Genomic DNA, 114041 nt, shown 5'->3' with positions numbered 1-114041 from the left:
AAGAGCTACGATGCCGACCGGACATTGCTGGACAATGTGCGTGTCGAGGGTCGGGTCGACGCCGGCGACGGAATGGCGCCCGAAGACATGACCCTGGCCGGCGGTGCCGACGACGACCTGCTGTTCGCTTTCGACGGCGACGACAGTCTCTCGGGCGGGGACGGCGCCGACCGGCTGATCGGTGGCGAAGGCCAGGACACGCTTGAGGGCGGCGACGGCGCCGACAGCTTCGTGTTCCGCTCGACCTTCGAGTCCGGCCCGCACGATGCCGACCGGGTCATCGACTTCGATCTTGCCGAAGGCGACGTCATCGACCTGTCGGCGATCGACGCCAACCTGGCGCTCGACGGCGACCAGGCCTTCGCCTGGCGCGGCGACCTGGGCTTCACCGGCGCGGGTGGCGAACTGCGTCTGGAAGGCGAGACCCTGCAGGCCGACGTCAACGGCGACGGCATCACCGACATGGCGATCGAGCTGGTGGGCGGCAACGTCAACGGCGCCGAGGGACTGATGCTGTAACCGACGGGATCGTTCGGCGACGGTTGAAATCGCGTGTTTAGGTCTTATCTTGAGAAGTAGGCGTGAGGTAACGAAATGCCAGGCGGTGTAAGGAAAGTAACCGTCTCTTTTCCCACGGTCAGCAGCGATCGTGCATCACGCTTCCGATGTCTCAGCGATGTGCTGAAAGGACGAGATGTCCGGACACTCAAAAGGGAATTTGTACAAGGAGTCAGACCATGGCAACGCGCAAACCGCTCAACAAGGCCATTCTCGCGACCCTGACCGCCGGGGCGCTGAGCTTCGGCGGACTGGCCTGGAGTGCGCCTCAGGGGCTGTATTCCGCAGACGAGCTGACCGACGCCGACGTCTTCAGCAAGAGCAACCCCTCCGAGGACATCGGCGATGTCGAGGACGTGCTGCTCGACGAGAACATGAAGGTCAGCGGCCTGGTGATCGACACCGGCAACCTGCTCGACATGGGCAGCAAGCAGTATGTCATCAGAACCGGGGATTTCAGCGTCGAGACCCAGAACGGCAATGATCTGGAGAACATCGAGTACCGGGTGCACGTCGATCTGACCGAAGAGGAGATCACCCAGCAGCCCGAGTACACCAACGACTGGTGGGCGCAGACCAAGCAAGCCACCAGCCAGGCTTGGCAGAACACCAAGCAAACCGCACAGAGCGCCTGGGAGAGCACCAAGGCGGCTACATCCAACGCCCTGACGGAGGCCGGCGACGCCCTTAGCGAGGCCGGCAACAAGACCGAGCAGGCTGCCGAAGAGGCCAGCAACGAAACCCAGGAAGGCGTGAATCAGAACAACTGATCGCATGCCGTAAAACGTCAAAAAGCCCGGTCGATGACCGGGCTTTTTCATGGCTCCCAGCTGGCATCGTTTGCCCGACTGGCTTACCAGCGATACTTGAGACTGCCGATCACGCTGCGCGACTCGCCGTAGTAGCACCAGAAATCACAACTGGCCACATACTCTTCGTCGGTAAGGTTGTTGACGTTGACCTGAGCGGTCCAGTGGCGGTCGAAATCATAGCTGGCCATGGCGTCGCCCACGGTGTAGTCAGGCACGGTGATGCTGCCATCGACCGATTCACCCACATGGCGGATCCCGGCACCGACCTTCAGACCATTCAGGGCGGTCCCCTCGAAATCGTAGTCCAGCCACGCGGACGCCATGTGCCGAGGGATCAGCGCCGCGCGATCGTCGTTCTTGTCGCGCGCATCCGTGTAGGTATACGCCGCCGTCAGTTGAAGTGCCTCGGTAAGATAGCTCACCCCTTCGATTTCGAAGCCGGTAGCCGTCTTCTCGCCTTCCTGAGTCTGATAGCCACCAGCCGTCGTCGCGAAGGAGTTCGACTCCTCGATATCGAAAACCGCCGCCGTCACGTAGCCATCCCAGCTCGCGGGCGCGTACTTGACCCCCAGCTCCCACTGCTCCCCTTCAATCTCATCGAAGCCGGCGCCGGTCGTGCTGAGTTGCGCGACCGGCTGGAAGGACTCCGTGTAGCTGAGATAGGGATTCAGCCCGTTGTCGCCAAGATACATGACGCCGCCGGACCACGAGACCGCGGCTTGGGTTTCATCCACGACGACATCGTAACGCTCGGATTCGCTCGTGACATCGGCGTTGTCGTAGCGAACGGCCCCCAGCAATACCCAGTGATCATCGATGCGCAACTGGTCCTGCACATAGAGACCTAGTTGCTCCTTGTCGATCCGACGGCGCGTCAGCTGATCGTCAGGCACCGGGACGATACCCCCCTGGGGATCGAAGATATCGACGGTATCGTAGGTAAAGTTGTCGAATTCCCGACCATCCAAACTCATGTCCTGGTAATCCACCCCGACCAGCAGGGTGTTTTCCGTGCGGTCGGTATACCACTTACCGACCATCCGGTTATCGATGGTGAAGCTATCGATATCGCCGTCACGCTGCAGGTGGCCGCGATAAGCCGTGCGGCCATCGCCGGTGGCAAAGTCCATGTAGGTACTGCGCAGATCCAGGTCGAGCTGGCTGTAACGGAAATCCTGCTCGAATTTCCAGGTGTCATCGAGCTGATGCTTGAATTCATAGCCGATGGCCGTCTGGGTATGTTCGTCCTTGTCGTAGTCGGGCGCACCGTAATTGGTCTGAGGATCCACCTTGCCGAACGGCGTATCCTGTACCGTGCCATAAGCCAGCTTGAACGGATTGGCAGGAATGCCGTCGTCCTTCTGATAGCTGGCCAGCACCGTCAGTTGCGTATCGTCGGAGATATCCCACTCGAGGCTCGGCGCGAAGTAGACACGCTCGTTCTCGGTGCCGTTCAGATCGCCGTCGCGCTCCTTGTACAGCCCCACGAAACGGTAGCGCACATCGCCGCTCTCGGTGACCGGCCCCGAGGTGTCGATCCCGAACTGGCGATGATTGCGGTTGCCGGCCTGGATCTCGACTTCGCCCCGCTTCTCGGCGGTGGGGCGCTTGCTCACGGCATTGATCAGGCCGCCGGACGGTGCCTCGCCATAGAGTATGGAGGCCGGCCCCTTGAAGACTTCCACACGCTCCAGACCATAGGGCTCGGGCAACCACTGGTAGTAGCCGGTGCGATAGATACGCAGACCGTCAAGATAGGTTGCCTGGTCGAAGCCACGCACCTTGAACCAGTCGGTATTGTTGTCGGCGCCGTAATGGCCGGACAGTACGCCCGAGCGATAGCGGAAGGTCTCGTCGAGACTCTGGACGTTGCGCTCTTCCAGCTCCTCGCGCTGGACGGTCGACACCGCTCGCGGCGTTTCGACCAGCGGCGTCGCGACTTTCAGCGCCGTGGCCGTGACCACCATGGTGTCGCCGTCTTCGGTGGCGGTGGACGAATCCTGGGCCAGCGCAGTCAGCGGCAGCGCCAGCGCCAGCAAGGCGCCGGACAGCGACAGGCCCAGCGCACGGCGAACCGCCAGCGACAGACGCGCGTCCGGCGCGGCGGGGGATGGGATATGGGACATGGGAGCCTCGAATGATCGTGGTGGGCTGTTCTGGTTGTTAACGCGCATGATAGATATTTTTATTTATCGCCACAACGGAACCTAACCCATCGACGGCTGTCTGTCGCGCCCGGCTCATCTGCCGATGCGCGATACCGCGTCGCGGCTGGCACTGGCACGCTGTTCGCCGGTCAGCTCGCTCAACCGGCCATCGCGCATCTCCAGCAGGCGGTCGGCATGCTCGAAATAGCTGTCGTCGTGACTGATCGCGAACACCGTCAGGCCCTGCTCGCGCATCGCCGGCAGCAGCTCGCGATAGAACACCCGGCGGAAGACCGGATCCTGATCGGCGGCCCACTCGTCGAGCAGCAGGATGTCGCGCTGTTCGCAGATCGCCACCAGCAGCGCCAGGCGCTTGCGCTGGCCCTGGGAGAGCTGCCGCGAGGTCACCCGCTGGTCGACGAACTGCAGCTTCTCGCGCATGTTCAGACGTTCCAGCCAGGCCTCGACCAGCGCCGGGTCGGCGCCACCGCCATGCGGCCCCATCAACTGGTCGAACAGATGGAAGTCGGTGAACACGCTGGCGAAACGCTGGCGATAGGCCTCCCATTGCGCGCCGTCGATGAGCTGGCCGTCGACCCGGATCTCGCCCGACTGCGGGTGATAGAGCCCGGTCAGCAGGCGGGCCAGGGTCGACTTGCCGCTGCCGTTGCCGCCGATCAGGAATATCTGCTCGCCGCGATGCAGGGTGAAGTCGAGCGGGCCCACGGCGAAGCCCGGCTTGTCGCCGAGCGGCGCATAACGAAAGCTCACGCCGTGAAATTCGATGCGCTGCCAATCGGCCGGCGCGTCTTCAATGCCGAAGCCTTCGCGATCCTCGGCGAGCTGCAGCGCTGCAAGCTTGTTGAACGCGACCTGGGCGCTGAGCAGCGTCGGCAGCGCCCCCACCGCGCCGATCAGCGGGGTCCGCAGGAACAGCAGTGCCAAGGCGTAGGTCGCCGCCACCGGGGTATTGGCCCAGCCCAGGCCATTGGCCAGGTAGAAGGCCACGCCGATGGCGCCGAGCATCATGATGTTGGCCCAGTTGTTGGCGCTCAGGTGAAAGGTGTCGGCGCGGATGACGTGGTGGCGATAGACGCGGGAATCGACGTCGAAGTTCTCGCGGTACAGATGCCGGGCACGGTAGCGATTGAGCGAAAGCTCCTTGCGGCCGTCGATCACCGCCTCGTAATCCTGGTAGAGCCGATCCTCGGACTCGCGGACCAGGTGCAGGTGATGATAGACCCGCGACACCAGCCACCAGCCGATCAGCATGGTCAGCGCGATCCACAGCGCGGTGACCGCCAGCATCGGCGGCGACAGGTAGCCGAGATAGACGGCCGTGACGAGGGTCAGCACCACGCCCTGGACCAGCTCGGGTAGCCGCACGAAGGCGATGGTGACGTTGCGCACGTCGCTCGACAGGCTGGCCAGCAGGTGCGCGCTGCCCAGTTGTTCGAGGCGTTCGATGGGGGTGTCGAGGATGCGCTTGATCAGCCGTCCGCGCAGGTGATAGACGAACCAGTGACCCAGCGTGGTCAGCGCCAGCTGCGCGCCCAGCGATACCGCCAGCAGCAGTACCAGCAGGCCGATGAAGCCCGGCAGGGCGGTCAGGGCGCTGTCGGTATCGGCGATCATCCGCTGGTTGATGAACGCGATCGCCCCGACACCCAGCCCGGCACTCGCCAGACTCAACAGCATCACGCCGATGAATGGCCAGCGGTAATCGCGAAAGACGACACGCAGCAATTCCATGCAAGACCCCGAACGAAGCAATGAGGCGCACACCTTTGGGTAAAAGCGCGGCGCCGTCAATGCAGCGTTCGCGTTTTGCCCGGGAGCATCAAGCGAAAGCAGGATGTATCGAATGGCGACCGGCCTGAGCCATCGCAGGCGGCGCCTGGCCGCCAGAATCGGTTCACCACGTCATCTAAGCCGCTTCCAACAGAGGCCGACGGCGCGTTATTTCCCTATGCTTGTGGCATTCAATCGTCCCAGTCGGGCGCGAAGTCAGGATCGGCGATGCGCAGGTTGCAGTCTAGCTCGTCGATGCGGGCCCGTTCCGTGGGACTGAGCGTCAGCTCGCAGGCGGCAAGATTGGACCGCTGATGTGCGGGCTTGGTCGAGGACGGTATGACCACGATATCGCGTGCTATCACCCAGGCCAGAGCAACCTGAGCCGGACTCACCCCCTTGTCACTGGCGATCGCTTGCAAAACGGGGTCAGACATAACCTTACCCACTGCCAGGGGCATGTATCCAGTTATCTGCACGCCGTGCCCCTGACAGAAATCGACGATGCGACGATTCGCCAAATAGGGGTGCACTTCGACCTGGTTGGTAATGATCGCCTCTCCGCCGGAGAGTGACAGCACCTCTTTCATCTGCGCCAGTGTAAAGTTGGAAACGCCGATATGGCGCGTCAATCCTCGCTGACGTGCCTCTGCCAATGCTTCAATGGACTCCGCCATCGGCACTTCGCCTCCCGGCGAGGGCCAATGGATCAACGCCAGATCGATCCAGCCGGTCCCGAGCCGTTCCAGACTGGTTTCAAGACTAGCCAGCAGCGCCTCCCGCCCCAACCACTCGTGATGAATCTTGGTGGTCACGAAGACCTCGTCCCGGGGGACGCCACCTTGGGCGATCGCGCGTCCCACTGCCGCTTCGTTACCATAATCCTGGGCTGTATCGATATGGCGATAACCAACGCCGAGCCCCGAGGTCACGGCGTCGATGACCTCGTTACCCTGCAGCCGAAACGTACCTAGACCAATTCCGGGAATCAGTGACATGAAAGCCTCTCCATGGTTATTTATGACGTTTGACCGACTCACTCAGCGGGCGAAGTACTGACTATAGATCGCCTCGTAACGACCATTCTTCTCCAATGCCTCGAGCGCTTCATCGAATGTATCGGCCAGGTCGACATCCCGCTTGCGAAATGCGATACCCGCACCTTTGCCGAAGTAGCGTTCCGGACCGTCGATCCGCTCACCCAGCGTCTGGTACGTGCCTTTCTCGAGCAGTGGCAGGGCCAGCGGATAGTCCACCAGCGCGAGATCGGCTCGCTGCGTCGACAAATCGATGAAGATGTCCTCTGCCGATGAAAAGCGTTTGATATCTGTCACCTCGGCGTAATGGTCGGTGACGTAATCGTCTTGGATACTGCCACGCTGAACGCCGACCGACTTGCCTTCGAGAAAGGCGCGGTCGACCTTCATCCCCCCACCATCGCCCGGCACCAGATCGCTATCGGCGGGCACCAGCCATACGGTGGGCAGCTTGAGATAAGGCTTCGAGAAGAGCACTTTCTTGCGACGCGCATCGGTAATCGACAGCGACGACATGATGGCATCGTATTTCCGCGCCAATAGTCCTGGAATGATGCCATCCCACGCTTGCACGACCCATTCGCACTCGAGCCCGGCCTGCTGGCAAAGGGCGTCGCCCAATTCGATGTCGAATCCCGTCAGCTCACCGGCGTCGTTGCGATATTCCAAAGGCGGATAGGGTACGTCCACGGCAATCTTGATCACCGTATCGGCATTGGTCGGCGTCATGACCATGGCGGCCATTACGCCCAGCAGCCAGTTTCCGGTTTTCGCTTTCATATTTTTCTCCTTGTTTTGGTTGTTATTGCGTAGATGAATAGCACCTGGCAATGCGCTCAGAGGCCCTCCATAGGTTTGGGGCGGGAACCATCGCTGTAACGCGAAAGACGATAGGGACTTGGGTCAACGATCGGGGCGTCGCCGGTCACTAGATCGGCCATCAATTCGCCGACCCCGGGGCCGAACCCAAAACCGTGACCGGAGAAACCGGTCGCCACGTAGAGCCCCGGCTGGTCATCGACTGCCGATATGACCGGAACGGCATCGGGCGTGACATCGATGATGCCAGCCCACTCCTGAAGTACACGGGCCGAGGCGAAGGCGGGGAATTCAGCGACCAGGGCGTCGAGGGCACGCGCGTTGATCTTTCTGGGCGGTAGCGGATCGAGCACTCGCGTCTTCTCGAAGGGAGTCGTCTCGGACAGCGACCAACGCCGTGGGCGCCGCAGCTCCTCGAAGAAGCGTGAGCCGAAGCGGATCTTGAGGGCCGGCCACTCCTGGCGAAGCGCCGGTAGAAAATCGAAGAACAACCGAAAGGTATCCGGCGTGATATCCGCCATGGTCTCGAAGCCACTGGCAACGGTGTAGCCGCCGTCGAGTCGCTTGCGAAACGCGTAGCCGTCGGTCGCGGCCGAGCACAAGGGTGCCTCCGTTACGGGGCTGGTGCGCAGCGCTGTCGATCGCACCGTCAGTTGCGGCAAAGCCACGCCGAGATTGCCGCAAAACAGCCGTGACCAGGCGCCACCCGCCACCACCACCGATGAACACCGGATGGAGCCTCGTTCGGTAACGACGCCACTGATCCTGCCGCCCATGCGCTCCACGCCGCGCACCGCACACTCGGCGTAGACGTGTCCGCCCAGCCGTTGTACCGCCCGGGCGATGGCCGGCGCCGCCTTCTGCGGCTCGGCGCGGCCATCGCTGGGTGTATACAAGGCGCCCTTGAAAGAACGGCTAGCCCCCGGCAATAGCTTGGCGGTCTCCTCGGCATTCAGCATACGGGTATCGACGCCGTATTGCCGGGCGATTTCGAGCCAGGATTCATGGGAGGCGACCTGCTTATCGTCTTCGCAGGCATAGGCGATACCCGAGGTACAGAACCCCGTTTCGCCTTCGACCAGGCGGTCGATGTCACGCCAGCGCCGGAGGCTCTCGATGCTCAGAGGGATCTCACGTTCGTCGCGGCCCATGGTGCGACACCACCCCCAATTGCGGCTCGATTGCTCGCCTGCGACGACCCCCTTCTCGCAAAGCACCACCGAGACACCACGCTGCGCAAGTGACAGCGCTGTGCAGGTACCGGCTATACCTCCGCCGATCACGACGACATCCGCCTGTTCACACCACTGTTCGCTGCTGTCGACCGCATCCACACGAGGACCCATAACGACTTCTCTTTTTCGTCGATGAAATAAATGTGATAGCGCTATCACAACGCTATGTGAAGTATCATCCATTGTCCAGCCTTTCGCTAATCCGCTGTCACGGGACCACCCATGATTTCACGCAAGCCTCTCAAACGCGTCACGATGAACGAGGTCGCCCGCGAGGCTAATGTCTCGCCGGCAGTGGCAGCACGCGCCCTTGGCGGCTACGGCTACGTCAGCGAGACCAAACGGACTCAGGTCGAGGCCGCCGCCGCCAGGCTCGGATATCGCCCGAACATGATCGCCAAGAGTATGGTCACGGGCCGCACACGCACGATCGGTATCATCGGGGCCGACATCAGCAATCCATTCTTCGCCGGCGCCGTCAAAGGCATCGCCGATGAGTCGCGGCGTCATGGTTTCGACACCCTGCTCACCAATAGCGACGAAAATACCGAAATCGAACGTGACGCCCTGCGCGTGCTGCTGGCCAAGCGGGTCGACGGACTCGTGGTTTCACCGGCAGACGTCAACGACTGCGACCATTTGCGGGAAGCCGTGCAGCAGGGCACCCCCCTGGTCATGCTCGATCGCATCGCCGCCGGCATACAGGCCGACAGCGTGGTCATCGACAATGTGGAGGCCAGTCGCCGGGCCATTGCCGGTCTGATCACCGGAGGGCACCGGCGCATAGCCATGGTCACCGAGCTGGGAACCCAGAGCGATCGCAAGCTGCTGAACCAGTTGGACAAGCCCGAGTCGGCCGACGTGACGACCCTCAATACTAGCGGCGCGCGTCTATTAGGCTACCTGGTCGCTCATAGGCAGGCCGGCCTGTCGCCCGATCCCGCTCTGATACGCCCCACCGACGCTTATGCCAGCGCTAGCGCCAGGCAGTGCACCCTTGAGCTGATGGCCTTGGAATCGCCTCCGACGTCGATCTTCACCGGCGATAGCGTGATGACTCTGGGGGCCTTCGCAGCCATCCAGCATCTGGGAATCAGTCTGCCCGACCAGTTGGCCTTTATGGGGTTCGACGATATGGATTGGATGGGACTCGTCAAACCCTCGCTAAGCGCGCTACGCCAGCCCGTCTACGCCATGGGGGCCGCCGCTATCGAGTTGCTCATGGCACGCCTGGCATCGCCTGAACGCCCTTCTGAACATCGCGTCTTCGAGGTGGAGAGCATCTTGCGCGACTCGACGCGAAACGCCTGGTGTTGCCACAACTGAAGCCATCCCCGATTTGCACCTACGCACCTGTTTCGCGAACACCGCCATGCAAGATGCTCGCCGGTCTCACGCACTACGCAGCCGGTTGCCCAGGCAGAAACCCAGCAGCCCCAGCAGCGTGATGCCGGCGGTGGTCTCGAGGGTCGCCATCCAGCGCAGCCAGCGCTGGGTCACATCGGCATCCAGCGAGGCGGTCATCGCCTGGGCGCTGAACAGCAGCGCATCCGAGGCGCGCAGCCACAGCGGGTCGGCCGCGCCGCCCGCGACACCCAGCGTCAGGTACGCCAGGGCGAAGGCCACCACCACCGCCAGCGTCGCAGCCACCACACGCAGCGGGCTTTCGCCGTAACCGGCCACCCAGCCGGCCAGCGCGCCATTCAGCCAACGCAGGGTGCCCAGCGTGATGCCCGGCGCGGCGAGTTCACCGGGCCCTTGGGCGCGTTCGCAACGCCGCCGCCGCAGTACGTTGTCGGGGCGCTGCGCCTGGGTCTCGAGCCGCCGCGCCTGATAGTAGGCCCAGCCGGCGTCGCGGGTCGCGCCGTTAGACGCCCAGTGCGCCGACAGCGCGCGGTAGATGCCGGCGGCCTCGCTATGACGGCGCGACAGGTGCAGCGGCGTGCGCGCCGGGTCGTCGCCGCGGCCCAGTTCGGTCAGCCGCCGGTGGAATCGCCGGAAGTCGGCCTCGCGCTCCTGCAGCAGGCCGGGGCACTGGCCTTCGGCGATGGCGCTGCGCGGCAGCACGACACCGTCGAAGCGCGCCAGGTTGAGCGAGCAGTCGCTGATGTCGGCGGCCTCGAAGATACAGCTCGGGCCGAGCCGGGCACGATACAGGTCGCAGCCGGTCAGCCGGGCGCGCTTGAAGGAGGTCCGCTCGATGTCGGCGTAGCGCAGGTCGCAGTCGACCAGCCGCGCCTCCTGGCACTTGACGTCGCGCAGGTAGCCATTGGTGAAGGCGCAGCGCGTCAGTGTCGCGCCGCGCAGGTCGAAGCGCTCGATCACGGTGGCATTGTGGGCGTGCCCGAAGTCCACGTCGGCGATCTCGCAGCCGGCCAGGTCGACCCACTCCGCGGGGCCGCGGGCGGCGATGCGCTCGGCTACCTCCGCCGCGTTCAACGGTGTCATGCCGGCCATCCGAAATGCGCCCTGGCCAGCCGCGCCACGGCTTGCGGGTCGCCATCCGCGACGCTGGCCAGGGGCGTCGGCAGCTCGACGTCGGGCGGCGCCGGCGTGCCGCGCTCGAGCAGGATCGCGGGGATCCCCAGCCGCCCGGCACCGAGCACGTCGTCGTAGGGATTGTCGCCGATGTACAGCACCTGGCCAGGCGCGACGTCGAGCTCCGCCAGCGCACGCCGGAAGATCGCCGTATCGGGCTTGCAGGCCCTCACGTCGGAGCTGAACACCACGCTTTCGAAGTGATCCCACAGCCCGAGCATGCGCAGCTCCGGCTCGGTGTAGGCGCGCTGGGTATTCGAGGCGATGGCCAGGCGAAAGTCGCGGCAGGCCTCGAGCATCTCGAAGGTACCGGGCCAGACGTCGATCCGCCGGGTGGTGACCTGGCGATAGACCAGCGCCAGCTCGGCGACCAGCGACCGGCGTCGCAGCGGGGGCACGCCGAGCCCGGACAGCACGGCATCCCAGACGTCGAGCACGTCGACGTCCGGTGGCCGGCCGGGAGCGGCCGCGAGCTGCGTCCGGGTGATCGCCATATAGCGCCGCTGCAGTTCGTCGGCGGCGATCGTCACCTGACGATAGCGCAGCCAGCCGGCGAGGTGCACGAAGGTGGCGTCGTCGACGTGATCGCCGTCGAACAGCACCAGCGTCTTGAACACGTCGAACAGCAGTACGGGCGGACTTGAAGCATCATCGGCAGTGTCAGGCATCGGCAAGCTCGGTGACTATTTTGGCAGCGCCAGTGTATCCCAAGCCGCCGGCGCCTTCAGCGCGATGCTAAACACAGTGTTTCCAGCGGCGACGTTGCACTGCAGCGTAACGACTGGCGACAATGGACGGCTCGCCAGGCTCGTCGACGGACGACACGCCTGACGCTCATTCACCCACCAAGGACTTCGCATGCTCGCCGAGCTCTTCGCGGTGATGGCGCCGGTCTTCTTCGGCGCCAGCCTGGGATACTTCTGGATACGCCTGGGTTACGACTATCCGGTCGAGTTCGTCACCAAGCTGGTCTTCAACATCGGCACCCCGGCACTGGTGCTGGCCGCCCTGGGCGGCGCCGAGATCGACGCCCAGAGCTTCGGTCGGACCATGCTCGGCACGCTGCTGGTACTCGCCGCGATGGGCCTGGCGAGCGTGCTGATGGCCAGGCTGCTGGGCAAGCGCTGGAAGGTCATCGTCTCGCCGATGATGTTTCCCAACACCGGCAACATGGGCCTGCCGGTGACGCTCTACGCCTTCGGCGACGCCGGCTTCGCCTACGCCATCACCGCGATGGTCTCGGTATCGCTGGTCCAGTTCACCTTCGGCGCGCTGCTCGCCAGCCGCAGCGGACGGCCGCTGCGCACCCTGGCGCGCACGCCCACCGTCTATGCGATCCTGATCGCCACGGCGCTGCTGCTCACCGACACCACCCTGCCGCGCTGGCTGGCCAATACCGTGGACCTGATCTCGGGCTTCAGCGTGCCGCTGATGCTGATCACCCTCGGGGTATCGCTGGCCAGCATCCAGGTCAAGAGCATCACCGCCGGCTTCAAGTTCAGCCTGCTGCGCATTCCCGCCGCCGCGGCGATCGCCTACGGCGTGGCCCAGTTGCTCGGCCTGCCGCCGCTGGCGCAGAGCGTGCTGGTGCTGCAGATGAGCATGCCGGTGGCGGTCTACAACTACCTGTTCGCCCAGCGCGCCCGGCGCGAGCCGGAATTCGTCGCCGGTCTGGTGTTCTGCTCGACGCTGCTGTCGTTTCTTTACCTGCCGGCACTGCTGGCGCTCATGCACTGACCCGCCTGGTCATCCCAAGCCGCACGCGACCGACACAAAAAAGCCCCGAGCCGGGGATGGCTCGGGGCTTTCGACACTCCACGGCCGCCTCGGGCGGCCGGCAGCGTGGATCAGTTGCGCTTGAGCGCGGCACCGAAACGCTTGTTGAAGCGCTCGACGCGACCGCCAGTGGTCGCCTGCTTCTGCTTGCCGGTGTAGAACGGGTGGCAGTTGGAGCAGACGTCCAGGTAGAAATCGTCGCTGGCCGTGGTACCGACGGTGTGGGTCGCACCACACGAGCAGGTTGCCGTGACCGTCTTGTATTCCGGATGGATACCTTGTTTCATCGTGAAGCCTCATGAAGCGGTGTGCCGCCACCCGATCCTGAATCGCTATTCGGTCGAGCACCGCACACGGGTTGTGAGTAACCGGTTGATTTCCATGCCTCGCCGGCGCGGGCCACAAGAGCCAGCAGCGTGTCGAGAACAGGAAGGCCGGATATTATAGCAGAGCCAGCAGCGGAGGCCAATTGTCAACCACTCCCCCCGAAAGCCCGGCACCCCGGGTGCTGGGCGTCGCCGTGCCCACCCCGCTGCGCCGCCTGTTCGATTACCGCCCCTGCCAGCCGGCACCCTCGCGCGGCTGGCAACCGGGGCTGCGGGTGCGGGTACCGCTGGGCAAGCGCGAGGTGGTCGGCGTGGTCGTCGAGTGCCGCGACACCAGCGACTTCCCGCTGGACCAGTTGAAGCCGGTGGCGGCCTGGCTGGACAGCGAACCGCTGCCCGCGGACTGGCTGTGGCTGTGCCGCTTTACCGCTCGCTACTACCAGCATTCGCTCGGCGACACCCTGCATCAGGCGATGCCGGTACTGCTGCGCCAGGGCCGGCCGCTCGAGGCCCGTACCCGCGAACGCTGGCAACTCACCGCACTCGGCCGCGACACCGCTGCCGCCCAGCTGGGCCGCGCCCGGCGCCAGGCCGAACTGCTCGAACTGCTGCGCCAGCATCCGCGCGGCGTGGTCAGCTCGGTGATCGGCGCCCAGGGCTTCACCCGCGCCCAGTTGCGCGCGCTGGCCGACAAGGGCTTGATCGACTGCCGCGAGGAGCCGCTGACCGCCGCCCCGGCGCCCGGCAGCGGTGGCCTGCTCGCCGAACCCTCGTTGACACTGAATCGCGAACAGGCGACGGCGCTGGCCGAGCTGCACGAGGGCCTGGATCGCTATCACCCCTGCCTGCTGCACGGCGTCACCGGCAGCGGCAAGACCGAAGTCTACCTGCAGCTGATCGAGGCGGTGGTGGCGCGCAACCGCCAGGCGCTGGTGCTGGTTCCCGAGATCGGCCTCACCCCGCAGACCCTGGCGCGCTTTCGGCGACGGTTCAGGGTGTCGGTGGTCGCGCTGCACTCGGGTCTCAGCGACGCCGAGCGCCTCGACGCCTGGGAGGCCGCCCGGGCCGGCCGCGCGCCGATCGTCATCGGCACCCGCTCGGCGCTGTTCACGCCGCTGGCGCGCCCCGGGGCGATCATCGTCGACGAGGAACACGACGGCTCGTTCAAGCAGCAGGACAGCCTGCGCTATCACGCCCGCGACCTGGCGATCGCCCGCGCCCACCATCACGCCATCCCGATCGTGCTGGGCAGCGCCACGCCGTCGCTGGAAAGCCTGGTCCAGGCCCGCGCCGGCAACTATCGCCACCTGCGCCTGACCCGCCGGCCCAGCCATCACGCGCCGGCACGGCTCGAACTGACCGACCTGCGCGGCCGGCCGCGCCAGGGCGGGCTGATTCCGCCGGCGATCGAGGCCATTCGCGAGTCGCTGGCCGCCGGCAACCAGGTGCTGGTGTTCATCAACCGCCGCGGTTTCGCCCCCACCCTGGCCTGCCATGCTTGCGGATGGATGGCCGAGTGCGACCACTGCGATGCGCGGCTGACCCTGCACCGCCAGCCGCCGCAGCTCACCTGCCATCACTGCGAACGCCAGCGCGGCCTGCCCGACGCCTGCCCCGAGTGCGGCAGCGCCGACCTGCGACCGCTGGGCACCGGTACCGAGCGCAGCGAGGAAACCCTTGCCGCGCTGTTCCCCGACGTGCCGGTGCATCGCATCGACCGCGACAGCACCCGGCGCAAGGATGCCCTGGAGACCACCCTCGCCGAGATCCGCCGCGGCGAGCCGTGCCTGCTGGTGGGCACACAGATGATCGCCAAGGGCCATCACCTGCCCCACGTCACCCTGGTGGTGGTGGTCAACGCCGACGCCGGGCTCTACGCCAGCGACTTCCGCGCGCTGGAGCACAGCGCGCAGCTGCTGGTTCAGGTGGCCGGCCGGGCCGGGCGCGCCGACCGCCCCGGCCGGGTCCTGGTGCAGACCCTGCATCCCGACGATCCGCACCTTCGCCTGCTCGCCGAGAGCGGCTACGACGCGCTTGCCGAGACGCTGCTCGAGGAGCGTCGGCTGGCCGCCCTGCCGCCCTATCGCTTCATGGCTTTGCTGCGCCTGGAGAGCCCCCGCGAGGCCGACGCCAAGGCACTCGCCGGCGAAGCTGCCGACGCGCTGCGCCAATGGCTCGCCGAGCGCGCCCTCGCGGTCGACTGCCTGGGGCCGGTGCCCGCGCCCATGGAGCGCCGCCAGAACCGCTACCACGTACAGCTGATGCTCAGCGCGGCGCGGCGCAGCCCGCTGCACGAGGCCTGCGCCTGGCTCACCGGCTGGCTCGAACAGGCACCGGGGGCGCGCCGCGCGCGCTGGGCGCTCGATGTCGACCCGCAGACGCTGAGCTAACGCCACGAGCTACGAGCTACGAGCTACGAGCCACGAGCTATGAGCCACGAGCTACGAGCTACGGGCTACGAGCTACGAGCTACGAGCTACGAGCTACGAGCAGCATTAAAGCCCAAAGCCGTAAGCCGTAAGCCGTAAGCCGGAATACGATTGCTTTGCCTAAACAAAATTGGCCGGTACGTTTTTTCTTACCGCTTAAAGCTTCTAACTTACAGCTCCCCGCAAGGGGCAGGGTTTAAAGCGCGGCCGCAATTGCCGATAATGGCCGCCCAAATGCTCGCACGCGAGCGACGCTTACACGCCTTGACCGGCGCGCGACCCGCCTTCTTCGCTCGCGCCCCCAGGCCACAGGACTGCACGCAAAGCACATGAAAGACACCATCATTGCACTGCTCGACGAGGCCCTGGCCACGCTCAAGCGGCAGGGCATCGTGCCCGCCGACGCCGCACCGGCCTACAAGGTCGACCCCGCCAAGGACAAGGCCCACGGCGACTACGCCAGCAACCTGGCGATGACCCTGGCCAAGCCGGCCGGCAAGCCGCCGCGCGACGTCGCCCAGGCGCTGATCGAGGCGCTGCCCGCCAGCGATGCCGTGCGCAGGGTCGAGATCGCCGGGCCCGGTTTCATCAACTTCTTCGCCGCCACCGATGCCGTGGCCCAGGTGGTCCCGGCGGTCCTCGACAGCGGCGACAGCTACGGGCGCAGCATGGTCGGCGCCGGGCGCAAGGTGCAGGTGGAATTCGTCTCGGCCAATCCCACCGGTCCGCTGCACGTCGGCCATGGCCGCGGCGCGGCGGTCGGCGACTGCCTGTGCCGGCTGCTCGAGGCCACCGGCTACGATGTCACCCGCGAGTTCTACTACAACGACGCCGGCGCGCAGATCAACAACCTGGCGCTGTCGGTGCAGGCCCGCGCCAAGGGCCTCACCCCCGACGACGAAGGCTGGCCGGCCGACGGCTACCGCGGCGGCTACATCAACGACGTGGCGCAGAGCTACCTGGCCGGCGAGACCGTCGACGCCGACGATCGTCATGTCACCGCCAAGGCCGATCCCGACGATCTCGACGCGCTTCGCGACTTCGCGGTGGCCTATCTGCGCCGCGAGCAGGATCTCGATCTCAAGGCCTTCGGGGTGGCCTTCGACGTCTACTTCCTCGAGTCCTCGCTGTACCAGGAGGGCAAGGTCGAGGCCACCGTCGCCAAGCTGATCGACGGCGGCCACACCTACGAGGCCGACGGCGCCCTGTGGCTGCGCACCACCGACTTCGGCGACGACAAGGACCGGGTGATGCGCAAGCAGGATGGCGGCTACACCTACTTCCTGCCCGACGTCGCCTATCACCTCGACAAGTGGCAGCGCGGGTTCGAGACGGTGATCAACGAACAGGGCGCCGACCACCATTCGACGGTGATGCGCGTGCGCGCCGGCCTGCAGGCGCTGGAGACCGGCATCCCCCGGGGATGGCCGGACTACGTGCTGCACCAGATGGTGCTGGTCACCCGCTCCGGGGTGGAAGTGAAGCTCTCCAAGCGCGCCGGCAGCTACGTCACCCTGCGCGACCTGATCGACGAGGTCGGCCGCGACGCCACGCGCTATTTCCTTGCCGCGCGGCGCGCCGACTCGCAGTTGACCTTCGACATCGACCTGGCGCGCTCGCAGTCCAACGACAACCCGGTGTACTACGTGCAGTACGCCCACGCCCGGGTATGCAGCGTGATGAGAAAGGCCGAGGCCGATGCGCGGCCCTTCGACCACGATCTGGCGCTGGCCAACCTGGCGCGGCTCGAGGCCGACCAGGAGAAGGCGCTGATGAATCGCCTGGCCCGCTACCCCGAGGTCGTCGCGCATGCCGCCGCCAACCGCGAACCGCAGCAGGTCGCCCAGTACCTGCAGGATCTCGCCGCCGATTTCCATACCTGTTACAACGCCGTCAAGGTGATGGTCGACGACGCCCCGCTGCGCAACGCGCGCCTCGCGCTGGGCCTGGCCACCCGGCAGGTACTGCGCAACGGCCTCGACCTGCTGGGCGTCAGCGCCCCCGAGGAGATGTAAGCCATGGCCCGCACCGCCGCGCAAAACTCGAGCCGCCGGCGCGCCCCGGCGAAGGGCGCCACCGCACGCCGCTCCCGGCGCAAGCAGTCCAGCGACGGGCTGAGCGTGCCGGGCTGGCTATGGGGGCTGGTGGGCCTGGTCGCCGGCTTCGCGATGGCGCAGTACTTCCAGGAGTCGGCACCGCCGATGGCGACGCTGATGCCCAAGCCGGCGAGCCAGTCGAGCGGCGGTTCGGCGCAGGCGCCACAATCGTCCTCCTCGGACCCGGCGTCGGCCGAGGAAAAGGCACGCATGCCGACCTTCGAGTTCTATACCCTGCTGCCCGAGTCCGAGGTGGTCGCGCCCAAGGTCGAGGCCTACGAGTCCACGCCCCGCCCCAGCAGCGACGATGCCGCCACGGCCGATGCCGGACAGGCGGCGCAGGCCGCCGGAGGCGGCCGCTTCATGCTGCAGGCCGCCTCGTTCAAGAACGTCGCCGATGCCAAGCGCCTCGCCGGCCGGCTGCAGAATCTCGGCCTGCTGGCCAAGATCACCGAAGTCCAGGCCAACGGCGACCAGACCTGGCACCGCGTCCAGGTCGGCCCCTACGAAGACACCCGCGAGCTCAGCCGTGCCCAGGACCTGATGGTCACCCAGGGCATCGAGCCGCTGATGATCAAGCTGCAGAACTGACGCCGGACCGCCCGCCGCCATGGCCGAGCCCGGCGGCGGCAGGTAGCGCCGCCTGCCTGGCCGCGGCGTTCCGGCACAGCGGCATCGAAGCGATCGTCCCTTCCGCTTGATTTCAGGCCATCTCGCCCGCATCTCACGAGGCATAGCTTTGAATACATAGCCTTGCAGCGGCACTGCCCCGTCACGCAGTGTCCCATTCGTCATCGGGCGCCCACGTCGTCTCGGCGCCCCGCAACGGAGTTCCCGCCACATGACCACGATCGTTTCCGTGCGTCGCGATGGCCAGGTGGCCCTGGCCGGCGACGGCCAGGTCTCGCTGGGCGACACGGTCCTCAAGGGCAACGCCAGCAAGGTGCGCCGCCTGTATCGCGGCCAGGTACTGGCCGGTTTCGCCGGCGGCACCGCCGACGCCTTCACGCTGTTCGAACGCTTCGAGTCGCAGCTCGAGAAGTATCAGGGTCACCTGACCAAGGCCGCCGTGGAGCTGGCCAAGGACTGGCGCACCGACCGCGCATTGCGTCGTCTCGAGGCGATGCTGGTGGTCGCCGACAAGACCGCCTCGCTGATCATCACCGGCAACGGCGACGTGGTCGAGCCCGAACGCGGCATCATCGCCATCGGCTCGGGCGGCAATTTCGCGCTCTCGGCGGCCCGCGCGCTGCTCGAGAACACCGAGCTGTCGGCCCGCGAGATCACCGAGAAGTCGCTCGACATCGCCGCCGACATCTGCGTCTACACCAACCACAACACCGTGATCGAGGAGCTCGCCTGACATGTCCCAGATGACCCCCCGCGAGATCGTCCATGCCCTCGACCAGTTCATCATCGGTCAGCACGACGCCAAGCGTGCGGTGGCGATTGCGCTGCGCAACCGCTGGCGGCGCATGCAGCTCGACGACGAGCTGCGCCCCGAGGTGACGCCCAAGAACATCCTGATGATCGGCCCCACCGGGGTCGGCAAGACCGAGATCGCCCGGCGCCTGGCCAAGCTGGCGCGCGCACCGTTCATCAAGATCGAGGCGACCAAGTTCACCGAGGTCGGCTATGTCGGCCGCGACGTCGAGTCGATCATCCGCGACCTGGTCGAGATGGCGATCAAGATGGTTCGCGAGCAGGCCAAGGAAGAAGTCGCCAACAAGGCCGCCGACGCCGCCGAGGACCGTATCCTCGACGCGCTGCTGCCGCGCCCGCGGGGCAGCGAGTACGACCACGCCCGCGACGAGTCGTCGACCCGCCAGACGTTTCGCAAGAAGCTTCGCGAGGGCCAGCTCGACGACAAGCAGATCGACATCGAGATCACCCCGCAGGGCGGCGGTTTCGACATCAGCACGCCGCCGGGCATGGAGGAGATGACCAACCAGCTGCAGAGCCTGTTCTCGAGCATGAACAAGCAGAAGCCCGAGTCCAAGCGGGTCACCGTCAAGGAAGCCTGGCCGCTGCTGCGCGACGAGGAGGCTGCCAAGCTGGTCAACGACGAGGAGATCAAGCGCCGCGCCATCGAGGCCGTCGAGCAGCACGGCATCGTTTTCGTCGACGAGATCGACAAGGTCGCCAAGGGCAGCAGCAACCAGAGCGGCGGCGACGTCTCCCGCGAGGGCGTGCAGCGCGACCTGCTGCCGCTGATCGAGGGTTCGACGGTGTCGACCAAGCACGGCATGATCAAGACCGATCACATCCTGTTCATCGCCTCGGGGGCGTTCCACCTTTCCAAGCCGTCGGACCTGATCCCCGAGCTGCAGGGCCGGCTGCCGATCCGCGTCGAACTCTCGGCGCTGAGCCCCAACGACTTCGAGCGCATCCTCACCGAGCCCTCGGCGTCGCTGACCCGCCAGTACCAGGCGCTGATGGCCACCGAAGGGCTTGAGATCCAGTTCACCGAGGACGGCATCGCGCGGATCGCCCAGATCGCCTGGCAGGTCAACGAGGGCACCGAGAACATCGGCGCGCGTCGCCTGCACACGGTGATGGAGCGCCTGCTCGAGGAGGCCTCGTTCAAGGGCGGCGACCTGGAAGGGCCACTGACCATCGACGCCGCCTACGTCGACGCCCAGCTCGGCGATCTGGCCAAGGACGAGGATCTGTCGCGCTACATCCTCTGACGAGGAGCTGTGAGCTTTAAGCTGGAAGAGCGCCGCTTCGCGGCTGGAAGAGAAGAACAGCCCAGGGTGGCGTTCTTCTCTTTCGTTTGCATCGCCTTCTGGTCCGGCCCAACTTACGGCTTACAGCTTATGGCTTACAGCTAGGAGTTTTCTCATGACCGCCCCGATCCCCACCCGCGTGCATTACCATCAGCAGGCCCGCGAACTCGAACTCGGCTACGCCGACGGCCGGAGCTACCGGCTTTCGGCCGAGTACCTGCGCGTGAATTCGCCCTCCGCCGAGGTCCGCGGCCACGGCCCGGATACCGCCAAGCTGCAGACCGGCCAGAAGTTCGTCGGTCTGAAGAACATCACCCAGACCGGGCGCTACGCGCTCAAGCTGCATTTCGACGATGGCCACGACACGGGGCTGTACAGCTGGGATTACCTCTACGACCTGGCGGTCAATCAGGACGCCTACTGGGCGGACTATCTCAAGCAGCTCGAGGACGCCGGGGCTTCGCGCGAGCCGCTGGGCATCCCGCTCAAGCCGGTATAGCCTCGGCGCCACACCCAGAGCCACGCGCAGACAAGCCGGCCGGGCGGCGCTACAATGGCGACCACATCGTACCGCCTCGATCCGTCACGGCCATTTTCGCGCCGCGTCCGACAGAGTATCGTCGGGGCCTGCGAGTAGCTCGCCGGCACACAGAAGGGAAGCCCATGAACAAGCGCACGACCCACTTCGGCTATCAGGAAGTTCCGGTCGACGAGAAGGCCGCCCGGGTGGCCGATGTCTTTCATTCGGTGGCCGGCCGTTACGACCTGATGAACGATCTGATGTCGATGGGCATCCATCGGCTCTGGAAACGCCTGACGCTGGAACGCTCGGGGGTACGCCGCGGCCATCAGGTGCTCGACATCGCCGGCGGCACCGGCGACCTGACCCTCAAGTTCGCCCAGCGGGTCGGCCCCGCCGGGCGGGTCGTGCTCGCCGACATCAACGCCTCGATGCTGCGGGTGGGCCGCGACAAGCTGCTCGACCAGGGGGTCGGCGGCAACGTCGAATACGTCCAGGCCAACGCCGAATGCCTGCCGTTCCCCGACAATACCTTCGACTGCATCACCATCGCCTTCGGCCTGCGCAACGTCACCGACAAGGACGCCGCGCTGGCCTCGATGGCACGGGTGCTCAAGCCCGGCGGGCGGCTGCTGGTGCTGGAGTTCTCCAAGCCGGTACACGGCGCGCTGTCGCGGGTCTACGACGAATACTCCTTCCGCCTGCTGCCGAAGATCGGCGAATGGGTCGCCCACGATGCCGACAGCTACCGCTACCTGGCCGAGTCGATCCGCATGCATCCCGACCAGGAAACCCTCAAGGCGATGATGGAGGGAGCCGGCCTCGAACGGGTCGAGTACAGCAACCTCACCGGCGGCATCGTCGCTCTCCACCGCGGCATCAAGCTATGAGGAATCGATGGCGTTGACTCCCCCCTTGCTGCTGGCCGCCGCCGAACGAACCCTGAATGCCCTGCTCGCCCGCGACCCCGCCGCGCCCGGCCGGTTGCTCCGGCTTGCCGGCAAGCGCCTGCTGCTGCGCCTCGAGCGACCGCGGCTGGCGGTGCTGGTCGGTTTTACCGCACAGGGGCTGGACCTGTCCCACGCCCCCGATGCCGAGGAAGGCGACGCCGATGCGCTGGTCGAAATCGACAGCGAAGCATTGGGCGCACTGCTCGGCGGCGAATCGCTGGAGCGGCTGATGTTCTCGGGCCGGCTGTCGTTGCGCGGCCAGACCCACCTGCTGGAGGCCACGCGCACGCTGCTGATGGATATCGACCTCGACTGGGAGGCCAGCCTCGCCGAGTGGCTGGGCGACGTGCCGGCCAACACCCTGGCCGACGGCCTGCGGCGCTTCGCCGAGTTCGGCCTGCGCAGCCAGCGCGAACTGCGCGCCGACCTCGCCGACTATGTCTTCGAGGAGGCGCGGCTGCTCCCCGGCCAGGCCCAGCGCGACGTGCTGCGCGACCATCTGACCGAGCTCGAGGTCGCCACCGACCGCCTGGAGGCGCGATTCGCCCGCCTCGAACGCAAGCTCGCCGAACGCCGGGAGCGCGCGACGTGAACCTTCGGCTGCTGCGCATCCTGTGGGTCGTCGCCCGCTACCGCCTCGATACGCTGGTGCCGCTGGATCGCCTGCCGGCATTGTTGCGCCTGGCCTTCCGGCTGTCGCCGCTGCGCCTGCTGCCGGTCGGCCGCCACTCGCGCGGGCTGCGCCTGCGCCTGGCCCTGGAGGCGCTGGGCCCGATCTTCGTCAAGTTCGGCCAGATGCTCTCCACCCGCCGCGACCTGCTGCCGCCGGATATCGCCGACGACCTGCGCAGCCTGCAGGACCAGGTGCCGCCGTTCCCCGGCGACCAGGCCCGGGCGCTGATCGAGGAAGAGCTCGAGTGTGCCATCGACAGTGCCTTCGCGCGCTTCGACACGGTGCCCATGGCCTCGGCCTCGGTGGCCCAGGTGCACGCCGCCCGGCTGCACAGCGGCGAGGAAGTGGTGGTCAAGGTCATTCGTCCCGGCATCGATCGGGTGATGCGTCAGGACATCGCCCTGATGTACACCCTGGCGCGGCTGATGCGGCTGGTGCCCGAGGCGCGCCGGCTGCGTCCGGTGGAAGTGATCGCCGACTACGAGGCGACGCTGTTCGACGAGCTCGACCTGCACAAGGAAGCCGCCAATACCTCGCAGCTCAAGCGCAACTTCAAGAACTCGCCGCTGCTCTACGTCCCGTCCATCCACTGGCCGCTGACCCGCCGCCGGGTACTGGTCCAGGAACGCATCTACGGCATCCCGGTGGCCGACATGGCCAGCCTGGAGGCCCAGGGCACCGACCTGCGCAAGCTCGCCGAGCGCGGCGTGGAGATCTTCTTCACCCAGGTGTTTCGCGACAACTTCTTTCACGCCGACATGCACCCGGGCAACATCTTCGTCACCCGCGACAAGCCCGACGACCCGCAGTACATCGCCATCGACTGCGGCATCGTCGGCAGCCTGACCCGCGAGGACCAGGATTACCTGGCCCGCAACCTGCTGGCGTTCTTCCATCAGGACTACTATGAAGTGGCGGCGCTGCACATCGAGTCCGGCTGGGTCGGCGAAGGCACCCGCGCCAACGAATTCGCCGCGGCGATTCGTACGGTGTGCGAGCCGATCCTCGAGAAACCGCTCAAGGACATCTCCTTCGGCCAGGTACTGCTGGGGCTGTTCCAGACCGCGCGACGCTTCCACATGGAGGTACAGCCGCAGCTGGTGCTGCTGCAGAAGACACTGCTCAACATCGAGGGGCTGGGCCGCCAGCTGTATCCCGATCTCGACCTGTGGCAGACCGCCAAGCCCTATCTCGAGCGCTGGATGAAGGAGCGTGCCGGGCCACGTGGCTTCTGGGCCTCGCTGCAGAAGCAGGCCCCGGAACTCAGCCGCCAGCTGCCCGAGCTGCCGGTGCTCGCCCACCAGGCCCTGTCGCGGGTCGAGGGCGAGCGGCGCCAGCGCCACCAGCAGGTCGAGACGCTGCAGCATATCGACCGCCATCTGGCGCGCGCCGGGCGCAACACCCGCCGCCTGCGCCTGGGGGCTCTGGTGCTGGCGCTGACGCTGGCCTGGCAACCGCTCTGGCAGTGGGCCGAGCAGCAGCCCTGGCCGGTGCTCGCCGGCGCTGCGCTGGGGGTGATCCTGCTCGCCTGGCGCTGAACGACACTGCAAGTCTCTGAACGTCTTGTATTTTCGTCACACTGACTCAGGATTGTCATCGATGAGCGATACTCTCAGACAACTCGCCGAGGTGCTCGACCAGCGCCGTCACGCCGACCCCGGTTCCTCGTACGTGGCCTCGCTGCATCACAAGGGCCTCAACAAGATTCTCGAGAAGGTCGGCGAGGAAGCCACCGAGGCGATCATCGCCGCCAAGGATGCGACCAATGGCGGCGCCGACGAGCGTCAGGCGCTTGTCGCCGAAACCGCCGACCTGTGGTTTCATAGCCTGGTGATGCTGTCGCATCTGGGCATCGATTCGCAGGCGGTGCTCGACGAGCTGGCAGGCCGCTTCGGCATCTCCGGACTCGACGAGAAAGCCGCCCGCGACACGCAATGATCGAGGGTCCGTCGACCCCAGAGGAGAAAGTCATGTTAGGTGGCATCAGTATCTGGCAGTTGTTGATCGTGCTCGGCATCATCATCCTGATCTTCGGCACCAAGAAGCTGCGCAACGTCGGCACCGACATCGGCGGCGCCGTCAAGGGCTTCAAGAGCGCCATGAACGACGAGGACAAGGAGAAGAAGGACGATGACGCCAACCCGCGTCAGGTCCGTCACGACGACGAAGGCAAGACCTACGACGTCAAGGCCGAGCAGCGCGACACGGCCGAGCAAGAACGCAAAGAGCCGAAGTAAGCGACCATGTTCGACGTGGGTTTTCTCGAGCTGATGCTGATCGGCGTGGTCGGCCTGCTGGTGCTGGGGCCCGAACGCCTGCCCAAGGCGGCGCGCACCGCCGGGCTGTGGATCGGCAAGGCCAAGCGCACCGTGGCCAACATGCAACGCGAGATCAACGCCCAGCTCGAGGCCGAGGAGTTGCGCCAGAAGGTCGCGGAGCAGGAGCAGAAGCTCAACGCCGGCTTCGACAAGGCACGCCGCGAAATCGAGGGCAGCGGCGAGCCCCGGCGGCCTGATGGCGGTCGATCCGACGTCGACGAGGCCCGTCAGCAAGCCGCCCATGAACCGGTCGAGCCGGCCACGACGCCGGTCGACGATCCGCCAACGACCGCCGCCGACAAGGATTCCACGCCGCGATGAGCGATTCGTCCGACGACAGGGGCCCGGATCCCTCCCAGGCCCAGGCGCCGCTGATCGAGCATCTGATCGAGCTGCGCTCGCGGCTGATGCGCGCGGTGATCGCCATCCTGGCGATCTTCGCCGTGCTCTATGCGTTCTCCAACGACATCTATACCTTCGTCGCCGATCCACTGATGGCGCTGCTGCCGGAAGGCTCGCAGATGATCGCCACCGAGGTCGCCTCGCCCTTCCTGGCGCCCTTCAAGCTGACCCTGGTGGTGGCCGTGTTCATCGCCGTGCCGTTCGTGCTGCACCAGGCCTGGGCGTTCATCGCCCCCGGCCTCTACGAGCACGAGAAGCACCTGGCGATACCGCTGCTGGCCTCGAGCGTGCTGCTGTTCTACGGTGGCGCGGCGTTCGCCTACTATGTGGTCTTTCCGCTGCTGTTCGACTTCTTCGTGCACACCGGGCCGCAGAACGTCGCGGTGATGACCGACATCAACCAGTACCTCAACTTCGTACTGAAGCTGTTCTTCGCCTTCGGCGTGGCCTTCGAGATTCCCATCGCCACCTTCCTGCTGATCTGGACCGGGGCGACCAGCGTCGAGAGCCTGGCCAGGAAGCGCCCCTACGTGATCCTCGGCTGCTTCGTGGTGGGCATGCTGATGACGCCGCCCGACGTCATCTCGCAGAGCCTGCTAGCGGTGCCGATGTGGCTGCTCTACGAAGTGGGCATCATCGCCGGACGCCTGCTGCGCCGCCGCCGCGCCGACGCGGACGAGACCGACACCGCCGACTAGTGCCCCCGGCAGGCGTGCGACACTTCCCCACAGGCCCGTGCGCCTGCCGGCATTGATATACTCGAAGCTATCGGCGTCATTGTCATCGCCTTGTCACATACGCGCGGCATAGTGGGCGACAATGACGGTCGCGCCCTTCACGACCGGAGAAATCAGCTTGAGTCTGCTAACCCAACGCCAGTATCCGAACACGCGCATGCGCCGCATGCGCAAGGACGACTTCTCGCGTCGCCTGATGCGCGAATCGACACTGACCCCGAGCGACCTGATCCTGCCGGTGTTCGTGCTCGACGGCGACAATCGCCGCGAGGCGGTGGCATCGATGCCCGGCGTCGAGCGTCTGTCGCTCGACCTGCTGATCGAGGAGGCGCGCGAAGTCGCCGCGCTGGGCATTCCGGCACTGGCGCTGTTCCCGGTGATCGATCCGGCCCAGAAGAGCGAGTTCGCCGAGGAGGCCTACAACGCCGGCGGGCTGGTCCAGCGCAGCGTGCGTGCGCTCAAGCAGGCCTGCCCCGAGCTCGGCCTGATCACCGATGTCGCCCTCGACCCCTACACCAGCCACGGCCAGGACGGCATCCTCGATGAACACGGCTACGTGCTCAACGACCGCACCGTCGAGACACTGCTCAAGCAGGCGCTGTCGCACGCCGAGGCAGGCGCCGACATCGTCGCGCCCTCGGACATGATGGATGGACGGATCGGCGCGATCCGCGCGGTACTCGAGCAGGAGAACCTGCACAACGCGCGGATCATGGCCTACTCCGCCAAGTATGCCTCGCGCTATTACGGCCCGTTCCGCGATGCGGTGGGTTCGTCGGTCAATCTCGGCGGCGCCGACAAGACCACCTATCAGATGGACCCGGCCAATAGCGACGAGGCGCTGCACGAGACCGCGATGGATCTCGCCGAGGGCGCCGACATGGTGATGGTCAAGCCGGGCATGCCGTATCTCGATGTGCTGGGCCGCATCAAGCGCGAGCTGCAGGTGCCGACCTTCGCCTACCAGGTCAGCGGCGAGTACGCGATGCACATGGCCGCCTTCGAGAACGGCTGGCTGGAGGCCGACGCGGTGATTCTCGAGTCACTGATGTGTTTCAAGCGCGCCGGGGCCGACGGCATCCTGACCTACTTCGCCAAGCGCGCGGCGCAATTGCTCAACGAATAGCGGCGGGAGGCGCCCTCGCCGCGCTGGAGTCGTCCGATGGAAGAAACGCCGAGCCAGCCCACGCCGCCCGCCGAGGCGGTCGACACGGCAAGCAGCGACGCCACCAACGAGGCACCGTTGCGGGTCAATCGTACCCGCACCGGCATTCACGCCAAGCCGACGCCCTCGCCGGAGGCCGAGCTCGACGATCCGTCGCTCTACTTCAATCGCGAACTCTCGCACCTGCAGTTCAACATCCGTGTGCTCGAGCAGGCCCTGGATACCTCGCATCCGCTGCTCAACCGGCTGATGTTCCTGCTGATCTTCTCGTCGAACCTCGACGAGTTCTTCGAGATCCGGGTCGCCGGGCTCAAGCATCAGCTGATGCTCGGCCACGAGGATGCCAGCGCCCCCGATGGACTCCCCCCCCGCCGGGTTCTCGCCGAGATATCGCGCATCGCCCACGAGCAGACCGAGCGCCAGTACCGCATCCTCAACGAGGAGCTGATCCCGGCGCTCGAGGAGCAGCGCATTCGCTACCGCCGCCGCGCGCAGTGGACCCAGGCCCAGCGCGACTGGGTGCGCGAGTACTTCGACGATGAGATCGCGCCGGTGATCAGCCCGATCGGGCTGGACCCCTCCCACCCCTTTCCGCGGCTGGTCAACAAGAGCCTCAACTTCATCGTCGAACTCGAGGGCAAGGACGCCTTCGGCCGCGAGGGCGGCCTGGCGATCCTGCCGGCGCCGCGCTCGCTGCCGCGGGTCATCCGCCTGCCCGATGCGCTCGCCGAGCCGGGCTACACCGATTACGTGTTCCTGTCGTCGATGATTCATGCCCATGCCCAGGAAGTGTTCCCGGGCATGGAGGTGCGCGGCTGCTACCAGTTCCGACTGACCCGCAACGCCGACCTGACGGTCGATCCCGAGGCGGTGTCCGACCTGGCCTCGGCGCTACGCGGCGAGCTTCTGGCAAGACGTTACGGCGACGGCGTGCGTCTGGAGGTCGCCGACAATTGTCCCGATCGGCTCGCCCATTTCCTGCTCAGGCAGTTCGAGCTCGACGAGCCGGACCTCTACCGGGTCAGCGGCCCGGTCAACCTGACCCGCATGATGTCGGTACTCGGCGATATCGAACGCCCGGACCTGCTCTACCGGCCCTTCATGCCGGGACTGCCCAAGCCGATCAAGAACGATGGCAGCCTGTTCGAGGCGATTCGCCACAACGACATCCTGCTGCATCATCCGTTCCAGTCCTTCGCGCCGGTCGAGGACCTGCTCCGCGAGGCCGCCCGCGACGCCGCCGTGCTGGCGATCAAGCAGACGCTGTATCGCACCGGCGCCGATTCGAGCATCGTCAGCGCGCTGGTCGACGCGGCGCGCAACGGCAAGGAAGTCACCGTGGTCATCGAACTGCGCGCCCGCTTCGACGAGGCCGACAACCTGGCACTGGCATCGCGCCTCCAGGAAGCCGGGGCGATCGTCATCTACGGGGTGATGGCCTACAAGACCCACGCCAAGATGCTGCACATCGTGCGTCGCGAAAGCGGCGAGCTGCGCTACTATGCGCACCTGGGCACCGGCAACTACCATTCGAAGACCGCCAAGCTGTATACCGACTACAGCCTGCTGACCGCCAACGAGACGTTGTGCGAGGACGTGCACCGGGTCTTCCAGCAGCTGTCCGGGATGGGCAAGCCCCGCGACATCGTCCGCCTGCTGCATGCCCCCTTCGTGCTGCATCAACGGCTGGTCGAGATGATCGACCGTGAAGCCAAGATCGCCGAGAAGGGCAGAAAGGCCCACCTGATCATCAAGTGCAACTCCTTGACCGAGCCACGCCTGATCCGTGCGCTGTATCGCGCCTCGCGGGCCGGAGTGAGCTGCGACCTGATCATCCGCGGGATGTGCTGCCTGCGCCCCGGGGTGCCCGGCATCTCGGACAACATCCGGGTTCGCTCGAATATCGGCCGCTTTCTCGAGCATACCCGGGTCTTCTATTTCCACAACGACGGCAAGCCCGAGACCTGGGCATCGAGTGCCGACTTCATGGAACGCAACATGTTCCATCGTGTCGAGACCTGCTTCCCGATCCTCGACAGGAAGCTCGCCCAGCGGGTGCGCAAGGATCTGGAAACCTACCTGGTCGACAACTGCCAGAGCTGGCTGCTTCAGGAAGACGGCAGCTACCGCAAGCAGGAGCCCTGCGGCGCCGCCCCGATCAGCGCCCAGGAAACGCTGCTCTACGCCTACGCCAGCAAGGCCTGAGCTCGAAGCTCGAAGCTCGAAGCTCGAAGCTCGAAGCTCGAAGCTCGAAGCTCGAAGCTCGAAGCTCGAAGCTCGAAGCTCGAAGCTCGAAGCTCGAAGCTCGAAGCTCGAAGCTCGAAGCTCGAAGGCAGCCTAAACCGAACCGCCTCCGTAGCAAGCTCAAGCTACGGAGGCGGTTTTTCTTCCAGCTTCCAGCCGCGTAGCGGCGCTCTTCAAGCCTTCAGTTACACCCCGACCTGGCCGCCATCGGCCTTCTGGATCACCACCGTCGAGGCGCGCGGACGCACCGTGCCGCTGGTCGCGGCCGTGGCATCATCGCCCGACGGCCAGTTGCCGGGGTGCTGAATGTTGATGAACAGCGCCGTGCGATCCGGTGTGGCGAAGATCCCGGTGACCTCGCAGTCGTTGGGCCCCACGGCGAAGCGCTTGAGCTGCGCCTGGTCGGCGGCGCCGATCACCGCGGCACCGCCCGGCTTGCGGCTGACCGACGCCGGCACCACCGCCAGCAACTGGTCGTTGGTGTGCTCGCTAACCCCTTCGTAGCCGTTGTCGGTCTGGATCCACAGGATCCCCTGGCCATCGCCGCGCTCGTCGAACCACAGGCCATCGGGGCTGGCGAACTGGTTGGCCTCGGTGAGCCCGGACAGGTTGTCGGCGTCGTCGGCAGCGGCGCCGAAGACGAAGATCTCCCATTCGAAGGCACTTGCCCCCGTGTCGCGCCAGCGGATCACCTGGCCCGCCTGGTTGTCGGCACGCGGGTTGGGCGCGTTGGTCGGTGCGGTGGCATAGCCGACACCCGGGCCGTCGATGGCGCTGCCGTCGTTGGTAAAGGTGGCGGCGGTGTCCTCGGCGCTACGCTTGGAGTTGTTGGTCAGGGTCATGTAGACCTCGCCGGTGGCCGGATCGACGGTGCCCCACTCGGGCCGGTCCATCGGCGTGGCGCCCAGCAGGTCGGCGGCGTCGCAGGTATGCACGATCACCCCCGCCAGATCGCCGCGCTCGAGCCCCAGCGCGGCGTCGAGTCGCTCGCCATCGGCCGTCTCGGCGTCCGGCGTCAACGCCAGCCATTCGCCGCTGCCGTCGGCGTCGAAGCGGGCGACATAGAGCGTGCCCTGGTCCATGTACTTGGCACCGATCGCCAGGCGGTCGTAATCGGCACCGACGCGGTTGGCATCGGCCGGGTCCCAGACGGCATCGGACACGAACTTGTAGATGTACTCGTTGCGCGAGTCGTGACCGGAATAGAAGACCACCGGCTGGCCCTCGACCAGCTTGCCCGGCCAGCAGCCCTCGTGCCGGAAGCGCCCCAGCGCGGTGCGCTTGACCGCCTGGGCGCTACCGTCATAGGGGTCGATCTCGACGATATAGCCGAAGGTGCGGGTCTCGTTGCGATAGTCGTCGGTGGGCGCGTCTCCGCGCGGGGTGACGTCGAAACGCGCGAACTCGTCGGCGCGCTCGCTGGCATCACCGGCGGCGGTTTCCCAGCCGTAGCGGCCGCGTTCGGTGGGCAGCCCCAGGCGCGCATCGTCGCGCGTGCGTTCGCCGTGATTGACGAACACCTCGGGCCAGTTTTCCTCGCAGGTCAGGTAGGTGCCCCACGGCGTGTAGCCGTTGGCGCAATTGTTGTTGGTGCCGCGGGTGTGACTACCCTCGGGCGAGTACCTGGTCCTGACGTAGGCGCTGCCGGCGACCGGGCCGGCCAGGCGCATCGGCGTCGCCGAGGTGAAGCGGCGATTGTAGGCGTCGTCGGCGACGTGCTGCCAGCGGCCGTCGGAGCCCTTGCGGACGCGCACGATGGTAATGCCGTGGGCGTTGATCTCGGTGCGGACTTCATCGGCCGGACGCTGCCCCTCTTCGGCATTGGTCGGCCCGCCCTGAGGCGCCCACAACGCCTTCTGGTCGATATATTCGTTGTTCAGGGCGAGCAGGAAGTCGCGCGAGGCGCTGGCTTCGTCGAGCGCGAAGGCGTGCATGCCGTCGTGATGCATGCCGACGCTGTTGGCCTGGACCGCAGGGGTGATAGCGAGATCGTCGCGCCAGGCCGGCGCCTGGGCGTTGAGCGGCGTACCCCAGGGAATCAGCACCTGGGCGGTATAGCCCTCGGGTACCACCACCGCATCGGTGCGCGAGCCGCGCAGCGACTCGAAGGCCAGCGACAAGGGCGATTTCGCGGCGCCGCTGTCGGCCGAAGCCAGGCCACTCAGTCCGCCGAGGCCGAAACCGCCGAACACCGACAGCGCCGCCAGGCCGAGGCCGCCCTGCATGATCCCGCGCCGCGAGACATGCTTGTCGAGCACGCTGGAAAAGGGTTCGTTGCGGCTGTCGTTGTGAACCCGCGGATCTTCGATTTCCTTGCTCATCATCCCCTCACTCATCACGTGATTGTTGGCCAGGCGATGCCAAGGCGCCTGGACGGTGCCGGACTCACGGTAAGCGGCGATGATGACAGCACGATGAAGGCGCCCCCTCGGACGGGGGCGGGTCCTGGCGATGGCGTTCTCCGTTGTGGCTCAAGCGCGCAGCCGTTCGGCGGCGCGCATCAGCAGCGATTCGGTGGTTTCCCACCCCAGGCAGGCATCGGTGATCGACACCCCATAGCGCAGCGCGCCGGGCTTGAGAGGCTGCTTGCCCTCGTTGAGATGACCCTCGATCATCACCCCGACCAGGCTGTCGTCACCTGACAGACGCTGGCCGAGCACGTCGAGCAGCACCTCGCTCTGGCGGCGATGATCCTTGCGCGAGTTGGCGTGGCTGCAGTCGACCATGATCCGCGCGGCCAGGCCGGCCTCGTTCAGCGCCCGGCGGCTGGCGGCGATGCTGGAGGTATCGTAGTTGGGCTGGCCGTGACCGCCGCGCAGCACCAGGTGGGTATAGGCGTTGCCGGCGGTCTCGCGCATCTCGGGGCTGCCATCGAGGCCCATGGCGAAGTGCCGGTGGCCATGCGCGGCCGCCTGCATGGCGTCGATCGCCACGCCGATATCGCCGTCGGTGGCGTTCTTGAAGCCGACCACGGCCTCGAGGCCACTGGCCATCTCGCGATGGATCTGCGATTCGGTGGTGCGCGCCCCGATCGCCGCCCAGGCCAGCAGGTCGTCGAAATAGCTGGCGGCCATCGGTTGCAGCAGCTCGGTCGCTACCGGCAGCCCGAGCGCAGCGATGTCGCGCATCAGCCGCCGCGACAACGCCAGGCCGGTGGCCATGTCGTCGCTGCCGTCGAGGTGCGGGTCGTAGGCGAGCCCCTTCCAGCCCACCGTGGTGCGCGGTTTCTCGACGTAGACGCGCATCACCAGCAGCAGGCGGTCGTCGACCCGGCGATTGAGCTCGGCGAGGCGCTCGGCATAGGCCAGCGCGGCCTCGGGGTCGTGGATCGAACAGGGCCCGACCACCACCAGCAGGCGATCGTCGTGGCCATCGAGGATGGCACGGATCGCCTGACGCTGGGCTTCGAGCTGTGCCGCCAAAGGGCCCCCGAGGGGGATCTCGCGGCGCAACTCGGCGGCGGTGGGCAAGGCGCGCTGCATCGTTCGGGTGGCTTCGCGCGTCTCGCGCGGGGCGTCGGTCAGGGTCAGAGGTGCGTTCATGAGCATGGCTTCCTGGCGCGGGCCCGCATCAGCGGGCAGGGAGACTTCGTAGCGTTCGTTGGCCGCCCATGTGGCGTGCCCGGCCAGAGGCGGCAGACTGTACCGGCCGGGTGCGACTAAATCGCCAGTAACCCTCGCCCCGATAAGCGTCCGAATAGTGCGGATAGGCGAATGTGCTGAGGGTCATGGTCGTCTCCTTGTCGCGGTCGGTGTCTGCCGTGCATTAAAAAACCCCCGCCGGGTTGCCGACGGGGGTTTGGGGAGGCAACCCTGGCGGTCAGGGTGCGCTCGCGGCTCAGGCCTAATCGGCCGGGCCGCCGGGCGCACCCCGCGTAAACCAGTAGCCATAACCCTGCCAGGCGGACACGCCGAAGCCGCCGGCGAAAGCGCGGCGGGTCGTCGTGACGATGGCTGTCTGCGGGTTGCTGACCATGGGTCATCTCCTGATGTTCGCCTTCAATCCTACACATCCGCCATGTTTTGGCAACCCTCGAGCGAAGGCGAACGACGCCACCGTGGTCAGGAGTTCAGCGAGCCGCCATCCACCGTCAGGGTCACGCCAGTGGTAAAGCGGTTGTCGAGGAGGTAGCGCAGGCTCTGGTAGATCACGCCGGGGCCCGGCACCAGCCCCATCGCCGAGTGGCCGCGCACGGCCTCGCCGATCCCGGTATCGTCGTCGCCATTGAGCATCACCGGCCCCGGGGCGATGGCATTGACCTGGATACCGGGCGCGTAGAGCGCGGCGAACGAGCGGGTAAGGTTGTCGAGCCCCGCCTTGGTCGCGGCGTAAGCGACATGCTCGGGCATCCCGCGTGCCGCCAGGTGGTCGGTGATATGGACGATGTCGCGCTGCGGCTCGCTGCACGCCTCGAGCAGGTCGCGGCAGAGCCGGTTGATCAGATACGGCGCCTGCATGTGAACGTGGAACAATCGCTCGAAATGCGCCCCGCTGCCATCGTCCTCGGCATCCCCCGCCCAGGCCGCGGCGTTGTGGACGATCGCCCGCAGCGCGGACGTCTCGCCGCGCAAGCGCTCGATGAAGTCGAGAATGCCGGCCCGCTCGGCGAAATCGCCCTGCAGGGTGATCGCCCCGCGACGGCGCAACGCCTCGAGCGAGTCATGCTCGCGCCGATAGCCGACGATCAGCGGATGGCCGTCGTCGAGCAGCCGCTGGGCGCAGTAGTGGCCGACCCGCTGAGCGGCGCCGGTGATCAGGATCGGCGCCACGCTCACGAACGACTGCTCCCGTCCCGCGTCGCATCGGTCTCGAGCGCCGGGAACAGCGGCTTGCGCGGCGCGTAGGCGAAGACGTCGGAGAACACGTGTCCCGGCTCGAGCCCCAGCGGCGTCAGCGTATCGATGCAGGCATAGACCATCCCCGGCGAGCCGGAAAGGTAGACGTCATGGCCCGAGACGTCGTCCAGCGCGGCGGCCAGCGCCTCGTCGATCCGCCCCTGGTGGACGTGAACCCGTTCGTCCGCGAACCCGGGATCGAGCGGCTCCTCGGCGACGGCATGGAAGCTGAAGTTGGGGTGATCCGCGGCCCATTCGCGGGCCAGGCTCTCGAGATAGAAGTCGCGGCGTTCACGCACCGCCCACCAGAACATCACCGGCAGCGCGGAATCAGCGGCGAAGGCGGCCTCGAGCAGCGCCTTCATCTGGGCGAAGCCGGTGCCCGCGGCGATCAGCAACAGGGGCCGCGCGCTGTCGGGATCCAGCACGCAGTCACCACCGGGCAGGCGGATGGTGAGTCGACTCATGTGCTGCATCAGTTCGCGCAGACGCTGCGAATTGGCTCGTTCGGGCCAGTGCTGGATATGCAGTTCGATGCTGCCGTCGTCGCGATGGGCATTGGCGATCGAGAACGGTACCCAGGTGTCGTCGTCGAGCTTGAGTTCGAGATACTGCCCCGGGGCATGGGCCACGGCCTCGCTGCGTCCCTCGAGGCGTACGCGGAAGACGTCGGGGGTCAGGTCCTCCACCGAGGCGACCTGGCAGGTCAGAATCCTTGCCGTCATGCTTTCCTCATGATTGGTCGGGCAGGTTGATGCCGAGTTCCGCCCAGCGCGCGTCGACGCGTGCCTTGGTGCCCGCGTCCATGACGATCGGGCGGCCCCATTCGCGGTCGGTTTCGCCGGGCCACTTGTCGGTGGCGTCCAGGCCCATCTTCGAGCCCAGCCCGGCGACCGGCGAGGCGAAATCGAGATAGTCGATCGGGGTGTTCTCGACCATTACCGTATCACGCGCCGGGTCCATGCGCGTGGTGATCGCCCAGATCACGTCCTGCCAGTTGCGCGCATCGACATCGGCGTCGAGCACGATCACGAACTTGGTGTACATGAACTGGCGCAGGAAGCTCCACACGCCCATCATCACCCGCTTGGCATGCCCCGGATACTGCTTGTTCATGGTCACCACCGCCATGCGGTAGGAACAGCCTTCGGGCGGCAGGTAGAAGTCGACGATCTCGGGGAACTGCTTGCGCAGGATCGGCACGAACACCTCGTTGAGCGCCAGCCCCAGTATCGCCGGTTCATCCGGGGGGCGCCCGGTGTAGGTGGAATGGTAGAGGGGATCGCGGCGGTGGGTGATGCGTTCGACGGTGAACACCGGGAAGGTCTCGACCTCGTTGTAGTAGCCGGTGTGATCGCCGTAGGGCCCCTCCTCCGCGGTATCGCCGGGATGGATGAAGCCTTCGAGAACGATCTCCGCCGAGGCCGGCACCTCGAGTTCGGCGTGTCCGCACTTGACCAGCTCGGTGCGCGAGCCGCGCAGCAAGCCGGCGAAGGCATACTCCGAGAGCGTGTCCGGCACCGGCGTCACCGCACCGAGGATGGTCGCCGGGTCGGCGCCCAGCGCCACCGCCACCGGGAACGGCTCGCCGGGATGGGCCTTCTGCCACTCCTGGAAGTCCAGCGCGCCGCCGCGATGGGAGAGCCAACGCATGATCAGGCGATTCCTGCCGAGCTTCTGCTGACGATAGATCCCCAGGTTCTGACGCTCCTTGTGCGGGCCCCTAGTCACCACCAGCGCCCAGGTGACCAGCGGCGCGACGTCGCCCGGCCAGCAGTGCTGGATGGGAATGCGATCGAGATCGACGGCATCGCCCTCGAGCACCACCTCCTGCACCGGGGCCTTGCGCAGTGTCCTGGGTCCCATGCTCATCACCTGGCGGAACACCGGCAGCTTGTCGATGGCGTCGCGGAAGCCCTTGGGCGGCTCCGGCTCCTTGAGGAAGGCCAGCAGTTCGCCGACCTCGCGCAGTGCCGCCACGCTGTCCTGGCCCATGCCCAGCGCCACGCGGCGCGGCGTGCCGAACAGATTGCCCAGCACCGGCATGTCGTGACCCTTGACGTTCTCGAACAGCAGCGCCGGGCCGCCGGCACGCAGGGTGCGATCGCATATCTCGGTGATCTCGAGGTAGGGGTCGACCTCGGCGCTGATCCGCTGCAACTCGCCCTGCGCCTCGAGCGCCGCGACGAACTCGCGCAAGTCCTTATACTTCATATGGATTTCCGTGCCAGAACGCGAAAGGGGCAGCATAGCATGCCGCCCCTTTCGTTGACCGCTCATAGACCTTCGGCTCGACGATATATCTTGCCACACGTCAGCCCGGGGCAGGCCTGCGAGGAGGCGCTATGAACCCATCCTTGGGCGCTACCTAAGCTATCTGACCGCCATGGATGGCGGAAATGCCGGAATTGTAGGGAGCACTTTCCGGCCATGGCGTAGGACCTCCTCTGCGGCCTGTCCCCGAAGCCGCTTGCCTTGATCTAACCACCGAAGCGTTGAGAACTGGCCGTTGCGAGCGAAGGCGAGGCAAGGCGGAAAACAGCGACAAATCGTCAGGATGAACGATTTGGGCAGCTCCGCTGCTCGCAGAGCGAGCGACATGGACGTCGCGAGTCCAAAGCGGAGTTTACTTTAGTAAATGAGCAGCTTGACCGGGCTGGCGCACCAGCTGTTTTCCAACGCCGTATCGTCGAGCGCAGCAGGCCAGAATCAACGTCTTTTCATGGCCTCGAAAAACTCGATGTTGGTCTTGGTATCCTTGAGACGATCAATCAGGAACTCGGTCGCCGCGGTATCGTCCATCGGGTTGAGCAGCTTGCGCAGTATCCACATGCGCTGCATCTCCTCCTCGGAGGCGATCAGGTCCTCGCGCCGGGTGCCGCTGCGGCGGATGTTCATCGCCGGGTAGACGCGGCGCTCGGCCAGCTTGCGGTCGAGATGGGCTTCCATGTTGCCGGTGCCCTTGAACTCCTCGAAGATCACCTCGTCCATCTTCGAACCGGTATCGACCAGCGCGGTGGCGATGATCGTCAGGCTGCCGCCCTCCTCGATGTTGCGCGCCGCGCCGAAGAAGCGCTTGGGCTTTTCCAGGGCGTGGGCGTCGACGCCGCCGGTAAGCACCTTGCCCGACGACGGCACCACGGTGTTGTAGGCGCGCGCCAGGCGGGTGATGGAGTCGAGCAGGATCACCACGTCCTTCTTGTGCTCGACCAGCCGCTTGGCCTTCTCGATCACCATCTCGGCAACCTGCACGTGACGCGCCGGCGGCTCGTCGAAGGTCGAGGCGACCACTTCGCCGCGCACCGTGCGCGACATCTCGGTGACCTCCTCCGGACGCTCGTCGATCAGCAGCACGATCAGGTGGCACTCGGGATTGTTGCGGGTGATCGAGGTCGCGATGTTCTGCAGCATCAGCGTCTTGCCGGCCTTGGGCGGCGACACGATCAGCCCGCGCTGGCCCTTGCCGATGGGCGCGGTGAGGTCGATGATCCGCGAGGTCAGATCCTCGGTGGAACCGTTGCCGATCTCCATGAACATGCGTTCCTGGGGAAACAGCGGCGTCAGGTTCTCGAACAGGATCTTGTGCTTGGCGTTCTCGGGCTTGTCGAGGTTGATCTGGTTGACCTTCAACAGCGCGAAATAGCGTTCGCCCTCCTTGGGCGGGCGGATCTTGCCCGAGATCGAATCGCCCTTGCGCAGGTTGAAACGGCGGATCTGCGACGGCGAGACATAGATGTCGTCGGGCCCGGCCAGATAGGAGCTGTCGGCGCTGCGCAGGAAGCCGAAACCGTCCTGGAGGATCTCGAGAACGCCATCGCCGTAGATATCTTCACCGCTCTTGGCGTGCTTCTTGAGGATGGCGAAGATAATGTCCTGCTTGCGGGAGCGGGCGAGATTGTCGATGCCCATCTCCTGGGCGATCTCCAGCAGCTCCGGAACGGTCTTTTGCTTGAGTTCGGTAAGATTCATCTTTTGTTCAGAAATAGCTCATGTCAGCGTGGCGGCTTTGGGCCGATAGGACAGGAGGCGGTGACGGTACGCCGCGCGGTGCGTTCAGAACCCGATGTGAGCCTCTCGCCGGATGTGGGCATCGTATGGCGTCTCAGCGGGGAGGCCATGGATACTATCGGAATCGAGGGAGGCGCTGTTCCTTCGCCTGGTGTTACTTTCCTTCAATCAACGACTGCCAATCGACAGCGGAGATGAACAGCGGGTTTTCTGACGACTTGGAGTTGACCGCGGGGGCGGTCGGGAAGCTTTCGGAACAGGCGAACGCTTCGATACTAGTGAAGCGCGAAGACAAACGCAACCCCTGCGCGGCCCTGGTACTGCAAAAGGGCCGTGCTCCGCTGCCAGAGGACAGCGATCAGGCATCCAGCGCGGTTTCCATGAAGCTCGCCAGCTGGGTGTCGTCGAGGGCGCCGACCCGTGTGGCATCGAGGTCGCCGTCCTCGAACAGTGCCAGTGTCGGCATGCCGCGCACGCCATACTTCTGCGCCACGTAGGGGTCGCGGTCGACGTCGACCAGATAACAGCGCAACCGTTCGCGCTGCTGGACGGCGAGCCGCTCCAGGCGCGGAACCAGCGCCTGGCAGGGTTCGCACCACTCGGCGACGAACACCAGCAGCATGCTGCCCGAGGCCGACAGCTGTGCCTCGAGCGCGTCGCCGGAGAGCCATTCGATGGATGCTTCGGCCATGATCTCGATCCTTGGCTGGAGTGTGGGGTGGCCATGCCTTACCGCCGCCATTGGACGACGTCTGACGGCGATTGACAAGCCACCGGAGCGCCAGCAACCTTGCCCTATTGACCAGACAGGGACAGCACATGAGCAGGACGCCCGCCAACGCCGGGGAGCCGCGCCGCCTCGCGGCCATCGACCTGGGATCGAACAGCTTCCACCTGCTGGTGGCCAACGACCGTCAGGGCGAGCTGCAAGTGGTCGCCAAGCAGGGCGAGAAAGTCCAGCTGGCGGCCGGCCTGAACGACGACGAGCAGCTCGATGAAGCGGCCATGCAGCGAGCCCTGAGCTGCCTCGAACGCTTCGCGCCGTTCATCGAGGGCATACCGCCCCAGCAGCTGCGCGTGGTCGGCACCAACGCACTGCGCTCGGCCAGCAACAGCCAGACGTTGATCGCCCGCGCCGAGGCGCTGCTCGGCCACGAGATCGAGATCATCGCCGGGCGCGAGGAGGCACGGCTGATCTACCTGGGGGCGGCCCACGCGCTGGCCGACGTCCACGGCAAGCGGCTGATCGTCGATATCGGCGGCGGTTCGACCGAGCTGATCATCGGCGAGCAGTTCGAGCCGCTGGCCCTGGAAAGCCTGCACATGGGCTGCGTGGCCTATACCCAGCGCTTCTTCGCCAGTGGCGAGATCAGCGAGCGGCGCTTTCGCCAGGCCGAACTCGCCGCCCTGTCCGAGATCGCCAACATCCAGCGCCCCTATCGCGAGCTGGGCTGGAGCGACCCGGTCGGCTCGAGCGGCACCATCAAGGCCGTCGCCGCGGTACTCGCCGCCGCCGGCAACAGTCCCGAGGGGATCATCCAGCGCGACGGCCTCGAGCGACTGCGCAAGCGCCTGATCAAGTGCAAGCAGCTCGACAAGGTGGCCTTGGACGGGCTCAAGGCCGATCGCGCGCGGGTGTTCCCCGCCGGGGTGGCGATCCTCTGCGCGCTCTTCGAAGCCTTCGAACTCGAGCACATGCGCTATTCCGACGGCGCGCTGCGCGAAGGCGTGCTCTACGACCTGATCGGCCGCGACACCGCCGAGGATTCGCGGCTGCAGACCCTGGCCGCCCAGAAGCGCCGCTACGGCGTCGATCCACGCCAGGCCGGCAATGTTGCCGCCACCGCCATGGCCGCCTTTGCCCAGGTGCAACCGCACTGGCAGTTGAGCGACGAGGCCGGCCAGTTCCTGGCCTGGGCCGCCGAGCTTCATGAAATCGGCCTGGCCGTCTCGCACAGCCAGTTCCATCGTCACGGCGCCTACCTGCTCGAACACGCCGACCTGCCGGGGTTCTCGCGCCCCGAGCAACAGCTGCTGGCGTTTCTGGTGCGCTGCCACCGGCGCAAGTTCGCCGCCAAGGAGCTCGGGGCGCTGCCCGCCTCGCAGCAGCCGCGTTATGCGCGCCTGGCACGGCTGCTGCGCCTGGCGGTGGCGCTCAATCACTCCCGCCCCGAGCAGCCGATCATGGATTTCACGCTGGCCGTTCAGGGCGAGGCGCTGCATCTGACCCTGCCCGAAAATCTCAGCGAACATGCGCTGCTGCTCAACGACCTGCAACAGGAAGCCGGCTACCAACAGGCCGCCGGTTATGAGCTAAGCCTCGAGCCGCAGACCATCGAGGCCTGAGCGCACGACACGAGACAGCGATGCCTCCGGGCCTTGACCGGAAACTAGCGTTGCTCCCAACCCTCGGCGACGGCCACGCCCAGCACCGCGACCAGCGTCGTACCATGCCAGGCCAGCAATTGCCGGGACCGCTGCCAGGGCGGCACCCCGGCCTCCTGCAGCAGGCGCTTGACGTCACGCCGGCCGCGTCCGGCGACACGCAGCGATTCGCCGCCCTGGCGCAGGGTCAGCGTCAGCGGCTGCGGCGCGCTTCCCGCCGGCGCCAGGCGTGTCTCGACACGCCCCACCGGGGTCATCAGCGCTGTGTGGCCGTCCCATTCGCTTCGCCAGTCGTTCGGCAGCGGCTCCGGCGGCGCCTGCAGATAGATATGTCCTTGCCAGCGCCTGGCCTCCCCGCCCGGCCAGGCGACATGAACCTTCGCGTCGGCGCGCGCGCCGAGCTGGGCGAGCAGGGTCTCGAGGCGCGCCGCCGGTGGCGTCGGCAGGCCGAGGCGCTGGCAGGCGTAACGAATCAGCAGGCGCTGGCGGGCCGGGGAAAGCTGGCGCAGGACATCCAGCGCGAGCCGCGCCGGCACGCCACCGGCACGCGCCAGATCGAGCGCCGCCAGCTCGTCGAGCAGGGCGTCGGCTTCCGAGGCGCGTTCGGCAACGTCGGCAAGCGATGCCGCGGCCGCCGGCCAGCGTTCGCCAATCAGCGCCAGCACATCCCGGCGCAGGAAGTTACGGTCGAAGGTACTGTCGGCGTTGCTCGGATCGTCGCGCCAGCGTATGCCGAGCGCGGTGGCCTCCTCCGCCAGGCGCGCGCGGGTGACGCCCAGCAGCGGGCGAACCAGCTGCCGTCCCCGCCAGTCGCGCCGCGCCGGCATCGCCGCCAGCCCGCGTATGCCGCTGCCGCGCAGCGCGGCGAGCAGTACGCTCTCGGCCTGGTCGTCGGCGTGCTGGGCCAGCCACAGCGTCTCGCCCGGAGCGACACGCCGCGCGAAGGCCGCGTAGCGCGCCTCGCGGGCCGCCGCCTCGAGCCCCAGGCCGGCCCGCTCGACCGTGACCCGCTCGACGAACAGCGGCACGCCCAGCCGCGCGCACAGCGCCCCGCAGTGACGCTCGAAGTCGTCGGCGGCCGGTTGCAGGGCATGGTTGACGTGCAGGGCGTACAGCGGCCGGGGCACGCGGTGAACAGCGTGCGCGGCCAGGGTCAGCAACAGCGAGGAATCGAGCCCGCCCGACAGGGCCACCCAGACGACACGCCCCGGCGGTGTCTCCGCCAGGGCGCGATCAATGGTAGCTTGCAGGGACATTGAGAACCCTCCGGTCTAGCGGGGCCGCTCCGAGCGAAGGCCAGACCAGGCAAAAATCGGCGAGAAAGCGGACTAGGCTCGCATACGCGTTCACGAGCCGGTCAATGAGCAGGCCGGGTTCTTGTCCAACGCGCCGTATCGGCGAGCGCAGTAGCCGCTAGGCAATCAGGCCGGCGCGCCGTAGCTCATCAGGCGCGCATAGCGGCGCTCGAGCAGGGCATCGGTATCCATCGCCTGCAGGCGGTCGAGACTCGCCGTCAGCGATTCCTTGACGCGCTCGGCGGTGATCCGCGGATGCCGGTGGGCGCCGCCCACCGGCTCGTCGATCAGCGTATCGACGAAGCCCAGCTCCTTGAGGCGTTCGGCGGTGATGCCCATCGCCTGCGCCGCTTCCGAGGCCTTGTCGGCGCTCTTCCACAGGATCGACGCGCAGCCCTCCGGCGAGATCACCGAATAGGTCGAATACTGCAGCATGGCGAGTTCGTCGCACACGCCGATCGCCAGCGCGCCACCGGAACCGCCCTCGCCGATCACCGTGGCGACGATCGGCGTCTTGAGCCGCGACATCACCGCCAGGTTGTAGGCGATCGCCTCGGACTGGCCTCGCTCCTCGGCGTCGATGCCCGGGTAGGCGCCCGGGGTGTCGATGAAGGTCAGCACCGGCATCTTGAAGCGCTCGGCCATCTCCATCAGCCGGCAGGCCTTGCGATAGCCCTCGGGACGCGGCATGCCGAAGTTGCGGCGCACCTTCTCCTTGACGTCGCGCCCCTTCTGGTGGCCGATGATCATCACCGGCTTGTCGTCGAGCCGCGCGATGCCGCCGACGATCGCCGCGTCGTCGGCGAAGTGACGATCGCCGTGCAACTCGTCGAAGTCGCTGAACACCCGTTCGAGGTAGTCCAGCGTGTAGGGCCGCTGCGGGTGGCGCGAAAGCTGCGAGACCTGCCAGGCGGACAGGTCGCGGAAGATCGACTCGGTGAGCTTCTTGCTCTTCTCTTCGAGCTTGCCGATCTCGTCGCTGATGTTGATCTTGCTGTCATTGCCGACCAACCGCAGCTCCTCGATCTTGGCCTGCAGTTCGGCAATCGGCTGTTCGAAGTCCAGATAGTTGGGATTCATAGCGCTTCTGCTTTTGGAAATAGGCACGGGCAGCCTGGCGGCCACGGCGGTCTTGCGACGCTGCCACGATCGGCGTGCGGTAACCGCGTATTATCGCAGCTTGCTCGCCTCACGCAAGGTACGCGCGCGGTGGCGTCAGCCACGGTACTTGAGGCGAATGCCATCCTGGCCCTCGACGTCACGCAGCGCGGCGAGAAGCTCGTCGGCCGGCGAGACCTTCCAGTCGCCGCCCAGCTCCAGCCAGCCGCTGGCATGGTCGTTGCGATAGCGCACCCGAACCGGCAGACCGGCGTCGTTGCGCCATGGGTCGAGACTCGCCCGCAGGCTGGAAACGAAGCGCCCGTTGCAGCGGGCACCGTCCACCGACAGCTCGACGGCCTCGCCGTAGCGCGCCCGGGCGTCGACCATCGCCGTGATCTCCTTGCCGCGCAGCCGCAGCCCGCCGGAGTAGTCGTCGCTCTGTACCTCGCCTTCGACGATCAATACCTGATCGGTGCCCAGGTTGCCGCGGGCCTGATCGAAGAGTTCGCCGAACAGCGACGCCTCGATGCGGCCGGTGCGGTCGTCCAGCGTGACGAAGGCCATGGTGTCGCCGCGCTTGGACTTCATGGTACGCATCGCCACCACCAGCCCGGCGACCCGCTGCGGCTCGCGGGAGGGCTTGAGATCGCTGATCCGGGTCGACACGAAGCGCGTCAGCTCGTGCTCGTACTCGTCGATCGGGTGACCGGTGAGATACAGCCCCAGGGTGTCCTTCTCGCCCGCCAGGCGCTCCTTGTCGCTCCAGTCGCGCACGCCGCGGTAGTCGGCGTAGGCGTCGCCGGCCTCGGGCTCGCTGAATGCCTCGCCGAACATGTCCATCATGCCCAGGTTGGCGTTGGTGGTGCTCTGGGCGGCGGCCTTGAGCGCGTCCTCCAGGGCGGCGCCGAGCACCGCCCGCGACGGCCCCAGGTTGTCGAGCGCACCGGAGCGGATCAACGCTTCCAGGGTGCGCTTGTTCATGCGCTTGCCATCGACCCGGCGGCAGAAGTCGAACAGGTCGGAAAACGGCCCGCCGGCGCGGCGCGCCTCGACGATCGCGCCGATCGGTCCCTCGCCGACCCCGCGGATCGCGCCGAGCCCGTAGACCACCCGCCCCTCGTCGTCGACGGTGAACTTGTAGGCGCCGACGTTGACGTCGGGCGGGGTCACCGTGAGGCCCAGGTTGCGGCACTCCTCGATCAGCGGCACCACCTTGTCGAGGTTGTCCATCTCGGTGGACAGCACCGCGGCCATGAACGGCCCCGGGTAGTGCGCCTTGAGCCAGGCGGTCTGGTAGGAGACCAGGCCGTAGGCCGCCGAGTGCGACTTGTTGAAGCCGTAGCCGGCGAACTTTTCCACCAGGTCGAAGATGTTGCCCGCCAGCTCCTTGTCGATGCCGTTGTCCGCGCAGCCCTCCATGAAGCCGGCGCGCTGCTTGGCCATCTCCTCGGGCTTCTTCTTGCCCATCGCCCGGCGCAGCATGTCGGCCTGGCCCAGGCTGTAGCCCGCCAGCACCTGGGCGATCTGCATCACCTGCTCCTGGTAGAGGATGATGCCGTAGGTGGGCTCGAGCACCGGCTTGAGCAGTTCATGCTGGTAGTCCGGGTGCGGGAAGGAGAGCTCGGCGCGGCCGTGCTTGCGGTTGATGAAGTCGTCGACCATGCCCGACTGCAGCGGCCCGGGGCGGAACAGCGCGACCAGCGCGATCATGTCCTCCAGCGAGTCGGGCTGCAACCGCTTGATCAGCTCCTTCATGCCGCGCGATTCGAGCTGGAAGACGGCGGTGGTCTCGGCCTTCTTGAGCATGTCGAAGGTCGGCACGTCGTCGAGGGGAATGGTGTCGATGTTCAACGGGCCCTGACCGTCGCGAGCGCGCACCCTGTCGACCATCTCCAGCGCCCAGTCGATGATCGTCAGGGTACGCAGGCCGAGAAAGTCGAACTTGACCAGTCCGGCGTCCTCGATATCATTCTTGTCGAACTGCACCACCAGGCTGCCGCCGCCCTCGTCGCACAACAGCGGCGAGAAGTCGGTGAGCTTGGTCGGCGCGATCACCACCCCGCCGGCGTGCTTGCCGGTGCCGCGGGTGATGCCCTCGAGCTTGAGCGCCATGTCCCAGATCTCCTGCGCCTCCTCGTCATTGGCGAGGTAGTCGCGCAGCGCCTCCTCCTGCTCATGCGCCTTGGCCAGGGTCATGCCGACCTCGAAGGGGATCAGCTTGGAGAGCTTGTCGCCCAGCGAGTAGGGCTTGCCCTGGGCGCGCGCCACGTCGCGCACCACCGCCTTGGCGGCCATGGTGCCGAAGGTGACGATCTGCGACACCGCATCGCGGCCGTAGCGTTCGGCGACGTACTCGATGACGTCGTCGCGCTTTTCCATGCAGAAGTCGACGTCGAAGTCGGGCATCGAGACGCGTTCGGGGTTAAGGAAGCGCTCGAACAGCAGGTCGTATTCCAGCGGGTCGAGATCGGTGATCTTGAGCGCGTAGGCGACCAGCGAGCCGGCCCCGGAACCACGGCCCGGCCCCACCGGGATGTCGTTGTCCTTGGCCCACCGGATGAAGTCCATGACGATCAGGAAATAGCCCGGAAAGCCCATCTTGATGATGATGTCGAGCTCGAAGTCCAGCCGCTCGCGATAGGCGCTTTCGTGCTCGGCGCGATCGCGACCGGCGTAGATCGCCGCCTCGCCCTCGAACAGCTGCGTCAGGCGCTCGCTCAGGCCGTCGTGGGAGACCTTGCGGAAGAAGCCGTCGAGGGTCATCCCCTCGGGGATCGGGAATTCGGGCAGGAATATCTCGCCGAGCCGCACGTCGACGTTGCAGCGCGCGGCGATCATCACGCTGTTCTCGAGCGCCTCGGGGATGTCGGCGAACAGTTCGGCCATCTCCGCCGGGCTCTTGAGGTACTGCTCCTCGCTGTAGCGACGCTCGCGCCGGCGGTCGTCGAGCGCCTTGCCCTCGCCGATCGAGACCCGGGTCTCGTGGGCCCAGAAATCCTCGCGGGTTAGGAAACGCACGTCGTTGGTCGCCACCACCGGGGTCGCGGTCTCGCCGGCCAGCTCCACCGACAGGTGCAGGCACTCCTCGTCGTACTGGCGCTCGGTACGTTGCAGTTCGAGATAGAAGCGCCCGGGAAAGTGCTGCTGCCACTCCTCGAGCACCGTGCGCGCCCCGGCCTGGTGACCGGCGAGAAGAAAGCGTCCGATCTCGCCCTCCCGCGCGCCCGACAGCGCGATGAGCCCTTCGCTCTGGGCGAAGATCCACTCCTTCTTGAGCACCGAGATACCCTGCCGCTGGCCTTCCAGCCAGCCCCGCGAGATCAGCTCGGTAAGATTTCGGTAGCCGACGTCGTTCATCGCCAGCAGCGTCAGCCGGTAGGGATGACTGTCGTCGAAGGGGTTCTCGAGCCACAGGTCGGCGCCGATGATCGGCTTGAGGCCGGCGCCGAGCGCCGCCTTGTAGCCCTTGACCAGGCCGAACAGGTTGGCCTCGTCGGTAACCGCCATCGCCGGCATGCCGGCCTCGGCGGTCGCCGCGACCAGCGGCTTGAGGCGTACCAGGCCATCGACGAGGGAATATTCGCTGTGGACGCGGAGGTGAACGAAAGGCGTGGTCATATCGGGCTCGCGGTTGTTCGGCGATCGGGACCGGCATGCGCTCGTGATGCGGCAGCGCCGGGTCGGTCAGAAACGGTAAGCAACGCTTAGAATAGGTCGAGCTGTCTTTTGACGGGGGCGAACGAGCGTCGATGCTCGGGTAACGGACCCAGCCGCTCCAGGGCCGCCAGGTGTTCGGGCGTCGGGTATCCCTTGTGCCGGGCGAAGCCGTACTCCGGGAAGCGCTCGTGCAGCGCCACCATCTGCGCATCGCGGGCCACCTTGGCGAGGATCGAGGCCGCGCCGATGGCCGGGTGGCGGGCGTCCCCCTTGACCACCGCCTGGCCGGGACAATGATGCCCGGGAAGGCGGTTACCGTCGACCAGCAGGTATTCGGCGGCGATCAGCAGGCCATCGATCGCCCGGCGCATCGCCAGGTGAGTGGCGTGATAGATATTGAGCTCGTCGATCTCGGCGGGCGTCGCCTCGGCCACGGCGAAGGCCAGCGCCTGGCCGCGAATCGCTGCATCGAGGGTCAGCCGGCGCTGCTCGCCGAGTGCCTTGGAATCGCCCAGCCCGTCGATCGGCCGACACGGATCGAGAATCACCGCGGCGGCGACTACCGAGCCGATCAGCGGCCCGCGGCCGACCTCGTCGACCCCGGCCAGGCGCTCGCCGGCGTAATCGATGACCCGTTCGGCCTCGCCGTCGAGTCCACGCAGGGTATGCGTCACACCCGGGCTGGCCAGCGCGATGGTCATTGTCGCTCTCCTCTACCCTTGTCCTCGCCGCCAGACTCGCCGCCGGCAACTGCGCCGACAGCGTCCTCGCTCGGCTCGCCCGGCAATGTCCGGCGCGCCGCCACCGCCAGCACCGCCTCGGCGGCACGCTCGCTGGCGCCGCGCTGCAGCGTGGCATGCAGCGTGGCGAAGCGCGTCTCCATGGCCTGGCGCGCCGCGACATCGTCGAGCCACTGGGCCAGCGCCGCGGCGATCGCCTGCGGCGTCGCGGCGTGCTGAATCAGCTCCGGTACCAAGGTCTCACGGGCGATCAGGTTGGGCAACGAGATCCATTCGGTCTTGACCATGTGCCGGGCCAGCCAATGGGTCGCCGGCGCCATCTTGTAGGCCACCACCATCGGTCGATGGCAGAGCATCGCCTCCAGCGCCGCGGTGCCCGAGGCCAGCAATACCGCGTCGCTGGCGACCATCGCCTCCCGCGAGCGGCCATCGATCAGGAGAACCCGCCCGGCCAGGCGCGGATGCTCGGCCAGCAGCGCCTCGAGTTCGCCGCGCCGCGCCGCGGAGGCCGCCGGAATCACCAGTTGCAGGCCGTCGACGCTCTCCATCAGCTGCTCGGCGGCGGCCAGGAAGGTGGCGCCCAGAAAGCGGATCTCGTTGCCGCGCGAGCCGGGCAGTACCGCCAGCACCGGGCGTTCGGCGTCAAGTCCCAGCGCGTGCCGGGCGGCCTGCCGGTCGTTGGCAAGCGGCAGTTCGTCGGCCAGCGGGTGACCGACGAAGGCCACCGGTACCCGGTGACGGGCGTAGAAGGCCGCCTCGAAGGGCAGAAAGGTCAGCATCGCATCCACCGACCTGGCGATGCCCTTGACGCGGCCCTGGCGCCAGGCCCACACCGAGGGACTGACGTAGTGCGCGGTGGCGATGCCCGCCTCGCGCAGTTGACGCTCGAGGCCCAGGTTGAAGTCCGGCGCATCGATGCCGACCATCGCGTCCGGCTGCCAGGCCAGCGCGTCGCGCTTGAGGTGACGGCGAACGCGGATCAGCCCCGGCAGGTGCTTGAGCACCTCGACCAGGCCCATCACCGACAGGGTTTCCAGCGGATAGAGGCTATCGAGACCCTCGGCGATCATCCGCGGGCCGCCGATGCCGCGAAACCGTACCTCGGGATGGCGCGCCCTGAGCGCCCGCATCAGCCCCACGCCGAGAATGTCCCCCGACAGCTCGCCGGCGACCAGGTAGATCTTCATGGCTCAGCGAATGATACCGCGGGTCGAGACGCGCAATGAGTCGCTGAAAGCGGTGACCTCGGGCAGGTCGGCATAGCGTGCATCGATTTCGGCGAGCGCCTGTTCGAGCGTCAGCCCCTGGCGATAGACCAGCCGATAGGCCTCGGACAGCGCCTTCAACGCCTCGCGCGAAAAGCCGCGACGCTTGAGCCCGACCAGATTGAGCCCGTGGGCCTGGCCCGGGTTGCCGTTGACCATCAGGTAGGCGGGGATGTCCTTGGTGATGATCGAGCCGCCGCCGCACATCGCGTGGATGCCGACATGGCAGAACTGGTGGATCGCGCTGAGTCCGCCGAGGATGACGAAGTCGCCCAGCGTGACGTGGCCGCCCAGCGTCGCCTGGTTGGCGAGGATGCAGTCGTCGCCGATCAGACAGTCGTGACCGACATGCGCGTAGGCCATGAACAGGTTGCGGCTGCCGATCGTCGTCACGCCACGGTCCTGGACGGTGCCCCGATGCAGGGTCACGCCCTCGCGCACGACGTTGTCGTCGCCCATTTCCAGACGCGTCGGCTCACCGGCATACTTCTTGTCCTGACACTCCTCGCCGACCGAGGCGAACTGGAAGATGCGGTTACGCCGGCCGAGCCGGGTCGGCCCCTGGAGTACCACGTGCGGGCCGATCCGGCTGCCGGCGCCGATCTCGACATCGGCGCCGATCACGCTGAACGGCCCCACCTCGACGTCGTCGGCCAGTTGCGCACCGGGATCGACGATGGCGGTTGGATGAATCAAGCGACCTTCCTCTCGGCACAGATGATATCGGCTTCGCAGACCAGTTCGTTGTCGACCGTGGCGCGACAGGCGAACTTCCAGATGCCGCGCTTGGCAAAGATCACCCGGGCTTCCAGGCGCAGCTGGTCGCCGGGCAGCGCGGGGCGCTTGAGACGCACGTTGTCGCTGCCTACATAGTAGTAAACGTAACCGTCGCGGGGCAGCTTGTTGACCGTCTTGAAGCCCAGGATCCCCGCCGCCTGCGCCAACGCCTCGATGATCAGTACGCCGGGCATGATCGGGTGGTGCGGGAAATGTCCGTTGAAGAAGGGTTCGTTGATGCTGACGTTCTTGTGGGCAACGATGTATTCGCCGTGCTCCAGCTCCGTCACCCGATCGACCAGCAGGAACGGGTAGCGGTGAGGGAGATACTCCCGAATTTCGTTGATGTCCATTACCATCGATGCAACCTCTGAAAGTGCGTCACGCTTGCCCGGGCGGCGCAGGCAATACCGGGGGGCCCGCTGCCTGTAAAGTGACGGGGGATTATAGCGTTGCTGCCTGCGTCTTACAGCCTCAAGACTGACGCGCGTCGCGCTCGAGCCGGGTCAGGCGCTTGGCGATATCGTCCAGCTGCTTGAAACGCACGGCGTTCTTGCGCCATAGCGCGTTCTGCATGGAACCCGTGCCCGAGGAGTAAACGCCGGGCTCGGTGATCGAATTGGTGACCAGGCTCATGCCGGTGATCTGGACCCCGTCGCAGATCGTCAGATGGCCCGAGAGCCCCACCCCGCCACCGAGCATGCAGTGGCGCCCGACCCTGGTGGAACCGGCGATGCCCACGCAGCCGGCAAGCGCGCTGTGCGCGCCGATCTGCACGTTGTGGGCGATCTGTACTTGGCTGTCGATCTTGACGTCGTCGCCGATCAGGGTGTCGCCCAGCGCGCCGCGGTCGACGCTCGAGCAACTCCCCACTTCGACGTCGTCGCCGATGATCACGCCGCCCAGCTGGGCTATCTTGTGCCAGCGCGCACCGTCATGGGCAAAACCGAAGCCATCGGCGCCGATCACGCAGCCGCTGTGCAGGATGGCACGTTCGCCGATGGTCACGCCGTGATAGACGGTGACGTTGGCGTGCAGCCGCGAACCGGCACCCAGCGACGAGTCGGCGCCCACCACGCTGCCGGGACCGATCACCACATCGTCACCGATGACCGCGCCGCGCTCGACGACCGCCTGGGCCTCGATACGCACGTTGGCGCCCAGCGAGACGCCTTCGGCGACCACCGCCGAGGGATGCACCCCGGCCTCCTGGGGCATCGCCATGGGATCGAAGAGCCGCGAGAGCTCGGCGTAGGCCAGGTAGGGGTTGTCCAGTTCGAGACGCGCCACCGGGCAGTCGGCGACGTGGGCCGGATGCAACAGCACGGCCGCCGCCCGCGTGTCGGGGAGGTACTTGAGATACGCCTTGTTGGCCAGGAAGCTGACATCGTCCGGGCCGGCGTCGCTGAGCGTCGCCAGGCCGCTGACCCGGCGCGCGCCATCACCGACCAGCGTCGCCCCCAGTCTCGAAGCCAGCTCGTCCAGCGAGCAGGAAAAGGTCTTGGTTGTCTTCATGTCATCGGCGAGGCCGGCGCCTGGACGCTCGGCACCTCAGTTGGCATTGAGGATATCGGTCACTTCCTGAGTCAGGTCGAGGCCGTCGTCCATGTGGATGACGGCGTCACGGTCGACGACCACCTGCACGTCGTGACGCGCGACGACCCGCTCGATCGCCTGGTCGAGACGCGGCTTGGCCGACTCGAGGAAGGCCTGCTCTTTCTGCTGTTGGGTCTGCTGCAAGCGGGCGCGCAGTTGCTGGAACTGACCGCCCTTCTGGCGCAGCTCCTGCTGGAGCTGGCTGCGTTCGCTTTCCGACATCACCGCGCCGTCCTGCTGCAACTTCTGCTGGAGCTGCTGCAGCTCCTCGCCGAGCTGCTCGGCCTGCTGACGCTGGCTACTGGTCTGATTGCGCAATTCGTTCATCGAGCGCTGCGCCGCGTCGGACTGCATCAGGGCCTCGCGCCAGTCGAGCACCGCGACATCGGTGGCATAGGCAGGGGCGGCCAGCGCCCCCAGAAGGCACAGGACGCCGGTCAGTTTACGCATGCTCGTCTCCTTGGTTGAAGCCACGGCCGCCATCAGAAGGTCTGGCCGAGTGAGAACTGGAAGACCTGGGAGTCGTCGTCGCTCTTCTCGTTGAGCGGCTTGGCGACACTGAAGGTCAGCGGCCCCACCGGGGTCAACCAGGAAAGCCCCAGGCCGGCGCTGTAGCGCAGCTCGTCGAGGTGAACGCCACTCTCGCAGCTCGATTCGTAGCCCTCGGGCACGTCATAGCAATCGGTCAGGTAGGTGTTGCCGGCATCGATGAATACCGATGTCTGCAGCGAGCGGCGATCCTCGATGAAGGGGAACGGGTAGATCAGCTCGACGGAGCCCTCGAGGAGCACGTTGCCGCCCAGGGTGTCCTCGGCGCCGCCGTCGTTGGGATCGGTGGTCTTCGGCCCCAGCGTGTTGCCCGAGAAGCCGCGCACCGAGCCCAGGCCACCGGAATAGAAGTTCTCGTAGAACGGATAGGGATCGTTGCCGATGGTATCGGCGTAGCCCAGCGAGGAAGAGAACTTGAGCGACCAGTCGGGGCTCAGTTCGAACAGCTTCTGGCCGCGATAGCGCAGCTTGTAGTATTCGGCGTCCGAACCCGGCACCGCGGTTTCCAGCGACACACGCTGGTAGCTGCCCGCGGTCGGCAGGATACCGCGATTGAGGTTGTTGCGGGTCCAGCTGGCGGTCAGCTTGTAGCTGGCCGCGTCCTCGCCCTGGCTGTCGACGTATTCGACGATCTCCACCGGCGTGTCGTCATAGGTCTCGACGCTCAGGTCCTCGAGCCCCACACCGAAGTTCAGGCGGCTGAGATCGTTGATCGGGTAGCCGAAATTGATGCTGCCGCCGTAGGAATCGGTCGAGTAGGTCGAGATGTCGGAATCTTCGTAATCGGTCTCGCGGTAGAACAGGTTGTAGCCGCGCGAGATCCCGTCGAGCGTCCAGTAGGGATCGGTGAAGCCGAAGTTCAGGTTGGTGTAGGTGTCGCTGCGCTGCGCGCCGACATCGACCTTGTTGCCGGTACCCAGGAAGTTCTTCTGCGACAGCGAGGCGCCGTAGATCACCCCGGCGGTCTGCGAGAAGCCGACGCTCGCCGAGATGGAACCGGACGGCTGCTCCTCGACGTTATAGTTGACGTCGACCTGGTCGGGTTCGCCGGCGACCGGACGGGTCTCGACATCGACCTGGCGGAAGAAACCCAGCCGCTCGAGGCGCTGCTTGGACTGGCTGATCTTGTCGGTGGACGCCGGCGCACCCTCCATCTGGATCATCTCGCGACGCAGCACCTCGTCCTGGGTGGTGGTGTTGCCCTCGAAGTTGATGCGCCGCACGTAGGCCCGCCGCCCGGGCTCGACCAGGAACGTCACATCGACGGTGTCGCCGTTCTCGTCGACCTCGGGCACGCTCTCGACGTTGGCGAAGGCGAAGCCCTCGGCGCCGAGCTTCTGGCGCAATGCCTCGGCGGATTCGGTGAGCGTGCTGCGCGAGTAGAAGTCGCCCGATTCGGCGGTGACCAGCGAGCGCGCCTCGCGCTCAGTGATCTTGATATCGCCGGCGAAGCCGATCTCGTCGATACGGTAACGCTTGCCCTCGTCGACGTTGATGGTGACGAAGATCTTCGACTTGTCGGGGCTGATCGCGACCTGGGTCGAGGTGATGGCGAAATTCACGTAGCCACGATCGAGGTAATAGGAGCGCAACGACTCGAGATCGCCGGAAAGTTTCTCGCGGGAGTACTCGTCGTCGGAGAACCAGCCGAACAGCCAGCCCGGACGGTCTTCGAGCTGCAGCAGCTCGCGCAGGGTCTCGTCGTCGAACGCCTGGTTGCCGACGATGTTGATCTGGCGAATCTTGGCGACCGCCCCCTCGTTGACGTCGATGTTGACCTGCACGCGATTGCGATCGACGGGTTCGACCGAGGCCTCGATGCTGGCGCTGTAGCGGCCCTGGGAGTGATAGAGCTGTTCCAGCTGACGCTGGACGTCCTCGAGCGAGGCCCGCTGCAGGACCTGGCCCTCGGCCAGCCCGGCATCCGACAAGCCCGTGCGCAGATCCTCGTCGGATATCTGCGAATTGCCGTCGATCTCGATACGCGAAATCGAGGGGCGCTCCTCGACGTGAATGACCAGCACGTCGTTGTCGCGGGCCAGGCTGACATCCTCGAACAGCCCGGTGTCGAAGAGCTGCTTGGCCGCGTCGGCCAGTTCACGGTCGTCGAGGCGCTCGTTGGCGGAAACCGGAAAGGCGTTGAAGACGGAAGCGGCCGAAACCCGCTGCAGCCCCTCCACGCGAATGTCGGAAACCGTGAAGGGGGCCGCCTGGGCCATTTGGGTGCTGCATAGCAGCAGTGCCGCCAATCCGATGGTCTTGAGTTTCATGCAGTCGCTTCGCTCGAGTTGTTCCGCCGGCTCGCTGAACAGGCACCTTATACATTTACTCGGGTAACTGACAAGGCCAACCATGGCGCTTGCCGCGCGTCACCCTACCACTGCCCCGCGGGGCTATCCTCACCGTCACAAACGCATCAGGTCGAAATACAGCGCCATCACCATCAGCGTTCCGACCAGCGCCATGCCGAGGCGCAGACCGGCCGACTGGGCCGCTTCGGAGACCGGCCTTCCACGCACCAGTTCGATGAAGTAATACAGCAGATGACCGCCGTCCAGCACCGGAATCGGCAGCAGATTGAGCACCCCCAGGCTGATCGACAGGTAGGCCATGAAGGCCACGAAACTCTCCAGCCCGCTGCGCGCGGTATCACCGGCGATACGCGCGATGGTGATCGGCCCCGACAGGTTGCTCGGCGAAATCAGTCCGATCAGCATCTTGCGGATCGAGTCCAGCGTCAGCACGGTCATCTCGCCGGTCCGCGCTACCGCCTCGACCACGGCGCCCAGCGGACCGTAACGAATCTCGCGACGATAGGCCTCGGGCCAGCTGACCGACTCGACGCCGGCACCGATATAGCCGATCGCCTCGCCATCGTGCTCGCGGCGCTGCGGAGTCAGGCTTACCTCGCGGGCCGACCCGTCGCGCTCGACGCGCAGCGTCAGGGTCTCGCCCGGATTGGCGCGAATCCTTTCGACGAAGGTCATCCATTCGCTGATCGGCTCGCCGTCGATCGCGGCGATGCGATCGCCGGCCTGCAGCCCCGCCCGGGCCGCGGCGCCGTCGTCGAGCACCTGTCCCAGCACCGCCGGCGTTGCCGGTCGCCAGGGCGTGACGCCCAACGTCGTCAGCGGCTGCGGCGGGTCCTGGCCGACCAGCCAATCGGACACCGGGATTCGGTATCGGTTCGGGGCCTGATCGCTGCGTTCGGGGTCGCGCGCCTCGATCTCCAGCGAGCCGCTGGCGCCGATCGCCGAAAGCAGTTCGAGATTGACCGCCTCCCAGGTCGGCGTGGCATCGCCCTGCACCGCGACGATCTCCTGGCCGCTGGTCAAGCCGCCGCGTGCCGCCGGCGAATCCGGCGCGACCGGACCGATCACCGGTGCCACGGTGCTCGTCCCCATCACGAAGATCAACCAGTAGGCGGCGATCGCCAACAGAAAGTTGGCCAGCGGGCCCGCCGCGACGATGGCGATCCGCGACCACACGCCCTGGCGGTTGAAGGCGCGATCGAGCTCCTCCGCGGCCACCGGCCCCTCGCGTTCGTCGAGCATCTTGACGTAGCCGCCCAGCGGTATGGCGGCGATGGCGTATTCGGTACCATGACGGTCGAAGCGCGACCACAGCGGCTTGCCGAAGCCCACCGAGAAGCGCAACACCTTGACGCCGCAACGCCGCGCGACCCAGAAATGCCCGAACTCGTGAAAGGTGATCAGCAGCCCCAACACCACGATGGCCGCCAGGACATTCTGAATCGCGTCCATCTCTATCTCCTCGCGTTAATGCCGCGGCCGCTGGGCGGCAGGCCGTTCGTCGCCCCCCGTCGAGCGGCGACCAGCCGGCTGGCATCCTCTCGGGCCCGCGCGTCCTCGGCGAGAATCATGGCCAGCTCGTCGGCCGGTCGCACCTCGCGCGCGGCGAGCACCGCCTCGACGATCTCGCCGATCGCGGTGAAGGCCAGCCGACCGGCGAGGAACGCCTCGACCGCCACCTCGTTGGCGGCATTGAGCACGGCCGGGGCGGTACCCCCGGCGGCCATCGCCTCGCGGGCCAGGCGCAGGCAGGGAAAGGCGGCTTCGTCGGGCGGTTCGAAATCGAGCCTGGCGACCTCGAACAGGTCGAGATGCGCGACGCCGGCGTCGATCCGCTCGGGCCAGGCCAGGCCGAAGGCGATCGGCGTGCGCATGTCCGGATTGCCCAGCTGGGCGATCACCGAGCCGTCGCTGTAGGCGGCCATCGAGTGAATCACGCTCTGCGGGTGCACGACCACCTGAATCTGCTCGGGGCGTGCGGCGAACAGCCAACAGGCCTCGATCAGCTCGAGTCCCTTGTTCATCAGCGTGGCGCTATCCACCGATATCTTGCGGCCCATCGACCAGTTGGGATGCGCGCAGGCCTGCTCGGGGGTCACCGTGCGCAGCTGCTCGGCCGTCCAGCCACGAAACGGCCCGCCCGAGGCGGTCAGCAGCAACTGCTCGACCCCGACCTCGTCGAGCCCCTGGCGGCGCCCCGGCGGCAGGCACTGGTAGATGGCGTTGTGCTCGGAGTCGATAGGCAGCAGCGCCGCGCCATGGCGCTCGACGGCCTCCATGAACAGCGCGCCGGACATCACCAGCGCCTCCTTGTTGGCCAGCAGCACGCGCTTGCCGGCGCGCACCGCTGCCAGTGTCGGCAGCAACCCCGCGGCACCGACAATGGCGGCCATCACCACGTCGACCTCGGCGGCCGAGGCAACCTCGTCGAGCGCCGCCTCGCCGGCGCGCACCTCGATGTCGAGCCCGGCCTCGGCCAGCCGCTCGCGCAGCCATGCGGCGTCGTGCTCGGCGGCCAGCACCACGATCGCCGGGCGGTGCTGCCGACACTGCTCGAACAACGCCTCGCGGCGGTGGCCTGCCGTCAGGGCATGAACGCAGTAGCGATCGGGATGACGGGCGATGACGTCCAGCGTACTCACGCCGATCGAGCCGGTGGCGCCCAGCACGGTAACCCGCTGACGACGCGTCGCGGTGGCAAGCTCGCTCATTCGGATCTCCTCGCGGCCGAGCCTTTCACGGGCGGGCACGTCACAACCATAACAGCAGCAGGGCAAACAGCGGCACCGCCGCGGTCAGGCTGTCGATGCGATCGAGTATCCCGCCATGCCCCGGCAGCAGAGACCCCGAATCCTTGATCCCGCGCCAGCGCTTGAACAGGCTCTCCAGCAGGTCGCCGAGCACCGAGACCAGGGTGATCAACAGTGTCGCAACGACCAGCCACAGCGCCTCGACACCGCCGAGCGGCAGAATCACGGCATAGCTCGCGGCCAGCAGCGCGGTCGCCGCCATGCCGCCGTAGACGCCTTCCCACGACTTGCCGGGGCTGACCCGGGGCGCCAGCTTGCGCCGCCCGAAGCGCCGTCCGGCGAAATAGGCGCCGATATCCGCCAGCCATACCAGCAGCAGCACATACAGCAACCATTCGAGACCGTCGCCGCGCAACTGCACGAAACCGGCCCAGCAGGGCAGCAGCACCCACAGCCCGACCAGGGCGCGCCCCGTGGGCGAGCGCCATTGATGACCGCCCTCGGGGTAGCTCGCCACCCAGTAGACGCTCGTCAGCCAGCCACCCAGGGCCAGCCACAGCGGCCAGGCGGCGTTCACCGCGCCGCTGACCCAGCCCGCGATCATCAGCGCCACCACCACGGCAACGTAAGCGAGGCGTGGCACCCACCGGGTGATACCCGCCAGGTTGGCCCACTCCCAGGCCGCCAGCGCGACCACGCCGCCGGTAAAGAGCGCGAAGGCACCGCCATCCAGGCCGAACAGCCCGGCGATCATCAACGGTGCCAGGATCGCGGCGGTCACGATGCGCTGTCTAAGCACCCCGGGCCTCGATCTGTTCCTGGGTCATCCCGAAGCGTCGCTGACGCCGGCAATAATCGTTGAGCGCCGCATCGAAGGCATCGCCCGAAAAATCGGGCCACAGCAGCGGCGAGAAATAGAATTCGGAATAGGCCAGCTGCCAGAGCAGAAAGTTGGAGATGCGCTGCTCGCCGCTGGTGCGAATGCACAGATCGACCGGCGGCACGCTGGCCTGGTCGATCTCGCGATCGAGCAGTTGCTCGTCGATCGCCTCGGCGCGCAACTCGCCGGCCTCGACCCGCGCCGCCAGGCGTCGCGCGGCCAGGGCGATGTCGCGATGGCCGCCATAGTTGGCGGCGACCACCAGATGCAGGCCGTCGTTGCCCGCGGTCAACGCCTCGGCGCGCTCGATGTGCTGCTGGATCGAGCTCGAGAAGCGCTCGCGCTCGCCGATCACCGTCAGGCGGATACCATGCTCGTGAAGCTTCTTGACCTCACGCTTGAGCGCCATCAGGAACAGCTCCATCAAGGCACTGACCTCGCTTGACGGACGCTTCCAGTTCTCGCTGGAAAAGGCGAACAGCGTCAGCATCTCGATGTCCCGCTCGGCCGCGCGACGGATCACCGCGCGCACCGACTCGACACCGGCACGATGCCCGCGCGCGCCGGATAGCCCGTGGGCGCGCGCCCAGCGGTTGTTGCCATCCATGATGATCGCCACGTGGCGTGGCAGGTTGTCGGTCTGCTGTTGTGTCATGCTATCTCGCCTGGCGGGCGTATGAGACGGGCCACACAACGCATGTCGCCCGCTCCGGCTCAGACCTGCAGCAGGTCGTGTTCCTTGGCTTCCAGCAGCTTGTCGATCTCGGCGACATACTTGTCGGTGAGCTTCTGGATCGCTTCCTCGCCCTGATGCTCATCGTCCTCGGTGATCGACTTCTCCTTGAGCAGCGCCTTGATGTCGCCGTTGGCATCACGACGCACGTTGCGCACCGCCACACGGGCATGCTCGGCTTCACCGCGCGCCTGCTTGATGTAGCCGCGACGGGTTTCCTCGGTCAGCGCCGGCATCGGCACCCGGATCACGCTGCCCGCGGTCGCCGGGTTGAGCCCCAGGTCGGAGGTCATGATCGCCTTCTCGACCTTGGGCACCATCGATTTCTCCCACGGCACCACGGCCAGGGTACGGGCGTCCTCGACGTTGACGCTGGCCACCTGGTTGAGCGGCATCTGCGAGCCGTAGTAGTCCACGGTGACCGAATCCAGGATCGTCGGATGAGCGCGCCCGGTGCGGATCTTGTGAAAGTTGGTCTGCAGCGACTCGAGAGTCTTCTTCATTCGCGCTTCGGCGTCTTGCTTGATGTCGTTGATCACGATTTCAACCTCTGTCTATCAGCGTGCCTTCCTTACCACCAACGACCAGGTTCAACAACGCCCCGGGCTTGGTCATGTCGAATACACGCACTGGCATGTCATGGTCCCGTACCAGGCAAATGGCGGTCAAATCCATCACCCCCAGCTTGCGGTCGAGCACCTCATCGTAACCCAGACGCTCGTACTTGACGGCATCCGGGTGGCGCACGGGGTCCTTGTCGTAGACGCCGTCGACCTTGGTGGCCTTGATCACCACGTCGCCGTCGATCTCGATACCCCGCAGGCAGGCCGCGGAATCGGTGGTAAAGAAGGGATTGCCGGTACCGGCGGAAAAGATCACCACGTCGCCCGAGGTGAGATAACGGATGGCGGTACGCCGATCGTAGTGCTCGACCACGCCGCTCATGGGGATCGCCGACATGACCCGCGAGCGGATGTTCGAACGCTCCAGGGCGTCGCGCATGGCCAGCGCGTTCATCACCGTGGCCAGCATGCCCATGTGGTCGCCGGTCACGCGTTCCATGCCCGCCGCGTGCAGGGCCGCACCGCGAAACAGGTTGCCGCCGCCGATGACGATGCCTACCTGGACGCCGATGCCCACCAGCTGCCCGATCTCCAGCGCCATGCGGTCGAGCACCTTGGGGTCGATGCCGAACTCGCCATCGCCCATCAGCGCCTCGCCGGACAGCTTGAGGAGGATCCGCTTGTACTTCGACTTGTCGTTGCGCGGCGCTATGCTGGCATTCGGATCGGGGATGGCGGGCATGGTGTCTCTCCTGGTAACAGCGGAAAAGTGGGCAGCCGGCGCTAGAGCCTAAAACCACCGGCCGGATACACAATGGCGTGCGCCGGGGCGCACGCCATGCAACAACCAGAAGCTAGGACCTCAGCTACGACGAGCCTGTTCCATGACTTCCTTGGCAAAATCGACTTCTTCCTTCTCGATGCCTTCACCGACCTCGAAACGGGTGAAGCCGACCACCTCGCCACCGTGCGACTTCACGTAGTCGGCCACCGAGGTGTTGGGGTCCTTGACGAAGGGCTGCTCGGTCAGGCTGACCTCGGCCAGGTACTTCTTGAGGCGGCCCTGGACCATCTTCTCGGCGATCTGCTCGGGCTTGCCGGCCATGTCCGGCTGGGCCAGGATGATCGCCTTTTCCTTGTCGAGCTGCTCCTGCGGCATGTCCTCCGGGTGCGCCACCAGCGGATTGATCGCCGCGACGTGCATGGCGACGTCCTTGGCCGCGTCGGCATTGCCGCCCTTGAGCTGGGTCAGCACGCCGATGCGCCCGCTGTGCACGTAGGCACCGACCACACCGTCGGCCGGGGCCTCGACGACCACCGCGCGACGCACGCTGATGTTCTCGCCGATCTTCTGCACCAGCTGCTCGCGGGCGGTTTCCAGCTCGCCGTCCATCAGGGCGGCGACGTCTTCGCTCTTGGTCTCGAAGACCCTGGCGACGACCTTCTCGGCAAAGGCCTTGAAGTTGTCGTCGCGGGCGACGAAGTCGGTCTCGGAGTTGACCTCGAGCATCACGCCGTAACGACCGTCGTCGGCGACGCGGGTCACCACCGCGCCTTCGGCGGCGGTACGACCGGCCTTCTTGGCGGCCTTGAGGCCGGAGTTCTTGCGCAGGTCCTCGATCGCCCGCTCGATGTCGCCGTCCGCCTCGGTGAGCGCCTTCTTGCACTCCATCATGCCGAGCCCGGTGCGTTCACGCAGTTCCTTGACCAGAGATGCGCTGATAGCTGCCATGGTGAATAACCTCTGAAAATTGTCGACGTCGAATAACGTAAAGCAAAGTCATCGCCCGGCGCGCCGGGCCGCGGGGGTCCGGCGCGCGGAGCCAGGCCGGGTAGCCGGGGCCAGCCCCGCCCACGCAGGCCCGCTACCGGTCACTCGGCGACTTCGTTGCTCTCGGTCACTTCGACGAACTCGTCGGGACGGCCTTCCTTCGCCTTGGCGCTGGCATCGGCGATCGCCTGCACGTAGATCTGGATGGCGCGGATCGAGTCGTCGTTGCCGGGGATGACGTAATCGACGCCATCGGGGTTCGAATTGGTGTCGACCACACCGATGACCGGGATGCCCAGCTTGTTGGCCTCGTTGATCGCGATGCGCTCATGGTCGACGTCGACCACGAACAGCGCGTCGGGCAGGCCGCCCATGTCCTTGATGCCGCCCACGCTGCGCTCGAGCTTGTCCTGCTCGCGAGTGGCCATCAGCACTTCTTTCTTGGTCAGCTTGGCGAAGGTGCCATCTTCGTGCATGGCTTCCAGTTCGCGCAGACGCTTGATGGATACGCGGATGGTCTTGTAGTTGGTCAGCATGCCGCCCAGCCAGCGGTGGTTGACGAACGGCTGGCCGGCACGCTGGGCCTCTTCCTTGATGATCTTGCTGGCCGCGCGCTTGGTGCCGACGAACAGGATCTTGTTGTTGGAAGCGGCCATCTTCTCGACCACGGCGGCGGCGTCGTTGATCGCCGGCAGGGTGTGCTCGAGGTTGATGATATGGATCTTGTTGCGTGCACCGAAGATGAATTTGCTCATCTTCGGGTTCCAGTACTTGGTCTGGTGGCCGAAGTGGGCGCCTGCCTTGAGCAGGTCACGCATATTGACTTGCGCCATGGGAATGACTCCTGATGTATCGGGTTAGGCCTCCATACACCCCATGGATCCGACCGCGGCGAAGGACTCGCCGACGGCACCCGGGACCATGTGCCGGTGCATGTGTGTTTTTCAAGGCATTGATTGCTTGTCGCCTGACTGTGGCGCCGCGAACTTCAAGGCAAAGCGCCAAGGCGGAGCGCGGATTGCAGTCAAGCGCGCGGCTTTATACCATAGATGATCGCCAAGATGAAGCCGGCCGGGCCTTTCAGGCCGCCGCACGGCCCCCCATTCCCCGACCCGAGATTCCATGAACGTCCCGATCAATACCCCCGAAGACATCGAGAAACTGAAGATAGCCGGACGCTGCGCCGCCCAGGTGCTCGAGATGATTGCCGGGCATGTCCGCCCGGGCGTCTCGACCGGCGAGATCGACAAGCTGTGCCAGGACTATCTCGAGCAGGAGCTGGGCTGCGTATCGGCAACCATCGGCTATCACGGCTACCAGCACGCCACCTGCATCTCGCTCAACCACGTGGTCTGCCACGGCATTCCCGATTTCGGCAAGCTGCTGAAGAAGGGCGACATCTTCAACATCGATGTCACCGTGATCAAGGACGGCTATTACGGCGACACCAGCCGCATGTTCGTGGTCGGAGAGAACATCAAGGGCGAGCGACTCTCGCAGGTCACCCAGGAGTGCCTGTACAAGTCGCTCGAGGTCGTCAAGGAAGGCACCCGGCTATCCGACATCGGCAGGGCCATCCAGGCCCATGCCGAAGCCAATGGCTACAGCGTGGTGCGCGACTTCTGTGGCCACGGCATCGGCAAGAACTTCCACGAGGAGCCGCAGGTATTGCATTATGACGGCTACGACCGACAGAACGACCTGGTGCTCAAGGAAGGCATGTGCCTGACCATCGAGCCGATGATCAACGCAGGCAAGTACCAGACCAAGGTGCTCAAGGATGGCTGGACGGCGGTCACCCGCGACAAGAGCCTGTCGGCGCAGTGGGAACACACGCTGGTGGTCACCAAGGGCGGCTGCATCGTCACCACGGCGCGTCACGACGAGGATCTGTCGTTCCTCGACGGCTGATGCCCCGCCGCCCCTCCGCCGCCCCGGCCCGCCTTTTCGCCGTCCCCTGGAGAGCCACCTCGCATGCTGCTGCATCATTATCGCTTCGTGGCCGACGACAGCCTGTTCGATGTCGCCGCCTTCCGCGCCGAACTCGACACCGGCCGGCCGCCGATCGCGCTGTACAAGCAGGTGCTTCGCGACATTCAGGTCGAGCTTGACGCGCGCTTTCATGCCGGTGCCGACATCCGCGACCTGGTCCATGGCCGCGCCTGGTGCCTCGACCGGCTGCTCGAGACGGCCTGGGCCCGCCATTCCTGGCCCGATGCCGGCGTCGCGCTGCTGGCGGTGGGCGGCTACGGCCGCGGCGAGCTGCATCCGCATTCCGACATCGACCTGCTGCTGCTGCTCGAGCACGACGACGACAGCCCCTACCGCGAGCCGCTCACCGCCTTCATCACCTTTCTCTGGGACATCGGCCTGGAGATCGGCCACAGCGTGCGCTCGCTGGCCGATTGCGAGCGCGAGGCGCGCGCCGACGTCACGGTCATCACCAACCTGCTGGAGACGCGCACCCTGGCCGGCCCCGAGCGCTTGCGCGAGGCCATGACCGAACGCCTGTCGAGCCGTCGCATGTGGCCGCCGGACCAGTTCTTCGAAGCCAAATGGCAGGAGCAGATCGCCCGCCACTACAAGCATAACAACTCCGAATACCAGCTCGAGCCCAACATCAAGAGCTCCCCCGGCGGGCTGCGCGACATCCAGATGATCGGCTGGGTGGCCAAGCGCTACTTCGGCCCGCTGCGCTACGAGGACGTCGTCGCCCAGGGTTTCATGAACGACGCCGAACTGCAGATCCTCAGCCAGGGCCAGGCCTTTCTGTGGCAGGTTCGCTACGCCCTGCACACCCTCACCGGGCGCGCCGAGGATCGCCTGCTGTTCGACCATCAGCGCGCCATCGCCGAGCTGTTCGGCTTCCACGACAGTCCCGAAGGGCTCGGCGTCGAGCAGTTCATGAAGCGCTACTACCGGCATGTCACCGCGCTGGCCGGGCTCAACGACATGCTGTTGCAGCATTTCGACGAGATGATCCTGCGCGGCGACGAGGCACTCGAGATCCAGCCCCTCAACGCCCGTTTCGAGATTCGCGGCGGCTATATCCAGGCGCGCCACCCCAACGTCTTCAGGCGCCGCCCCGGGGCGCTGCTCGAGCTGTTCCTGCTGATGGCCCAGCATCCCGGCATCGAGGGCGTGCGCGCCGAGACCATCCGCCTGATCCGCGATCACCGGCACATGATCGACGAAGCCTTCCGCGACGACCTGCGCCACCAGAGCCTGTTCATGGAGCTGCTGCGCAGCGGCGGCAACGTGCCGCGTCAGCTGCGGCGCATGAATCGCTACGGCATCCTCGGCAAGTACCTGCCCGAATTCGGCCAGGCGGTGGGGCTGATGCAGCACGACCTGTTTCACCTGTATACCGTCGACGCCCACACCCTGCGCCTGCTCAAGTTCATCCAGCGCTTCCGCGAGACCGCCGGGCGCGAGGATTTCCCGGTCGCCGCCACGCTGATCCACCAGTTGCCCAAGCTCGAACTGCTGTGGATCGCCGGGCTCTATCACGACATCGGCAAGGGCCACGGCGGCGACCACTCGCTGATCGGCGCCCAGTACGTTGCCGAGTTCGGCGAACGCCACGGCCTGTCCCCGCGCGACACCCGGCTGGTCGCCTGGCTGGTCGAGCATCATCTGCTGATGTCCAAGACTGCCCAGAAGCGCGACATCTCCGATCCCGACGTGATCCGCGAGTTCGCCCACCAGATGCGCGACGAGGTGCATCTCGACTACCTCTACGTGCTCACCGTCGCCGACATCACCGCTACCAACCCCTCGCTGTGGAACGGCTGGCGCGCCGCGCTGCTGCGCCAGCTCCACGGCGAGACCAAGCGCGCCCTGCGCCGCGGCCTGGAAAACCCCATCGACCGCGACGACTGGATCCGCGAGACCCGCACCGAGGCGCTCGCCCTGCTGCGTACGCTGGGCGCCGACGTCGCGCGTGTCGAGGTGCTGTGGGACACCCTCGGCGACGACTACTTCGTCCAGTACACGCCCAGCGAGATCGTCTGGCAGACCCAGGGCATCCTCGCCCACGCCGGCTCCGAGCTGCCGCTGGTACTGGTCAGCGCGCCCGCCGAGGATACCAGCGAGGGGGGCACCAAGGTGTTCATCCATACCCGCTCGGTGGACGACCTGTTCGCCGCCACCGCCGCGGCCATGGACCAGCTCGACCTGTCGATCCACGACGCGCGCATCGCCACCTCGAGCAACGACTGGACCCTCAATACCTTCATCGTGCTCGACGATGCCAACGAGCCGATCCGCGAGCAGGCGCGCCTCGAACGCATGCGTGCGCACCTGGTCGAGGAGCTCGACGATCCCGACGACTACCCGCAGATCGTCAATCGCCACACCCCGCGCCAGCTCAAGCACTTCCGCGTGCCCACCCAGGTGCAGATCGACCAGGATCCGGCCAACGCGCGGACCATGCTCGAGCTGATCGCCCCCGACCGCCCGGGGCTGCTGGCCCGCGTCGGACGAATCTTCATGGAGCAGCACATCGCGCTGTCGGCGGCCAAGATCGCCACCCTCGGCGAGCGCGTCGAGGACGTGTTCTTCATCACCGACAAGAACGGCGAGCCGCTCGTCGACCCCGAGCGCCAGGCCCAGTTGCGCGAACGCCTGCGCGAAGTGCTGGATGTGTGATGGCCCGCGCCGGCGGGCATTTGAGGGGGCCCCTCGCCTTCCCTATAATCGAGGGTTTCGCGCCCACGGCGCCCATAACGAGACAACCCTGCCCTGGCGCAGACCGCTGGAACGCCCATGAATCCCAATCTCGATGCGCTCAAGCCCTACCCCTTCGAGCGCCTGACCCGACTCAAGGCGGGGGTGACGCCGCCGGCCGACAGGGCGCCCATCGCGCTGTCGATCGGCGAGCCGCAACACGCCCCGCCGCCGGCGGTACTCGAGGCGCTGCGCCGCCACGAGGACGAGGTCGCCCGCTACCCGACCACCACCGGCTTGCTCGAGCTGCGCACGGCGATCGCCGAATGGGCGAGCCGGCGCTACGGGCTGACCGAGCGCAGCCTCGACCCCGAACGGCACGTGCTGCCGGTCAACGGCACCCGCGAGGCGCTCTTCGCCTTCGTCCAGGCCGCACTGGACCGCACCCGGCCGGCCAGGGTGGCGATGCCCAACCCGTTCTACCAGATCTACGAGGGCGCCGCGCTGCTCGCCGGCGGCGAGCCGCTGTATCTCGACTGCAGCACCGAAAACGGCTTTTGCCCCGATTACGCGGCGGTGCCCGCCGAGGTGTGGCGCGACGTCCAGCTGGTGTTCGTCTGCTCGCCCGGCAACCCCACCGGCGCGGTCACGCCGCTCGCCGATTACCGGCAGTTGATCGAACTCGCCGACGAGCACGACTTCCTGATCGCCTCGGACGAATGCTATTCCGAGCTCTATCTCGACGAACGCCGCCCGCCGCCGGGACTGCTGGAGGCCTGCCGCAGCCTGGGCCGCGACGACTACCGGCGCTGCATCGTCTTCCACTCGCTCTCCAAGCGCTCCAACCTGCCCGGGCTGCGCTCGGGCTTCGTCGCCGGCGACGCCGCGCTGATCGCGCCGTTCAAGCGCTACCGCACCTACCACGGCTGCGCGATGCCGCTTGCCACCCAGCGGGCCTCGCTCGTCGCCTGGGGCAACGAGGACCACGTGCGCGCCAATCGCGACGCCTACCGTGAGAAGTTCGCCGCCGTCGGCGATATCCTGGCGCCGGTGATGGACTTTCCCGCCCCCGAGGCCAGTTTCTACCTGTGGCCGGCGGTGCCCGGCGGCGACGACGAGGCCTTCGCTCGGGCGCTCTACGGCGAACAGCACGTCACGGTGCTGCCGGGAAGCTACATGTCCCGCGACACGGGAAACTGCGGCACCACGCACAACCCCGGGGCCGGGCGCGTGCGGCTGGCGCTGGTCGCCGAGCTCGAAGACACGCTGGAAGCCGCCCGGCGCATCCGCGCCTTTATCGAGCGCCACGCATGAACCGGCGCTTGAATCCCCTCTTGCATCAGGACAGCCGACCCAGCCCATGAACACCCTATACGGCATCAACAACTGCGACAGCTGCCGCAAGGCGCGCAAGGCCCTCGAGGCGCAGGGCATCGATTACCGCTATCACGACCTGCGCGATGACGGCCTCGACCGCGAGCGGCTGGCACACTTTCTGACCCTGGCCGACCTCGCCACGCTGCTCAACACCCGCAGCACCACCTGGCGCAACCTGGACGCGGACGACCAGCGAGCGGCACGCAGCGATGCCGAGCACGCTACCGCGCTGATCCTTGCCCAGCCGACGCTGCTCAAGCGGCCGCTGCTCGACACCGGCGAACGATTGCTGGTCGGGGCGCCGCGCGATGGCTATGCCGGCCTGGCCGGCACGGCGTGACCGGCGCCCCGCAGCCGCCCGACTCACCAACCATTACCTTCAGGAGAATCGCATGCTGAGTTTCGCGCTCGGAATCGGCAACCAGAACACCCAGGGCGACTGGCTCGACGTCTACTACCCGGCGCCCGTGTTTCAGCCCGCCAGCGCGCTGGCGGAGGCCGCACGCGAGGCCCTCGACGCTCCCGCCGGCAACGCCGCGGTGAGCTTCTTGCCCGAGCACTGCGGCAAGCTGGCCGAGGCTTTCAAGGCCGCCGGCGACGACGAGCAGGCCGAGCTCGCCACCTTGCTGGCCGCCAGCAGACGCCCGCTGGTGGCGACCTTCATCGAGGTCGACCAGCCGCCCGAGAGCGCGCCGGAGGTCTATCTCAAGCTGCACCTGCTGTCGCATCGGCTGGTCAAGCCGCACGGCGTCGACCTGACCGGCATGTTCGGCCTGCTGCGCAATATCGCCTGGACCAACGAGGGCCCGATCGACATCGAGGAGCTCCCGGCGCGACGCCTCAAGGCACGCCTCGAGGGGCGCACGCTGGCGGTGGACTGCGTCGACAAGTTCCCCAAGATGGCCGACTACGTGGTGCCCAAGGGCATTCGCATCGGCGATACCGCGCGGGTGCGCCTGGGCGCCTATCTCGGCGAGGGCACCACGGTGATGCACGAAGGCTTCGTCAACTTCAATGCCGGCACCGAAGGCCCGGGCATGGTCGAAGGCCGCGTCTCGGCCGGCGTGATGGTCGGCAAGGGCTCGGATCTCGGCGGCGGCTGCTCGACCATGGGCACGCTGTCCGGCGGCGGCAACATCGTCATCAAGGTCGGCGAGGGCTGCCTGATCGGCGCCAACGCCGGTATCGGCATTCCGCTGGGCGATCGCTGCACGGTCGAGGCCGGGCTGTACATCACCGCCGGCACCAAGGTCGCGGTGCTCGACGATCAGGGCCAGGAGGTCGACCGGGTGGCGGCCCGCGAGCTGGCCGGCCAGAGCGACCTGCTGCTGCGTCGCAACTCGCTCAATGGACGCGTCGAGTGCCTGACCAACAAGAGCGCCGTGGCGCTCAACGAAGCATTGCATGCCCACAATTGATTCGTGGCGCCCCGACCGGGCGCCCCATTCGCCGCTACCGGGAACCGTCATGACCTCGCCCGCCCCCGCCGAACCCGGCCAGCCCCTGTCCGCGACCCTGGAACTGGCCATCGAGCTGATGCGCCGCGCCTCGGTGACCCCCGACGACGCCGGCTGCCAGGCGCTGATGATCGAGCGCCTCGAACGCCTCGGATTCACCATCCAGCGACTGCCCTTCGGCGATGTCGAGAATTTCTGGGCGGTACGCGGCCATCATGGCCCGGTGCTGGCCTTCGCCGGCCACACCGACGTGGTGCCCAGCGGCCCCGAGGCGCAGTGGCACACACCGCCGTTCGAGCCGCACATCAACGAGGCCGGCGAGCTGTGCGGGCGCGGCGCCGCGGACATGAAGGGCAGCCTGGCGGCGATGCTCACCGCGGTGGAGCGCTTCGTCGCCGCCCATCCCGACCACCCCGGGCGGCTGGCCTTTCTGATCACTTCCGACGAGGAGGGACCGGCGATCGACGGCACCCGGGCGGTGGTCGAGCACCTGCGCGAGGCCCACGAACGGCTGGATTACTGCATCGTCGGCGAGCCCTCCTCCAGCGAGCGGCTCGGCGACACCGTCAAGAACGGCCGGCGCGGTTCGCTGGGCGGCGTGCTGCGGGTCAAGGGGGTCCAGGGCCACGTCGCCTACCCGCACCTGGCGCGCAACCCGATCCACGCCGCGGCGCCGGCGCTCGACGCGCTGTGCCGCGAGCACTGGGACGACGGCAACGCCTTCTTCCCCGCCACCAGCTTCCAGATCTCCAACCTGCGCGCGGGCACCGGCGCGAGCAACGTGATCCCCGGGGAGCTGGAAGTGGTATTCAACTTCCGCTACTCCACCGAGGTCACCCACGAGCAGCTGCGCGAACGCGCCGAGGCGATCCTCGACGCCCACGGCCTCGACTATCGCCTCGACTGGACGCTCAACGGAGAACCGTTCCTGACCGCCGAGGGCGAGCTGATCGAAGCGGTGCTCGCCGGGGTCGGTGCGATCACCGGCGAGACGCCGGCGCTGTCGACCGCCGGCGGCACCTCGGACGGCCGCTTCATCGCCCAACTGGGCAGCCAGGTGGTCGAACTCGGCCCGCTCAACGCGACCATCCACAAGGTCAACGAGCGCGTCCGCGCCGCCGATCTCGATACCCTGAGCCAGGCCTACGAAGCGATCATCAAACGGCTGTTCACCTGAGGTCCGCCATGCAACGCTATCCCGACATCGAGATCTACCTGGCCGACGTCTCGCTCGAACGTCTCAACGCCTGGCTCGGACCGCTGCTCGATGCCGCCCCGCTCGAGCCCGCCGGCAAGCGCAAGTGGCGGGGGCAGGGCCACTGCGAGGGCGCGCTGGTGCCGATCCTGCTGGTCGAGAACGCCGCCGACGGCTTCGCCAGCCTGTGGTTCGACAGCGACGCGACGCCCTGGCCGCGCGACATCGACTGCGCCCGCGCGGCGGTCGCCGCGCTGGCCTGCGAGGTGCGCTGCTCGCTGGGCGGCTGGCAGCCGGGCGACGATCCCGACCGCTTCTGGCAGGTCCGCCCCGACGGTCATGAAGGCGCCATCACCTGGCCGGATTCCGGCCAGTAACGACGAAATCGTCTCTAACTTTGAGGAAGTGCTGAACAAATAGGCGAACGGGATGAAGCGCAAGGCGCCCGGAGCACAGAAACCGCAGCATATGGGGTATATGTGAGGATTTTGAGCACCGCGTAACGCAGCGATTCGCCCGTGCAGGCATTTGTGCAGTGCTTCCCTGCTTCAGGGAGGAAGCACCATGGCAGAATCCAAGCCGGCGATCTATGCCGCAATGGGCGGCAATACATTGATCGCCATCACCAAGTTCGTCGCCGCGGCGATGACCGGCAGTTCGGCGATGCTCTCCGAAGGCATTCACTCGGTGGTCGACACCGGCAACCAGGTGTTGCTGCTGCTGGGCCTGAAGCGCGCCAAGCAGCCCGCCAGCGCCCAGTTTCCCTTCGGTCATGGCAAGGAAGTCTACTTCTGGAGCTTCGTCGTCGCGCTGTTGATCTTCGCGGTCGGCGCCGGCGTGTCGCTCTACGAAGGCATCCGCCATATCATCGCCCCCGAGCCGATGGAATCGCCGCTGATCAATTACATCGTGCTGGGGCTGGGGATTCTCTTCGAGGGCGCCTCCTGGGCGTTCGCACTCAATCAGTTCCGCAAGACCAAGGGCAAGTGGAGCTACGTGCAGGCAGTGCGTCGCGGCAAGGACCCGGCGCTGTTCGTGGTGGTCTTCGAGGATTCGGCGGCACTGCTTGGCCTGTTGGCGGCGATGGCCGGCGTGGCGCTGAGCCAGTGGACCGGCAACCCTGTCTTCGACGGCATCGCCTCGGTGCTGATCGGCATGATCCTCGGCGGCACGGCGATCTGGCTGGCGATCGAGACCAAGGGATTGTTGATTGGCGAAAGCGCCAATCGCAGCGTGGTCGAGTCGATCCGCGGCTTGGCCGGCGAGGCCGACGGCGTGGAGCGCGTCAACGAAGTGTTGACCATGCACATGGGACCGGACTTCATCCTGGCGATCCTCAGCGTGCGCTTCGCCCGCGGCACCCCGGCCGAACGCATCGAGCGCTCTATCGCCGCGCTCGATGCGCGCATCAAGCAGCAAGAGGAGACGGTCAAGCGGGTATTCGTCGAGGCCGAGGCGCGCGCCGACGTCGATTCGCGACCCAATCATGGCGATCAACCGGCGCCCGGTTGAGGCCATCGCCGAGGCGCCCGCTCAGACGAAAATGCCCCGGCCGGCGCAAGCCGACCGGGGCGTCCGGTCAAACGCGGCGGCGCCGCGTTCAGGTGATGACGGTCACGTCGTCGGCCTGCAGGCCGCGTTCGTTGTTGATCACGTGATAGCGCACCTTCTGACCCTCGGCCAGGGTCCGGTGGCCCTTGCCGCGAATGGCCCGGAAGTGCACGAACACATCCTCCCCGTTGTCGCGGGTGATGAAGCCATAGCCCTTGTTGACGTTGAACCACTTCACCTCGCCCATCTCGCGATCGTCGTTCTCGATCTCGGCGAGATTGACGAGTTGCGGGGTGAGGCTGTGCACGGCGATGGTGGCGACCAGCAGAATCACGAATACCGCCACCGCACTGGCCACGTAGATCCGCTCGATGCCGTCGAGTGTCAACGCTTCCTCGAGGGCCCCGGTCAGGGCACCATCGACCAGCGATGCCAACAGGGCGATCAGCAGCGGAGCGGGAGCGGCGAGCAGGAGACTGATGAGACTACAGCGGAGTAATACCTTTCGATTCATGGACCTTGAACTCTCTTGTTGTGCTGACAATGACGGCCCCTGGCGACTCGAGCGCGGCGGGGCGGTGCTTCGAAGAGCGATCGTTGCGAAGCTCGGCGCTTGTAAAAGCGTGATGGTTCCAAGCTCAACGGGTTCGAAACGCCGGCGAGTGCCGGTGGGTTTCGAACATACGGTAAGGTGTCGCGATGAACGGCAACACACAGCGGAGCGATTCTAGCATGATCGAAAATGACACGCTCACCCGCCTGGAAGCGCGGCTCGAGGCGCTGGAGAGCCGCCTGGCCTATCAGGAACACTGGCTCGACACCCTCGATCAGGCCCTGGCCGGCCAGGCCCAGCGGCTCGAGCGACTGGAGCGGATCAACGAATTGATGCAGCAGCGCCTGCGCGATCAGCGCCAGACCCTCGACGCGCTCGACGCGCCGGGTACCGGCGAGGCGGACGAGCGGCCGCCGCACTATTGAGCGTCAAGGCCGCTGTCGAGCAACCGGGCATGAAAGACCCCGCCGGCGTGGCCGGCGGGGCAGGTCTTGCGAATCGGCGCATTGCCGCCGACTAGTCGAGCCCTTCCAGGTAGCGCTCGACGTCCAGCGCCGCCATGCAGCCACTGCCCGCCGAAGTGATCGCCTGCCGATAGACGTGATCCATCACGTCGCCGGCGGCAAACACCCCGGGCACGCTGGTCGCGGTGGCATTGCCCTCGAGCCCCGAGCGGACCTTGATATAGCCGTTGGCCATCTCCAGCTGACCCTCGAAGATCCCGGTGTTGGGGGTGTGGCCGATGGCGATGAATACCCCCGGCGCGGACAGCTCGCGCACGCTGTCGTCGAGGGTCGAGCGCAGTCGCACCCCGGTCACCCCGGTGTTGTCGCCCAGCACTTCCTCGACCACCTGGTTCCATTCGACGGCGATGTTGCCGTTATCGACCTTCTCGAACAGCTTGTCCTGCAGGATCTTCTCGCCGCGCAGGCTGTCGCGACGATGGACCAGCGTCACCCTGGAGGCGATGTTGGAAAGATACAGCGCCTCTTCCACGGCGGTGTTGCCGCCCCCCACCACGATCACTTCCTGATTGCGATAGAAGAAGCCGTCGCAGGTCGCGCAGGCCGACACGCCCTGCCCCATGAACTGCTGCTCGGAGGGCAGCCCCAGGTAACGGGCGCTGGCGCCGGTGGCGATGATCAGCGCATCGCAGGTATAGGTGCCGCTGCCGCCCTTGAGCGTGAAGGGCTTGTGGCGCAGTTCCACCTCGTCGATATGATCGAACAGCACCTCGGTATCGAAGCGCTCGGCATGCTTGCGCATGCGTTCCATCAGTTCAGGGCCCTGGACGCCCTCGGCATCGCCCGGCCAGTTGTCGACATCGGTGGTGGTGGTCAACTGACCGCCCGCTTCCATGCCGGTGATCAGCAACGGCTTCAGGTTGGCGCGCGCCGCGTAGACGGCCGCGCTGTAACCGGCCGGGCCGGAGCCTAGGATGATCAGGCGCTCGTGCCGCACTTCACTCATGGACTAATCCTCTCACGCAGGGCGCCGCCGGACGACGGCATCGCTCGTTGGATAGCTGGTCATTGGATAGCTTGGATCTGGGCTCGGCCCTGCAACCGCCAAACGCAGATCGCAATGTATCCGTCACTGGCGTCGTTTTCCCAGCGTCATCGTCGGGGCGCAAGAGCCCAGACGGCAAAAGGGCGGCCATCGGCCGCCCCATCAAGCCGTGAAGGCTTACAGGTTCGTGGAATGGGTGCCGAGGTACTTGGCAACGCCTTCCGCGGTGTCCTTCATGCCTTCCTTGCCTTCGTCCCAGCCGGCCGGGCAGACTTCGCCGTGCTTCTCGTGGTGCTGAAGCGCCTTGACCATGCGCAGCATCTCGTCGACATTACGGCCCAGCGGCAGGTTGTTGACGGTCTGGTGCTGGACGACGCCATCGGCATCGATCAGGAAGGAGGCGCGCAGCGCGACGCCGGCTTCAGGATGCTCGATGCCGTAGGCCTGGACGATCTCGTGCTTGACGTCCGCGACGATCGGGAAGCCGACTTCGCCGATGCCGCCGTTGTCGGGCGAGGTCTTGCGCCAGGCGTAGTGCGAGAACTGGGAATCGATGGACGCACCGATTACCTCGACGCCCAGGTCCTTGAACTGTGCCAGACGGTTGTCGTGGGCAATGATTTCGGACGGGCAAACGAAGGTGAAATCCAGCGGCCAGAAGAACAGCACACGCATCTTGCCGTTGCTGTCGGACAGCTTGAAATTCTCGGTGATGGTGCCGTCGCCGAGGACTGCTGCCGCTTCGAAATCCGGTGCCTGACGTCCAACCAGTACGCTCATGTAGCTCTCCTTGAGGTTAGAGTGGGTCGCTAAAACAATAACGGCCTAGACTAAATTTGCGTCTTCCATCTGCCAATTTGGTAACACCAATGACAGCCATAGTCATTGCCTATCGAGCGACGACTCGCGAATCGGTCGAGCGCCTGCCCATCATTTCGGGCCAGGTAGCCGGCCCCGCGGGCAGGCGCCGCCCGCTTACACCACATCGTCGTCACGGGCCAGCGTCACGTTCTGCACGCTGCCCCCCGGCTCCGCCACTTCGACGCCGACCTGAATCGGCGCGCAGCATCGTGGGCAATCCTCCCAGGTGGAATGACTGCCCTGGCTGCCATCGATCAGCAATTCGAACGGCGTGCCGCAATACGGGCAACTGACCGCTTGGGATGCAAGCATCTCTTCATGCATGGCGTGCCCCGCTCGTCGTAACGCCTGATGCCCATCGATATGGGTCCCCGGGCAGACATTTTCAAGGGTGAACGGCAAACAGCATGACACCAGGCGGTAGCGCCAGGGATGGCCGAACGTCAGCGGGCGCCGATTAGTGGCTGTCGGTTGAATTCACCATCTATCATGACAATGTGATAGGTAGTAATAATCAACGGCAAGTGTCGACAATCACTGTCTCAAGCGTAGTATCTGGGGACGTCATTCAGGAACCTGACATTCGGGCAAGCGGCTCCGGCCAGTCGCAATGGCGCTGTTCGGTGCCATGCAAGACGGTCGAGCACCCTCGCCGTCGCACGAGGCCGGCCGCCCCCGCCGATGACGTGCTAGGCCAGCATTGCCCCGCTTGGTATTTAGGAGGAGAGTCCATGAGCGCCGAAGAAACGCCGAACACCCTGAGTGCCCTCGAGGCCGGAGGGAGCACCTACCACTACTACAGCCTGCCCAAGGCCGCCGAAGCGCTCGGCAATATCGATCGCCTGCCATTCACGCTCAAGGTACTGCTCGAAAACCAGCTGCGCTTCGCCGATTCGGACAGCGTCTCGGCCGAGGACATGCAGGCGCTGGTCGACTGGCAGAAGGACGCGCGCTCGACCCGCGAGATCGGCTACCGTCCGGCGCGGGTGCTGATGCAGGATTTCACCGGGGTGCCCGGGGTGGTCGACCTGGCCTCGATGCGCGACGCCGTTGAGCGCCTGGGTGAAGACCCGGCGCGCATCAATCCGCTGTCGCCGGTCGACCTGGTCATCGACCACTCGGTGATGGTCGATCACTTCGGCGACCCCTCGTCGTTCAAGGACAACGTCGCCATCGAGATGGAGCGCAACCTCGAGCGTTATGAATTCCTGCGCTGGGGCCAGCAGGCCTTCGACAACTTCCGCGTGGTGCCGCCGGGCACCGGCATCTGCCACCAGGTCAATCTCGAGTATCTGGGCCGGACGGTGTGGACCAAGGACGAGGACGGCAAGACCTTCGCCTACCCCGACACGCTGGTCGGCACCGACTCCCACACCACCATGATCAACGGCCTGGGCGTGCTCGGCTGGGGCGTCGGCGGCATCGAGGCCGAAGCGGCGATGCTCGGCCAGCCGGTGTCGATGCTGATCCCCGAGGTGATCGGCTTCAAGATCACCGGCAAGTTGCGCGAAGGCATCACCGCCACCGACCTGGTGCTGACGGTGACCCAGATGCTTCGCCAGAAGGGCGTGGTCGGCAAGTTCGTCGAGTTCTACGGCGACGGCCTCAAGGACATGCCGGTCGCCGACCGCGCGACCATCGCCAACATGGCCCCGGAATACGGCGCGACCTGCGGCTTCTTCCCCGTCGACGAGCAGACGCTCGACTACATGCGCCTGACCGGCCGCGAAAACGCCCAGATCGAGCTGGTCGAAGCCTACGCCAAGGCCCAGGGCATGTGGCGCGAGCCGGGCCATGAGCCGATCTACTCCGACACCCTGCAACTCGACATGGGCGATGTCGAAGCCAGTCTGGCCGGCCCCAAGCGCCCGCAGGACCGCGTCGCCCTGCAAGACATGAAGGCGACCTTCGAGAAGCTGATGGGCGACGACGCCCCCGACGTGCCGAGCACCGAACAGGGCAAGTGGCAGTCCGAGGGCGGCCATGCCGTCGACGACGCCGAGCTGCACGACACTCATAGCCACTACGAGCACAGCGACAGCCAGGACTGCGAGATCGACGGCGAGCGCTTCAAGCTCAACCCCGGCGCCGTGGTGATCGCCGCGATCACCTCCTGCACCAACACCTCCAACCCCAGCGTGATGCTGGCTGCCGGCCTGCTGGCGCGCAAGGCGGTCGAGAAGGGGCTGTCCACCAAGCCGTGGGTCAAGACCTCGCTGGCGCCCGGCTCCAAGGTGGTCACCGACTATCTGGCCGCGGGCGGCGTGCAGGACGACCTGAACGAGCTCGGCTTCAACCTGGTCGGTTACGGCTGCACCACCTGCATCGGCAACTCCGGACCATTGCCCGAATCGGTCGAGAAGGCGATCGACGCCGGCGACCTGACCGTGGCCTCGGTGCTCTCGGGCAACCGCAACTTCGAGGGTCGCGTGCATCCGCTGGTCAAGACCAACTGGCTGGCCTCGCCGCCCCTGGTCGTGGCCTATGCGCTGGCCGGCAACGTGCGCCTCGACCTGTCCAAGGAGCCGCTGGGCACCGGCAAGGACGGCAAGCCGGTCTATCTCAAGGATGTCTGGCCGTCACAGGCCGAGATCGCCGAGGCGGTCGAGCAGGTGCGCACCGACATGTTCCGCAAGGAATACGCCGAGGTGTTCGACGGCGACGAGGCCTGGAAATCGATCAAGATTCCCGAGAGCAAGGTCTACGAGTGGTCCAAGGATTCCACCTACATCCAGCATCCGCCGTTCTTCGAGGGCATGGGCAAGGAGCCCGAGCCGGTCGAGGACGTCAAGGACGCCCGCGTGCTGGCGATGCTCGGCGACTCGGTGACCACCGACCACATCTCGCCGGCCGGCGCGATCAAGCCCGACAGCCCGGCGGGTCGCTACCTGCAGGAGCGCGGCGTGGCACCCAAGGACTTCAACTCCTACGGCTCGCGGCGCGGCAACCATGAGGTGATGATGCGCGGCACCTTCGCCAACGTGCGCATCAGAAACGAGATGCTCGACGACGTCGAGGGCGGCTACACGCGTCACGTGCCGTCCGGCGAGCAGATGGCGATCTACGATGCGGCGATGAAGTACGCCGAGGAGTCCAAGCCACTGGTCGTGGTCGCCGGCAAGGAGTACGGCACCGGCTCGAGCCGCGACTGGGCCGCCAAGGGCACGCGCCTGCTGGGCGTGCGCGCGGTGATCGCCGAATCCTACGAGCGCATCCACCGCTCCAACCTGATCGGCATGGGCGTGCTGCCGCTGCAGTTCCCCGAGGGCGAGGATCGCAAGTCGCTGGGGCTGACCGGCGACGAGTCGTTCTCCATCGAGGGGCTCGGCGAGCTCGAGCCGGGCGGCAGCGTCAAGGTGACCATTGCATCAAGCAAGGGCGAGAAGAAGCTAGAAGCCAAGTGCCGCATCGACACCGCCAACGAGATGGAATACTACCGTCACGGCGGCATCCTGCACTTCGTGCTGCGCAACATGCTCTAGGAGCGCATTGAATGCGCCGGCTCCCCGGCGCATTCGGCTCGTTCACTCGACGCACTCGAGAAAACACCCCACCGCGCTTGCGATGGGGTGTTGTCGTTTCTGCCTGTCGCAAAGGCCGGTTGCGGGCGCAGCCGGCCCCAGGCCTCAGTAGGCGCGACGCCGATAGCGCCGGTAGCGCGGATACCAGAAGTTGCGCTCGATCGCCGCGCGCAGCACCTCGTCGCTGGAGCTCAGCGCCACGCCCTCCTCCTGGGCCTGCTTGGCGACGTCGAAGGCGATCGCCTTGCTCAGCCCCCGAATGTTCTTGAGCGCCGGCAACAGGGCGCCCTCGCCGTATTCGACGATCGGCGCGCCGTTGGCCAGCGCATTGGAAGCCGCCATCAGCATGCCGTCGGTGACCCGGGTGGCATTGGCGGCGACCACGCCGAGGCCGACCCCGGGAAAGATATAGGCGTTGTTGCACTGGGCGATGGCGACCTTGCGGCCATCGACGCTCACCGGCGGGAAGGGGCTGCCGGTGGCCACCAGCGCCTGGCCGTCGGTCCAGTCGAGGATGTCCTGCGGCGTCGCCTCGACACGCGAGGTGGGGTTGGACAGCGGCATCACCACCGGGTTGGAACAGTTGGCGTGCATGGCGCGAATCACCGCTTCGCTGAACAACCCCTTCTGCCCCGAAACGCCGATCAGGATCGTCGGCTGGGCGTGGGTGACCACGTCGAGCAGCTGGCTGCCCGGCCAGTCGGCGACCGCCTCGGGCGAATGCGCCAGGCGCTGCTGGAAATCGTAGAGCCCCTGCATGTCGTCGGTCAGCAGGCCGTGACGGTCGACCATGTAGATACGCGCGCGGGCCTGCGCGTCGCTGAGGCCGTCGGCCTTCATCGCGACGATGATCTGTTCGGCGATGCCGCAGCCCGCCGAACCGGCACCGACGAAGGCCACGCGCTGCTCGCTGATCCGCGCGTTGCGCGACTTGCAGGCGGCCAGCAGGGTGCCCACGCAGACCGCCGCGGTGCCCTGTACGTCGTCGTTGAAACAGCACAGCTCATCACGATAACGCTCGAGCAGCGGCATGGCGTTGGTCTGGGCGAAATCCTCGAACTGCAGCAGCACGTTGGGCCAGCGGCGCTTGACCGCCTGCATGAACATGTCGATGAACTCGTCGTACTCCTCGTCGCTGATGCGCTTGTGGCGCCAGCCCATGTACATCGGATCATCGAGCAGCTGCTGGTTGTTGGTGCCCACGTCGAGCATGATCGGCAAGGTGTAGGCCGGGCTGACGCCGCCACAGGCGGTATACAGCGAGAGCTTGCCGATGGGGATGCCCATGCCGCCGATGCCCTGGTCGCCCAGCCCCAGGATACGCTCGCCGTCGGTGACCACGATCACCTTGACCTTGTCCTTGGTGGCGCTGCGCAGGATGTCGTCCATGTGCTCGCGATCGGGGTAGGCGACGAAGATCCCGCGATGGTTGCGGTAGATGTTGGAAAACTCCTCGCACGCCTCGCCCACCGTCGGGGTATAGATGATCGGCATCATCTCCTCGAGGTGTTCCTCGAGCAGGCGGAAGAACAGCGTCTCGTTGTCGTCCTGGATCGAGCGCAGGTAGATGTGCTTGTCGAGATCGTTCTTGCACAGGCGATACTGGCGATAGGCGCGCTCGGCCTGCTCCTCGATGGTCTCGACATTCTGCGGCAACAGGCCGATCAGGTTGAAATCGATGCGCTCCTTGAGCGTGAACGCACTGCCCTTGTTGAGCAGCGGCATTTCCAGCAGTGACGGACCGGCGTAGGGGGTGTACAGGGGGCGCTTGGCGTTTTCGCTCATCTCTCGACTCGAGGTTGGTTCAATTGTGTCGGCGGGCCTCCGCTGCGCGCCTGGCGCCTGGAGACGAACGCAGTCCAGTAGCTTAAAGATAACACGCGAGCCCCCTGCGCGCCGCTGCCAGGCGCCACGGCCCGGCTTTCGCCCTGCCACCTCGGTCGCTATGGTTAACTCAGTGGCCGGAAACCGACCGTCCCGCCAAGTCCGACTACCGACTGCGGAGCAGTTTGCCCATGCGCACCTTCCATCACGACGACCAGGCCCTGCATCATCCGCGACTGTATTTCTCCCGCGGCGCGATGCGCCAGCCCCAGGAGGTGCCGGCACGTCTCGCCCCGTTGCTGGCCGCCGCGAAAGCCCTGGGCGGCAGCGTCGAAGCTCCACCCGACAGCGGCATGCAGGCGATCGGCGAGGTCCACACCCTGCCCTACCTGCGCTTTCTGGAAGGCGCCCACCGGCGCTGGCCCGAGGACTGGGGCGACGAGGTAATCTCCAACGTCTTCGTGCGCGAGAACAACGCCCTGCGCGGGGTGCTCGCCGAGGCCGGACGCTACCTGGCCGACGGCAGCGCACCGGTAGGGCCGGCCACCTGGCGCTCGGCCTACGCCTCGGCGCAGTGCGCCATCGCCGGTGCGGACGCGCTGCTCGACGGCGAGCGCCTGAGCTATGCGCTGTGCCGTCCCCCCGGCCATCATGCCCGGCCCGACGGCGCCGGCGGCTTCTGCTATCTCAACAACGCGGCGATCGCCGCCCAGCGACTCTCGCACTCGTATCCAAGGGTTGCCGTTCTCGATACCGACATGCACCACGGCCAGGGCATCCAGGAGGCCTTCTACCGGCGCGCCGACGTGCTGTACGTCTCGGTCCACGGCGACCCGACCAACTTCTATCCCGCCGTGTGCGGCTTCGAGGACGAACGCGGCGAGGGTCCCGGCTACGGCTACAACATCAACCTGCCGATGCCCCACGATGCCCCCGAGGCACTGTTCTTCGCGCGCCTCGACGAGGCCCGCCAGGCACTGCGCCTCTACGCACCCGACGTGCTGGTCCTGGCGCTGGGCTTCGACATCTATCACGACGACCCGCAGGCCAGGGTCAGCGTGAGTACCGATGGCTTCTCGCGGCTCGGCCAGGCGATCGCCGAACTCGCCCTGCCGACGCTGGTCGTGCAGGAGGGCGGCTACGCCCTCGATGCGCTGGAAGCCAACGCCTATAGCTTCTTTCGCGGCCTGCTCAAGCAGTAACGCAAGCGCCCCGCCGGGTCGACCCGGCGGGGCGCGGGAGCATGAGTGGACCTGGCGGTCGCGAGCGGGTTCAGCGCCCTTCCAGGGTCCGCCGTGGACGCGCGAAGAACCACGGGCGCAGTTTCACGCCCAGCATGTTGCCGGCGAAGGCGGCGACCAGCCACAGCCAGCCGTGCAGGCTGCCCGAAGCGATGCCGCCGAAGTAGGCGCCGATGTTGCAGCCGAAGGCCAGCCGCGCGCCATAGCCCAGCAACAGCCCGCCGACCACCGCCGCGGCCGCCGAACGCCGCGGAATGCGCCAGTTCGGTGCGAAGCGCCCGGCCAGCGAGGCGGCGATCATCGCCCCTAGGATGATGCCCAGGTCCATCACCGTGGTGATGTCCGACCACACGCTGGCCCCGAGCGCCTGGGCATTGCCGGGCAACTGCCAGTAGCCCCACTGGCTGACGTCGCCGCCCAGCGCCTCGAAGCCCTTGGCGCCCCACAGCGCGAACGCCGAGGTGATGCCCCAGGGCCGCCCGGCCAGCGCCAGGGTGATGAAATTGAGCAGCGCCAGGCCCACCGCCCCGGCCAGCAGCGGCCAGGGCCCGCGCAGCCAGCGCGAGCCGCGCTGCGTGTCATGCACCGGCGTCGTCTCGAGCTGGCCATGGCGACGGCGCTCCGCCCCTATCGTGAAGGCGGCGATCGCCGCGAACAGCGCCACGCTGACGGCGATGCCGCCGCCGGCACCGAACGCGTCGACCAGCGACACCGGCTGGAAGGCGGGCAGGCTGGTCCACCAGCTGAAGTGCGCGGTACCGATCAGCGAGCCGACGATGAAGAACGCCAGGGTGATCAGCATCCGCGCGTTGCCGCCGCCGACGGTATACAGCGTGCCCGAGGCGCAACCGCTGCCCAGTTGCATGCCCAGCCCGAACAGGAAGGCCCCGACCAGCACCGAGACGCCCACCGGCGCCACGAACCCGGCGACCGGCGTGCCGAACAGCGACCCGGCGCCCAGCACCGGAAAGAACAGCATCACGGCCAGCGCCAGCATTACCATCTGCGCACGCAGACCGCGCCCGCGGCGCTCGAGGATGAATACCCGCCAGGCACCGGTGAAGCCGAAGGCGGCGTGGTAGAGCACCGCGCCGAAGGCGCCGCCGACCAGCGCCAGCGCCGCCAGGCGCGGGCCGAAGGCAACCCCCAGCGCGACGATGCCGATCGCCAGCAACAGGCCGGGGATCCAGGTGGTCGGCGCCAACCGGCGCGCCGCTGTGTGCGTCCGTGTCATCCAAGCCTCCGTCGAAAACGTTCGATTCGAATAGTTAAGAGCCTAGCTTCCGTTCTGAAGCGTGTGAAATGCATAAAGGAAATTTTATTGATAGCTTCAAGGAATAAGCCTGGTCGCTGCCCCGACCACGATGCGTGATAGGCTGACTCGGCCGCTCCGTTTACGGTCACCTGCACAAGGAGAGTCTCACGCCATGTCCCGGACGCCGAAATCACCCCCTCTGGCCACAAGCCCCGTCGGCGGCGATGCCGGCGGTGCGGCGCCGCCGCTGATCCCGCGCGAGCGACTGTTCGGCAACCCCAGCCGGATCCAGGGCCGGCTGAGTCCGGATGGCCGCTGGCTCGCCTGGATCGCCCCGCGCGAGGGCGTGCTCAATCTGTGGGTCGCCCCGATCGAAGCCCCGGATCGCGGCCGGCCCCTGACCGATGAGCGCACGCGGCCGATCCTGCGTTATTTCTGGTCGCCGGACAGCCGGGCGTTGCTCTACGTCAACGACACCGGCGGCGACGAGAACTTCCGGCTGTTCGGCGTGGCGATCGACGGCGGGCAGGAACGCCTGCTGACGCCCTTCGAGGGTATCCAGGTCCAGGTCATCGCCATCAGTCGCGAAGTGACCGGGCGGATCCTGATCGGCCTCAACCGCCGCGACCCGCGCTGGCACGATGTCTACGCCCTCGACCTGGCGAGCGGCGATCTCGAGCCGGTGCTGGAAAACGATGGCTACGCGGGGTTTCTCGCCGACGAACGCCTGGCGCTGCGCCTGGCGATCAAGCCCCGCGAGGACGGCGGTCTGAGCTATCATCGCGTCGCCGAAGGAAGCATCGAGACCACGCCCTTCGCCGACATCGCCTTCGAGGACAGCGCCAACACCGGCCCGGTGGGCTTCACCCGCGACGGCGAGACCCTCTACTGGATCGATGGCCGGAACCGCGATACCGCGGCGCTGACCGCCCAGGACTGGAACAGCGGCGAGACGCGCCTGCTCGCCCACGCGCCCAAGGCCGACATCACCGACCTGCTGCGCGACCCGCGCACCGGCGAGGTCCAGGCCTGGGCGGTAGACTATCTGCGCAACGAATGGCACGCCCTCGACGAGGGCATTGCCGGCGACCTGGCCTTCCTCGAGGACGAACTCAAGGGCGATATCGACATCACCTCGCGCACCGACGACGATCGCTTGTGGACGGTAACCAACGACCCGGTCACCGCCCCGCCCGCCGCCTGGCTCTTCGATCGCGATGCGCGACGGCTGACCCGCCTCTACGTCGGCCGCCCGGAGCTCGAGGGCACCGAACTCGCCGGCATGACGCCACTGGAGATCACCGCCCGCGACGGCAGGACGCTGGTCTCCTATCTCACCCTGCCGCGCGGCAGCGATGCCGATGACTTCAGCAAGCCGGCAGCACCGCTGCCCATGGTGCTGCTGGTGCACGGCGGCCCCTGGGCCCGCGACAGCTACGGCAGCGCAACCTTCCACCACTGGCTGGCCAATCGCGGCTACGCCGTGCTCTCGGTCAACTATCGCGGCTCGACCGGCTTCGGCAAGGCGTTCATCGCCGCCGGCGACGGCGAATGGGCGGCGGCGATGCACGACGACCTGCTCGATGCCGTCGACTGGGCAGTCGACGCCGGCGTCGCCGATCCCGAGCGCGTCGCCATCATGGGCGGCTCCTACGGCGGCTACGCCGCGCTGGTGGGCCTGACATTCACCCCCGAGCGCTTCGCCTGCGGCGTGGACATCGTCGGCCCCTCCAACCTGCAGACCCTGCTGGAGAGCATGCCGGCCTACTGGGAAGCGGGCAAGCGCCAGCTCTACCGGCGCATGGCCGACCCCGATACCGAGGCCGGTCGCGCCTGGCTCGAGGCCCGCTCGCCGCTGACCCGCGCCGACGCCATCCAGCGGCCGCTGCTGATCGGCCAGGGCGCCAACGACCCGCGGGTCAGACAGGCGGAGAGCGACCAGATCGTCGCGGCGATGGAGGCCAACGGCATCCCGGTCACCTACGTGCTGTTCCCCGACGAGGGGCACGGCTTCGCCTGGCCGGTCAACGCCATCGCCTTCAATGCCGTGGTCGAGGCCTTCCTGCAGCGCTGCCTGGGCGGGCGCGCCGAGCCGATCGGCGACGCCCTGACGTCCTCCTCGATCGAGGTCCCGCAAGGGGCCGAGTTCGCCCCGAAACTCGCCGACGCCCTCGGGCACCGCGACGAGCCCTGAACGGCGGCCGAAAACGACGCCGCCCGGCCAGGGCCGGGCGGCGGAGGAAGCCTGGGAAACGCCGCTCAGATGAAGCGGCCCAGCCCCACCGCGTGACGCAGCTTGTCCATCAGCGGCGCGGCCTCGGCGCGGGCTCGCTCGGCGCCCTTGGCCAGCACGTCCTCGATGTGGCCAGGGTCCTCCATCAAGGCCTGATAGCGCTCGCGGGGCGCGCGCAGGTGGGCGTCGAGGTGCTCGAACAGCTCATCCTTGGCCTCGCCCCAGCCGATGCCCTCGGCGTAACGCCGGCGCATCGCCTGGGTCTCCTCGGCGCTGGCGAAGGCCGAGTAGATCTGGAACAGCGTGCAGCCGTCGGGATCCTTGGGCTCGCCCGGCTCCAGCGAGTTGGTCTTGATCTTGCGCACCAGCTTCAAGAGCTTCTTCTCGGAGACGAACAGCGGAATGGTGTTGTTGTAGCTCTTGGACATCTTGCGCCCGTCGAGCCCGCCCAGCACCTCGACCTTCTCGTCGACCGCCGCCTCGGGCAGGCTGAAGTACTGGCCCTTGTAGAGATGGTTGAAGCGCCCGGCGATGTCGCGGGCCATCTCGATGTGCTGGATCTGATCGCGACCCACCGGCACCTTGTTGGCATTGAACATCAGGATGTCCGCGGCCATCAGCACCGGGTAGCCGAACAGCCCCATGGTCACGCCCTTGTCGGGGTCGGGGTTGCCCGCCGCCTCGTTGTCGGCGACCGCCGCCTTGTAGGCGTGCGCCCGGTTCATCAGCCCCTTGGCGCACACGCAGGAGAGCATCCAGGTCAGCTCGGGAATCTCGGGGATGTCCGACTGGCGATAGAAGATCGCGTTGTCGGTATCCAGGCCCAGCGCCAGCCAGGTCGCGGCGATCTCGAGACGCGACTCCTCCACCCGCTTGGGGTCCTGGCACTTGATCAGCGCGTGCAGGTCGGCGAGGAAGTAATAGGACTGGACGCTGGGATCCTGGCTCTCGGCGATGGCCGGCTTGATGGCACCGACATAGTTGCCGAGATGCGGCGTGCCGGTAGTGGTGATACCGGTTAGAACGCGGGTCTTGTGCATGGCGATAAAGGTGTCTGCGAGCGATGGCAAAGGCGCCAGTGTAACGCGCCGAGGCTTTGCAAAGCGACCGCACCCGACTTTCCGGCCCCCATCCCATCTGCCACCGCCAGCCCGGCAGGTACCGGGCTGGCGGTCGAGCCCTCTCAGCCGGTCAGGCTGGCCGGGTCGACGCCATCCAGGCCGAAGGCGCTGGCCACCGCCGGGTGGGTCACCTGGCCGTCGTGGACGTTGAGCCCGGCCAGGAAGTGCCGGTCCTCGGCCAGCGCCCGTTGCCAGCCCTTGTCGGCCAGCGCGGCGACGAACGGCATGGTGGCGTTGGTCAGCGCCTGGGTCGAGGTGCGCGCCACGGCGCCGGGCATGTTGGCCACGCAGTAGTGCACCACACCGTCGACCACGTAGGTGGGTTCGGCGTGGGTGGTCGCCTTGCTGGTCTCGAAGCAGCCGCCCTGGTCGATCGCCACGTCGACCAGCACACTGCCGGGCTTCATGTCGGCAAGCATGGCGCGCGTGATCAGCTTGGGGGCCGCGGCACCGGGGACCAGTACCGCGCCGATGATCAGGTCGGACTCGCGCACGGCCTCCTCGAGCGCATCGGCCGTGGAGTAGACGGTATGCAGCCGGCCCTGATAGCGATCATCCAGGGTCTCCAGGCGCGGAATGGACTTGTCGAGCACGATGACTTCCGCGCCCAGGCCGAGCGCCATGCGCGCGGCGTTCTCGCCGACCACCCCGCCGCCGATCACCGTCACCCGCGCCGGCGCCACCCCGGGCACCCCCGGCAGCAGCACGCCCGAGCCGCCCTGGGCCTTCTCCAGGCTGTGCGCCCCGGCCTGAACGGCCATGCGCCCGGCCACGGTGCTCATCGGTGCCAGCAACGGCAGGCCGCCCTGGGGCGCGGTAATGGTCTCGTAGGCTATGCAGGTGGCGCCGCTGGCCATCAGGTCGCGGGTGAGCTTTTCCTCGGCGGCCAGGTGCAGGTAGGTGAACAGCGTCTGTCCCGAGCCGAGCCGGGCGACCTCCTCGGGCTGGGGCTCCTTGACCTTGACGATCAGCTCGGCATTCCGCCACAGCGCCTCGATGTCGTCCTCGAGGGTTGCGCCCGCCGCCTCGTAGGCGCTATCGGCGAAGCCCGAACCCTCGCCGGCACGGCGCTGTACGGTGACCCGGTGGCCGCGCTCGACCAGCTCGCGCACCCCGGTGGGGGTCAGGGCGATGCGGTACTCATGGTTCTTGATTTCCTTGGGCACGGCGATCTTCATGGCTCTCACTCCTGCGGATAGCGATTTCTGTGCCATTAGTACAGCACAGCGCAGTAGCCGCGATAGAAAGCCGAATGAAAACGAAGATTTATCTCGTAGCCAGGTTTTCGTGCAGAAATATTTGCTGTCCAGATTGCGCAGACAGCAAGCTTTCGGGCGTGGCTCAGGCGGGCTCCTCGACAAGCGCCCGTCCATAGATGTCGCGATAGTCCAGCGGCATGCGCCGCGCGCGGCCGCTCGAAAGCTCGATGCAGGCAAAGCGCGTGCGGGCACGCAGCAGCGTCGTGGCGTCGCTGACGCGTACCAGCTGGAAGCGGCGGGTCAGGGTCAGGCGGCCATCGCAGGCAACGATCCAGGTGGCCAGCTCGAGCGAGTCGCCGGCACGCGCCGGCGCCAGGTAATCCAGCTCGTGGCGGTGGACCGCCATCGCCCGGTCGTGGCGGCGATAGTCGTGGATATCCAGGCCGAGATGCTGCGAATGCGACCAGCTGATGCGCTCGATCCAGCGCAGATACTCGGCGTTGTTGACATGCCCGTAGGCATCGATGGCGCCCTCCTCGATGTCGATCGCGAAGGGCGATGGCAGATCCCAGCTCATCATGGGCTCCTGTCATGCGGTTCTCTCGTCAGGGCGACGGGCCCGGCCGAACGGTTAGACTCGGTCCGGACGCGCCGTGCCGCACTGCCAGCAGGCATCGAACACGCCGTCGAGGCACTCACCGCACCGCGGGCAGGCCCAGACCTGCCGGGGCCGGGCAGGCTCGGTCAGCGCCTCGTCCAGTAGTGCCTGTGCACCCGCCAGCTGGCGCCTTTCCACCCAGACCGCCGGTTCGCAATCGCCCGGCGGCAGCTCGCCGGCGCCCCCGCCGAGCGTGGTGTTGCGCAGCTCGCAGGCGATGCCGGCGCTCTCCAGCAGGTTGCGGACATGGGCCACCACGAGCAGGTTGGCATGCTGATAGAGCCGTACCCGGGCCATCGCGCCCCCGTTCAGTCGCGGAACACCCGGACCCCGAGCGCCTTGAGGTAGGACGTCTCGGGGATCGAGGGGTGCACCGGGTGATCCGCCCCCTGGCCACCCTGGTAGATCAGTTGCCCGTGGCGGTCCTGATGGCGCACCGCGCCGCGCACGCACTCCACCAGGCGATCCGGCGTCAGGTGCATCGAGCACGAGGCGCTCATCAGCAGCCCGTCGCGGCCCAGCAGGCGCATCGCCTCGCGGTTGAGCCGCGCATAGGCGCGCTCGCCGTTGGGGATGTCCTTGCGCTTCTTGATGAACGCCGGCGGGTCGAGGATCACCACGTCGAACTGCTCGCCGTCGGCCTTGAGCGACGCCAGCGCCTCGAAGATGTCCGCCTCGCCGATCGCCACCCGGTCGCCCACCCCGTTGAGCGCGGCGTTCTCGGCGACCCGTTCGAGCGCCTCGCCGCTGCGATCGACACACAGCACCTCGGCGGCGCCGTGGGCGGCGGCCTGCACGCCCCAGCCGCCCACGTAGCTGTACAGGTCGAGCACCCGCTTGCCGGCCACCAGGCCGTTGAGCCAGGCGCGGTTGGCACGGTGATCGTAGAACCAGCCGGTCTTCTGCCCCTCCACCACCGGTGCGGCGAAGCGCACGCCGTTCTCTTCCAGCAGCACCTGTTCGGGCAGTTCGCCGTGGACCACCTCGACATGGCTGGCGAGCTGCTCCTGGCGGCGCCCCGACGAGTCGTTCTTGAACACGATGGCGCGCGGTTTGAGCACCTTGTCGAGCGCGGCGACGACCTCGTCGCCGAGACGCTCCATGCCCAGCGTGTTGAGCTGCACCACCAGCACGTCGCCGAAGCGATCGATGATCAGCCCCGGCAGCAGATCGCCCTCGCCGAACACCAGCCGGTAGAAGGGCTTGTCGAACAGCCGCTCGCGCAGCGCCAGGGCCTGGTTGAAGCGGTGCACCAGCAGCGAACGGTCGAGACGCACATTGACGTCGCGGGAGACCACCCGCGCGCAGATCAGCGAATTGGGATTGACGTAGGCGATGCCCATCGGCTTGCCGTTGGCCGCCTCGATGACGGCCTGGGCCCCGGGCTCGACACCCTTCAGGGGCGTTTCCTGGGTATCGATTTCATTGGAGTACAGCCACAGATGACCGGCCTTGAGGCGGCGATCGGCGTTCTTCTTGAGGCGCAGGCGTTCGGTCACGGGAACTCCGGTTCAGGTCATCACGATGAAGGCATTTTAACGCGCTCGCACGCTCCGGGGGAAAGCCCGCGGCGTGAACGCTATGTCTGACAGCGCGGGCAGAAGACACTCGCCCGCTGCCCCAGGGTGATCAGGCGCAGCTCGCCGCCGCAGCGCCGGCAGGCCTGGCCGGCGCGGCCGTAGACGTTGAGCCGCTGGGAAAAGTAGCCGGGCTCGCCGGTGCCGCTGACGAAGTCGCGTAGCGTGGTGCCCCCCTGGGTGATGGCCGCGGCGAGCACGTCACGGGCGGCGGCGGCGAGGCGCTCGTAGCGCTCACGGGAGACGCGCCCGGCCGCGCGGCGCGGATCGATGCCGGCGAGGAACAGCGCCTCCGCGGCGTAGATGTTGCCGACGCCGACGACCACGGCGTTGTCCATCAGAAACGGCTTGACCGCCAGCCGGCGACCGCGCGAAAGCCGATAGAGCCGCTCGCCGTCGAAGTCCGGCGACAGCGGCTCGGGGCCGAGCCTGGCCAGCCGCGGATCGTTGCGCACGTCGCCCTGCAGCCAGTCGACGAAGCCGAAGCGGCGCGGGTCGTGATAGCGCAGGATCGCGCCATCGTCGAGCACCACGTCGACGTGGTCGTGCTTCTTCGGCAGGTCGCCGAGGCGGGCGATGCGCAGGCTGCCCGACATGCCCAGGTGCCAGAGCAGCGCGCACCGGTCCGACGACGGATCGCGCAGGGGGATCGTCAGGTACTTGGCCCGGCGCCCCAGCTCACCGATGCGCCGCCCGACCAGCGCCTGTTCGAAATCGGCCGGCACCGGGGTGCGCAGGCGGCGTTCGCGAACGATCACCTCGCTGATCTCGCGACCCTCGACGTAAGGGGCGATGCCGCGGCGGGTGGTCTCGACTTCGGGCAACTCGGGCATGCTGGGCTCCGTGACTTACAGTCCGTGACTGACCGTCCGTGACTGGCTGGGCGAACCGGATACGAAAAGACCCGGCGCAGGAGGCCGGGTCTTTTCTGGCAGGCGCCACGCCTGCGGCGGAAGCATCAAGGCTTACTTGATCTTGGCTTCCTTGTACATCACGTGCTTGCGAACGACCGGATCGTACTTCTTGAATTCAAGCTTGTCCGGCGTGTTGCGCTTGTTCTTGGCGGTGGTGTAGAAATGGCCGGTTCCGGCGCTGGACACCAACTTGATCTTGTCACGCATGACTGCAACTCCCGTTAAATGCGCTCACCGCGCTTGCGAATTTCGGAAAGCACCGTATCGATGCCTTTCTTGTCGATGATCCGCATACCCTTGGAGGAGACGCGCAGCTTGACGAAGCGCTTCTCGGCTTCCACCCAGAAGCGGTGGGTGTGAAGATTGGGCACGAAACGGCGACGCGTCTTGCGCTGGGAGTGCGATACGTTGTTACCAGTCACCGGACGCTTGCCGGTAACCTGACATACTTTGGACATTGGAGCCTCCAACCGCTGGGCGAGTTGTTCAAAACCTGTCGGGCAAACCGGGAAGAGAGAATGGCAGGTAACCGCCTTCCGCCCCTTAATTAACCCAAGGAAGTCAAAGGGCGTACGTTATACCAGAGCCCCGGCGTCTCGGCAAGCGCAGAACGCCCGATTGCCCCGAAACGCGGTGATTCTAGCGTTTTTTGCCGTCGCCGCCCATGGTTTTTCTTACAGCCAGCCGCGCTCGGCGAACGACACCACCTCGCCGTCGCCGACCACGAAGTGGTCGAGCACGCGGATCTCGAACAGCTCCAGCGCCTGTTTCAGGCGCTCGGTGATGCGCCGGTCGGCGTCGCTGGGCTCGGCGACGCCCGAGGGATGATTGTGGGCGAAGATCAGCGCCCCGGCCCCCAGCTCGAGCGCCCGCTTGGCCACCTCGCGCGGGTAGACCGAGGCGCTGTCCAGCGTGCCGCGGAACAGCGACTCGAAGCGGATCACCCGGTGCTGGGTATCGAGGAACAGCGCGGCGAACTCCTCGTGGGCCAGGTGGCGCATCTGCGACGCCAGGTAGGCCCGGACCAGCGTCGGCGAGGTCAGCGCCCCGCCGCGCTCGAGCTGGCTGGCCAGATGGCGCCGCGACAGCTCGAGCACCGCCTGCAGCTGTACATACTTGGCCTCGCCCAGGCCGTGCTCGGCGCAGAAGCGCTCACGGTCGGCCTCGAGCAGCGGCCGCAGGCCACCGAAGGCACCGAGCAGGTCGCGCGCCAGGTCCACCGCCGAGCGCCCCTTGACCCCCACGCGCAGGAATATCGCCAGCAGCTCGGCGTCGCTGAGCGCCTGCGAGCCGAGACTCATGAGTTTTTCGCGGGGCCGTTCACCCTCCGGCCAGTGTCGGATCGCCATGCGTCACCTGCGGTTGAATGCGTGACGGGCGCGCCACCAATCACGGCGCGCCCCAGGCAAGCGGCAACCGGGCGCCGGACGAGGCGCTCGCCTCAGGGCGTCGGCGCCGTGTCCGGTTGCCAGGGCCGCAGTGCGGCCTTGCGCGCGGCGCTCTTCTCTGCCGGGGACGCGCCCCAGTCGCCACCGTAGACCGCCCCTTCCCAGGCGCCATAGGTGGGATTGGGCAGCATCACGAAACGCCGGCCGAACTGCTCGCTGTGCTCGGCCACCCGCGCCCGGCGCGCGGCCGGCTCGTCGCTGTCGTAGACACTGGCGAAGTCGGCCAGATTGTCGCCCATGTACAGCGCCACCTCGTGTTCGGCGAGCACCCGATCGCGTCGCGGCTGCTTGTCCGAGGTGTCGGTCCGCAGCATCAGGTGGTCGCCCTCGACTTGCGGAAAGCCGAGCGCGGCCATGTTGTCGCGGGTCGCCTCGAGCGCATCGGCGTCGCGGTTGGTGATGTAGTAGACATCCACCCCCCGGGACACCGCATAGTCGAGAAAGCCCACCGCGCCCGGCAGTGCCGTGGCCTCGCGGTCCTCCATCCAGCGGTGCCAGAGCTCGCTCGAGTAGGCGGCGTCACGATCCACCAGGTAAGCCTCGAAGGCGGTGTTGTCGATCACCGTCTCGTCGGCGTCGACCACCACCGCCAACGGCCGGTCGCCGCCGGCCCGGTGCGTCAGGGCCTCGTCGAGCCGGTCCCGGGCGACGTTGAAGGCCTGGTGACTCAGGGCCCGATATTCCGCCGAGCTCTGCATCCAGACGGTCGCCAGCACCAGCTGTTCGTTGAGGTCGCTGAGGGTATATGCCGCGTCGGAACCATGATCGGGCGACGGGGCGGCGCAACCGCCGAGCAGCAAGCCCGCCAGGGCCAGGCCGGCCAGTTGCCGGGAGCGCGAAGGGCGAGACGAATCGTGACGAAGAAGAGGCAGGGTCATGGATTTACCCGTGGTTGGCGTTGGTATCGATCGAGACGCGCAGCCCGCAGCCCGCAGCCCGCATCCAATCAGTTTATCAGCGAACGTGCATGCACGCTCGCGCCATGCCCCGGGGACGCGTCATCCTCGACCAAAGTTGCATCGCATCACCGCCCAACCCAACTACCATACTAGTTATACAAGACAGCTGGAGAAGGCCTGCACCATGACGCCGTCGCTACTCGCCCTGTGGGACGAACAGCCGGAAGGCAACGTTCGCCAACGCCTGCACGAGGTGCTGCGCCAATCGATCATCCGCATGACGCTGGCGCCCGGCCAGGCACTCTCCGAAAAGGAGATCGCCGATACCTTCACGGTCAGCCGCCAGCCGGTACGCGAAGCCTTCATCCGGTTATCCGAGGCCGGGCTGGTGGAGGTTCGTCCCCAGCGCGGCACCTATGTGGTGCCGATCTCACACGCGGCGGTCATGGAAGCGCGCTTCGTGCGCGAGGCACTCGAGGTGGCGGTCGCCCGCTCGGCGGCCGAACAGGGCCTGGACGCCAGCGTGCTCGACGAGCTGCATGACCTGATCGCCCGTCAGAAGCGCTGCATCGACAGCGACGCTCACGACCGCTTCTACCGCCTCGACGAGGACTTCCACCGCACGCTGGCGCTGGGCGCCGGTCATGACGCCGCCTGGCGGGTCACCCAGGAGGTCAAGGCCCAGTTGGACAGGGTGCGCTACCTGAGCGTGCCGGACACTACACCGATAGCCAAACTGATCGACCAGCACGGCGCGATCCTCGCCGGTGTCGCCGCCGGCGATGCCGACGCCGCCGAACGCGCCGTCAAGGCGCACCTGCGCGAGATCCTGCGCTCGCTACCCGACCTCATCGCGCGCTTCCCCGAGCTGTTCGACATCGCCAGCACCCGCCCCACCCTTTCCGCCGCCCAAGGAGTTACGGCATGAAGATTCGCGACGCCTACACCATCGTCACCAGCCCCGGTCGCAACTTCGTGACCCTCAAGATCGTCACCGACGACGGCACCTACGGCATCGGCGACGCGACGCTCAACGGCCGCGAGCAGGCAGTGGCGGCGTATCTCGATTCGCACGTGATCCCGACGCTGATCGGCCGCGACGCCAGCCGCATCGAGGACACCTGGCAGTATCTGTACCGCGGTGCGTACTGGCGGCGCGGCCCGGTGACCATGTCGGCGATCGCCGCCGTCGACATGGCCCTGTGGGATATCAAGGCCAAGGCCGCCGGCATGCCGCTCTACCAGCTGCTCGGCGGCAGGAGTCGCGAGCGCGTGATGACTTACGCGCATTGCACCGGGCGCGATATCGACGGCTGCCTGGAGGAGGTCGAGAAACACGTCAGGCTCGGCTATCGGGCGGTACGCGTCCAGGCGGGCATCCCCGGCATTCCGACCATCTACGGGGTCGCCAAGCGCGAGGGCGAACGCTACGAGCCCGCCGACTCGGAGCTGCCCGCGGAGCACGTCTGGAGTACCGAGAAATACCTCAATCACGTGCCCAAGCTGTTCGCCGCGGTGCGCGAGCGTTTCGGCGACGACCTGCACGTGCTGCACGACGTGCACCATCGGCTGACGCCGATCGAGGCCGCGCGGCTGGGCAAGGCGGTCGAGCCCTACCACCTGTTCTGGCTGGAGGACTGCGTGCCGGCGGAGAACCAGGAAGGGCTCAGGCTGATCCGCCAGCACACCACCACCCCGCTGGCGATCGGCGAGGTCTTCAACTCGATCCACGACTGCCGCGAGATGCTCCAGAATCAGTGGATCGACTATATCCGCATGCCGCTGACCCACGGCGGCGGCATCACGGCACTGCGCCGCGTCGCCGACCTGGCCGCGCTCTACCACGTGCGCACCGGCTTCCACGGCCCCACCGACCTGTCGCCGGTCTGCCTGGGCGCGGCGATCCACTTCGACACCTGGGTGCCCAACTTCGGCATTCAGGAGCACATGCCCCACGAGGCGCTCACCGACGAGGTGTTCCCCCACGACTACCGTTTCGAGGAGGGGCACTTCCTGGTCGGCGAGACCCCAGGGCACGGCGTCGACATCGACGAGGAACTGGCGGCCAGGTATCCCTACAAGCCGGCCAGCCTGCCGGTCAATCGGCTCGAGGACGGCACGCTCTGGCACTGGTGAGCACCGCCGGCAATTCGACCCATCGAACAGGAGTCATCCCATGCAAGCGTTTCAGGTCCGCGCCCCCCACGACTATGCCCTCGTCGATGTCGAGACCCCGCGAGCCGCCGCCGGCGAGGTGCTGGTCAAGGTCGCCTTCGCCGGCATCTGCGGCTCCGACATGCACATCATTCACGGCGAGAACGCCTTCGTGCGCTTCCCGCGGGTCACCGGCCACGAGTTCGCCGGCGTCGTCGAGGCGGTGGGTGACGGCGTCGACAGCCATAACGTCGGCGATCGCGTGTGCATCGATCCGGTCATCAACTGCGGCGAGTGCTACCCGTGCCGTATCGGCCGGCCCAACGTCTGTACCCGGCTCGAAGTGCTCGGCGTACATCGCAACGGCGGCTTCGCCGACCAGGTCAGCGTCCCCGCCGCCAACGCCCACCGGCTGCCAGAGACGATCGCCCTCGACCAGGCCGCGCTGGTCGAGCCCTACACCATCGCCGCCAACGTGCTGGAGCGCATGCAGCCTCACGACGGCGACGCCCTGCTGATCCTCGGCGCCGGGGTGATCGGGCTGACGATCCTTCAGGTGGCCCGGGCCAAGGGGCTGACCGACATCGTCGTCTGCGACGTCATCGACGACCGCTTGCAGGCCGCCAGCGAACTGGGCGCCAGCCAGGTCATCAACAGCCAGCGCGAGGATCTCGAGGCGGTGATCGCCGAACGCACCGCTGGCGAAGGCATTCCGCTGATCGCCGACGCCGCCTGCGTGCCGGCGCTGTTCCCTCGGCTGGTACGCATGGCCTCACCGGCCGGACGCATCGGCCTGCTGGGCTTCAACGCCACGCCCAGCGACCTGGTCCAGCTCGAAGTGATCAAGAAGGAGCTGACGATCGTCGGCTCGCGGCTCAACAACCGCAAGTTCCCCGAAGTCATCGAGATGCTCGCCAGCGGGCGGCTCGATGCCACGGCGCTGGTCAGCCACCGGCTGCCCTTCGCCGAGATGGGTGAGGCGATCCAGCTGATCGACCATCACCCGGAGCGTGTGCGCAAGGTGCTCGTCGAGCTCGGTGCCTGAGGCGCCGAGCGACCGGATTCCTCGCGCGCGCCAGTGATCGACTGCAACCACTACGCAATGCTCGCGACAACAACAGCCATCAATCGGAGTCAGGAGTGAACGCCATGTTCAAACAACTACTCGCCAGCGCCGTCATCGGCTCGAGCCTTCTCGCCGCGCCGTTCGCCACGGCGGCGGACTTCACCCTCAAGTTCGGCCACCTGGCCAACGAGGAACACATCTGGAACAAGGCCGCCGAACGCTTCAAGCAGATCGTCGAGGACGAGTCCGACGGCCGGATCGAAGTGCAGATCTTCCCCAACGAGCAGTTGGGCAACGAGATGGACGTCATCAACAGCATCCAGCTCGGCACCGCCGACATGACCATCACCGGTGAGAGCCTGCAGAACTGGGCGCCCAAGGCGGCGATGATGGCCGTGCCCTATGCGTTTCGCGATTCCGAGCACCTGCGCAAGGCCGTCGAGGGTGACATCGGCCAGGAGATCGAAGCGCAGATCGAGGCGCAGACCGGCCTTGTTCCGATCGCCTGGTTCGAGCGCGGCCCGCGCGAGCTGACCTCCAACCGGCCGATCAAGAACCCCTCCGACCTGAACGGCCTGCGTCTGCGCGTGCCCAACGTGCCGCTGTTCGTCGACACCTGGCAGGCTCTCGGCGCCAAGCCGACGCCGATGGCCTTCAGCGAGGTCTTCACGGCGCTGCAACAGGGCACCATCGACGGCCAGGAGAACCCGCTGTCGCTGATCGAGAGCGCCAGCTTCGACGAGGTCCAGGACTACGTGAACATGACCGGCCATGTGCGCAGCTGGATCTATGTGGTGATCGGCAAGAACAAGCTCGAGTCGATGCCCGATGACCTGCAGAAGGTTGTGCGCGACGCCGCCGACAAGATGCAGGGCTACGAGGAAGGACTGTTCGCCGAGGATCAGCAGCGTCTCGAACAGGCGCTCAAGGACGCCGGAATGGAGTTCGTCGAGGTCGACCAGCAGGCCTTCGCCGAAAAGGCCAAGCCGGCCGTCGAGGCGTCGCTGAACGAGGAACAGCAGAAGCTCTATCAAGCCATTCAGGATCTCTGACTCGATGCGCCCCGGGCCGGTGATGTCTGGCCGGCCCGGCGGCCCCGCTCATTCCTCCAAGGCTTCCAAGCAAGGGATTCTCCATGCGTGAACCCGACTCGGCCTCCCCCGACGCACTGCACGACATCGCCGCGATTCCGCCGCTGGGCGGCACTTTCGGTCGCCTGGTCAGCGGGCTCGACCGGCTGTTCGCCCTGCTCGCCTCGCTGGCGCTGCTCGGCATCGCCGCGGTGGTGATCCTGCAGATCGTCGCCCGTACCATGCTACCCAGCTCGCCGGCCTGGACCGAGGAGCTGTCGCGTTATCTGTTCATCTACATGGTGGCCTTGTCAGCCGGCCTGGTTCTGCGCCGCGACCAGCACGTCAACGTCGAGCTGTTCCAGCAGCATCTCGGCCAGCGTGGGCAATGGCTGTATCGCGCCCTGACCTGCCTCGCGGTGGGCGTCTTCGCGGCAATGATGCTGCCCTACGCCTGGCAGTACGCGCAGATCGGCGCCTTCCAGACCTCGCCGACCCTGAGGCTGCCCATGCGCTACGTGTTCTTCTCCACCGTCGTGCTGTTCGCCCTGACCACCCTCTACGCGGCGATCGGCATCATCGAGGCCGCCGTGGCGATTCACCGCGGCTCATCCGCCCAGCGCCGGGAGCAACAGTGATGGAAGTCATCCTCCTATTCTGCGTGTTCATCGCCCTGCTGCTGGTCGGCATTCCCATCGCCTTCTCGCTGGGCATCGCCTCGCTCACCTACCTGCTGATCGAGGGCATCTCGCTGACCATCATCCCCCAGCGCATGTATGGCGGGATCGACTCCTTCGTGCTGCTGTGCATCCCCGGCTTCGTGCTCGCCGGCAACCTGATGAACGTCGGCAACATCACCGATCACATCGTGCGCTTCTCGAACGCGCTGATGGGGCACATTCGCGGCGGCCTGGGGCTGGCCAACGTGGGCGGCTCGATGATCTTCGGCGGCATCTCCGGCACCGCCGTGGCCGATGCGGCGAGCATCGGCTCGGTGATGATCCCGGGCATGGCCCGCGCCGGCTACGACAAGCCCTTCGCCGCCGCGGTGACCGCCGCCTCGTCGACGGTGGGGCCGATCATTCCGCCCAGCGTGCCGATGATCATCGCCGGCTCGCTGTCCGGCGTCTCGGTGGGCCGGATGTTCCTGGCCGGCGCCATTCCCGGCCTGCTGCTTGGCCTGGCGATGATGATCACCGTGTACATCCTGGCGGTGAAGCGTGGCTACCCCAAGGAGCGGCGGGCGACCTTCAGGGAACTGGTCACGGAAGGGCGTAGCGCCTTCTGGGCGCTGCTGATGACCTTCATCATCCTCTACGGGATCATCGGCGGTTTCTTCACGCCCACCGAGGCGTCGATCGTCGCCAGCCTGTACGCCTTCGTGATCGGCATGTTCATCTACAAGGGCATCACCTGGCGCAACCTGCCCAAGATCGTCGTCGACACGGTGCTGACCTCCGGCTCGTTGATGATCCTGGTCGGGCTGGCCAACCTGTTCGGCTGGATCCTCACCAGCCAGCAGATCCCGCAGATGATCGCCGACCAGATCCTGGGCTTCAGCGAGAACCCCCTCGTGGTGATCCTGATCCTCAATCTGATCCTGCTGGTGGTGGGCACCTTCATGGAGACCATCGCCGCGCTGATCATCCTGTTTCCGGCGCTGCTGGGAGTGGCCACCGGCGTGGGCATGGATCCGGTCCACTTCGCCCTGATGGCGGTTCTCAACCTGATGATCGGGCTGACCACACCGCCACTCGGGGTCTGCCTGTTCATCGTCGCGGGGATCGGCAAGCTGCCGATGCTGAAGGTGGCACGGGCCATCGTGCCGTTTCTGATCTGCAACCTGGTGGTGCTGTTGCTGGTGGCGTACATTCCCGCGCTGTCGCTCTGGCTGCCCAACCTGCTGCTCGGGGAGTGATCGATCATGACACCGACATCGATACCCAGCGTCCATGCGCCGGCCACGGTGGGCATCGTCCACCTCGGCCTTGGCGCCTTTCATCGCGCCCATCAGGCGGTCTACCTGGAACGCAACCTGGCCCGCCACGACGGCGGCCCCTGGGGCATTGCCAGCGCCAACCTGCGCTCCAACCGCCGCCTCGTCGAGCTGATGCGCGAGCGCGGCCAGCGCTACCACGTCGCCGAATACACCGACAGCGAGACCCTCACCCTGCGCCAGGTCACGGCGATCCGCGAGACGCTCTATGCCGGCCCCGACGGCGACGACCTCGAGGCCCTGCTGGATCGCATGAGCGAGCCCGAGGTGCGCATCGTCACGCTGACCGTGACCGAGAAGGGCTATCATCTCGACCCGGCGGACGGCCGGCTGCTGCTCGATGCCGAGCCGATTCGCCACGACATCGCCGCCCCCACGCGACCGCGGAGTGCCCCGGGCATGCTGGTCGAAGCGCTGGCCCGGCGCCTCGCGGCCGGCACTCCGGCATTCACGGTGCTGTGCTGCGACAACATGCCCGACAACGGCAAGCGCACCCGACGCGCGGTGGTCGAGCTGGCCCGTCGGCGCGACCCGGCCCTCGCTGCCTGGATCGCCGATGCCGTGGCCTTTCCCTCGAGCATGGTCGACCGCATCGTCCCGGCGATGGGCGAGGCCGATTTCGAGCGCCTTCGCGCGCTGGGCGTCGACGACCCGGCGGCGGTGACCTGCGAGGCCTTCAGCCAATGGGTGATCGAGGACGACTTTCCCCAGGGGCGCCCCGACTGGCAGCACGACGGCGTGCAGATGGTCGCCGACGTCACACCCTTCGAATCCATGAAGCTGCGCATGCTCAACGGCAGCCATTCGCTGCTCGCCTACCTCGGTACGCTGGCGGGCATCGAGACGGTGGCCGAGGCCGTCGGCCGCAAGCCATTCGTCGCCCTGCTGCGCCGCTACATGCGCAACGAGGCCGCGCCGACGCTCGACATGCCGGAGGGCACCGACCTCGACGCTTACGCCGACAGCCTCCTGGCCCGCTTCGCCAACGACAGCCTTCACCATCGCCTGCAGCAGATCGCCATGGACGGCTCGCAGAAGCTGCCCCAGCGCTGGCTCGCCGGTGCCCGGGCGCGACTCGACGCCGGCGGCGACATTGACTGCACGGCGCTGGGCGTGGCGGCGTGGATCCGCTACACCGCCGGCAGTAACCTGCAGGGCGTGCGCCACCCGATCGACGACCCGATGGCCGGGACCTTCGCCGCGCTGCATGACCGCCACCGCGAGCCCGAGCCGCTGATCGCCGCCTTCCTCGCCCTCGACAGCGTCTTCGACCAGTCACTGGCCAACGATCCACGCTTCGCGAACGCGGTGCTCGACGCCTATCGCGTGCTCGACGGCGAGGGCGTCGTGGCCGCCCTGAACCATCCCGTATCGACGGAGTAACGCACCCCATGGAACATACCTGGCGCTGGTTCGGCCCCAGCGACCCCATCAGCCTGACCGACATCCGCCAGACGGGCGCCACCGGCATCGTCACCGCCCTGCACGAGATCGCCAACGGCGAGACCTGGCCCGAGACCGCGATCGCCGAACGCAAGGCGTTGATCGAGGCCGCCGGGCTCGCCTGGTCGGTGGTCGAAAGCGTGCCGGTGCACGAGGACATCAAGCAGCGGCGCGGCGATTGCGAGACCCATATCGCCCGCTACCAGCAGACACTGCGCAACCTGGCGGCCTGCGGCATCGACGTGGTCTGCTACAACTTCATGCCGGTGCTCGACTGGACGCGCACTGACCTGGCCTGGCCGCTGCCCGGCGGCGGCACCGCGCTGCGCTTCGAGCAGACCGCCTTCGCCGCCTTCGACCTGTACCTACTCGAGCGCCCCGGCGCCGAACGCGACTACAGCGAGGCCGAGCGCGCCGCCGCCCGCCGCCATCTCGACAACCTCGACGCGGCGGCGCGCCAGCGGCTGATCGACACCATCATCGCCGGGCTGCCCGGCGCCGAGGAGCACTACACCCTGGCGCGCTTTCGCGAGGTCATCGCCGAGTATGCCGAGATCGATGCCGCCCGCTTGCGCGACAACCTCGGCCACTTCCTGCGCGCCATCGTGCCGGTGGCCGAGGAGGTCGGCATCCGCCTGGCCATCCACCCCGACGATCCGCCCCGGGCGTTGTTCGGTCTGCCACGGGTGGTCTCGACGCCCGACGACGTCCAATGGCTGCTGGACGCCGCGCCCAGCCCGGCCAACGGCCTGACCTTCTGCACCGGTTCCTATGGCGTCAGCGAGGCGATCGACCTGGTGGCGATGGGCGAGCGTTTCGCCTCGCGCATCCATTTCGCCCACCTGCGCGCCACGCAGCGCGAGGCCGATCCGCGCACCTTCCACGAGGCGGCGCACCTCGACGGCGACGTCGACATGGTCGGCGTGATCAGGGCACTGGTCGGCGAGGAGCGCCGCCGCGAGCGCGACGGCGGGCCGCGCCTGCCGCTGCGCCCGGACCACGGCCATCATCTGCTGGATGACCTGAATCGCGACACGCGCCCCGGCTACCCGTTGATCGGCCGGCTCAAGGGCCTGGCCGAGCTGCGCGGGGTGGAGAAAGCGGTCCGCCAGCTGACTTCCTGACCACCCGCACCCGGCTGGCGGGCGATGACGCAAAGCCCTCGTCAGGATGGTAAAATCGCTCCCCGAACGTTTCAGGGGTGAACCGTCATGTCACAGCTGGCCGCCGCGCCATTGACCGGCAAGCGCATCCTGCTCGGCATCAGCGCCGGCATCGCCGCCTACAAGAGCGCCCTGCTCGCGCGCCTTCTGAAGAAGGCCGGCGCCGAGGTGCGCGTGGTGATGACCGAGGGCGCCCAGGCCTTCATCACCCCGCTGACCCTGCAGGCGCTGACCGGCGAGAGCGTGCGCACCTCGCTGCTCGACCCCGAGGCGGAAGCCGGCATGGGCCACATCGAGCTGGCGCGCTGGGCCGAGCTGGTGCTGATCGCCCCCGCCACCGCCGACCTGATGGCACGGCTCGCCCATGGCCACGCCGACGACCTGCTGACCACGCTGTGCCTGGCCACCGACGCCGACTGCGTCATGGCGCCGGCGATGAATCAGGCGATGTGGGGCCATCCGGCGACCCACGACAACGCCAGACGGCTCGAGGGATACGGCTGGCGACTGCTGGGTCCCGACAGCGGCGACCAGGCCTGCGGCGATGTCGGCGCCGGGCGCATGCTCGAGCCCGAGGCGATCGTCGCCGGGCTTTCGACGGCGCCCGAAGCCACGCCGACCGTTGCCGACGACGCCCGGGGGCTGAGCGTGACCGTTACCGCCGGGCCGACCCGGGAAGCCCTCGACCCGGTGCGCTATCTCTCCAACCACAGCTCGGGCAAGATGGGCTATGCGCTGGCCGCCGCCGCCGCTGCGCGGGGCGCCCGCGTGCGCCTGATCAGCGGTCCCGTGGCCCTGGCCACGCCGCCGGGGGTTGAGCGCATCGACGTGACCTCGGCGCTCGAGATGCTCGAGGCCGCCCGGCAGGTGGCCGGCGACAGCGACATCTTCATCGGCTGCGCGGCGGTCGCCGACTACCGCGCCGAGCGGATCGCCGAACACAAGCTCAAGAAGAGCACCGGCGAGGACACGATGACCCTGAAACTGGTCAAGAATCCCGACATCATCGCCACGATTGCCGAGGATGCCGCCAAGAGTGCCGCCGCCGGCCCACGCCGCCCGTACGTGGTCGGCTTCGCCGCCGAGACCTGCGACCTGGAAGCCCAGGCCCGCGACAAGCTCGAGCGCAAGCGGCTCGACATGATCGTCGCCAACGACGTCTCGCAAGCCGGGCTCGGCTTCGGCGCCGACGACAACGCCGCGCTGCTGCTGTGGCGCCGCGCGGCATCCGAACCGGCACGCAGCGAACTGCCGGCGCAGCGCAAGGCCCGCCTGGCCGAGGCGGTCATCGATCAGGCGCTGCGCGGTTATCGTGCGACACACTTCGATGGAACATCCGCCGGCATGCCGCCTGCCGCGCCACAACAGGATTCACCATGAGCGATACAATCAGCGATACCGCCACCCTCGTCGACGGCACCCGGGCCGAGCCGCTGCGCCGTCAGCCGCAGCTGGCGGTCAAGATTCTCGACGAGCGGGTGCGCGACTACCCGCTGCCGCACTACGCCACCGCCGGCAGCGCCGGCATGGACCTGCGCGCCTTGCTCGATGCACCGCTCGAGCTCGCCCCCGGCGCCTGCGAGCTGGTGCGCACAGGGCTCGCCGCCCACATCGCCGACCCGGGCCTGGCGGGGATGATCCTGCCGCGCTCGGGTCTGGGTCACAAGCACGGCATCGTGCTCGGCAACCTGGTCGGGCTGATCGACTCCGATTATCAGGGCGAGTTGCTGATCTCGGTGTGGAACCGCGGCCAGACGCCCTTTACCCTCGAGCCCGGCGAACGCCTGGCCCAGTTCGTGCTGGTGCCGGTCGTCCAGGCCGAGATCGAGATCGTCGAGGACTTCGCCGCCAGCCAGCGCGGCGCCGGCGGCTTCGGCCACTCCGGCCGGCGCTAGACGCACCGGCCAACGAGCCAACTAGACTGGAGGCAGTCGCCAGCGACATGTCGCTTTCAGTCGTCCACCAAGGAGGGACCCCATGAGCGAGATCACCCCATCCATCTTCCGCGCCTACGATATCCGCGGCATCGTCGATGACACCCTGACCGAGGACACCGTCGAGCTGATCGGCCGGGCGATCGGCAGCGAAGCCGCCGCTCGCGGCGAGCAGTCGGTGATCGTCGCCCGCGATGGCCGCCACTCCGGGCAGCGCCTGCAGGCGGCGCTGATCAAGGGCCTGACCGCCGCCGGGCGCGATGTCGTCAACATCGGCATGGTGCCCACCCCGGTGCTCTACTACGCCACCAATGTACTGGACGACAGCACCTCGGGGGTGATGGTCACCGGCAGCCACAACCCGCCGGACTACAACGGCTTCAAGATCGTGCTGGGCGGCGAGACGCTCTCCGGCGAGGCGATCACCGCGCTCTATCAGCGCATCGCCGACGACGATTTCGCCAGCGGCGAGGGCCGGGTCCGCGAGCAGGACGTTCGCGAGGCCTATCTGGATCGCATCATCGGCGACGTCACCCTGAGCGGCAAGATCAAGGCGGTGGTCGACTGCGGCAATGGCGTGGCCGGCGAGCTGGGCCCGAAGCTGATCGAGCGCCTGGGCGCCGAGACCGTGCCGCTGTTCGCCGACATCGACGGCGACTTCCCCAATCATCACCCCGATCCCGGCAAGCTCGAGAACCTCCAGGACCTGATCCGTACCGTCAAGGAAACCGGCGCCGACATCGGCCTGGCCTTCGACGGCGACGGCGACCGGCTGGGCGTGGTCACCCCCAAGGGCGAGGTGATCTACCCCGACCGCCTGATGATGGCCTTCTCCGAGGACATGCTCGAGCGCAATCCCGGCGCGCGGGTGATCTTCGACGTCAAGTGCACCGGCAACCTGGCCAAGGTGATCGAAGAGGCCGGCGGCACGCCCGAAATGTGGCGCACCGGACACTCGCTGATCAAGGGCCGGATGAAGGAGACCGGGGCGGCGCTTGCCGGCGAGATGAGCGGTCACATCTTCTTCAAGGAGCGCTGGTACGGCTTCGACGACGGCCTCTACGGCGCGGCGCGGCTGCTCGAGATCCTCGCCAAGCAGAAAGACGATGCCGATACGTTCTTCCATCGCTTCCCGCAGGATCTTGGCACCCCGGAGCTCAACGTCCAGGTCACCGACGACAACAAGTTCGACATCGTCGAGAAACTGGCCCGCGAGGGCGACTTCGGCAGCGATGGCGTCAAGACCACGCTCGACGGGATCCGCGTCGACTACGCCGACGGCTGGGGCCTGTGCCGCGCCTCCAACACCACGCCGATGCTGGTGCTGCGCTTCGAAGGCAAGAGCCAGGCGTCCCTCGAGCGCGTCCAGGCACGTTTTCGCGACGCCTTGAAACAGGTCGCCCCGGACGCCGAACTCCCCTTCTGAGAAGCACGCCCCCTGAACCCGATCCGCGCCGTCGTCCGGCGGCGCGGACCGCCCTTACCCATGGAGGATCGCCGATGAGCGAACACCCCCGGGACCCCCGCCAGGTGGTCGAGGTCCTGTCCGAAGCCCTGCCCTATATTCAACGCTTCTCCGGCAAGACCGTGGTCGTCAAGTACGGCGGCAACGCCATGACCGAACAGACCCTGGTCGACTCCTTCGCCCGCGACATGGTGCTGATGAAGGAGGTCGGCATCAATCCGGTGGTGGTGCACGGCGGCGGGCCGCAGATCGGCGAGCTGCTCGGCAAGCTCAACATCGAGTCGCGCTTCGTCAACGGCATGCGGGTCACCGATGCCGAGACCATGGACGTCGTGGAGATGGTGCTCGGCGGGCTGGTCAACAAGGGCATCGTCAACCTGATCAACCAGTGCGGCGGCAAGGCGATCGGCCTGACCGGCAAGGATGGCGGCCAGATCCGCGCCCGCCAGCTCAGGGTCGAGCAGCAGAGCGCGGAGATGCGCGTGCCCGAGATCATCGACATCGGCCATGTCGGCGAGGTCGAGCACGTTTCCACCGAACTTATCGAGATGCTCACCGCCCGCGACTTCATCCCGGTGATCGCGCCGATCGGCGTCGACGCCCGGGGCCGCAGCTACAACATCAACGCCGACCTGGTGGCCGGCAAGATCGCCGAGGCGCTGTCCGCCGAGAAGCTGATGCTGCTGACCAACGTCGCCGGACTGATGAACGCCGACGGCGAGGTCTTGACCGGCCTGTCCACCGCCCAGGTCGACGCGCTGATTGCCGACGGCACCATCCACGGCGGCATGCTGCCCAAGATTCGCTGCGCGCTGGAAGCCGTCAAGGGCGGCGTGGCCAGCTCGCACATCATCGATGGCCGCGTGGCGCATGCCACCCTGCTGGAGATCTTCACCAACGCCGGTGTCGGCACCCTGATCACCGACCAACCGCCGCAGGACTGACGTTTCCAGTGCAGCCTGAACCAGAGCGTTAACCCGAAAGCGGCAGGCCGGTTTGCTCCAGAGCAGGCCCGCCAGTACGATTGGCGGGAACCACTATTATTAGAAGAACGACATGACGCAGGTATCATCCAAGCAAAACCGCCGGGAGCAGATTCTCCAGGCGCTGGCGCTGATGCTGGAGGAAGACAGCGGCAAGCGCATCACCACGGCATCGCTGGCCCGCCAGGTCGGCGTCTCCGAGGCCGCGCTCTACCGCCATTTTCCCAGCAAGGCGCGCATGTTCGAAGGGCTGATCGAGTTCATCGAGGCCACGCTGTTCGAGCGCATCCGCCGGATAATCGACGAAACGCCCGAAGCGCTGCCGCGCTGTCAGCACATCCTGATGCTGCTGCTGGGCTTCGCCGAGAAGAACCCGGGGCTCTGCCGGCTGCTCAACGGCGACGCCCTGACCGGCGAGACCGCGCGGCTGAGGGTGCGCATGGGTCAGCTGTTCGAACGCCTCGAGACCCAGCTCAAGCAGATTCTGCGCGAAGCCGAGATCCACGAAGGCCTGCGCCCGGTGCTGCCGGTCTCCTCGGCCGCCAACGTGCTGCTGGCCTATGCCGAGGGGCGCATCGGCCAGTACGTGCGCAGCGATTTCAAGCGCCTGCCGACCGGCCACTGGGAGGAGCACTGGCAGTTGCTTTCACGCGATCTGCTGGTTGCGGTCCCTCAGATCAATCGCGCCTAGCAGGCCGCGCCTAGCCGGCCGCGCCTGGCCGCTGGCCGACCAGTGAGACGGCACCCCGAATACCACAACGCCCGGCCGAAGCCGGGCGTGTTCCGGGGCGCGCCAGCGAGGCCGATCAGGCCGCCAGCGATTCACCCAGCTGCTGACGAATCTTCTTCATGGCGTTCTTCTCGAGCTGACGAATCCGCTCGGCGGAAACGCCGTAGACGTCGGCCAGTTCGTGCAGCGTGGCCTTGTTCTCGGCCAGCCAACGGCTCTGCAGAATGTGCCGGGAGCGTTCGTCGAGGCCGCCCAGCGCGTCCCGCAGGCGACGCGTGGAATCGGCTTCCCAGTCGCTGTCCTCGAGCTGCACGGCCGGGTCGTAGCGGGCATCGTCGAGATACTGCGCCGGCGCCTGGTAGCTGCTCTGCTCGTCGTCATCGCTCGGCGAGGCATCGAAGCCGGCATCGAAGGCCGACAGCCGCCCTTCCATCTCGCGTACCACCTCGGGCTTGACGTCGAGATCCTTGGCGATGGCGTCGACCTCATCGGTGTTCAACCAGGCCAGGCGCTTCTTGGCACTACGCAGGTTGAAGAACAGCTTGCGCTGAGCCTTGGTGGTCGCCACCTTGACGATCCGCCAGTTACGCAGCACGAACTCGTGGATCTCGGCCTTGATCCAGTGCACGGCGAACGACACCAGGCGGACGCCCTGATTGGGGTCGAAGCGCTTGACGGCCTTCATCAGGCCGACGTTGCCTTCCTGGATCAGGTCGGCCTGCGGCAGGCCATAACCCGAGTAGCTTCTGGCGATATGCACCACGAAGCGCAGGTGCGACATGACCAGACGGCGCGCCGCCTCGAGGTCGTTTTCATCGTGCAGGCGGAAGGCGAGCTCACGCTCTTCGTCCACGGTCAGCACCGGGATGCCATTAACCGCCTGTATATAGCCGTTCAAGTCATGGCCGGGTGAAAGCTGGCCAATAGGCTGAAGACTGGTGCTCATGCAGGGTGTCTCCATGTTGCCCAACAGGTGTTACCCAACGAGGGGAGCCTTGGGCTCGACCCGGTAACCGTTAAATGCCTGACGTCGATGGTCCCGTACCTAGGACCCTTAGCGTAGAAACAAGTTCCACTTTCGTGCAAGAAGCTTGTGGGTCGATGCATTGCGAGCCACCGCTCTCCAAGCCTAGCGCGGGCGGGTTTCAGCAAGATGACGATGTACCGCGACCCAGCCGCCCAGCCAGCCCAACAGTGTACTCGATGCCAGCAGCATTGCCGAGCCCTGCCAGCCAAGCCCCGGCATCACGAACTGCGCGCCATAGCTTTCGGCCAGCGTCTGCAGCGGCGCGGTCAGCCAGCGCCCGCCGAGGCTCAGCAGCAGCCAGGCGCTCAGCCCGCCGCCCAGGCCGTACCAGGCGCCGCTGTACAGAAACGGCCGGCGCACGAAGGCGTGGGTCGCACCGATCAGCGTCACCACCTCGATCTCGCGTCGCCGGCTTTCCACCGCCAGGCGGATGGTGTTGCCGACGATCAGCAAGGCGCCGAAGCCGAACAGCACCGCCAGCGCCAGGGCCAGGCGCTGGCCGAACGCCGCCAGACTGCTCAGCCGCTCCAGCCAGGCGAGATCGATGCGCACCTCGTCGACGCCCTCGACGCTCTCCAGCTGACCGCGCAGATCATCGACCGCCGCAGGGCTCGTGTCGAGCGGCGAAATCACCACGCTGGCCGGCAGCGGGTTGTCGTCGAGCTCGGCCAGGGCGTCGTCGAGCCCCAGCGCCTGCTGGAACTCGGCCATGCCCTCGGCGGCAGTGATCAGGCGGGCTCCGTCGACCTCGGGATGACTGCGCAGGGTATCGGCCAGCTGCATCGCCTCGCGCTCGCCCACCGCGGGTGCCAGGTAGGCGGTCAGGGTGGCGCTCTCCTCGAGTCGCGAGCCGACGCCCCTGGCGCCGTCGAGCGCCAGCCACAGCCCCGCCGGAAGCAGCAGCGCAATCCCGATGGCGAGCATCGTCATCAGGCTGCCCAGCGGCTGGCGCAGCAGCCGCCGGGCGCTGTCGGAGGCCATGTGGCGGTGGTGGCGCGCCCAGGCACGGCGGCGACTGTCGAACCCAGGCCGATGGTTGCGCGCACCGCGGCGGGGGGGCGCCTGGCGCGAGTCCCTGTCGCGTGAAGCGGCGCTCATGCCACGCCTCCCTGGTCGATGCGCTCGTCGCTGATCAGGCGGCCTTCGCGCAGGCGCAGCACGCGATGACGCAGGCGGGCGATCAGCGCCAGGTCGTGGCTGGCGACCAGCACGGTGGTGCCGATGCGGTTGAACTCCTCGAACAGCCGCATGATGTCGGCGGACAGTTGCGGGTCGAGATTGCCGGTGGGCTCGTCGGCGAGCAGCAACGCCGGCTTGTTGACCACCGCGCGGGCGATGCCCACGCGTTGCTGTTCACCGCTGGAAAGCTCGATGGGCAGCGCGCGTTCGCGATGCAGCAGCCCCACCTTGTCGAGTGCCGCCCGCACCCGCCGCGCGCCCTCGCGGGGCTCGACGCCCTGGATCTCCAGCGGCAGGGCGACGTTGGCGAAGATGTCGCGGTCGAACAGCAGCTGATGATCCTGGAAGACCACGCCGATCTGACGCCGATAGAAGGGAATCTGGCTGTCGTGCAGCCGGTCGATATCGTGGCCTGCCACCAGCAGGCGCCCACGCGAGGGTCGCTCGAGGCGCATGATCAGGCGCAGCAGCGAACTCTTGCCGGCCCCGGAGTGCCCGGTGAGGAACAGCATCTCGCCGCGCGCGACGCCGAAGTTGATATCGGCGAGCGCCTCGAAGCGCCCACCGTAGCGCTTGCCGACATGCTCGAAGGCAATCACCGTCTAGCGGTCCGCCGCTTCGCGGTCGAACAGCGCGCCGACGAAATCCTCGGCGGCGAACGGCCGCAGGTCGTCGAGGCTCTCGCCGACCCCGATGAAGCGGATCGGCGTGCCCTGCTGCTTGGCCAGGGCGAAGATGATCCCGCCCTTGGCGGTGCCGTCGAGCTTGGTCAGGGTGATGCCGGTGACCGGGATCGCCTCGTCGAAGGTCTTGGCCTGGGACAGCGCGTTCTGCCCGGTACCGGCGTCGAGCACCAGCATCACCTCGTGGGGCGCAGCGGCATCGAGCTTGGCCATCACCCGCTGGACCTTCTTGAGCTCCTCCATCAGGTGGCTCTTGTTGTGCAGCCGCCCGGCGGTGTCGGCGATCAGCACGTCGACGCCGCGCGCCTTGGCGGCGGACAGCGCGTCGTAGATCACCGAGGCGCTGTCGGCACCGGTGTGCTGGGCGATCACCGGCACCTTGTTGCGCTCGCCCCAGACCTTGAGCTGCTCGACCGCGGCGGCGCGGAAGGTGTCGCCGGCGGCCAGCATCACGCTGCGCCCCTGATTCTGGAAGCGCTGGGTGAGCTTGCCGATGGTGGTGGTCTTGCCGACGCCATTGACGCCGACCACCAGGATCACGAAGGGACCCTGGCCCTTGGCCGGCAGCTCCAGCGGCGTGGTCACCGGCGCCAGCAACCCGGTGAGTTCCTCCTGCAGCGCACCGAACAGCGCCTCGGAGTCGTTGAGCTCCTTGCGCGAGACCCGTGCGGTGAGATTGTCGATGATCTCGGTGGTCGCCTCGATGCCCACGTCGGCCATCAGCAGCTGGGTCTCGAGATCCTCCATCAACTCGTCGTCGATCTGCTTCTTGCCGAGGAACAGATCGGCCAGGCCGTCGGTGAGATTGGCGCGGGTCTTGCCCAGCCCGGCCTTGATCCGCGCCAGCCAGCCACGCTTCTCGCCGCTCGGCTTGTCGCGCCCGGCGGTGGCGCCGTCGGCCGCAGCGGCCTCGCTGGCCGAATCCGCGATCGGCGGCTCGCCTGACGGCGTCGGCGCCATTTCGACCTCACCGGCTTCGCGCTTCGCGTCGGGCGCAGCCGCCGCGGTAACCTCCACCTGCTCGTCGGGCTCCGCGCGCCGTTCGCTCGCCGTGTCGTCCGGCGCGGTCGATTCGGTCGAGGCGGCGTTCAGGGCATCGTCCTCGGCGCGGCGCGCCTCTACGGCGAGCTCCTCGCGGGGGGTATCGACGGGGACCTCGTCGAGCGCGCTATGCGCCTCGCCCGGAGCCAGGTCGCCATCCAACGCCTCGCGGGCGGCCTCGCGCTCGAGCGCAGTGGGCGCGTAGTCGGCCTGCTGCTGCACCTGCGGGTCGTGTTCATGGACCGGCGCCTCGGCATCGCCGTCGCCGGTTTGCCGGGCCGATGAGCGCTCTTCGCTATCGGTATCGGTCCGCTCCGCGACGCCTTCACCGGCCTCGGTGACGGCGTCGGACTCATCGTGCCCGACGTCGTCGAGCGACGGATCGCGCGGGTCGCGATCGGTGGATTGGTCTTTCTTCTTGCGCTTGAGAAAACCGAACATGGGCGTGTCAGTCGATTGGCAGGTAAACGATCGGCCCATCGTAACACCCCCCGCTACCACTGTGGATAAGCCACGGGTACAATCCGCCGACCATGAGTCGTCATCGTTCCAGGCCGCCCTCCCGCCGCGGCCGTCCATCCCGATCCCCGGCCAAGCGGGGCGCCGGCGCGCCAGGCAAGCTGCGCATCATCGGCGGACAATTTCGCCGACGGCAACTGCTCGTCGCCGACAGCCCGGGGTTACGCCCGACCCCCGATCGGGTCCGCGAGACCCTTTTCAACTGGCTGGCCCACGAGCTCGCCGGGGCCCGCGTGCTCGACCTTTACGCCGGCACCGGCGCACTGGGCCTGGAGTCGCTGTCGCGCGGCGCCCGCGAGACGCTGTTCGTGGAAGCCGTCCGCCCCGTGGCCCGCGCCATCGAGACCAACCTGGCCTCGCTGGGCGTGACCGGCCACGTGGTCGAGAACGACGTCATGGCCTTCCTGGCCGGTCAGGCAAGGCCCTTCGAGGTGGTCTTCCTCGACCCGCCCTTCCGCCAGCAGCGCGTCGCGCCGACCTGCCGGGCGCTGGAAGAGGCCGGCTGGCTGAGCGACCCGGCGTGGGTCTACGTCGAGCAGGAAGCCGGGGCCCCGGCCGAGGTGCCGGCCAACTGGACGTTGCACCGCGAAGTCGCCGCCGGAGACACCCACGGGCGGCTGTACAAGCGTCTGGCGTCGCCGCCGGGAGACGCTTGCCGAGCCCCGGACCACGGCGTACGCTGACGGCCAGCACGCCGCGCCGCATACAGTGATTCAGGCAAGCAATTCAGGAGAAACGGATGAGCAGCGAACTTTTCAATCAGCTCGAACAGAAGGTCGGCAACGCGATCGAATCGCTCGAGATGCTGAAGATGGAAACCGAGGAGCTGCGCGAGGAGAACGCCCGCCTCAAACAGGAACACGAGGAGTGGGAACGCCGCCTGAACGGCCTGCTGGCCCAGTTCCGCGAACTGGAGGGCAGCGAGAACGCGCAGAACCCGGTTTCCTGATCCGGGACGGCGAGTCGTCGTTGCCGGCAGCCGTCATCCGCTGCCGGCACCGACCGCTCCGAGCGCCCGCGACATCAACAGCGCATCCTCGCGCCGCCCGGCCTGCGCCGGGTAGTAGCCAGGACGTCGGCCGTCGAGGACGAAGCCCATGGCGCGATACAGCGCCTGGGCACCGTGGTTGGCGCCACGCACCTCCAGCAGTACCCGCTCACTCCCCCACGCCTCGGCGCTGGCGATCGCTCGCTCGAGCAACCGCCGGGCCACACCACGGCGGCGAACCCGCGGATCGACGGTGATCGCCTGGAGTTCGGCCTCGAAGGGCAATCGATAGAGAATCGCATGACCGATCAGCGCGCCCCGCCCGTCGTGTGCGCCCCAGCATTCGGCATGCCCGTCGTCGAGGGCCTCGCTGAGCCATGCCTCGCGCCAGGGGTGTGCCTGACCGTGATGCTCGAGCTCGACCAGCGCATCGATGTCACCGGGCTCCAGCCGGGTCAGTCGCAACTCAATCACCGCTCGCCCCGCCCTCGTCGGAAGGTTCCGCACCGCGACGCCAGGCCTCGCGCCACTCCCTCAGCATCGGCAGCAGGTCACGCTTGGCCCCGGCAGACGCCATCATGTCGTCCAGCGCGGGGCCGCGCCAGGCGGGAATTTCGAGCAACCGACTGCGCCCCTCGACGATACCGAGCACTTGCTCCAGGTCGTCATGCGCGCCGAACAGCAGCAACCGCTCGGGCTGCCAGCCACGCCGGCGGCGTCCCTCGATGAACGCACGCAGTCCCTCGCGGGCCTCCTCGAAAGGCGCCTGCGCCGGGATGCCCTCCATCAGCGGCCAACGGAAGGCCTCGAAGCTCGGCGGTTGCGCGGTCTCGATGCCGGCGGCCTTGAACAGGTTGGCCAGCAGCCGCTGGGCAGCGGACGACGGCGGGACGTCGCCGACCTGCAGGACCAGCCAGCGCCCTTCGAGCGCGGCGACCTGCAGCGTGAAGCGCAGCGCCTCGCCGGGGGCTTCGCCAACCTCGCGGGAAGCCTCCTCGACCTGCGGCTCGGCGGGCGTCGCCGGCTCGGGCTCACTGGCCGGCTCGCCGAGCAGCGCCCGGGCGCGCTTGACCGGCGGACTGACCGGCGCCGGCGCGGGGTCGGCCGGCGCCGAGGGGGACGGCGCGCCAGCCTCTCTGGCATCGTCGAGCAGCGCGTGCAGGCGTTCTGCCGGCGGCTGGCGCGGCTCGACGGGCGCTTCCCGCCATTCGCAGCGCGGCGTTTCCAGGGCGTTGGGCAGCCGGTAGCGGCTGACCCAGGCGGTCAGCCCCATCGCCTCCAGGTATTGCGAGCGCTGCGGTTCGCCCATGGGCCCGGCGACCGGCTCAGCGACCATTGCCGCCCCGGCAGTCGGGCGATTCGGGGCGCGCGTTGCCGCGGGCCTGCCATTCGGCGGGGGTATACAGATGCAGGGCCAGGGCATGCACCGGGCCGGACAGCTCGTCGGCCAGCGTGGCGTAGATCTGCTGGTGGCGCTTGACCGGCATCAGCCCGGCGAAACGCTCGGATACCAGCGTGACCTTGAAGTGGGTTTCCGAGTCGGCTGGCACATTATGCCGATGGCTCTCGTTCTCGACGGTCAGGTGGACCGGCTCGAGCGAGCGCAGCTTGTCTTCGATTCGTGCCTGAACACTCATGGTGTCTCCTCCCGGGTCGCAAGCGCTCCATTGTAACGCCTAAGCCCCGCACAGGATAAGCCGCGCGCTGGATAAGCCTCGCTCAAGCCGTCGCGTCGCGCCTCGCCAAGGGGATACGCCACAGGCTCAACGCCAGGGCCACGACGACGCAGGCGCAGCACAACCACAGCGCCAGCGACAGCGAGCCGAACGACAGCGCCAGCATCATGCCGACCATCGCGGTGCCCAGCGCCTGGCCGAAGGTCCGCACCGAGGCGAGTACGCCGGAGGCGTTGGCGCTATGCTCGAGCGCCACGCTGCCGATCATTTCGCGGTTGTTGGGCGCCTGGAAGATGCCGTAGCCGACCCCGCACAGCGCCACCCGCCAGACGATGTCCGCGGAGGCCGCCGCGTCGCCGAGCATCGCCAGCGACAGCATGCCGAGCAGGAAGAGGGCCAGCCCCAGCGACGAGATCAGCGTCGGGTTGAAACGATCCGCCAGGCGGCCGGCGAACGGGCCGGTGAGCATCAGCGCCAGCGGCCAGGGCGTGAACAGCACCGCCGCGGCGATCGGGCTCAGGCCCATCACGCTCTGGAACAGGAACGGCAGACCGACGAACGACGCCCCCTGGGCGATGAACGCCAGCATCGAGATCACCGCCGCCACGCTGAAGCGCGGCTCGCGAAAGATCTCCAGCGGCACCAGCGGGCTCATCGCGCGGCGCTGACGCCAGACGAACAGCGCCAGGCTGCCCAGGCTCGCCGCGAGCGGCAGTAGCGCCGCCGAACTGGCGCTGCCGTGGCCGACCCGATCGAGGGCGAACACGAACCCGCTGACCATGACCATCGACAGCAGCGCCCCGGGCCAGTCGAAGCGCCCCGCCTCGGGGGCCTCGCGGGGCAGCGCGCGCAGCGCCAGGGCCAGCGCGGCGATGCCGATCGGCACATTGATGGCGAACAGCCACGGCCAGCTCGCCAGATACAGGATGCCGCCGCCCAGCGACGGCCCGAAGGCGATGCCGAAGGCCACCACCAGCGCGCCCAGCCCGATCGCCGAGCCCAGCAGGCGTGGCGGGAAGATCACCCGATACATCGACGGGCCGATGCTCAGCATGGCCGCCGCGCCGATGCCCTGCACCATCCGCGACACCACCAGCCACTCGAAACTGCGCGACAGCGCGCAGGCCAGCGAGGCCAGCGTGAACAGGCCAAGCCCGCCGATATACAGCCGATGGCGGCCGATCCGCCGACTCAGCGCGGCAAACGCCAGCAGCGTCGAGGCGCTGACCAGCTGGTAGATGTTGGTGATCCATACCGCGCGGGATTCGCTGACGTCGAGTTCACGCGCCAGGGTCGGCAGCGCAATGTTGACGATGCCACCGTCGAACACCGCCATCAGGGTGC

The 114041-nt window shown here is 67.0% G+C and carries 105 protein-coding genes (2 of these 105 cut by a window edge); 47 read left to right on the top strand and 58 right to left on the bottom strand.

All coding sequences use genetic code 11. From position 1 onward, the window contains the following. Both HR9077_RS19925 and HR9077_RS19920 read left to right on the top strand, forming a co-directional pair. Positions 1–519 carry the 3' portion of a cellulose binding domain-containing protein gene (locus HR9077_RS19925; protein ID WP_136069047.1) on the top strand. 2595 nt of this gene lie to the left of the window's left edge, so 519 of the gene's 3114 nt are visible here — the last part of the coding sequence; its start codon lies beyond the left edge, outside the window; its stop codon occupies positions 517–519. A 218-nt stretch (positions 520–737) separates the two neighbouring features. Beyond that, a complete protein-coding gene (locus tag HR9077_RS19920) occupies positions 738–1328 on the top strand; it encodes a PRC-barrel domain-containing protein (protein WP_136069046.1) in 591 nt (196 codons plus the stop codon). Positions 1329–1411: 83 nt separating this feature from the next. Here the strand turns inward: HR9077_RS19920 and HR9077_RS19915 are convergent, their stop codons facing one another. The 5 genes from HR9077_RS19915 to HR9077_RS19895 form a co-directional block, all read right to left on the bottom strand. Then, positions 1412–3496, bottom strand: coding sequence for a TonB-dependent siderophore receptor (locus HR9077_RS19915; protein WP_136069045.1), 2085 nt, complete (start codon positions 3494–3496; stop codon positions 1412–1414). 114 nt (positions 3497–3610) lie between these two features. Further along, positions 3611–5269, bottom strand: a complete 1659-nt coding sequence (locus HR9077_RS19910) for a multidrug ABC transporter permease/ATP-binding protein (RefSeq protein ID WP_136069044.1) — start codon at positions 5267–5269, stop codon at positions 3611–3613. Positions 5270–5499: 230 nt separating this feature from the next. Further along, positions 5500–6306: a 2,5-didehydrogluconate reductase DkgB gene (dkgB, locus tag HR9077_RS19905; RefSeq protein WP_136069043.1), complete on the bottom strand. Its 807-nt coding sequence runs from the start codon at positions 6304–6306 to the stop codon at positions 5500–5502. 42 nt (positions 6307–6348) lie between these two features. After that, positions 6349–7125: a transporter substrate-binding domain-containing protein gene (locus tag HR9077_RS19900; protein WP_136069042.1), complete on the bottom strand. Its 777-nt coding sequence runs from the start codon at positions 7123–7125 to the stop codon at positions 6349–6351. 56 nt (positions 7126–7181) lie between these two features. Then, positions 7182–8510: an NAD(P)/FAD-dependent oxidoreductase gene (locus tag HR9077_RS19895; RefSeq protein ID WP_136069041.1), complete on the bottom strand. Its 1329-nt coding sequence runs from the start codon at positions 8508–8510 to the stop codon at positions 7182–7184. A gap of 111 nt (positions 8511–8621) precedes the next feature. Here HR9077_RS19895 and HR9077_RS19890 point away from each other — a divergent pair, with 111 nt between their 5' ends. Continuing rightward, positions 8622–9725 (top strand): LacI family DNA-binding transcriptional regulator, encoded by a 1104-nt coding sequence (locus HR9077_RS19890; protein WP_136069040.1) that lies wholly within the window; start codon positions 8622–8624, stop codon positions 9723–9725. Positions 9726–9791: 66 nt separating this feature from the next. On the opposite strand, the gene HR9077_RS19885 is transcribed toward HR9077_RS19890, so the two are convergent. Together HR9077_RS19885 and HR9077_RS19880 are read right to left on the bottom strand one after the other, a co-directional pair. Next, positions 9792–10847 (bottom strand): pentapeptide repeat-containing protein, encoded by a 1056-nt coding sequence (locus tag HR9077_RS19885; protein ID WP_168381002.1) that lies wholly within the window; start codon positions 10845–10847, stop codon positions 9792–9794. Then, on the bottom strand, positions 10844–11605 hold the full coding sequence (locus tag HR9077_RS19880) for an HAD family hydrolase (protein WP_136069038.1): 762 nt from the start codon (positions 11603–11605) through the stop codon (positions 10844–10846). Before HR9077_RS19880 ends, HR9077_RS19885 begins: the two co-directional genes overlap by 4 nt. 190 nt (positions 11606–11795) lie before the next feature. Between HR9077_RS19880 and HR9077_RS19875 the strand changes: the two genes are divergently transcribed. After that, a complete protein-coding gene (locus HR9077_RS19875; protein WP_136069037.1) occupies positions 11796–12674 on the top strand; it encodes an AEC family transporter in 879 nt (292 codons plus the stop codon). 110 nt (positions 12675–12784) lie between these two features. Here the strand turns inward: HR9077_RS19875 and rpmE are convergent, their stop codons facing one another. Then, the gene (gene rpmE, locus HR9077_RS19870) at positions 12785–13000 is read right to left on the bottom strand and encodes a 50S ribosomal protein L31 (RefSeq protein WP_136069036.1); all 216 of its coding nucleotides are present in this window, start codon (positions 12998–13000) and stop codon (positions 12785–12787) included. A 182-nt stretch (positions 13001–13182) separates the two neighbouring features. Between rpmE and HR9077_RS19865 the strand changes: the two genes are divergently transcribed. The 15 genes from HR9077_RS19865 (at position 13183) to ppk1 (ending at position 29263) form a co-directional block, all read left to right on the top strand. After that, complete coding sequence (locus HR9077_RS19865; protein ID WP_136069035.1) at positions 13183–15429, top strand: primosomal protein N'; 2247 nt, start codon at positions 13183–13185, stop codon at positions 15427–15429. A 368-nt stretch (positions 15430–15797) separates the two neighbouring features. Continuing rightward, a complete protein-coding gene (argS, locus tag HR9077_RS19860; protein WP_136069034.1) occupies positions 15798–17483 on the top strand; it encodes an arginine--tRNA ligase in 1686 nt (561 codons plus the stop codon). Positions 17484–17486: 3 nt separating this feature from the next. Further along, the gene (locus tag HR9077_RS19855) at positions 17487–18155 is read left to right on the top strand and encodes an SPOR domain-containing protein (protein WP_136069033.1); all 669 of its coding nucleotides are present in this window, start codon (positions 17487–17489) and stop codon (positions 18153–18155) included. A gap of 250 nt (positions 18156–18405) precedes the next feature. Next, a complete protein-coding gene (gene hslV, locus HR9077_RS19850; protein ID WP_136069032.1) occupies positions 18406–18927 on the top strand; it encodes an ATP-dependent protease subunit HslV in 522 nt (173 codons plus the stop codon). Between the two features lies 1 nt (position 18928). Then, positions 18929–20254 (top strand): ATP-dependent protease ATPase subunit HslU, encoded by a 1326-nt coding sequence (gene hslU, locus HR9077_RS19845; RefSeq protein WP_136069031.1) that lies wholly within the window; start codon positions 18929–18931, stop codon positions 20252–20254. Positions 20255–20408: 154 nt separating this feature from the next. Then, complete coding sequence (locus HR9077_RS19840) at positions 20409–20792, top strand: gamma-butyrobetaine hydroxylase family protein (protein WP_136069030.1); 384 nt, start codon at positions 20409–20411, stop codon at positions 20790–20792. Between the two features lie 164 nt (positions 20793–20956). Next, positions 20957–21703 (top strand): bifunctional demethylmenaquinone methyltransferase/2-methoxy-6-polyprenyl-1,4-benzoquinol methylase UbiE, encoded by a 747-nt coding sequence (gene ubiE / locus HR9077_RS19835; protein WP_136069029.1) that lies wholly within the window; start codon positions 20957–20959, stop codon positions 21701–21703. Between the two features lie 7 nt (positions 21704–21710). Beyond that, complete coding sequence (locus tag HR9077_RS19830) at positions 21711–22355, top strand: ubiquinone biosynthesis accessory factor UbiJ (RefSeq protein WP_136069028.1); 645 nt, start codon at positions 21711–21713, stop codon at positions 22353–22355. Further along, entirely contained in the window at positions 22352–23974 is a 1623-nt protein-coding gene (gene ubiB, locus HR9077_RS19825) for a ubiquinone biosynthesis regulatory protein kinase UbiB (RefSeq protein WP_136069027.1), read from the top strand. Before HR9077_RS19830 ends, ubiB begins: the two co-directional genes overlap by 4 nt. Before the next feature lie 61 nt (positions 23975–24035). Then, a complete protein-coding gene (locus HR9077_RS19820; protein ID WP_136069026.1) occupies positions 24036–24374 on the top strand; it encodes a phosphoribosyl-ATP diphosphatase in 339 nt (112 codons plus the stop codon). 32 nt (positions 24375–24406) lie between these two features. Then, positions 24407–24673, top strand: a complete 267-nt coding sequence (tatA, locus tag HR9077_RS19815; protein ID WP_136069025.1) for a Sec-independent protein translocase subunit TatA — start codon at positions 24407–24409, stop codon at positions 24671–24673. A 6-nt stretch (positions 24674–24679) separates the two neighbouring features. After that, positions 24680–25075 carry a Sec-independent protein translocase protein TatB gene (gene tatB, locus HR9077_RS19810; RefSeq protein WP_136069024.1) on the top strand — a complete coding sequence of 132 codons (396 nt, stop codon included), beginning with the start codon at positions 24680–24682 and terminating at the stop codon, positions 25073–25075. Continuing rightward, positions 25072–25854 (top strand): twin-arginine translocase subunit TatC, encoded by a 783-nt coding sequence (gene tatC / locus HR9077_RS19805; protein ID WP_136069023.1) that lies wholly within the window; start codon positions 25072–25074, stop codon positions 25852–25854. Before tatB ends, tatC begins: the two co-directional genes overlap by 4 nt. 157 nt (positions 25855–26011) lie before the next feature. Next, positions 26012–27019, top strand: a complete 1008-nt coding sequence (gene hemB, locus HR9077_RS19800) for a porphobilinogen synthase (protein ID WP_136069022.1) — start codon at positions 26012–26014, stop codon at positions 27017–27019. Positions 27020–27055: 36 nt separating this feature from the next. Next, positions 27056–29263 (top strand): polyphosphate kinase 1, encoded by a 2208-nt coding sequence (gene ppk1, locus HR9077_RS19795; RefSeq protein ID WP_136069021.1) that lies wholly within the window; start codon positions 27056–27058, stop codon positions 29261–29263. Between the two features lie 224 nt (positions 29264–29487). On the opposite strand, the gene HR9077_RS19790 is transcribed toward ppk1, so the two are convergent. The 8 genes from HR9077_RS19790 to HR9077_RS19760 all read right to left on the bottom strand — a co-directional run bounded on the left by HR9077_RS19790 (position 29488) and on the right by HR9077_RS19760 (position 38836). Next, positions 29488–31623 carry a PhoX family protein gene (locus tag HR9077_RS19790; RefSeq protein ID WP_136069020.1) on the bottom strand — a complete coding sequence of 712 codons (2136 nt, stop codon included), beginning with the start codon at positions 31621–31623 and terminating at the stop codon, positions 29488–29490. Between the two features lie 150 nt (positions 31624–31773). Beyond that, complete coding sequence (locus tag HR9077_RS19785) at positions 31774–32844, bottom strand: 3-deoxy-7-phosphoheptulonate synthase (protein ID WP_136069019.1); 1071 nt, start codon at positions 32842–32844, stop codon at positions 31774–31776. Positions 32845–33145: 301 nt separating this feature from the next. Beyond that, positions 33146–33277 carry a hypothetical protein gene (locus tag HR9077_RS22365; RefSeq protein WP_280178455.1) on the bottom strand — a complete coding sequence of 44 codons (132 nt, stop codon included), beginning with the start codon at positions 33275–33277 and terminating at the stop codon, positions 33146–33148. Positions 33278–33363: 86 nt separating this feature from the next. Then, positions 33364–34077 (bottom strand): dihydromonapterin reductase, encoded by a 714-nt coding sequence (folM, locus tag HR9077_RS19780; protein ID WP_136069018.1) that lies wholly within the window; start codon positions 34075–34077, stop codon positions 33364–33366. Next, positions 34074–34862, bottom strand: coding sequence for an NAD(P)H-flavin reductase (locus HR9077_RS19775; RefSeq protein WP_136069017.1), 789 nt, complete (start codon positions 34860–34862; stop codon positions 34074–34076). The genes folM and HR9077_RS19775 overlap by 4 nt, the downstream gene beginning before the upstream one ends. Positions 34863–34869: 7 nt before the next feature. Further along, entirely contained in the window at positions 34870–36351 is a 1482-nt protein-coding gene (gene ubiD, locus HR9077_RS19770) for a 4-hydroxy-3-polyprenylbenzoate decarboxylase (protein WP_136069016.1), read from the bottom strand. 495 nt (positions 36352–36846) lie between these two features. After that, entirely contained in the window at positions 36847–38106 is a 1260-nt protein-coding gene (rho, locus tag HR9077_RS19765; protein WP_136069015.1) for a transcription termination factor Rho, read from the bottom strand. A 397-nt stretch (positions 38107–38503) separates the two neighbouring features. After that, positions 38504–38836: a thioredoxin family protein gene (locus tag HR9077_RS19760; RefSeq protein ID WP_168381001.1), complete on the bottom strand. Its 333-nt coding sequence runs from the start codon at positions 38834–38836 to the stop codon at positions 38504–38506. 128 nt (positions 38837–38964) lie between these two features. On the opposite strand from HR9077_RS19760, the gene ppx reads away from it, so the two are divergent. Then, positions 38965–40491: an exopolyphosphatase gene (gene ppx, locus HR9077_RS19755; RefSeq protein ID WP_136069013.1), complete on the top strand. Its 1527-nt coding sequence runs from the start codon at positions 38965–38967 to the stop codon at positions 40489–40491. Between the two features lie 44 nt (positions 40492–40535). On the opposite strand, the gene tilS is transcribed toward ppx, so the two are convergent. The 18 genes from tilS to rpsB all read right to left on the bottom strand — a co-directional run bounded on the left by tilS (position 40536) and on the right by rpsB (position 61352). Beyond that, positions 40536–41786: a tRNA lysidine(34) synthetase TilS gene (tilS, locus tag HR9077_RS19750; protein WP_136069012.1), complete on the bottom strand. Its 1251-nt coding sequence runs from the start codon at positions 41784–41786 to the stop codon at positions 40536–40538. Between the two features lie 165 nt (positions 41787–41951). Then, positions 41952–42905 (bottom strand): acetyl-CoA carboxylase carboxyltransferase subunit alpha, encoded by a 954-nt coding sequence (locus HR9077_RS19745; RefSeq protein ID WP_136069011.1) that lies wholly within the window; start codon positions 42903–42905, stop codon positions 41952–41954. A 135-nt stretch (positions 42906–43040) separates the two neighbouring features. Continuing rightward, on the bottom strand, positions 43041–46544 hold the full coding sequence (dnaE, locus tag HR9077_RS19740; RefSeq protein WP_136069010.1) for a DNA polymerase III subunit alpha: 3504 nt from the start codon (positions 46542–46544) through the stop codon (positions 43041–43043). Positions 46545–46630: 86 nt separating this feature from the next. Further along, positions 46631–47284, bottom strand: a complete 654-nt coding sequence (gene rnhB, locus HR9077_RS19735) for a ribonuclease HII (protein WP_136069009.1) — start codon at positions 47282–47284, stop codon at positions 46631–46633. Continuing rightward, the gene (gene lpxB, locus HR9077_RS19730) at positions 47281–48510 is read right to left on the bottom strand and encodes a lipid-A-disaccharide synthase (protein WP_136069008.1); all 1230 of its coding nucleotides are present in this window, start codon (positions 48508–48510) and stop codon (positions 47281–47283) included. Before lpxB ends, rnhB begins: the two co-directional genes overlap by 4 nt. A gap of 3 nt (positions 48511–48513) precedes the next feature. Continuing rightward, positions 48514–49284 (bottom strand): acyl-ACP--UDP-N-acetylglucosamine O-acyltransferase, encoded by a 771-nt coding sequence (lpxA, locus tag HR9077_RS19725; protein ID WP_136069007.1) that lies wholly within the window; start codon positions 49282–49284, stop codon positions 48514–48516. Continuing rightward, the gene (gene fabZ, locus HR9077_RS19720; RefSeq protein ID WP_136069006.1) at positions 49281–49724 is read right to left on the bottom strand and encodes a 3-hydroxyacyl-ACP dehydratase FabZ; all 444 of its coding nucleotides are present in this window, start codon (positions 49722–49724) and stop codon (positions 49281–49283) included. Before fabZ ends, lpxA begins: the two co-directional genes overlap by 4 nt. Positions 49725–49839: 115 nt before the next feature. Then, positions 49840–50880 carry a UDP-3-O-(3-hydroxymyristoyl)glucosamine N-acyltransferase gene (lpxD, locus tag HR9077_RS19715; protein WP_136069005.1) on the bottom strand — a complete coding sequence of 347 codons (1041 nt, stop codon included), beginning with the start codon at positions 50878–50880 and terminating at the stop codon, positions 49840–49842. Positions 50881–50916: 36 nt separating this feature from the next. Further along, entirely contained in the window at positions 50917–51411 is a 495-nt protein-coding gene (locus tag HR9077_RS19710; RefSeq protein ID WP_136069004.1) for an OmpH/Skp family outer membrane protein, read from the bottom strand. Between the two features lie 32 nt (positions 51412–51443). Further along, positions 51444–53780, bottom strand: coding sequence for an outer membrane protein assembly factor BamA (gene bamA, locus HR9077_RS19705; protein WP_210725982.1), 2337 nt, complete (start codon positions 53778–53780; stop codon positions 51444–51446). 135 nt (positions 53781–53915) lie between these two features. Next, positions 53916–55274 (bottom strand): sigma E protease regulator RseP, encoded by a 1359-nt coding sequence (gene rseP, locus HR9077_RS19700; RefSeq protein ID WP_136069003.1) that lies wholly within the window; start codon positions 55272–55274, stop codon positions 53916–53918. A 2-nt stretch (positions 55275–55276) separates the two neighbouring features. Then, positions 55277–56533 (bottom strand): 1-deoxy-D-xylulose-5-phosphate reductoisomerase, encoded by a 1257-nt coding sequence (gene ispC, locus HR9077_RS19695; RefSeq protein ID WP_136069002.1) that lies wholly within the window; start codon positions 56531–56533, stop codon positions 55277–55279. 40 nt (positions 56534–56573) lie between these two features. Continuing rightward, positions 56574–57371, bottom strand: a complete 798-nt coding sequence (locus HR9077_RS19690) for a phosphatidate cytidylyltransferase (RefSeq protein WP_136069001.1) — start codon at positions 57369–57371, stop codon at positions 56574–56576. Continuing rightward, on the bottom strand, positions 57364–58107 hold the full coding sequence (gene uppS / locus HR9077_RS19685; protein WP_136069000.1) for a polyprenyl diphosphate synthase: 744 nt from the start codon (positions 58105–58107) through the stop codon (positions 57364–57366). Before uppS ends, HR9077_RS19690 begins: the two co-directional genes overlap by 8 nt. Positions 58108–58166: 59 nt before the next feature. Continuing rightward, complete coding sequence (gene frr / locus HR9077_RS19680) at positions 58167–58724, bottom strand: ribosome recycling factor (RefSeq protein WP_136068999.1); 558 nt, start codon at positions 58722–58724, stop codon at positions 58167–58169. Between the two features lie 4 nt (positions 58725–58728). Then, complete coding sequence (gene pyrH, locus HR9077_RS19675) at positions 58729–59490, bottom strand: UMP kinase (RefSeq protein WP_136068998.1); 762 nt, start codon at positions 59488–59490, stop codon at positions 58729–58731. A gap of 120 nt (positions 59491–59610) precedes the next feature. Continuing rightward, a complete protein-coding gene (gene tsf / locus HR9077_RS19670) occupies positions 59611–60480 on the bottom strand; it encodes a translation elongation factor Ts (protein WP_136068997.1) in 870 nt (289 codons plus the stop codon). 140 nt (positions 60481–60620) lie between these two features. After that, positions 60621–61352, bottom strand: a complete 732-nt coding sequence (rpsB, locus tag HR9077_RS19665) for a 30S ribosomal protein S2 (protein ID WP_136068996.1) — start codon at positions 61350–61352, stop codon at positions 60621–60623. Between the two features lie 289 nt (positions 61353–61641). Here rpsB and map point away from each other — a divergent pair, with 289 nt between their 5' ends. The 8 genes from map to HR9077_RS19625 all read left to right on the top strand — a co-directional run bounded on the left by map (position 61642) and on the right by HR9077_RS19625 (position 70728). After that, complete coding sequence (gene map, locus HR9077_RS19660) at positions 61642–62430, top strand: type I methionyl aminopeptidase (RefSeq protein ID WP_136068995.1); 789 nt, start codon at positions 61642–61644, stop codon at positions 62428–62430. Positions 62431–62493: 63 nt separating this feature from the next. After that, positions 62494–65169 (top strand): [protein-PII] uridylyltransferase, encoded by a 2676-nt coding sequence (locus HR9077_RS19655; protein WP_136068994.1) that lies wholly within the window; start codon positions 62494–62496, stop codon positions 65167–65169. A gap of 117 nt (positions 65170–65286) precedes the next feature. Beyond that, positions 65287–66501 (top strand): succinyldiaminopimelate transaminase, encoded by a 1215-nt coding sequence (gene dapC / locus HR9077_RS19650; RefSeq protein ID WP_136068993.1) that lies wholly within the window; start codon positions 65287–65289, stop codon positions 66499–66501. Positions 66502–66547: 46 nt separating this feature from the next. Next, positions 66548–66904, top strand: a complete 357-nt coding sequence (locus HR9077_RS19645; RefSeq protein WP_136068992.1) for a Spx/MgsR family RNA polymerase-binding regulatory protein — start codon at positions 66548–66550, stop codon at positions 66902–66904. 52 nt (positions 66905–66956) lie between these two features. Then, positions 66957–67982: a 2,3,4,5-tetrahydropyridine-2,6-dicarboxylate N-succinyltransferase gene (dapD, locus tag HR9077_RS19640; RefSeq protein ID WP_136068991.1), complete on the top strand. Its 1026-nt coding sequence runs from the start codon at positions 66957–66959 to the stop codon at positions 67980–67982. Positions 67983–68031: 49 nt separating this feature from the next. Further along, positions 68032–69198 carry a succinyl-diaminopimelate desuccinylase gene (gene dapE, locus HR9077_RS19635; protein WP_136069065.1) on the top strand — a complete coding sequence of 389 codons (1167 nt, stop codon included), beginning with the start codon at positions 68032–68034 and terminating at the stop codon, positions 69196–69198. An 8-nt stretch (positions 69199–69206) separates the two neighbouring features. Beyond that, positions 69207–69593: a hypothetical protein gene (locus HR9077_RS19630; protein ID WP_136068990.1), complete on the top strand. Its 387-nt coding sequence runs from the start codon at positions 69207–69209 to the stop codon at positions 69591–69593. Between the two features lie 187 nt (positions 69594–69780). Beyond that, positions 69781–70728 carry a cation diffusion facilitator family transporter gene (locus HR9077_RS19625; protein WP_136068989.1) on the top strand — a complete coding sequence of 316 codons (948 nt, stop codon included), beginning with the start codon at positions 69781–69783 and terminating at the stop codon, positions 70726–70728. An 88-nt stretch (positions 70729–70816) separates the two neighbouring features. Here HR9077_RS19625 and HR9077_RS22360 read toward each other — a convergent pair whose 3' ends face one another. After that, entirely contained in the window at positions 70817–71281 is a 465-nt protein-coding gene (locus HR9077_RS22360; RefSeq protein WP_136068988.1) for a cold-shock protein, read from the bottom strand. 218 nt (positions 71282–71499) lie between these two features. On the opposite strand from HR9077_RS22360, the gene HR9077_RS19615 reads away from it, so the two are divergent. Beyond that, on the top strand, positions 71500–71745 hold the full coding sequence (locus HR9077_RS19615) for a SlyX family protein (RefSeq protein ID WP_244613378.1): 246 nt from the start codon (positions 71500–71502) through the stop codon (positions 71743–71745). A 91-nt stretch (positions 71746–71836) separates the two neighbouring features. Here HR9077_RS19615 and trxB read toward each other — a convergent pair whose 3' ends face one another. The 3 genes from trxB to HR9077_RS19600 form a co-directional block, all read right to left on the bottom strand. Continuing rightward, a complete protein-coding gene (gene trxB / locus HR9077_RS19610; protein ID WP_136068986.1) occupies positions 71837–72790 on the bottom strand; it encodes a thioredoxin-disulfide reductase in 954 nt (317 codons plus the stop codon). Between the two features lie 216 nt (positions 72791–73006). After that, the gene (locus tag HR9077_RS19605; protein ID WP_136068985.1) at positions 73007–73609 is read right to left on the bottom strand and encodes a peroxiredoxin; all 603 of its coding nucleotides are present in this window, start codon (positions 73607–73609) and stop codon (positions 73007–73009) included. A 195-nt stretch (positions 73610–73804) separates the two neighbouring features. Continuing rightward, entirely contained in the window at positions 73805–74014 is a 210-nt protein-coding gene (locus HR9077_RS19600) for a CPXCG motif-containing cysteine-rich protein (RefSeq protein WP_136068984.1), read from the bottom strand. A gap of 407 nt (positions 74015–74421) precedes the next feature. Between HR9077_RS19600 and acnA the strand changes: the two genes are divergently transcribed. Then, positions 74422–77172 (top strand): aconitate hydratase AcnA, encoded by a 2751-nt coding sequence (acnA, locus tag HR9077_RS19595; RefSeq protein WP_136068983.1) that lies wholly within the window; start codon positions 74422–74424, stop codon positions 77170–77172. Between the two features lie 144 nt (positions 77173–77316). Here acnA and HR9077_RS19590 read toward each other — a convergent pair whose 3' ends face one another. Continuing rightward, on the bottom strand, positions 77317–78996 hold the full coding sequence (locus tag HR9077_RS19590) for an NAD-dependent malic enzyme (protein WP_136068982.1): 1680 nt from the start codon (positions 78994–78996) through the stop codon (positions 77317–77319). 230 nt (positions 78997–79226) lie between these two features. Between HR9077_RS19590 and HR9077_RS19585 the strand changes: the two genes are divergently transcribed. Beyond that, entirely contained in the window at positions 79227–80237 is a 1011-nt protein-coding gene (locus HR9077_RS19585) for a histone deacetylase family protein (protein ID WP_136068981.1), read from the top strand. 70 nt (positions 80238–80307) lie between these two features. Here the strand turns inward: HR9077_RS19585 and HR9077_RS19580 are convergent, their stop codons facing one another. Continuing rightward, a complete protein-coding gene (locus tag HR9077_RS19580) occupies positions 80308–81510 on the bottom strand; it encodes a YeeE/YedE family protein (RefSeq protein ID WP_136068980.1) in 1203 nt (400 codons plus the stop codon). 193 nt (positions 81511–81703) lie between these two features. Between HR9077_RS19580 and HR9077_RS19575 the strand changes: the two genes are divergently transcribed. Continuing rightward, on the top strand, positions 81704–83725 hold the full coding sequence (locus tag HR9077_RS19575; protein ID WP_136068979.1) for a S9 family peptidase: 2022 nt from the start codon (positions 81704–81706) through the stop codon (positions 83723–83725). A 65-nt stretch (positions 83726–83790) separates the two neighbouring features. Here HR9077_RS19575 and HR9077_RS19570 read toward each other — a convergent pair whose 3' ends face one another. The 10 genes from HR9077_RS19570 to HR9077_RS19525 all read right to left on the bottom strand — a co-directional run bounded on the left by HR9077_RS19570 (position 83791) and on the right by HR9077_RS19525 (position 91559). Then, positions 83791–84804, bottom strand: a complete 1014-nt coding sequence (locus HR9077_RS19570) for a tryptophan--tRNA ligase (RefSeq protein ID WP_136068978.1) — start codon at positions 84802–84804, stop codon at positions 83791–83793. Positions 84805–84947: 143 nt separating this feature from the next. Beyond that, complete coding sequence (gene ald, locus HR9077_RS19565; RefSeq protein WP_136068977.1) at positions 84948–86063, bottom strand: alanine dehydrogenase; 1116 nt, start codon at positions 86061–86063, stop codon at positions 84948–84950. Positions 86064–86226: 163 nt separating this feature from the next. Then, the gene (locus tag HR9077_RS19560; protein WP_136068976.1) at positions 86227–86661 is read right to left on the bottom strand and encodes an acyl-CoA thioesterase; all 435 of its coding nucleotides are present in this window, start codon (positions 86659–86661) and stop codon (positions 86227–86229) included. Between the two features lie 54 nt (positions 86662–86715). Continuing rightward, on the bottom strand, positions 86716–87039 hold the full coding sequence (locus tag HR9077_RS19555) for a putative signal transducing protein (RefSeq protein ID WP_136068975.1): 324 nt from the start codon (positions 87037–87039) through the stop codon (positions 86716–86718). An 11-nt stretch (positions 87040–87050) separates the two neighbouring features. Further along, positions 87051–88241: a class I SAM-dependent rRNA methyltransferase gene (locus HR9077_RS19550; RefSeq protein WP_136068974.1), complete on the bottom strand. Its 1191-nt coding sequence runs from the start codon at positions 88239–88241 to the stop codon at positions 87051–87053. 80 nt (positions 88242–88321) lie between these two features. After that, positions 88322–89152 carry a bifunctional DNA-formamidopyrimidine glycosylase/DNA-(apurinic or apyrimidinic site) lyase gene (gene mutM / locus HR9077_RS19545; protein ID WP_136068973.1) on the bottom strand — a complete coding sequence of 277 codons (831 nt, stop codon included), beginning with the start codon at positions 89150–89152 and terminating at the stop codon, positions 88322–88324. A gap of 132 nt (positions 89153–89284) precedes the next feature. Continuing rightward, positions 89285–89440, bottom strand: coding sequence for a 50S ribosomal protein L33 (rpmG, locus tag HR9077_RS19540; RefSeq protein ID WP_031384643.1), 156 nt, complete (start codon positions 89438–89440; stop codon positions 89285–89287). Between the two features lie 14 nt (positions 89441–89454). Next, entirely contained in the window at positions 89455–89691 is a 237-nt protein-coding gene (gene rpmB, locus HR9077_RS19535; protein WP_031384644.1) for a 50S ribosomal protein L28, read from the bottom strand. A gap of 216 nt (positions 89692–89907) precedes the next feature. Then, a complete protein-coding gene (gene radC / locus HR9077_RS19530) occupies positions 89908–90582 on the bottom strand; it encodes a RadC family protein (RefSeq protein WP_136068972.1) in 675 nt (224 codons plus the stop codon). Positions 90583–90674: 92 nt separating this feature from the next. Further along, positions 90675–91559: a 5'-nucleotidase, lipoprotein e(P4) family gene (locus HR9077_RS19525; protein ID WP_136068971.1), complete on the bottom strand. Its 885-nt coding sequence runs from the start codon at positions 91557–91559 to the stop codon at positions 90675–90677. A gap of 205 nt (positions 91560–91764) precedes the next feature. Here HR9077_RS19525 and HR9077_RS19520 point away from each other — a divergent pair, with 205 nt between their 5' ends. The 13 genes from HR9077_RS19520 to slmA all read left to right on the top strand — a co-directional run bounded on the left by HR9077_RS19520 (position 91765) and on the right by slmA (position 105545). Beyond that, positions 91765–92508 carry a GntR family transcriptional regulator gene (locus HR9077_RS19520; RefSeq protein ID WP_136068970.1) on the top strand — a complete coding sequence of 248 codons (744 nt, stop codon included), beginning with the start codon at positions 91765–91767 and terminating at the stop codon, positions 92506–92508. Continuing rightward, complete coding sequence (gene manD, locus HR9077_RS19515; protein ID WP_136068969.1) at positions 92505–93716, top strand: D-mannonate dehydratase ManD; 1212 nt, start codon at positions 92505–92507, stop codon at positions 93714–93716. The genes HR9077_RS19520 and manD overlap by 4 nt, the downstream gene beginning before the upstream one ends. Before the next feature lie 40 nt (positions 93717–93756). Further along, entirely contained in the window at positions 93757–94779 is a 1023-nt protein-coding gene (locus HR9077_RS19510) for a Zn-dependent oxidoreductase (RefSeq protein WP_136068968.1), read from the top strand. Positions 94780–94883: 104 nt separating this feature from the next. Continuing rightward, on the top strand, positions 94884–95852 hold the full coding sequence (locus HR9077_RS19505; RefSeq protein WP_136068967.1) for a TRAP transporter substrate-binding protein: 969 nt from the start codon (positions 94884–94886) through the stop codon (positions 95850–95852). 83 nt (positions 95853–95935) lie between these two features. Continuing rightward, positions 95936–96508: a TRAP transporter small permease gene (locus HR9077_RS19500; protein ID WP_136068966.1), complete on the top strand. Its 573-nt coding sequence runs from the start codon at positions 95936–95938 to the stop codon at positions 96506–96508. Further along, on the top strand, positions 96508–97788 hold the full coding sequence (locus HR9077_RS19495; protein ID WP_136068965.1) for a TRAP transporter large permease: 1281 nt from the start codon (positions 96508–96510) through the stop codon (positions 97786–97788). The genes HR9077_RS19500 and HR9077_RS19495 overlap by 1 nt, the downstream gene beginning before the upstream one ends. Positions 97789–97794: 6 nt before the next feature. Further along, positions 97795–99249, top strand: a complete 1455-nt coding sequence (locus HR9077_RS19490; RefSeq protein WP_136068964.1) for a mannitol dehydrogenase family protein — start codon at positions 97795–97797, stop codon at positions 99247–99249. 8 nt (positions 99250–99257) lie between these two features. Next, on the top strand, positions 99258–100433 hold the full coding sequence (uxuA, locus tag HR9077_RS19485) for a mannonate dehydratase (protein WP_136068963.1): 1176 nt from the start codon (positions 99258–99260) through the stop codon (positions 100431–100433). 87 nt (positions 100434–100520) lie between these two features. Then, positions 100521–101852 (top strand): bifunctional phosphopantothenoylcysteine decarboxylase/phosphopantothenate--cysteine ligase CoaBC, encoded by a 1332-nt coding sequence (gene coaBC, locus HR9077_RS19480; RefSeq protein WP_136068962.1) that lies wholly within the window; start codon positions 100521–100523, stop codon positions 101850–101852. Further along, positions 101849–102367: a dUTP diphosphatase gene (dut, locus tag HR9077_RS19475; RefSeq protein WP_136068961.1), complete on the top strand. Its 519-nt coding sequence runs from the start codon at positions 101849–101851 to the stop codon at positions 102365–102367. Before coaBC ends, dut begins: the two co-directional genes overlap by 4 nt. Positions 102368–102449: 82 nt before the next feature. Continuing rightward, on the top strand, positions 102450–103832 hold the full coding sequence (locus HR9077_RS19470) for a phosphomannomutase/phosphoglucomutase (protein WP_136068960.1): 1383 nt from the start codon (positions 102450–102452) through the stop codon (positions 103830–103832). 74 nt (positions 103833–103906) lie between these two features. Then, complete coding sequence (argB, locus tag HR9077_RS19465; RefSeq protein ID WP_136068959.1) at positions 103907–104815, top strand: acetylglutamate kinase; 909 nt, start codon at positions 103907–103909, stop codon at positions 104813–104815. Between the two features lie 112 nt (positions 104816–104927). Further along, positions 104928–105545, top strand: coding sequence for a nucleoid occlusion factor SlmA (slmA, locus tag HR9077_RS19460; RefSeq protein WP_136068958.1), 618 nt, complete (start codon positions 104928–104930; stop codon positions 105543–105545). Between the two features lie 115 nt (positions 105546–105660). On the opposite strand, the gene rpoH is transcribed toward slmA, so the two are convergent. From rpoH to ftsY, 4 genes are all read right to left on the bottom strand, one after another. Then, the gene (gene rpoH, locus HR9077_RS19455; RefSeq protein ID WP_136068957.1) at positions 105661–106530 is read right to left on the bottom strand and encodes an RNA polymerase sigma factor RpoH; all 870 of its coding nucleotides are present in this window, start codon (positions 106528–106530) and stop codon (positions 105661–105663) included. 183 nt (positions 106531–106713) lie between these two features. Continuing rightward, positions 106714–107709, bottom strand: coding sequence for a permease-like cell division protein FtsX (ftsX, locus tag HR9077_RS19450; protein ID WP_136068956.1), 996 nt, complete (start codon positions 107707–107709; stop codon positions 106714–106716). Next, positions 107706–108389, bottom strand: a complete 684-nt coding sequence (gene ftsE, locus HR9077_RS19445; RefSeq protein ID WP_136068955.1) for a cell division ATP-binding protein FtsE — start codon at positions 108387–108389, stop codon at positions 107706–107708. The genes ftsX and ftsE overlap by 4 nt, the downstream gene beginning before the upstream one ends. A 3-nt stretch (positions 108390–108392) precedes the next feature. Then, complete coding sequence (gene ftsY, locus HR9077_RS19440) at positions 108393–109955, bottom strand: signal recognition particle-docking protein FtsY (protein ID WP_210725981.1); 1563 nt, start codon at positions 109953–109955, stop codon at positions 108393–108395. A gap of 92 nt (positions 109956–110047) precedes the next feature. Here ftsY and rsmD point away from each other — a divergent pair, with 92 nt between their 5' ends. Next, a complete protein-coding gene (gene rsmD, locus HR9077_RS19435; RefSeq protein ID WP_136068954.1) occupies positions 110048–110716 on the top strand; it encodes a 16S rRNA (guanine(966)-N(2))-methyltransferase RsmD in 669 nt (222 codons plus the stop codon). A gap of 56 nt (positions 110717–110772) precedes the next feature. Next, positions 110773–110982, top strand: coding sequence for a cell division protein ZapB (locus HR9077_RS19430; RefSeq protein WP_136068953.1), 210 nt, complete (start codon positions 110773–110775; stop codon positions 110980–110982). Positions 110983–111015: 33 nt separating this feature from the next. Here the strand turns inward: HR9077_RS19430 and rimI are convergent, their stop codons facing one another. From rimI to HR9077_RS19410, 4 genes are all read right to left on the bottom strand, one after another. Then, positions 111016–111495, bottom strand: a complete 480-nt coding sequence (gene rimI / locus HR9077_RS19425; protein ID WP_244613376.1) for a ribosomal protein S18-alanine N-acetyltransferase — start codon at positions 111493–111495, stop codon at positions 111016–111018. Next, the gene (locus tag HR9077_RS19420; RefSeq protein WP_136068952.1) at positions 111488–112357 is read right to left on the bottom strand and encodes a hypothetical protein; all 870 of its coding nucleotides are present in this window, start codon (positions 112355–112357) and stop codon (positions 111488–111490) included. Before HR9077_RS19420 ends, rimI begins: the two co-directional genes overlap by 8 nt. Continuing rightward, positions 112347–112658, bottom strand: a complete 312-nt coding sequence (locus HR9077_RS19415) for a BolA family protein (RefSeq protein ID WP_136068951.1) — start codon at positions 112656–112658, stop codon at positions 112347–112349. The genes HR9077_RS19420 and HR9077_RS19415 overlap by 11 nt, the downstream gene beginning before the upstream one ends. An 82-nt stretch (positions 112659–112740) precedes the next feature. Next, positions 112741–114041, bottom strand: the 3' portion of a protein-coding gene (locus HR9077_RS19410; protein WP_136068950.1) for an MFS transporter. 91 nt of this gene lie beyond the right edge of the window; only the last 1301 of its 1392 coding nucleotides appear in the window; the start codon falls outside the window, past its right edge; the stop codon is at positions 112741–112743.

It is taken from the genome of Modicisalibacter radicis, from assembly GCF_900961225.1.
In the GTDB taxonomy this organism is placed as follows: domain Bacteria; phylum Pseudomonadota; class Gammaproteobacteria; order Pseudomonadales; family Halomonadaceae; genus Modicisalibacter.
The sequence above is the reverse complement of the archived record's forward strand: the minus strand, read 5'-3'. Positions and strand labels throughout refer to the sequence as shown.

Bases quoted from the DNA above. Each gene is read 5' to 3' on its own strand.
- coaBC (WP_136068962.1), top strand. From the start codon at position 100,521: ATGTCACAGCTGGCCGCCGCGCCATTGACCGGCAAGCGCATCCTGCTC.
- HR9077_RS19615 (WP_244613378.1), top strand. From the start codon at position 71,500: ATGATCGAAAATGACACGCTCACCCGCCTGGAAGCGCGGCTCGAGGCG.
- HR9077_RS22360 (WP_136068988.1), bottom strand. From the start codon at position 71,281: ATGAATCGAAAGGTATTACTCCGCTGTAGTCTCATCAGTCTCCTGCTC.
- slmA (WP_136068958.1), top strand. From the start codon at position 104,928: ATGACGCAGGTATCATCCAAGCAAAACCGCCGGGAGCAGATTCTCCAG.
- hslU (WP_136069031.1), top strand. From the start codon at position 18,929: ATGTCCCAGATGACCCCCCGCGAGATCGTCCATGCCCTCGACCAGTTC.
- acnA (WP_136068983.1), top strand. From the start codon at position 74,422: ATGAGCGCCGAAGAAACGCCGAACACCCTGAGTGCCCTCGAGGCCGGA.
- HR9077_RS19840 (WP_136069030.1), top strand. From the start codon at position 20,409: ATGACCGCCCCGATCCCCACCCGCGTGCATTACCATCAGCAGGCCCGC.
- bamA (WP_210725982.1), bottom strand. From the start codon at position 53,780: ATGAAACTCAAGACCATCGGATTGGCGGCACTGCTGCTATGCAGCACC.
- map (WP_136068995.1), top strand. From the start codon at position 61,642: ATGAACGTCCCGATCAATACCCCCGAAGACATCGAGAAACTGAAGATA.
- HR9077_RS19920 (WP_136069046.1), top strand. From the start codon at position 738: ATGGCAACGCGCAAACCGCTCAACAAGGCCATTCTCGCGACCCTGACC.
- rpmG (WP_031384643.1), bottom strand. From the start codon at position 89,440: ATGCGTGACAAGATCAAGTTGGTGTCCAGCGCCGGAACCGGCCATTTC.
- tatA (WP_136069025.1), top strand. From the start codon at position 24,407: ATGTTAGGTGGCATCAGTATCTGGCAGTTGTTGATCGTGCTCGGCATC.
- HR9077_RS19645 (WP_136068992.1), top strand. From the start codon at position 66,548: ATGAACACCCTATACGGCATCAACAACTGCGACAGCTGCCGCAAGGCG.
- HR9077_RS19820 (WP_136069026.1), top strand. From the start codon at position 24,036: ATGAGCGATACTCTCAGACAACTCGCCGAGGTGCTCGACCAGCGCCGT.
- ppx (WP_136069013.1), top strand. From the start codon at position 38,965: ATGAGCAGGACGCCCGCCAACGCCGGGGAGCCGCGCCGCCTCGCGGCC.
- HR9077_RS19915 (WP_136069045.1), bottom strand. From the start codon at position 3,496: ATGTCCCATATCCCATCCCCCGCCGCGCCGGACGCGCGTCTGTCGCTG.
- HR9077_RS19555 (WP_136068975.1), bottom strand. From the start codon at position 87,039: ATGGCCCGGGTACGGCTCTATCAGCATGCCAACCTGCTCGTGGTGGCC.
- rpsB (WP_136068996.1), bottom strand. From the start codon at position 61,352: ATGGCGCAAGTCAATATGCGTGACCTGCTCAAGGCAGGCGCCCACTTC.
- HR9077_RS19505 (WP_136068967.1), top strand. From the start codon at position 94,884: ATGTTCAAACAACTACTCGCCAGCGCCGTCATCGGCTCGAGCCTTCTC.
- HR9077_RS19430 (WP_136068953.1), top strand. From the start codon at position 110,773: ATGAGCAGCGAACTTTTCAATCAGCTCGAACAGAAGGTCGGCAACGCG.
- hslV (WP_136069032.1), top strand. From the start codon at position 18,406: ATGACCACGATCGTTTCCGTGCGTCGCGATGGCCAGGTGGCCCTGGCC.
- HR9077_RS19655 (WP_136068994.1), top strand. From the start codon at position 62,494: ATGCTGCTGCATCATTATCGCTTCGTGGCCGACGACAGCCTGTTCGAT.
- HR9077_RS19885 (WP_168381002.1), bottom strand. From the start codon at position 10,847: ATGACACCGTTGAACGCGGCGGAGGTAGCCGAGCGCATCGCCGCCCGC.
- HR9077_RS19580 (WP_136068980.1), bottom strand. From the start codon at position 81,510: ATGACACGGACGCACACAGCGGCGCGCCGGTTGGCGCCGACCACCTGG.
- uppS (WP_136069000.1), bottom strand. From the start codon at position 58,107: ATGACACAACAGCAGACCGACAACCTGCCACGCCACGTGGCGATCATC.
- HR9077_RS19500 (WP_136068966.1), top strand. From the start codon at position 95,936: ATGCGTGAACCCGACTCGGCCTCCCCCGACGCACTGCACGACATCGCC.
- rsmD (WP_136068954.1), top strand. From the start codon at position 110,048: ATGAGTCGTCATCGTTCCAGGCCGCCCTCCCGCCGCGGCCGTCCATCC.
- ftsY (WP_210725981.1), bottom strand. From the start codon at position 109,955: ATGTTCGGTTTTCTCAAGCGCAAGAAGAAAGACCAATCCACCGATCGC.
- HR9077_RS19745 (WP_136069011.1), bottom strand. From the start codon at position 42,905: ATGAATCCCAACTATCTGGACTTCGAACAGCCGATTGCCGAACTGCAG.
- dnaE (WP_136069010.1), bottom strand. From the start codon at position 46,544: ATGACCACGCCTTTCGTTCACCTCCGCGTCCACAGCGAATATTCCCTC.
- HR9077_RS19900 (WP_136069042.1), bottom strand. From the start codon at position 7,125: ATGAAAGCGAAAACCGGAAACTGGCTGCTGGGCGTAATGGCCGCCATG.
- HR9077_RS19590 (WP_136068982.1), bottom strand. From the start codon at position 78,996: ATGAGCGAAAACGCCAAGCGCCCCCTGTACACCCCCTACGCCGGTCCG.
- HR9077_RS19510 (WP_136068968.1), top strand. From the start codon at position 93,757: ATGCAAGCGTTTCAGGTCCGCGCCCCCCACGACTATGCCCTCGTCGAT.
- HR9077_RS19470 (WP_136068960.1), top strand. From the start codon at position 102,450: ATGAGCGAGATCACCCCATCCATCTTCCGCGCCTACGATATCCGCGGC.
- ftsX (WP_136068956.1), bottom strand. From the start codon at position 107,709: ATGAGCGCCGCTTCACGCGACAGGGACTCGCGCCAGGCGCCCCCCCGC.
- dut (WP_136068961.1), top strand. From the start codon at position 101,849: ATGAGCGATACAATCAGCGATACCGCCACCCTCGTCGACGGCACCCGG.
- manD (WP_136068969.1), top strand. From the start codon at position 92,505: ATGAAGATTCGCGACGCCTACACCATCGTCACCAGCCCCGGTCGCAAC.
- HR9077_RS19495 (WP_136068965.1), top strand. From the start codon at position 96,508: ATGGAAGTCATCCTCCTATTCTGCGTGTTCATCGCCCTGCTGCTGGTC.
- HR9077_RS19490 (WP_136068964.1), top strand. From the start codon at position 97,795: ATGACACCGACATCGATACCCAGCGTCCATGCGCCGGCCACGGTGGGC.
- HR9077_RS22365 (WP_280178455.1), bottom strand. From the start codon at position 33,277: ATGGTCAGCAACCCGCAGACAGCCATCGTCACGACGACCCGCCGCGCT.
- rnhB (WP_136069009.1), bottom strand. From the start codon at position 47,284: ATGACCATCGCGCTGGCCAGCCCGGGTGTGACGCATACCCTGCGTGGA.
- rho (WP_136069015.1), bottom strand. From the start codon at position 38,106: ATGAATCTTACCGAACTCAAGCAAAAGACCGTTCCGGAGCTGCTGGAG.
- lpxD (WP_136069005.1), bottom strand. From the start codon at position 50,880: ATGAAGACAACCAAGACCTTTTCCTGCTCGCTGGACGAGCTGGCTTCG.
- HR9077_RS19525 (WP_136068971.1), bottom strand. From the start codon at position 91,559: ATGACCCTGCCTCTTCTTCGTCACGATTCGTCTCGCCCTTCGCGCTCC.
- dapC (WP_136068993.1), top strand. From the start codon at position 65,287: ATGAATCCCAATCTCGATGCGCTCAAGCCCTACCCCTTCGAGCGCCTG.
- lpxB (WP_136069008.1), bottom strand. From the start codon at position 48,510: ATGAAGATCTACCTGGTCGCCGGCGAGCTGTCGGGGGACATTCTCGGC.
- HR9077_RS19415 (WP_136068951.1), bottom strand. From the start codon at position 112,658: ATGAGTGTTCAGGCACGAATCGAAGACAAGCTGCGCTCGCTCGAGCCG.
- HR9077_RS19785 (WP_136069019.1), bottom strand. From the start codon at position 32,844: ATGAACGCACCTCTGACCCTGACCGACGCCCCGCGCGAGACGCGCGAA.
- HR9077_RS19880 (WP_136069038.1), bottom strand. From the start codon at position 11,605: ATGCCTGACACTGCCGATGATGCTTCAAGTCCGCCCGTACTGCTGTTC.
- HR9077_RS19625 (WP_136068989.1), top strand. From the start codon at position 69,781: ATGGCAGAATCCAAGCCGGCGATCTATGCCGCAATGGGCGGCAATACA.
- trxB (WP_136068986.1), bottom strand. From the start codon at position 72,790: ATGAGTGAAGTGCGGCACGAGCGCCTGATCATCCTAGGCTCCGGCCCG.
- dkgB (WP_136069043.1), bottom strand. From the start codon at position 6,306: ATGTCACTGATTCCCGGAATTGGTCTAGGTACGTTTCGGCTGCAGGGT.
- HR9077_RS19830 (WP_136069028.1), top strand. From the start codon at position 21,711: ATGGCGTTGACTCCCCCCTTGCTGCTGGCCGCCGCCGAACGAACCCTG.
- rseP (WP_136069003.1), bottom strand. From the start codon at position 55,274: ATGGACGCGATTCAGAATGTCCTGGCGGCCATCGTGGTGTTGGGGCTG.
- HR9077_RS19895 (WP_136069041.1), bottom strand. From the start codon at position 8,510: ATGGGTCCTCGTGTGGATGCGGTCGACAGCAGCGAACAGTGGTGTGAA.
- HR9077_RS19760 (WP_168381001.1), bottom strand. From the start codon at position 38,836: ATGGCCGAAGCATCCATCGAATGGCTCTCCGGCGACGCGCTCGAGGCA.
- HR9077_RS19520 (WP_136068970.1), top strand. From the start codon at position 91,765: ATGACGCCGTCGCTACTCGCCCTGTGGGACGAACAGCCGGAAGGCAAC.
- pyrH (WP_136068998.1), bottom strand. From the start codon at position 59,490: ATGCCCGCCATCCCCGATCCGAATGCCAGCATAGCGCCGCGCAACGAC.
- HR9077_RS19630 (WP_136068990.1), top strand. From the start codon at position 69,207: ATGCAACGCTATCCCGACATCGAGATCTACCTGGCCGACGTCTCGCTC.
- mutM (WP_136068973.1), bottom strand. From the start codon at position 89,152: ATGCCCGAGTTGCCCGAAGTCGAGACCACCCGCCGCGGCATCGCCCCT.
- dapE (WP_136069065.1), top strand. From the start codon at position 68,032: ATGACCTCGCCCGCCCCCGCCGAACCCGGCCAGCCCCTGTCCGCGACC.
- tatB (WP_136069024.1), top strand. From the start codon at position 24,680: ATGTTCGACGTGGGTTTTCTCGAGCTGATGCTGATCGGCGTGGTCGGC.
- HR9077_RS19710 (WP_136069004.1), bottom strand. From the start codon at position 51,411: ATGCGTAAACTGACCGGCGTCCTGTGCCTTCTGGGGGCGCTGGCCGCC.
- ubiE (WP_136069029.1), top strand. From the start codon at position 20,957: ATGAACAAGCGCACGACCCACTTCGGCTATCAGGAAGTTCCGGTCGAC.
- argB (WP_136068959.1), top strand. From the start codon at position 103,907: ATGAGCGAACACCCCCGGGACCCCCGCCAGGTGGTCGAGGTCCTGTCC.
- HR9077_RS19790 (WP_136069020.1), bottom strand. From the start codon at position 31,623: ATGAGCAAGGAAATCGAAGATCCGCGGGTTCACAACGACAGCCGCAAC.
- HR9077_RS19855 (WP_136069033.1), top strand. From the start codon at position 17,487: ATGGCCCGCACCGCCGCGCAAAACTCGAGCCGCCGGCGCGCCCCGGCG.
- HR9077_RS19775 (WP_136069017.1), bottom strand. From the start codon at position 34,862: ATGACGGCAAGGATTCTGACCTGCCAGGTCGCCTCGGTGGAGGACCTG.
- ispC (WP_136069002.1), bottom strand. From the start codon at position 56,533: ATGAGCGAGCTTGCCACCGCGACGCGTCGTCAGCGGGTTACCGTGCTG.
- HR9077_RS19910 (WP_136069044.1), bottom strand. From the start codon at position 5,269: ATGGAATTGCTGCGTGTCGTCTTTCGCGATTACCGCTGGCCATTCATC.
- HR9077_RS19585 (WP_136068981.1), top strand. From the start codon at position 79,227: ATGCGCACCTTCCATCACGACGACCAGGCCCTGCATCATCCGCGACTG.
- ald (WP_136068977.1), bottom strand. From the start codon at position 86,063: ATGAAGATCGCCGTGCCCAAGGAAATCAAGAACCATGAGTACCGCATC.
- uxuA (WP_136068963.1), top strand. From the start codon at position 99,258: ATGGAACATACCTGGCGCTGGTTCGGCCCCAGCGACCCCATCAGCCTG.
- rpmB (WP_031384644.1), bottom strand. From the start codon at position 89,691: ATGTCCAAAGTATGTCAGGTTACCGGCAAGCGTCCGGTGACTGGTAAC.
- fabZ (WP_136069006.1), bottom strand. From the start codon at position 49,724: ATGGTAATGGACATCAACGAAATTCGGGAGTATCTCCCTCACCGCTAC.
- HR9077_RS19890 (WP_136069040.1), top strand. From the start codon at position 8,622: ATGATTTCACGCAAGCCTCTCAAACGCGTCACGATGAACGAGGTCGCC.
- HR9077_RS19570 (WP_136068978.1), bottom strand. From the start codon at position 84,804: ATGCACAAGACCCGCGTTCTAACCGGTATCACCACTACCGGCACGCCG.
- HR9077_RS19875 (WP_136069037.1), top strand. From the start codon at position 11,796: ATGCTCGCCGAGCTCTTCGCGGTGATGGCGCCGGTCTTCTTCGGCGCC.
- tilS (WP_136069012.1), bottom strand. From the start codon at position 41,786: ATGTCCCTGCAAGCTACCATTGATCGCGCCCTGGCGGAGACACCGCCG.
- tsf (WP_136068997.1), bottom strand. From the start codon at position 60,480: ATGGCAGCTATCAGCGCATCTCTGGTCAAGGAACTGCGTGAACGCACC.
- rpmE (WP_136069036.1), bottom strand. From the start codon at position 13,000: ATGAAACAAGGTATCCATCCGGAATACAAGACGGTCACGGCAACCTGC.
- argS (WP_136069034.1), top strand. From the start codon at position 15,798: ATGAAAGACACCATCATTGCACTGCTCGACGAGGCCCTGGCCACGCTC.
- dapD (WP_136068991.1), top strand. From the start codon at position 66,957: ATGCTGAGTTTCGCGCTCGGAATCGGCAACCAGAACACCCAGGGCGAC.
- ppk1 (WP_136069021.1), top strand. From the start codon at position 27,056: ATGGAAGAAACGCCGAGCCAGCCCACGCCGCCCGCCGAGGCGGTCGAC.
- rpoH (WP_136068957.1), bottom strand. From the start codon at position 106,530: ATGAGCACCAGTCTTCAGCCTATTGGCCAGCTTTCACCCGGCCATGAC.
- tatC (WP_136069023.1), top strand. From the start codon at position 25,072: ATGAGCGATTCGTCCGACGACAGGGGCCCGGATCCCTCCCAGGCCCAG.
- ubiD (WP_136069016.1), bottom strand. From the start codon at position 36,351: ATGAAGTATAAGGACTTGCGCGAGTTCGTCGCGGCGCTCGAGGCGCAG.
- HR9077_RS19420 (WP_136068952.1), bottom strand. From the start codon at position 112,357: ATGGTCGCTGAGCCGGTCGCCGGGCCCATGGGCGAACCGCAGCGCTCG.
- HR9077_RS19600 (WP_136068984.1), bottom strand. From the start codon at position 74,014: ATGCATGAAGAGATGCTTGCATCCCAAGCGGTCAGTTGCCCGTATTGC.
- radC (WP_136068972.1), bottom strand. From the start codon at position 90,582: ATGGCGATCCGACACTGGCCGGAGGGTGAACGGCCCCGCGAAAAACTC.
- HR9077_RS19605 (WP_136068985.1), bottom strand. From the start codon at position 73,609: ATGAGCGTACTGGTTGGACGTCAGGCACCGGATTTCGAAGCGGCAGCA.
- HR9077_RS19575 (WP_136068979.1), top strand. From the start codon at position 81,704: ATGTCCCGGACGCCGAAATCACCCCCTCTGGCCACAAGCCCCGTCGGC.
- HR9077_RS19560 (WP_136068976.1), bottom strand. From the start codon at position 86,661: ATGAGCTGGGATCTGCCATCGCCCTTCGCGATCGACATCGAGGAGGGC.